At 68.4% G+C, this 109,885-nt stretch carries 127 protein-coding genes; 62 read left to right on the forward strand and 65 right to left on the reverse strand.

Features of this window, described 5'->3' with window-relative positions:
* Positions 1-191 precede the first annotated feature (191 nt).
* Positions 192-1,109 (forward strand): NADP-dependent oxidoreductase, encoded by a 918-nt coding sequence (locus BMY97_RS39195; RefSeq protein WP_091627864.1) that lies wholly within the window; start codon positions 192-194, stop codon positions 1,107-1,109.
* On the opposite strand, the gene BMY97_RS39200 is transcribed toward BMY97_RS39195, so the two are convergent.
* Positions 1,090-1,662 carry a TetR/AcrR family transcriptional regulator gene (locus BMY97_RS39200; RefSeq protein WP_091627866.1) on the reverse strand — a complete coding sequence of 191 codons (573 nt, stop codon included), beginning with the start codon at positions 1,660-1,662 and terminating at the stop codon, positions 1,090-1,092. The genes BMY97_RS39195 and BMY97_RS39200 overlap by 20 nt on opposite strands.
* A gap of 102 nt (positions 1,663-1,764) precedes the next feature.
* Here BMY97_RS39200 and BMY97_RS39205 point away from each other — a divergent pair, with 102 nt between their 5' ends.
* Positions 1,765-2,619, forward strand: coding sequence for an alpha/beta hydrolase (locus BMY97_RS39205; protein WP_091627867.1), 855 nt, complete (start codon positions 1,765-1,767; stop codon positions 2,617-2,619).
* 46 nt (positions 2,620-2,665) lie between these two features.
* Here the strand turns inward: BMY97_RS39205 and BMY97_RS39210 are convergent, their stop codons facing one another.
* Positions 2,666-3,319: a TetR/AcrR family transcriptional regulator gene (locus tag BMY97_RS39210; RefSeq protein WP_091627869.1), complete on the reverse strand. Its 654-nt coding sequence runs from the start codon at positions 3,317-3,319 to the stop codon at positions 2,666-2,668.
* A 116-nt stretch (positions 3,320-3,435) separates the two neighbouring features.
* Between BMY97_RS39210 and BMY97_RS39215 the strand changes: the two genes are divergently transcribed.
* Positions 3,436-4,269, forward strand: a complete 834-nt coding sequence (locus BMY97_RS39215; RefSeq protein WP_177231755.1) for an enoyl-CoA hydratase/isomerase family protein — start codon at positions 3,436-3,438, stop codon at positions 4,267-4,269.
* Positions 4,270-4,283: 14 nt separating this feature from the next.
* A complete protein-coding gene (locus BMY97_RS39220) occupies positions 4,284-5,297 on the forward strand; it encodes an NADPH:quinone reductase (protein ID WP_091627872.1) in 1,014 nt (337 codons plus the stop codon).
* 77 nt (positions 5,298-5,374) lie between these two features.
* Here the strand turns inward: BMY97_RS39220 and BMY97_RS39225 are convergent, their stop codons facing one another.
* Together BMY97_RS39225 and BMY97_RS39230 are read right to left on the reverse strand one after the other, a co-directional pair.
* Positions 5,375-6,799 carry a M1 family metallopeptidase gene (locus tag BMY97_RS39225; protein ID WP_245787732.1) on the reverse strand — a complete coding sequence of 475 codons (1,425 nt, stop codon included), beginning with the start codon at positions 6,797-6,799 and terminating at the stop codon, positions 5,375-5,377.
* A gap of 135 nt (positions 6,800-6,934) precedes the next feature.
* Entirely contained in the window at positions 6,935-7,729 is a 795-nt protein-coding gene (locus tag BMY97_RS39230) for an ArsR/SmtB family transcription factor (RefSeq protein WP_091627874.1), read from the reverse strand.
* 188 nt (positions 7,730-7,917) lie between these two features.
* On the opposite strand from BMY97_RS39230, the gene BMY97_RS48865 reads away from it, so the two are divergent.
* The 3 genes from BMY97_RS48865 (at position 7,918) to BMY97_RS39245 (ending at position 12,630) form a co-directional block, all read left to right on the forward strand.
* A complete protein-coding gene (locus tag BMY97_RS48865) occupies positions 7,918-10,320 on the forward strand; it encodes an nSTAND1 domain-containing NTPase (protein ID WP_245787733.1) in 2,403 nt (800 codons plus the stop codon).
* On the forward strand, positions 10,203-11,558 hold the full coding sequence (locus tag BMY97_RS39240; protein WP_342744087.1) for a WD40 repeat domain-containing protein: 1,356 nt from the start codon (positions 10,203-10,205) through the stop codon (positions 11,556-11,558). Before BMY97_RS48865 ends, BMY97_RS39240 begins: the two co-directional genes overlap by 118 nt.
* 70 nt (positions 11,559-11,628) lie before the next feature.
* Entirely contained in the window at positions 11,629-12,630 is a 1,002-nt protein-coding gene (locus tag BMY97_RS39245; protein WP_091627880.1) for a hypothetical protein, read from the forward strand.
* Positions 12,631-12,759: 129 nt separating this feature from the next.
* Here the strand turns inward: BMY97_RS39245 and BMY97_RS39250 are convergent, their stop codons facing one another.
* Positions 12,760-13,206: a hypothetical protein gene (locus BMY97_RS39250; RefSeq protein ID WP_091627882.1), complete on the reverse strand. Its 447-nt coding sequence runs from the start codon at positions 13,204-13,206 to the stop codon at positions 12,760-12,762.
* 204 nt (positions 13,207-13,410) lie between these two features.
* On the opposite strand from BMY97_RS39250, the gene BMY97_RS39255 reads away from it, so the two are divergent.
* Complete coding sequence (locus tag BMY97_RS39255; protein WP_143086395.1) at positions 13,411-13,794, forward strand: hypothetical protein; 384 nt, start codon at positions 13,411-13,413, stop codon at positions 13,792-13,794.
* 23 nt (positions 13,795-13,817) lie between these two features.
* On the opposite strand, the gene BMY97_RS39260 is transcribed toward BMY97_RS39255, so the two are convergent.
* From BMY97_RS39260 to BMY97_RS39275, 4 genes are read right to left on the reverse strand one after another with little or no spacing between them, the layout of a single operon-like run.
* Complete coding sequence (locus BMY97_RS39260; RefSeq protein ID WP_245787734.1) at positions 13,818-14,732, reverse strand: NADP-dependent oxidoreductase; 915 nt, start codon at positions 14,730-14,732, stop codon at positions 13,818-13,820.
* The gene (locus BMY97_RS39265) at positions 14,729-15,190 is read right to left on the reverse strand and encodes a cupin domain-containing protein (protein ID WP_091627884.1); all 462 of its coding nucleotides are present in this window, start codon (positions 15,188-15,190) and stop codon (positions 14,729-14,731) included. Before BMY97_RS39265 ends, BMY97_RS39260 begins: the two co-directional genes overlap by 4 nt.
* Before the next feature lie 12 nt (positions 15,191-15,202).
* Entirely contained in the window at positions 15,203-16,327 is a 1,125-nt protein-coding gene (locus BMY97_RS39270; RefSeq protein WP_218156978.1) for a helix-turn-helix domain-containing protein, read from the reverse strand.
* Between the two features lie 46 nt (positions 16,328-16,373).
* Positions 16,374-16,859, reverse strand: a complete 486-nt coding sequence (locus BMY97_RS39275) for a TetR/AcrR family transcriptional regulator (RefSeq protein WP_143086396.1) — start codon at positions 16,857-16,859, stop codon at positions 16,374-16,376.
* A gap of 27 nt (positions 16,860-16,886) precedes the next feature.
* Here BMY97_RS39275 and BMY97_RS47430 point away from each other — a divergent pair, with 27 nt between their 5' ends.
* The 5 genes from BMY97_RS47430 (at position 16,887) to BMY97_RS39300 (ending at position 21,012) form a co-directional block, all read left to right on the forward strand.
* A complete protein-coding gene (locus tag BMY97_RS47430; protein WP_177231757.1) occupies positions 16,887-17,036 on the forward strand; it encodes a hypothetical protein in 150 nt (49 codons plus the stop codon).
* A 132-nt stretch (positions 17,037-17,168) separates the two neighbouring features.
* Positions 17,169-18,569 (forward strand): MFS transporter, encoded by a 1,401-nt coding sequence (locus BMY97_RS39285; RefSeq protein WP_218156979.1) that lies wholly within the window; start codon positions 17,169-17,171, stop codon positions 18,567-18,569.
* 503 nt (positions 18,570-19,072) lie between these two features.
* Positions 19,073-19,534, forward strand: coding sequence for a hypothetical protein (locus BMY97_RS39290; RefSeq protein ID WP_342744084.1), 462 nt, complete (start codon positions 19,073-19,075; stop codon positions 19,532-19,534).
* Positions 19,531-20,325, forward strand: a complete 795-nt coding sequence (locus tag BMY97_RS39295; RefSeq protein WP_245787735.1) for a hypothetical protein — start codon at positions 19,531-19,533, stop codon at positions 20,323-20,325. Before BMY97_RS39290 ends, BMY97_RS39295 begins: the two co-directional genes overlap by 4 nt.
* A gap of 99 nt (positions 20,326-20,424) precedes the next feature.
* On the forward strand, positions 20,425-21,012 hold the full coding sequence (locus BMY97_RS39300) for a TIGR03086 family metal-binding protein (RefSeq protein ID WP_091627889.1): 588 nt from the start codon (positions 20,425-20,427) through the stop codon (positions 21,010-21,012).
* Between the two features lie 51 nt (positions 21,013-21,063).
* Here the strand turns inward: BMY97_RS39300 and BMY97_RS39305 are convergent, their stop codons facing one another.
* The 6 genes from BMY97_RS39305 to BMY97_RS39330 all read right to left on the reverse strand — a co-directional run bounded on the left by BMY97_RS39305 (position 21,064) and on the right by BMY97_RS39330 (position 25,588).
* Positions 21,064-21,405 (reverse strand): VOC family protein, encoded by a 342-nt coding sequence (locus BMY97_RS39305; protein WP_091627890.1) that lies wholly within the window; start codon positions 21,403-21,405, stop codon positions 21,064-21,066.
* A gap of 79 nt (positions 21,406-21,484) precedes the next feature.
* The gene (locus BMY97_RS39310; RefSeq protein ID WP_091627892.1) at positions 21,485-22,354 is read right to left on the reverse strand and encodes a carboxymuconolactone decarboxylase family protein; all 870 of its coding nucleotides are present in this window, start codon (positions 22,352-22,354) and stop codon (positions 21,485-21,487) included.
* Complete coding sequence (locus BMY97_RS39315; RefSeq protein ID WP_091627894.1) at positions 22,351-23,592, reverse strand: RNA polymerase sigma factor; 1,242 nt, start codon at positions 23,590-23,592, stop codon at positions 22,351-22,353. Before BMY97_RS39315 ends, BMY97_RS39310 begins: the two co-directional genes overlap by 4 nt.
* A 7-nt stretch (positions 23,593-23,599) precedes the next feature.
* Positions 23,600-23,986, reverse strand: a complete 387-nt coding sequence (locus BMY97_RS39320; protein ID WP_091627896.1) for a YciI family protein — start codon at positions 23,984-23,986, stop codon at positions 23,600-23,602.
* A gap of 106 nt (positions 23,987-24,092) precedes the next feature.
* Positions 24,093-25,145: a flavin-containing monooxygenase gene (locus BMY97_RS39325; RefSeq protein ID WP_091627898.1), complete on the reverse strand. Its 1,053-nt coding sequence runs from the start codon at positions 25,143-25,145 to the stop codon at positions 24,093-24,095.
* Positions 25,142-25,588: a MarR family winged helix-turn-helix transcriptional regulator gene (locus BMY97_RS39330; RefSeq protein WP_177231758.1), complete on the reverse strand. Its 447-nt coding sequence runs from the start codon at positions 25,586-25,588 to the stop codon at positions 25,142-25,144. The genes BMY97_RS39325 and BMY97_RS39330 overlap by 4 nt, the downstream gene beginning before the upstream one ends.
* 73 nt (positions 25,589-25,661) lie before the next feature.
* On the opposite strand from BMY97_RS39330, the gene BMY97_RS39335 reads away from it, so the two are divergent.
* Entirely contained in the window at positions 25,662-26,288 is a 627-nt protein-coding gene (locus BMY97_RS39335; protein ID WP_245787736.1) for a class I SAM-dependent methyltransferase, read from the forward strand.
* Between the two features lie 12 nt (positions 26,289-26,300).
* Here the strand turns inward: BMY97_RS39335 and BMY97_RS39340 are convergent, their stop codons facing one another.
* Positions 26,301-26,954: an ArsR/SmtB family transcription factor gene (locus BMY97_RS39340; RefSeq protein WP_091627902.1), complete on the reverse strand. Its 654-nt coding sequence runs from the start codon at positions 26,952-26,954 to the stop codon at positions 26,301-26,303.
* Between the two features lie 84 nt (positions 26,955-27,038).
* Here BMY97_RS39340 and BMY97_RS39345 point away from each other — a divergent pair, with 84 nt between their 5' ends.
* Genes BMY97_RS39345 through BMY97_RS39355 form a run of 3 tightly spaced genes read left to right on the forward strand, consistent with a single transcriptional unit; the run spans position 27,039 to position 30,834 of the window.
* The gene (locus BMY97_RS39345; RefSeq protein ID WP_091627904.1) at positions 27,039-28,397 is read left to right on the forward strand and encodes an MBL fold metallo-hydrolase; all 1,359 of its coding nucleotides are present in this window, start codon (positions 27,039-27,041) and stop codon (positions 28,395-28,397) included.
* Complete coding sequence (locus BMY97_RS39350) at positions 28,394-29,677, forward strand: MFS transporter (protein WP_091627906.1); 1,284 nt, start codon at positions 28,394-28,396, stop codon at positions 29,675-29,677. Before BMY97_RS39345 ends, BMY97_RS39350 begins: the two co-directional genes overlap by 4 nt.
* Entirely contained in the window at positions 29,575-30,834 is a 1,260-nt protein-coding gene (locus BMY97_RS39355; RefSeq protein ID WP_245787737.1) for a cysteine desulfurase family protein, read from the forward strand. Before BMY97_RS39350 ends, BMY97_RS39355 begins: the two co-directional genes overlap by 103 nt.
* A gap of 19 nt (positions 30,835-30,853) precedes the next feature.
* Here the strand turns inward: BMY97_RS39355 and BMY97_RS39360 are convergent, their stop codons facing one another.
* A complete protein-coding gene (locus BMY97_RS39360; RefSeq protein WP_091627910.1) occupies positions 30,854-31,984 on the reverse strand; it encodes a cation diffusion facilitator family transporter in 1,131 nt (376 codons plus the stop codon).
* Between the two features lie 21 nt (positions 31,985-32,005).
* Between BMY97_RS39360 and BMY97_RS39365 the strand changes: the two genes are divergently transcribed.
* Positions 32,006-32,359, forward strand: coding sequence for an ArsR/SmtB family transcription factor (locus BMY97_RS39365; protein ID WP_091627912.1), 354 nt, complete (start codon positions 32,006-32,008; stop codon positions 32,357-32,359).
* Between the two features lie 21 nt (positions 32,360-32,380).
* On the opposite strand, the gene BMY97_RS39370 is transcribed toward BMY97_RS39365, so the two are convergent.
* Together BMY97_RS39370 and BMY97_RS39375 are read right to left on the reverse strand one after the other, a co-directional pair.
* Positions 32,381-32,803 carry a YkvA family protein gene (locus BMY97_RS39370; RefSeq protein WP_091627914.1) on the reverse strand — a complete coding sequence of 141 codons (423 nt, stop codon included), beginning with the start codon at positions 32,801-32,803 and terminating at the stop codon, positions 32,381-32,383.
* A gap of 211 nt (positions 32,804-33,014) precedes the next feature.
* Entirely contained in the window at positions 33,015-33,593 is a 579-nt protein-coding gene (locus BMY97_RS39375; RefSeq protein ID WP_342744085.1) for a DinB family protein, read from the reverse strand.
* Between the two features lie 12 nt (positions 33,594-33,605).
* Between BMY97_RS39375 and BMY97_RS39380 the strand changes: the two genes are divergently transcribed.
* Positions 33,606-34,250: a phosphate signaling complex PhoU family protein gene (locus BMY97_RS39380; protein ID WP_091627918.1), complete on the forward strand. Its 645-nt coding sequence runs from the start codon at positions 33,606-33,608 to the stop codon at positions 34,248-34,250.
* Positions 34,251-34,284: 34 nt separating this feature from the next.
* On the opposite strand, the gene BMY97_RS39385 is transcribed toward BMY97_RS39380, so the two are convergent.
* On the reverse strand, positions 34,285-34,974 hold the full coding sequence (locus BMY97_RS39385) for a DUF2218 domain-containing protein (protein ID WP_091627920.1): 690 nt from the start codon (positions 34,972-34,974) through the stop codon (positions 34,285-34,287).
* Between the two features lie 23 nt (positions 34,975-34,997).
* Positions 34,998-35,624, reverse strand: a complete 627-nt coding sequence (locus BMY97_RS39390) for a class I SAM-dependent methyltransferase (protein WP_091627922.1) — start codon at positions 35,622-35,624, stop codon at positions 34,998-35,000.
* A 99-nt stretch (positions 35,625-35,723) separates the two neighbouring features.
* On the opposite strand from BMY97_RS39390, the gene BMY97_RS39395 reads away from it, so the two are divergent.
* Complete coding sequence (locus tag BMY97_RS39395) at positions 35,724-36,299, forward strand: TetR/AcrR family transcriptional regulator (protein ID WP_091628057.1); 576 nt, start codon at positions 35,724-35,726, stop codon at positions 36,297-36,299.
* Position 36,300: 1 nt separating this feature from the next.
* Here the strand turns inward: BMY97_RS39395 and BMY97_RS39400 are convergent, their stop codons facing one another.
* From BMY97_RS39400 to BMY97_RS39410, 3 genes are read right to left on the reverse strand one after another with little or no spacing between them, the layout of a single operon-like run.
* A complete protein-coding gene (locus tag BMY97_RS39400; RefSeq protein ID WP_091627924.1) occupies positions 36,301-36,609 on the reverse strand; it encodes a hypothetical protein in 309 nt (102 codons plus the stop codon).
* Position 36,610: 1 nt separating this feature from the next.
* Positions 36,611-38,668, reverse strand: coding sequence for a heavy metal translocating P-type ATPase (locus BMY97_RS39405; protein ID WP_091627925.1), 2,058 nt, complete (start codon positions 38,666-38,668; stop codon positions 36,611-36,613).
* The gene (locus BMY97_RS39410; protein WP_091627927.1) at positions 38,665-39,030 is read right to left on the reverse strand and encodes an ArsR/SmtB family transcription factor; all 366 of its coding nucleotides are present in this window, start codon (positions 39,028-39,030) and stop codon (positions 38,665-38,667) included. The genes BMY97_RS39405 and BMY97_RS39410 overlap by 4 nt, the downstream gene beginning before the upstream one ends.
* 154 nt (positions 39,031-39,184) lie before the next feature.
* Between BMY97_RS39410 and BMY97_RS39415 the strand changes: the two genes are divergently transcribed.
* Positions 39,185-40,357 (forward strand): permease, encoded by a 1,173-nt coding sequence (locus BMY97_RS39415; RefSeq protein WP_091627929.1) that lies wholly within the window; start codon positions 39,185-39,187, stop codon positions 40,355-40,357.
* Positions 40,358-40,382: 25 nt separating this feature from the next.
* Here BMY97_RS39415 and BMY97_RS39420 read toward each other — a convergent pair whose 3' ends face one another.
* Entirely contained in the window at positions 40,383-40,808 is a 426-nt protein-coding gene (locus BMY97_RS39420) for a MerR family transcriptional regulator (RefSeq protein ID WP_091627930.1), read from the reverse strand.
* A gap of 28 nt (positions 40,809-40,836) precedes the next feature.
* On the opposite strand from BMY97_RS39420, the gene BMY97_RS39425 reads away from it, so the two are divergent.
* From BMY97_RS39425 to BMY97_RS39435, 3 genes are all read left to right on the forward strand, one after another.
* Positions 40,837-41,592 carry a methyltransferase domain-containing protein gene (locus tag BMY97_RS39425; protein ID WP_091628059.1) on the forward strand — a complete coding sequence of 252 codons (756 nt, stop codon included), beginning with the start codon at positions 40,837-40,839 and terminating at the stop codon, positions 41,590-41,592.
* Between the two features lie 86 nt (positions 41,593-41,678).
* Positions 41,679-42,104, forward strand: coding sequence for a DUF6153 family protein (locus tag BMY97_RS39430; RefSeq protein WP_091627932.1), 426 nt, complete (start codon positions 41,679-41,681; stop codon positions 42,102-42,104).
* Between the two features lie 95 nt (positions 42,105-42,199).
* Positions 42,200-43,108, forward strand: coding sequence for a hypothetical protein (locus BMY97_RS39435; protein WP_091627934.1), 909 nt, complete (start codon positions 42,200-42,202; stop codon positions 43,106-43,108).
* Positions 43,109-43,176: 68 nt separating this feature from the next.
* On the opposite strand, the gene BMY97_RS39440 is transcribed toward BMY97_RS39435, so the two are convergent.
* The gene (locus tag BMY97_RS39440; protein WP_245787738.1) at positions 43,177-43,764 is read right to left on the reverse strand and encodes a TlpA family protein disulfide reductase; all 588 of its coding nucleotides are present in this window, start codon (positions 43,762-43,764) and stop codon (positions 43,177-43,179) included.
* 203 nt (positions 43,765-43,967) lie between these two features.
* On the opposite strand from BMY97_RS39440, the gene BMY97_RS39445 reads away from it, so the two are divergent.
* Genes BMY97_RS39445 through BMY97_RS39455 form a run of 3 tightly spaced genes read left to right on the forward strand, consistent with a single transcriptional unit; the run spans position 43,968 to position 44,728 of the window.
* Positions 43,968-44,150: a hypothetical protein gene (locus tag BMY97_RS39445; protein ID WP_091627935.1), complete on the forward strand. Its 183-nt coding sequence runs from the start codon at positions 43,968-43,970 to the stop codon at positions 44,148-44,150.
* Entirely contained in the window at positions 44,150-44,347 is a 198-nt protein-coding gene (locus BMY97_RS39450; RefSeq protein ID WP_091627937.1) for a hypothetical protein, read from the forward strand. The genes BMY97_RS39445 and BMY97_RS39450 overlap by 1 nt, the downstream gene beginning before the upstream one ends.
* 36 nt (positions 44,348-44,383) lie before the next feature.
* A complete protein-coding gene (locus BMY97_RS39455) occupies positions 44,384-44,728 on the forward strand; it encodes a DUF1707 SHOCT-like domain-containing protein (protein ID WP_177231763.1) in 345 nt (114 codons plus the stop codon).
* A 9-nt stretch (positions 44,729-44,737) separates the two neighbouring features.
* Here BMY97_RS39455 and BMY97_RS39460 read toward each other — a convergent pair whose 3' ends face one another.
* The 4 genes from BMY97_RS39460 to BMY97_RS39475 form a co-directional block, all read right to left on the reverse strand.
* Positions 44,738-46,675: a copper resistance CopC/CopD family protein gene (locus tag BMY97_RS39460; protein ID WP_091627938.1), complete on the reverse strand. Its 1,938-nt coding sequence runs from the start codon at positions 46,673-46,675 to the stop codon at positions 44,738-44,740.
* Entirely contained in the window at positions 46,672-46,968 is a 297-nt protein-coding gene (locus BMY97_RS39465) for a glutaredoxin family protein (RefSeq protein ID WP_091627940.1), read from the reverse strand. Before BMY97_RS39465 ends, BMY97_RS39460 begins: the two co-directional genes overlap by 4 nt.
* Positions 46,965-47,561, reverse strand: a complete 597-nt coding sequence (locus tag BMY97_RS47435) for a peroxiredoxin family protein (protein ID WP_177231754.1) — start codon at positions 47,559-47,561, stop codon at positions 46,965-46,967. The genes BMY97_RS39465 and BMY97_RS47435 overlap by 4 nt, the downstream gene beginning before the upstream one ends.
* Positions 47,562-47,685: 124 nt before the next feature.
* Complete coding sequence (locus tag BMY97_RS39475; RefSeq protein ID WP_091627943.1) at positions 47,686-48,648, reverse strand: cytochrome c biogenesis CcdA family protein; 963 nt, start codon at positions 48,646-48,648, stop codon at positions 47,686-47,688.
* A 168-nt stretch (positions 48,649-48,816) separates the two neighbouring features.
* Here BMY97_RS39475 and BMY97_RS39480 point away from each other — a divergent pair, with 168 nt between their 5' ends.
* Positions 48,817-49,173, forward strand: a complete 357-nt coding sequence (locus BMY97_RS39480) for a BlaI/MecI/CopY family transcriptional regulator (RefSeq protein ID WP_218156980.1) — start codon at positions 48,817-48,819, stop codon at positions 49,171-49,173.
* On the forward strand, positions 49,170-50,132 hold the full coding sequence (locus BMY97_RS39485; RefSeq protein ID WP_091627945.1) for a M56 family metallopeptidase: 963 nt from the start codon (positions 49,170-49,172) through the stop codon (positions 50,130-50,132). The genes BMY97_RS39480 and BMY97_RS39485 overlap by 4 nt, the downstream gene beginning before the upstream one ends.
* Before the next feature lie 6 nt (positions 50,133-50,138).
* Here BMY97_RS39485 and BMY97_RS39490 read toward each other — a convergent pair whose 3' ends face one another.
* Positions 50,139-50,780: a class I SAM-dependent methyltransferase gene (locus BMY97_RS39490; RefSeq protein WP_091627947.1), complete on the reverse strand. Its 642-nt coding sequence runs from the start codon at positions 50,778-50,780 to the stop codon at positions 50,139-50,141.
* A 104-nt stretch (positions 50,781-50,884) separates the two neighbouring features.
* Here BMY97_RS39490 and BMY97_RS39495 point away from each other — a divergent pair, with 104 nt between their 5' ends.
* From BMY97_RS39495 to BMY97_RS39505, 3 genes are read left to right on the forward strand one after another with little or no spacing between them, the layout of a single operon-like run.
* The gene (locus BMY97_RS39495) at positions 50,885-51,499 is read left to right on the forward strand and encodes a TlpA family protein disulfide reductase (RefSeq protein WP_091627949.1); all 615 of its coding nucleotides are present in this window, start codon (positions 50,885-50,887) and stop codon (positions 51,497-51,499) included.
* Positions 51,496-52,275: a cytochrome c biogenesis CcdA family protein gene (locus BMY97_RS39500; RefSeq protein ID WP_091627950.1), complete on the forward strand. Its 780-nt coding sequence runs from the start codon at positions 51,496-51,498 to the stop codon at positions 52,273-52,275. Before BMY97_RS39495 ends, BMY97_RS39500 begins: the two co-directional genes overlap by 4 nt.
* Before the next feature lie 26 nt (positions 52,276-52,301).
* A complete protein-coding gene (locus tag BMY97_RS39505) occupies positions 52,302-53,018 on the forward strand; it encodes a hypothetical protein (protein WP_091627952.1) in 717 nt (238 codons plus the stop codon).
* 110 nt (positions 53,019-53,128) lie between these two features.
* Here the strand turns inward: BMY97_RS39505 and BMY97_RS39510 are convergent, their stop codons facing one another.
* From BMY97_RS39510 to BMY97_RS39530, 6 genes are all read right to left on the reverse strand, one after another.
* A complete protein-coding gene (locus BMY97_RS39510; RefSeq protein ID WP_091627953.1) occupies positions 53,129-53,350 on the reverse strand; it encodes a heavy-metal-associated domain-containing protein in 222 nt (73 codons plus the stop codon).
* A gap of 14 nt (positions 53,351-53,364) precedes the next feature.
* Positions 53,365-54,456 carry an urease accessory protein UreH domain-containing protein gene (locus tag BMY97_RS39515; RefSeq protein ID WP_091627955.1) on the reverse strand — a complete coding sequence of 364 codons (1,092 nt, stop codon included), beginning with the start codon at positions 54,454-54,456 and terminating at the stop codon, positions 53,365-53,367.
* Between the two features lie 95 nt (positions 54,457-54,551).
* Entirely contained in the window at positions 54,552-54,980 is a 429-nt protein-coding gene (locus tag BMY97_RS39520) for a hypothetical protein (RefSeq protein ID WP_143086397.1), read from the reverse strand.
* Between the two features lie 110 nt (positions 54,981-55,090).
* On the reverse strand, positions 55,091-57,367 hold the full coding sequence (locus BMY97_RS39525) for a heavy metal translocating P-type ATPase (protein WP_091627958.1): 2,277 nt from the start codon (positions 57,365-57,367) through the stop codon (positions 55,091-55,093).
* On the reverse strand, positions 57,364-57,858 hold the full coding sequence (locus BMY97_RS46485; protein WP_143086398.1) for a hypothetical protein: 495 nt from the start codon (positions 57,856-57,858) through the stop codon (positions 57,364-57,366). Before BMY97_RS46485 ends, BMY97_RS39525 begins: the two co-directional genes overlap by 4 nt.
* A gap of 31 nt (positions 57,859-57,889) precedes the next feature.
* Complete coding sequence (locus BMY97_RS39530; RefSeq protein ID WP_091627959.1) at positions 57,890-58,099, reverse strand: heavy-metal-associated domain-containing protein; 210 nt, start codon at positions 58,097-58,099, stop codon at positions 57,890-57,892.
* Between the two features lie 96 nt (positions 58,100-58,195).
* Between BMY97_RS39530 and BMY97_RS39535 the strand changes: the two genes are divergently transcribed.
* From BMY97_RS39535 to BMY97_RS39545, 3 genes are all read left to right on the forward strand, one after another.
* A complete protein-coding gene (locus tag BMY97_RS39535) occupies positions 58,196-58,672 on the forward strand; it encodes a heavy metal-responsive transcriptional regulator (protein WP_091627961.1) in 477 nt (158 codons plus the stop codon).
* 150 nt (positions 58,673-58,822) lie between these two features.
* A complete protein-coding gene (locus BMY97_RS39540) occupies positions 58,823-59,419 on the forward strand; it encodes a cadmium resistance transporter (RefSeq protein ID WP_091627962.1) in 597 nt (198 codons plus the stop codon).
* 56 nt (positions 59,420-59,475) lie between these two features.
* The gene (locus BMY97_RS39545) at positions 59,476-59,997 is read left to right on the forward strand and encodes a DinB family protein (RefSeq protein ID WP_091627964.1); all 522 of its coding nucleotides are present in this window, start codon (positions 59,476-59,478) and stop codon (positions 59,995-59,997) included.
* A gap of 6 nt (positions 59,998-60,003) precedes the next feature.
* Here BMY97_RS39545 and BMY97_RS39550 read toward each other — a convergent pair whose 3' ends face one another.
* Complete coding sequence (locus BMY97_RS39550; RefSeq protein WP_091627966.1) at positions 60,004-60,843, reverse strand: helix-turn-helix domain-containing GNAT family N-acetyltransferase; 840 nt, start codon at positions 60,841-60,843, stop codon at positions 60,004-60,006.
* Between the two features lie 100 nt (positions 60,844-60,943).
* Between BMY97_RS39550 and BMY97_RS39555 the strand changes: the two genes are divergently transcribed.
* From BMY97_RS39555 to BMY97_RS39565, 3 genes are read left to right on the forward strand one after another with little or no spacing between them, the layout of a single operon-like run.
* Positions 60,944-62,278, forward strand: coding sequence for an FAD-dependent oxidoreductase (locus BMY97_RS39555; RefSeq protein WP_091627968.1), 1,335 nt, complete (start codon positions 60,944-60,946; stop codon positions 62,276-62,278).
* Between the two features lie 6 nt (positions 62,279-62,284).
* On the forward strand, positions 62,285-63,499 hold the full coding sequence (locus BMY97_RS39560; protein ID WP_245787739.1) for an MFS transporter: 1,215 nt from the start codon (positions 62,285-62,287) through the stop codon (positions 63,497-63,499).
* Positions 63,500-63,511: 12 nt separating this feature from the next.
* On the forward strand, positions 63,512-64,555 hold the full coding sequence (locus tag BMY97_RS39565) for a flavin-containing monooxygenase (protein ID WP_091627970.1): 1,044 nt from the start codon (positions 63,512-63,514) through the stop codon (positions 64,553-64,555).
* On the opposite strand, the gene BMY97_RS48870 is transcribed toward BMY97_RS39565, so the two are convergent.
* From BMY97_RS48870 to BMY97_RS39585, 4 genes are read right to left on the reverse strand one after another with little or no spacing between them, the layout of a single operon-like run.
* Positions 64,552-65,184 carry an arsenate reductase ArsC gene (locus BMY97_RS48870; protein ID WP_245787740.1) on the reverse strand — a complete coding sequence of 211 codons (633 nt, stop codon included), beginning with the start codon at positions 65,182-65,184 and terminating at the stop codon, positions 64,552-64,554. The genes BMY97_RS39565 and BMY97_RS48870 overlap by 4 nt on opposite strands.
* A 32-nt stretch (positions 65,185-65,216) precedes the next feature.
* Positions 65,217-65,939: an aquaporin gene (locus tag BMY97_RS39575; RefSeq protein WP_091627971.1), complete on the reverse strand. Its 723-nt coding sequence runs from the start codon at positions 65,937-65,939 to the stop codon at positions 65,217-65,219.
* A 35-nt stretch (positions 65,940-65,974) separates the two neighbouring features.
* Entirely contained in the window at positions 65,975-66,637 is a 663-nt protein-coding gene (locus BMY97_RS39580; RefSeq protein WP_091627973.1) for an arsenate reductase ArsC, read from the reverse strand.
* A complete protein-coding gene (locus BMY97_RS39585) occupies positions 66,630-67,328 on the reverse strand; it encodes an arsenate reductase/protein-tyrosine-phosphatase family protein (RefSeq protein ID WP_091627975.1) in 699 nt (232 codons plus the stop codon). The genes BMY97_RS39580 and BMY97_RS39585 overlap by 8 nt, the downstream gene beginning before the upstream one ends.
* A gap of 123 nt (positions 67,329-67,451) precedes the next feature.
* On the opposite strand from BMY97_RS39585, the gene BMY97_RS39590 reads away from it, so the two are divergent.
* Together BMY97_RS39590 and BMY97_RS39595 are read left to right on the forward strand one after the other, a co-directional pair.
* The gene (locus tag BMY97_RS39590) at positions 67,452-68,456 is read left to right on the forward strand and encodes an abortive infection family protein (RefSeq protein WP_177231759.1); all 1,005 of its coding nucleotides are present in this window, start codon (positions 67,452-67,454) and stop codon (positions 68,454-68,456) included.
* 424 nt (positions 68,457-68,880) lie between these two features.
* A complete protein-coding gene (locus tag BMY97_RS39595) occupies positions 68,881-70,161 on the forward strand; it encodes a hypothetical protein (RefSeq protein WP_091627978.1) in 1,281 nt (426 codons plus the stop codon).
* A 148-nt stretch (positions 70,162-70,309) separates the two neighbouring features.
* Here the strand turns inward: BMY97_RS39595 and BMY97_RS39600 are convergent, their stop codons facing one another.
* The 6 genes from BMY97_RS39600 to BMY97_RS39625 form a co-directional block, all read right to left on the reverse strand.
* Positions 70,310-71,077, reverse strand: a complete 768-nt coding sequence (locus tag BMY97_RS39600; protein ID WP_091627980.1) for a TatD family hydrolase — start codon at positions 71,075-71,077, stop codon at positions 70,310-70,312.
* Complete coding sequence (locus BMY97_RS39605) at positions 71,074-72,366, reverse strand: hypothetical protein (protein ID WP_091627981.1); 1,293 nt, start codon at positions 72,364-72,366, stop codon at positions 71,074-71,076. The genes BMY97_RS39600 and BMY97_RS39605 overlap by 4 nt, the downstream gene beginning before the upstream one ends.
* Positions 72,366-73,139, reverse strand: coding sequence for a hypothetical protein (locus BMY97_RS46490; RefSeq protein WP_143086399.1), 774 nt, complete (start codon positions 73,137-73,139; stop codon positions 72,366-72,368). Before BMY97_RS46490 ends, BMY97_RS39605 begins: the two co-directional genes overlap by 1 nt.
* A complete protein-coding gene (locus BMY97_RS39615; protein ID WP_091627984.1) occupies positions 73,139-75,034 on the reverse strand; it encodes a KAP family P-loop NTPase fold protein in 1,896 nt (631 codons plus the stop codon). The genes BMY97_RS46490 and BMY97_RS39615 overlap by 1 nt, the downstream gene beginning before the upstream one ends.
* Positions 75,035-75,169: 135 nt before the next feature.
* Positions 75,170-76,387 carry a helix-turn-helix domain-containing protein gene (locus BMY97_RS39620; protein ID WP_091627986.1) on the reverse strand — a complete coding sequence of 406 codons (1,218 nt, stop codon included), beginning with the start codon at positions 76,385-76,387 and terminating at the stop codon, positions 75,170-75,172.
* Positions 76,384-77,187, reverse strand: a complete 804-nt coding sequence (locus BMY97_RS39625; protein WP_091627988.1) for a hypothetical protein — start codon at positions 77,185-77,187, stop codon at positions 76,384-76,386. Before BMY97_RS39625 ends, BMY97_RS39620 begins: the two co-directional genes overlap by 4 nt.
* 108 nt (positions 77,188-77,295) lie before the next feature.
* Here BMY97_RS39625 and BMY97_RS39630 point away from each other — a divergent pair, with 108 nt between their 5' ends.
* Positions 77,296-78,186, forward strand: a complete 891-nt coding sequence (locus tag BMY97_RS39630) for a hypothetical protein (protein WP_091627989.1) — start codon at positions 77,296-77,298, stop codon at positions 78,184-78,186.
* Positions 78,187-78,223: 37 nt separating this feature from the next.
* On the opposite strand, the gene BMY97_RS39635 is transcribed toward BMY97_RS39630, so the two are convergent.
* Positions 78,224-79,042 carry a hypothetical protein gene (locus BMY97_RS39635; protein WP_091627991.1) on the reverse strand — a complete coding sequence of 273 codons (819 nt, stop codon included), beginning with the start codon at positions 79,040-79,042 and terminating at the stop codon, positions 78,224-78,226.
* Between the two features lie 234 nt (positions 79,043-79,276).
* Here BMY97_RS39635 and BMY97_RS39640 point away from each other — a divergent pair, with 234 nt between their 5' ends.
* Genes BMY97_RS39640 through BMY97_RS39655 form a run of 4 tightly spaced genes read left to right on the forward strand, consistent with a single transcriptional unit; the run spans position 79,277 to position 82,303 of the window.
* Positions 79,277-80,116: a hypothetical protein gene (locus tag BMY97_RS39640; protein WP_091627992.1), complete on the forward strand. Its 840-nt coding sequence runs from the start codon at positions 79,277-79,279 to the stop codon at positions 80,114-80,116.
* The gene (locus tag BMY97_RS39645; protein ID WP_091627994.1) at positions 80,083-80,487 is read left to right on the forward strand and encodes a hypothetical protein; all 405 of its coding nucleotides are present in this window, start codon (positions 80,083-80,085) and stop codon (positions 80,485-80,487) included. Before BMY97_RS39640 ends, BMY97_RS39645 begins: the two co-directional genes overlap by 34 nt.
* 59 nt (positions 80,488-80,546) lie before the next feature.
* Positions 80,547-81,782 (forward strand): hypothetical protein, encoded by a 1,236-nt coding sequence (locus tag BMY97_RS39650; RefSeq protein ID WP_091627996.1) that lies wholly within the window; start codon positions 80,547-80,549, stop codon positions 81,780-81,782.
* Between the two features lie 5 nt (positions 81,783-81,787).
* Entirely contained in the window at positions 81,788-82,303 is a 516-nt protein-coding gene (locus tag BMY97_RS39655) for an NUDIX hydrolase (protein WP_245787741.1), read from the forward strand.
* Between the two features lie 21 nt (positions 82,304-82,324).
* Here the strand turns inward: BMY97_RS39655 and BMY97_RS39660 are convergent, their stop codons facing one another.
* The 10 genes from BMY97_RS39660 to BMY97_RS39705 all read right to left on the reverse strand — a co-directional run bounded on the left by BMY97_RS39660 (position 82,325) and on the right by BMY97_RS39705 (position 90,209).
* Positions 82,325-82,876, reverse strand: a complete 552-nt coding sequence (locus BMY97_RS39660; RefSeq protein WP_091627998.1) for an NUDIX hydrolase — start codon at positions 82,874-82,876, stop codon at positions 82,325-82,327.
* Positions 82,873-83,712: a class I SAM-dependent methyltransferase gene (locus BMY97_RS39665; RefSeq protein ID WP_091627999.1), complete on the reverse strand. Its 840-nt coding sequence runs from the start codon at positions 83,710-83,712 to the stop codon at positions 82,873-82,875. Before BMY97_RS39665 ends, BMY97_RS39660 begins: the two co-directional genes overlap by 4 nt.
* 72 nt (positions 83,713-83,784) lie before the next feature.
* A complete protein-coding gene (locus BMY97_RS39670; RefSeq protein WP_218156982.1) occupies positions 83,785-84,699 on the reverse strand; it encodes a DUF2797 domain-containing protein in 915 nt (304 codons plus the stop codon).
* 39 nt (positions 84,700-84,738) lie between these two features.
* Positions 84,739-85,434 (reverse strand): dTMP kinase, encoded by a 696-nt coding sequence (locus BMY97_RS39675; RefSeq protein ID WP_091628002.1) that lies wholly within the window; start codon positions 85,432-85,434, stop codon positions 84,739-84,741.
* Between the two features lie 21 nt (positions 85,435-85,455).
* Positions 85,456-86,523 carry a nucleoside phosphorylase-I family protein gene (locus BMY97_RS39680; protein ID WP_218156983.1) on the reverse strand — a complete coding sequence of 356 codons (1,068 nt, stop codon included), beginning with the start codon at positions 86,521-86,523 and terminating at the stop codon, positions 85,456-85,458.
* Entirely contained in the window at positions 86,523-87,338 is an 816-nt protein-coding gene (locus BMY97_RS39685; RefSeq protein WP_091628004.1) for a hypothetical protein, read from the reverse strand. The genes BMY97_RS39680 and BMY97_RS39685 overlap by 1 nt, the downstream gene beginning before the upstream one ends.
* Positions 87,338-87,964, reverse strand: coding sequence for a GTP cyclohydrolase I (gene folE / locus BMY97_RS39690; RefSeq protein ID WP_091628005.1), 627 nt, complete (start codon positions 87,962-87,964; stop codon positions 87,338-87,340). Before folE ends, BMY97_RS39685 begins: the two co-directional genes overlap by 1 nt.
* 17 nt (positions 87,965-87,981) lie before the next feature.
* Positions 87,982-88,650, reverse strand: a complete 669-nt coding sequence (locus BMY97_RS39695) for a Scr1 family TA system antitoxin-like transcriptional regulator (protein WP_143086400.1) — start codon at positions 88,648-88,650, stop codon at positions 87,982-87,984.
* Positions 88,651-88,818: 168 nt separating this feature from the next.
* Positions 88,819-89,523, reverse strand: coding sequence for a 7-carboxy-7-deazaguanine synthase QueE (locus BMY97_RS39700; RefSeq protein WP_091628009.1), 705 nt, complete (start codon positions 89,521-89,523; stop codon positions 88,819-88,821).
* On the reverse strand, positions 89,520-90,209 hold the full coding sequence (locus tag BMY97_RS39705; protein WP_091628011.1) for a 6-carboxytetrahydropterin synthase: 690 nt from the start codon (positions 90,207-90,209) through the stop codon (positions 89,520-89,522). Before BMY97_RS39705 ends, BMY97_RS39700 begins: the two co-directional genes overlap by 4 nt.
* A 264-nt stretch (positions 90,210-90,473) precedes the next feature.
* Here BMY97_RS39705 and BMY97_RS39710 point away from each other — a divergent pair, with 264 nt between their 5' ends.
* Both BMY97_RS39710 and BMY97_RS39715 read left to right on the forward strand, forming a co-directional pair.
* On the forward strand, positions 90,474-91,007 hold the full coding sequence (locus tag BMY97_RS39710; RefSeq protein WP_091628013.1) for a GntR family transcriptional regulator: 534 nt from the start codon (positions 90,474-90,476) through the stop codon (positions 91,005-91,007).
* Positions 91,008-91,037: 30 nt separating this feature from the next.
* The gene (locus BMY97_RS39715) at positions 91,038-91,766 is read left to right on the forward strand and encodes a GntR family transcriptional regulator (RefSeq protein ID WP_091628015.1); all 729 of its coding nucleotides are present in this window, start codon (positions 91,038-91,040) and stop codon (positions 91,764-91,766) included.
* Between the two features lie 359 nt (positions 91,767-92,125).
* Here the strand turns inward: BMY97_RS39715 and BMY97_RS39720 are convergent, their stop codons facing one another.
* Positions 92,126-93,325 (reverse strand): inositol monophosphatase family protein, encoded by a 1,200-nt coding sequence (locus BMY97_RS39720; protein ID WP_091628071.1) that lies wholly within the window; start codon positions 93,323-93,325, stop codon positions 92,126-92,128.
* A 588-nt stretch (positions 93,326-93,913) separates the two neighbouring features.
* On the opposite strand from BMY97_RS39720, the gene BMY97_RS39725 reads away from it, so the two are divergent.
* A complete protein-coding gene (locus tag BMY97_RS39725) occupies positions 93,914-94,576 on the forward strand; it encodes an HAD family hydrolase (RefSeq protein WP_091628017.1) in 663 nt (220 codons plus the stop codon).
* On the opposite strand, the gene BMY97_RS39730 is transcribed toward BMY97_RS39725, so the two are convergent.
* From BMY97_RS39730 to BMY97_RS47440, 4 genes are all read right to left on the reverse strand, one after another.
* Positions 94,577-95,980, reverse strand: coding sequence for a helix-turn-helix domain-containing protein (locus tag BMY97_RS39730; RefSeq protein ID WP_483860488.1), 1,404 nt, complete (start codon positions 95,978-95,980; stop codon positions 94,577-94,579).
* 247 nt (positions 95,981-96,227) lie between these two features.
* A complete protein-coding gene (locus BMY97_RS39735) occupies positions 96,228-96,467 on the reverse strand; it encodes a DUF397 domain-containing protein (protein ID WP_091628020.1) in 240 nt (79 codons plus the stop codon).
* Between the two features lie 40 nt (positions 96,468-96,507).
* Positions 96,508-97,362 (reverse strand): helix-turn-helix domain-containing protein, encoded by an 855-nt coding sequence (locus BMY97_RS39740; RefSeq protein ID WP_245787742.1) that lies wholly within the window; start codon positions 97,360-97,362, stop codon positions 96,508-96,510.
* Positions 97,363-98,029: 667 nt separating this feature from the next.
* Positions 98,030-98,218: a hypothetical protein gene (locus BMY97_RS47440; RefSeq protein ID WP_177231760.1), complete on the reverse strand. Its 189-nt coding sequence runs from the start codon at positions 98,216-98,218 to the stop codon at positions 98,030-98,032.
* Between the two features lie 316 nt (positions 98,219-98,534).
* Here BMY97_RS47440 and BMY97_RS46495 point away from each other — a divergent pair, with 316 nt between their 5' ends.
* From BMY97_RS46495 to BMY97_RS39755, 3 genes are all read left to right on the forward strand, one after another.
* Entirely contained in the window at positions 98,535-98,882 is a 348-nt protein-coding gene (locus tag BMY97_RS46495) for a hypothetical protein (RefSeq protein WP_143086402.1), read from the forward strand.
* A 131-nt stretch (positions 98,883-99,013) separates the two neighbouring features.
* The gene (locus tag BMY97_RS39750) at positions 99,014-99,382 is read left to right on the forward strand and encodes a hypothetical protein (protein ID WP_143086403.1); all 369 of its coding nucleotides are present in this window, start codon (positions 99,014-99,016) and stop codon (positions 99,380-99,382) included.
* Positions 99,383-99,690: 308 nt separating this feature from the next.
* Complete coding sequence (locus tag BMY97_RS39755) at positions 99,691-100,512, forward strand: RNA polymerase sigma factor (RefSeq protein WP_245787743.1); 822 nt, start codon at positions 99,691-99,693, stop codon at positions 100,510-100,512.
* A 182-nt stretch (positions 100,513-100,694) separates the two neighbouring features.
* Here BMY97_RS39755 and BMY97_RS39760 read toward each other — a convergent pair whose 3' ends face one another.
* Positions 100,695-101,339 carry a prepilin peptidase gene (locus BMY97_RS39760; protein ID WP_091628027.1) on the reverse strand — a complete coding sequence of 215 codons (645 nt, stop codon included), beginning with the start codon at positions 101,337-101,339 and terminating at the stop codon, positions 100,695-100,697.
* A 517-nt stretch (positions 101,340-101,856) separates the two neighbouring features.
* On the opposite strand from BMY97_RS39760, the gene BMY97_RS47925 reads away from it, so the two are divergent.
* The 11 genes from BMY97_RS47925 to BMY97_RS39815 all read left to right on the forward strand — a co-directional run bounded on the left by BMY97_RS47925 (position 101,857) and on the right by BMY97_RS39815 (position 109,841).
* Entirely contained in the window at positions 101,857-102,213 is a 357-nt protein-coding gene (locus BMY97_RS47925; RefSeq protein ID WP_245787744.1) for a hypothetical protein, read from the forward strand.
* On the forward strand, positions 102,207-103,247 hold the full coding sequence (locus BMY97_RS39770; protein ID WP_245787745.1) for a hypothetical protein: 1,041 nt from the start codon (positions 102,207-102,209) through the stop codon (positions 103,245-103,247). The genes BMY97_RS47925 and BMY97_RS39770 overlap by 7 nt, the downstream gene beginning before the upstream one ends.
* Before the next feature lie 117 nt (positions 103,248-103,364).
* Positions 103,365-104,072 carry an SAF domain-containing protein gene (locus BMY97_RS39775; RefSeq protein WP_218156984.1) on the forward strand — a complete coding sequence of 236 codons (708 nt, stop codon included), beginning with the start codon at positions 103,365-103,367 and terminating at the stop codon, positions 104,070-104,072.
* Positions 104,072-104,911 carry a CpaE/TadZ family protein gene (locus tag BMY97_RS39780; RefSeq protein ID WP_091628030.1) on the forward strand — a complete coding sequence of 280 codons (840 nt, stop codon included), beginning with the start codon at positions 104,072-104,074 and terminating at the stop codon, positions 104,909-104,911. The genes BMY97_RS39775 and BMY97_RS39780 overlap by 1 nt, the downstream gene beginning before the upstream one ends.
* 125 nt (positions 104,912-105,036) lie before the next feature.
* Positions 105,037-106,350: a TadA family conjugal transfer-associated ATPase gene (locus BMY97_RS39785; RefSeq protein WP_342744086.1), complete on the forward strand. Its 1,314-nt coding sequence runs from the start codon at positions 105,037-105,039 to the stop codon at positions 106,348-106,350.
* Positions 106,347-107,270: a type II secretion system F family protein gene (locus tag BMY97_RS39790; RefSeq protein ID WP_091628078.1), complete on the forward strand. Its 924-nt coding sequence runs from the start codon at positions 106,347-106,349 to the stop codon at positions 107,268-107,270. The genes BMY97_RS39785 and BMY97_RS39790 overlap by 4 nt, the downstream gene beginning before the upstream one ends.
* Complete coding sequence (locus BMY97_RS39795; protein ID WP_091628034.1) at positions 107,267-108,160, forward strand: type II secretion system F family protein; 894 nt, start codon at positions 107,267-107,269, stop codon at positions 108,158-108,160. Before BMY97_RS39790 ends, BMY97_RS39795 begins: the two co-directional genes overlap by 4 nt.
* Positions 108,161-108,210: 50 nt before the next feature.
* Positions 108,211-108,396, forward strand: a complete 186-nt coding sequence (locus tag BMY97_RS39800) for a hypothetical protein (protein ID WP_091628036.1) — start codon at positions 108,211-108,213, stop codon at positions 108,394-108,396.
* 82 nt (positions 108,397-108,478) lie between these two features.
* A complete protein-coding gene (locus BMY97_RS39805) occupies positions 108,479-108,895 on the forward strand; it encodes a TadE/TadG family type IV pilus assembly protein (RefSeq protein WP_245787746.1) in 417 nt (138 codons plus the stop codon).
* Positions 108,892-109,389, forward strand: a complete 498-nt coding sequence (locus BMY97_RS39810) for a TadE/TadG family type IV pilus assembly protein (RefSeq protein WP_091628038.1) — start codon at positions 108,892-108,894, stop codon at positions 109,387-109,389. The genes BMY97_RS39805 and BMY97_RS39810 overlap by 4 nt, the downstream gene beginning before the upstream one ends.
* On the forward strand, positions 109,386-109,841 hold the full coding sequence (locus tag BMY97_RS39815) for a TadE/TadG family type IV pilus assembly protein (RefSeq protein WP_091628040.1): 456 nt from the start codon (positions 109,386-109,388) through the stop codon (positions 109,839-109,841). Before BMY97_RS39810 ends, BMY97_RS39815 begins: the two co-directional genes overlap by 4 nt.
* Positions 109,842-109,885 lie beyond the last annotated feature (44 nt).

Genomic DNA, 109,885 nt, shown 5'->3' on the forward strand with positions numbered 1-109,885 from the left:
TGAGTTCTGCGGCGTGTTCGAGGATGCGGGCCCGGGTCGCCTGTCCTTTGCCGGTGAGTTTCTGGGCTTCCGTGGTGGCTGCCATGGCGTCCACACTACCCCAGACTGGGCTTGACAGCCCAGTATCAGGTCGTGTTCACTGCCGTTAGTGGGCTGGCAAGCCCAAAATCGGAGAGCTACGGAGGCATGCCATGAAGGCAATCGTCGTGACGGACCAGGCCGCGGAAGCTGCCGGCATCACCCTCGCCGAGCGGCCTGGGCCGGCGCCGGGGATCAATGACGTTGTGGTCGAGGTCCGTGCGTCGGGTTTCGTTCCGGCCGAGTGGGAGTGGGCGTCGACGTGGGTTGATCGTTCCGGTCGTGAGCGGACGCAGGCGGTCATCGGGCACGAGTTCGCCGGGGTGGTCGCTTCTCTCGGCTACGGCACGACCGGTTTTTCGGTGGGGCAGCGGGTTTTCGGGATCACGGACTGGCACCGTGACGGAACCCTGGCCGAGTACGCGGGTGTGGAGGCGCGCAGTCTGGCGCCGCTGCCGGGCAACGTCGACTTCACGGTGGGTGCGAGCCTGCCGATCTCCGGGTTGACCGCGTGGCAGGGCCTGTTTCAGCATGGTCGTGTTCGGGCGGGGCAGAGTGTCCTCGCGCACGGCGCCGCCGGTGCGGTCGGGTCCGTGGTGACGCAGCTGGCCCGGGAGTTCGGCGCCTATGTCATCGGTACCGGGCGGGCGGCGGACCGGCAGGCGGCGCTCGAGTTCGGCGCGAACGAGTTCCTCGACCTCGGCCACGACGACCTCGGCGAGGTCGGCGGGGTCGATCTGGTCTTCGACGTCATCGGTGGTGAGGTTCAACGGCGGTCGGCGAACATCGTCCGGCCCGGCGGGACGCTGGTGTCGGTGGTCGGCCCGGTGGAGGCCCGCCCGGCCGACGGCCTCGCGATCGACTTCGTTGTCGAGTCCGTGCCGAGTCAGCTGACCGAGATCGTCGACCGGGTCCGGGATGGCCGCCTCCGCACCCACATCGGCACCATCGTGACCCTCGACGACGCCATCCCCGCGCTCAACCCGACCGAACGACGCAAGGGCAAGACCGTCATCCGCGTGCGCCCCTGATTCGCAGGATCAGGGCGACCGCGTCCGCCGAGTGGACACCCGGAGTCAGGACTTCCTGGAGGAGCAGGCCGCGCATCGCGGCAATGGTGACGGTGGCCGTCGTCCGCGCTTCCCGGGCGTCGAGGCCTTCGTGTTCCGCGAGTGAGGCCAGCATCTGGGTCAGGTCGTCGAGCGAGTCGATGAACTCGCGGAAGTCTTCCGGGCTGTACGCGGCCAGCCCTACGACATGGAAGAAGCCGCGGATGCGCGACAGCCGCTCCGGGCGGGTGTAGGTCCGCCAGATCGCCACGACGAGGTCGTCGAAGGTGCCCTGCCGGGCGGCCGCGAACAGCCTCTCGTTGTCACGGGATCGCTGCGCCCTGAGCATGGCTGCCAGGACGCCCGTGAGTGACCCGAAGTGGTATCGCAGAAGGGCATGGCTGGTCTCGGTCCGGGCGGCGATCTCCCGGAGCGACACCTCCGGTGAGGGAAGGCCCTCGCCGAAGGCCTCGAGGAGTCGGGCCAGGAGGCGTTCGCGGGCGCCACCCTTGGGTTCTGAGCTTGACAGGATCACTCTCACAGTTTATCCATTGGAAAAGAACGCGCGGACGGCGCCATGGTGGAAGGAACGACTTGTGGGACGTTTTCAGGCCGGACCCGTGGTGAAGGACCTGTGATGAGCGCGATGTGGCAGGGCTGCCTCGCCGGCACCGACTATTTCGAGATGCGTTCCAGCGGTGGGCACGACTACGGCGTCTGGGTCACCACGCCACCGGGCTACGACCCCGCCGCGACGCGAGCGCCGGTCGTGTACGTGCTCGACGGCAACTGGGCGGTGGGCCAGACGGCTCCGCTCATCGTCACGCAGCTGGACCCCATGCAACGGATCCGGCCCTACATCCAGGTCAGCGTCGGCTACGCGGGGGAGGAAGCGCAGCACTGGGCACGGCTGCGCAACCGGGATCTCGTGCCACCCGGCGAGCCGATCGCCAAGGAGTTCGTCGATGCCGTGGAGATGGGACTTCAAGCGGGCACGATGACCCGCGAGGAAGCCGACGCCTACCTCGCCGAATTACGCGACACCCAAGCCGATGCGTTCCTGGCCTTCCTCACCGCGGAACTGCACCCGCGGATCGAGCGCGACTACGACACAGCCGCGAGCGGCCACGGTCTCCACGGCTACTCCTACGGTGGACTCTTCAGCCTCTACGCCTGGCTCAGCGGCAACACCCTCTTCGAGACCATCGGAGCGGGCAGCCCCGGCGTCGTCGGCGAAGGCAGTCAAGTTTTCGCCCAGCTCCAGGAAATGGGTGACAGCCTGCCAGCCGCCAACCTCCACGTGACCCTCAACGAGCGGGAACTTCTCGGAGACCTGGCCATCTACCAGAGCCTCGCGAAGAACACCGCCACCTTCCTGCACCGCCTGACCTCGCACGGCGGAGCCGTCACCAGCGCGATCCTGCGCGAAACACACGTGACGGGTCTGCAGGCCTCGTTCCTCAGCTACCTCAGGACTTGTCGCCCCTTGTAAGCGAGTGGGTGGAACCGGACGTCGACCTGCGGTTTGCCTGGTGGTGTCAAGATTTCGAGAGCGAGCTGGGCCTTCGCCCCGGTCGTGGACCGTTGGCATGTTGAATGAGGTCGTCCAGCCGAGGGGGTCTCGGCAACTCGCGATCTACCGCGGCATCGGATAGCCCGGCAAGAAGGATTGCCAGCGTACGCTGCCACGCGGCGCCTCCAGTAGTGCTCTCCATGCTGCACTGCACAGCCAGGAGAACGAGAAGAAGATCTTCGGGAACCACACCCGCCCTCAGCACGCCCGCATCCTGCCCAGCCCTGATGAGCTTCAGTTGCCGCTGTCGGAGCTGGCGACGCAGGCGACCCGCGATCTGCGAGTCCGGCAGAGGGAGCGTGAACGTTCGGATCAGGCTGCGATCGACGAGCCCGCGAGCGCATAGGCCCCGCACGTAGGAGAGGATCGCCTCTTCGGGAGCCAACGCGAGCGCCTCGTCAGCGGTGTTCACGTGCTCCAGCAGGCGCTGTTCGATGACGGCTTGGACGAGCTGCGCGCGGTCGAAGTGGCGTGAAAGCGTTGCCACGCCGACCCCGGCGGCGGCAGCGATCTCAGACAGCGGCACCTCGCAACCATGCTCGGCGAAAACCACTCGCGCAGCGCTGATGATCCGAGCACGACTCTCCATCGCATCTCGTCGTAGCGGCTTCACATCCATGCCTCCAGCGTAGCATCTGGAAGTAATGCTTCCATCTTCTCGCGAGCCGCGGTACGGTGAGCGCAAGATGGAACAGTTTCTTCCACATAGCTGACTGCTTGATGAGGCGGTGTCGCATGGGGACGTCCGTTGGTTACGAGTTGTTCGAATCGGTCGAAGTGGAGATCAGCAGGGCTGTGGCGACTGTGAGGTTGTTGACCACAGAACGAGTAGCGGTTCTCAGTGCGCAGGGCTCTCAGGCTGACCTCCATTTCGACCTCGGCCGGGCGCTCGCACGATTGCGCGAGGATGATGCGGTCAGAGTTGTGGTCATCACTGGCATCGACGACGGCGCGCCGTGGATTCTGCCGGCTCCGCCCTACGCGGAGGGCAACAGGCTCGATCCCGAGCCGGTCGACTTTCCGGATTGGATGTGGAAGGGGTTTCAGGGTGTGCGGCTGACTCAGCAAACGCTGGCCGAAATGGAGAAGCCGGTGATCGCTCGAGTTAATGGAGACTGTATCGGGTTCAGCCAAAGCATCATGTTCGGCTGCGACCTGATCGCCGCCAGAGAAGATGCGATAGTGGCTGATGTGCATATGGACCTGCAGAAGATCTTTGGGTTTGACACGGTTCCCGGTGACGGCGGAGGTGCACTGGTGCCCTTGCATATGTTCCCGGCCAAAGCGATGGAGTACCTGCTTCTCGCGAAGCCCTATACGGCCGCCGAACTGGCCAAAATGGGTGCGATCAATTACGCAGTGCCGCCGGCTGAACTGGATCAGGTCGTTGACGACATGGTTCGTCAACTTCTGTCGAAGTCCGCCTATGCGCTTGCGCTGACCAAGCGTGTTGTGAAGAGGCGAGTGGCCGAACAGCTCAACCTGACCCTCGACGCTGCCTCCGCATATGAATGGGTCAACTTCCTTCACTATCGAGGCAGTAACGGAAAGTCCAACCGCAATCTCTAGTCAGGAGTCTCGACTTGCGAGCCATCGTCTACACTCGCCCCGGCGCCTCCGACGTTCTGTCTCTGGCCGAGCGCGACATTCCCGAGCCCGGTCCGGGCGAAGTTCGGGTCCGCCTGATGCGTTCCGGAGTCAATCCCACCGATTGGCGATTCCGAATCCGACCGCTGCTGTTCGATGAAGTGACGCCGGGCCAAGACGGCGCCGGCGTCGTCGACGCGGTGGGGCCGCAGGTAGCCGATTTTGCGGTCGGCGATCGCGTCTGGCTGATTCTCGCCCAGCATGGAAAGCCTTTCGGTACCGCAGCCGAGTATGTAGTGCAGCCGATCAGCCGCGTCGTTCCTTTACCCGAAGGAGCGAGCTTCGACATCGGTGCCTCCATCGGGGTTCCAGCCCTGACTGCGCATCGCGCTCTGACAGTGCACGATGGCGGCCCCTCGCATCTGGGGCCAGGCGCGATGACCGGACTGACGGTCCTGGTGCAGGGCGGTGCAGGCGCAGTCGGCAACGCCGCAGTCCAGTTGGCGCGCTGGTCGGGCGCGACCGTCGTCACAACGGTGAGCTCCACAACGAAGGAATCGTTGGCAAAGGCCGCTGGTGCTCACCATGTCATCAACTATCGGCAAGGCGACACCGAGAGCGCGGTACGCGCGGCCGCGCCCGACGGCGTGGACTTGGTGGTGGAGGTCGCTCCAGCCCAGAATAACGCACTGGACCTTGCTGTTGTGAAAACCGGCGGAACTGTATCGATCTATGCCAAGAACGGGGGAGAGGAATACTCGGTGCCCATTTTGGAAACCTATTTCAAGAACCTCCGGTATCAGTACCTTGTCTTGTACTCCCTGCACGCCGGGGCATTGGCGCGGGCGGCGAGTGACGTGACGGCGGCCATCGCCACTGGTGGCTTCCGCATCGGTGAGGACTCTGGGCTCCCGATCCATCACTTTCCCCTAGCGGAAGCCGGGGTGGCGCAGGACGCGGTCGAACAAGGAGCGGTCGGAAAAGTTCTTTTGGACATAGCGGAGACATGATTGCGACGCGACGGCGACCATAGCCGGACGCGCTGCCAATCCTCTGCGCCGATGCAATTGCCGACACCCGCACCAGGTCAGAGCGTCGGCTTACCCGGCTGGTAGAGCCAGGTATCGAAGAACGATCCGAGGTCGCGGTCGGTCAGGCGCTCGACGAACTGGATGAATTGCCGCGTCGAGACATTGCCGTATCGGTGGGCCGTCGGCCACTGGGTGAGTACCCGGAAGAAGTCGCGGTCGCCGATCTTCAGGCGCAGCGCCTGTAGCGTCATCGCGCCGCGGTTGTAGACCAGATCGTCGAAGATGTGGTCGCGGCCGGGGTCGGCGACTGCGCCGCTCCAGTCCTTCTCGTCGGCGTAGGCCTTCGCGAAGGTCTGTTGCACGGGGACGTTGTTGAACTTCTCCTGGTAGAGCCATTCCGAGTAGGTCGCGAAGCCTTCGTTGAGCCAGATGTCCGACCAGTGCACCGGAGTCAGGCTGTCGCCGAACCACTGGTGGCCGAGTTCGTGGGCGAGCAGGTCGCCGTCGACCTCGCTGGTGCTCTGGTCGTAGACCGGCCGGCCCTGGGTCTCGAGGGCGTAGCCGACGCCGGCGTCGGCGAGGATGCCGCCGGTCGAGTCGAACGGGTACTGCCCGTACATCGAGGATTCCCATTGGACGACCTGCGCGGTGGTCTGGTTGAACACCTTGCCCTGCCCGGGTTTGGTGTCGATCGACTGGCCGATCGCGGTGATGTTCGCCAGACCGCCGGCCGCCGGGCCGCGGGTGACGTCGTAGTCGCCGATCGCGAGCATGCTCAGCTCGCTGGACATCGGCCGGTCCATGTGCCAGCGGAAGGTGGCCTGGTGATCGTGCGTGGTGGTGGGCCCGGGTTCGCCGTTGGCCAGCACGGTGAGTCCGGCCGGCACGGTGATGGTCTGGGTGTAGGTCGCCTTGTCGTCGGTGGTGTCGTTCACCGGGTAGTAGGTCGCCGCGCCGATCGGCTGGTTGAGCGCGACCGCGCCGTCTTTGGTGGCGACCCAGCCGGACAGGCCCAGCGCGGGGTCGTCGATCTTCTGCGGGACGCCGGCGTAGGTCACGGAGACGACGAACGCGCTGCCCTTCCGCAGACCGTGCGGCGGGGTGATCACCAGCTCCTGGGCCCCGCTGCGGGTGAAGGCGGCGTCCCGGCCGTTCACCGAGAGCCCGCTGATCGTCAGCGGTCCCTGGAAATCCAGGTCGAAGCGGGAGAGATCCTGGGTGGCCGTGGCGAGAATCGTGGTGGTCGCGTTGATCGCCCCGGTTTCGGGGCTGAACGCCAGCCGGATGTCGTAGTGGCCGACGTCGTAGCCGCCGTTGCCCATGTCGGGGAAATACGGATCCCCGGCCCCCGGTGCACCGGGGGAGTACCGCGGTGCTTGGGCCGGCGCCGCAGCTGCCGGGCTCGCCGCGGCCAGCAGACCGGCGGACAGCGCGCAGGAGATGATCAAGAGGTGCCCACGGTTACGGTTGACGCCACGCATTGGCCCTCCTCGGCAATCATCGACGCTGAAGAGTAGGACCGGCCCGACCACGGATCAACCCTCTTACGGCTGCCCTCGAAGCCCGGTTCGGGCGCTGCCCGGCAAGGGTCGGCGAGTGCGGGTCCACCGGGCCGTTCAGGCGGGCGCCAGGAGGGTCGTGCCGAGCGCGGTGAGGGTGTGGCGGACGGCCGTGCCGCAGCGCCGGGTCTCGACCAGGCCCGCCTGCCGGAGGATCGACGCGTGGTAGCTCGCCGAGGCCACGGAGATGCCCGCGTGGTAACCGAGTTCCGTGGTGGTGCTGCCGTGCACCGCGGCGGCCAGCACCTGTGCCCGGGTCGGCCCGAGCAGCGCCCGCAGCGATGCGTGGACGCCGGGCGCGCCGGACCGCGGGCGGGCGGCCCAGTCCGCACCCGGGGCGATCGGGTAGAGCAGCACGAGCCGGCCACCGGCGTCGGTACCCAGCTGAGGCCCGTCCTGGCAGAAGAACGAGGGGGCCAGCCGAAGCCCGCGACCGGCCGAGCGGACGTCGCGGGCGCCGTCGCCGCCGGGCAGTTCCAGCACCGGCCGCCGCCACCGCACGTCCGGGTGCAGTCCGGCCAGCAGCGCGCCCAGGCCGCCGGTCAGCAGGGTGGCCGACCGGACGGTCCGGTCCTCCCGGGCCCGCTGCTCGATCGCGAGCCAGTACGGCTCGATCGCCTCGTCGAAGTAGTCCTTCACCTCGTCGGACCACCCGGACGCCGAGGACGTCCGGGCGGCCAGCTCTCTCAACCTCGGCTCGGGGACCTTCAGCTGCCGGCGCCAGCCCTCGAACGCGGCCGGCACCTCGCCCCTGGCGAGCATGCGCAGGCTCATCGCCGCTTCGCACCGCGGAGCGAGGCCATCGGCGAGGGTGACGTTCTCCAGATCGGTGGCGGACAGGTGGACGCGCATGGCTCGCTCACTCCTCGTACGGTGATCCCGGTCCTGGGGCTCGACGCCGGGCCGGTGCGGGCGGTGGCCGCAGTACCCTGTTCCCGGCTCGGCTTCGATCATCACCGGCACTCGGCCGGATGGGTCGAATCAGCCGTCGCCTGTTCTCAGCCGAAGCCGGGAAACACCCGTTGACCAGGAGAGACCTCATGGCCCAGTCTTCGGCGTTCGGGGCGGAGCTGCGTCGCATCCGCACGGAGCGAGGGATCTCGCTCACCGGGCTCGCGAGCCTGACGTACTACAGCAAGGGATATCTGAGCAAGATCGAGACCGGGGCCAAGCCCGCGCTGCCCGATCTGGCGGCCCGTCTCGACGAAGCACTCGGCGCCAGTGGGCTGCTGGTCGAGCTGGCCGCCGCCGAGCAACGGCCGGTGTGCCCGTACCTCGGCCTCACCACCTTCAGCTCCGGTGACGCGGACTGGTTCTTCGGCCGAGAGGAGGCGACCGGTGACGTCCTGGCCGCAGTCGCCGCGGCGCTCGCCAACCGGCGGCCGGTGGTCGTGGTCGGTCCGTCGGGGGTCGGCAAGTCGTCGCTCGTGCGGGCGGGGCTGCTTCCCGCGCTCGCCCGCGACCACCTGCCCGGGTCGGGGGACTGGCCGGTTCTGGTGCTGACGCCGACCGAGTCCCCCGTCACCGAGCTGCGACGGCACGACGCGCTGCTGGGCGGCGAGGCCGAGCGCGTCGTGATCTTCGTCGACCAGTTCGAAGAACTGTTCACGCTGTGCGAGGACGAGCAGGAGCGGCGCGAGTTCATCGGCCTGCTCACCCGGAAGGCCGCCGAAGACGGCGCGCTGGTGGTGCTGACCCTGCGCGCCGACTTCTACGGCCGCTGCCTCGCCCATCCCGAGCTGCTCGAGGCCCTGCACCTGAACCAGGTCACGGTGGGGCCGATGTCCGAGCCGCAGCTGCGGTCGGCGATCGAGAAGCCGGCCGAAGCCGCCGGGCTGACCCTGGAGCCCGGATTGATCGAGCTCCTGCTCGCCGACGTCGGGTCCAGCACGGCGGGCGCGCTCCCGCTGCTGTCCCACGCTCTGCGGGCGACTTGGGAAGAGCTCGAAGGCACCGTCCTGACCGTGGCCGGCTACCGGCGCACGGGCCGGATCGAGCACGCCGTCGCCTCCACCGCCGAGAAGGCCTACGACCTGCTGGATCCCGGCGAGCGCGAGGCCGCCCACGCCCTGCTCCTGCGACTGGTGAACGTCGGCGATCACGAGCAGGACACTCGCCGCCCCGCCCAGCGCCAGTCCCTGTTGCACCTCCGGCCCGCCGAAACCGGGGCGGCACTGGAGGAGCTGGCTTCCGAACGGCTGCTGACCGTCGACGCCGACACCGTGACCATCACCCACGACGCGCTGCTCCACGCCTGGCCCCGCCTGCGCGGCTGGATCGACGCCGACCGCGCCGGGCTGCGCGTGCACCAGCAGCTCGCCGAAGCGACCGAGGCCTGGGCGGCCGAAGAGCGCGATCCCAGCCTGCTCTACCGCGGTCCGCGCCTGGCGTTCGCTTCGGACTGGGCGCGCCGGCAGGAAAACCGGCTCAACACAGTGGAGCGTGCCTTCCTCGAGGCGAGCGAGGCACTGCAGGACACGGTGACCCGCAAGGAGCGGCGGCACACGCGCAGGCTGCGGCTGCTGGTGGCAGGTATGGCGGCGCTGATGGTGCTCGCCGTGGTGGCCACCACCATCGCGGTGTACCAGGGCAACTCCGCGAATCACCAGCGCGACATCGCGGTCTCCCGGCAGCTGGCGACCGAGGCGAACCAGCTGCGGCAGAACGATCCTTCGCTGGCCACCCAGCTCAGCCTCGCCGCGTACCGCGTCGCCGACACTTCGGAGGCCCGGGGCAGCCTGCTCAGCGCGTCCGGCACGACTTACGTGACGCGGTTCAAACCGCACCCGGGCACGATCACCGGACTGGCCTTCGACACCGCCGGCCGCACGATGATCACCGCCGGGCTCGACGGCACCACCCGGTTCTTCGACGTCTCCGGACCGGGCACCCCCGTCGCGCACGCGGTGGTCCAGGCCGGCACCGAAACGGTCACCTCGCTCGCGTTCGCCGCGGGCACCGGGCTGCTGGCCACGGCCGACGAGCCCGACGCGACCCGGCTCTGGTCGACGCGGTCGATCGACCATCCCGCCCTGCTGGCGAGGCTGACGGGCGCCGGGCAGGCCACCGCGCTGGCACTGGACCCGGCCGGGACCCGGCTGGCGGCCGGCCACGAGAACGGTGAGATCGACCTGTGGAACGTCGCCGATCCCGCCGAACCGGTGCGCCTCGGCACGCTGCGGACCGCGGGGAAGACCATCCGGAGTCTGGCGTTCGCCCCGAAAGCGCCGCTCCTGGCCAGCGGGGCGACGACCTGGTGGGCCGGCTCTGGGACCTGTCGGGGCCGGCGCCCCGCCCCGAACCGCTGTCGGTCCGCACCGCGCCGATCCGCGCCGCCGCGTTCAGCCCGGACGGCACGACGCTCGGGTTCGGCAGCGACGACCGCACCGTCGGCCTGTGGACGGTCACGGATCCCGGACACCCGGTCGCCAAGGCGACGCTGACTGGGCACGCCAACGCGATCGAGGGGCTGGCGTTCAGCCCGGACGGGCGGACGGTCGCCACCGCGAGCGACGACCAGACGGTGCGGTTGTGGAACGCCGCGGACGCGACGTCCCTGACCACGCTTTCCGAGCCCGCGCCCGCGCGCATGGCCGCGTTCTCGCCGGACGGCCGGTCACTGGCGACCGGCGACGACCTCGGCGGACTGTGGCTCTGGCATCTGCCGCCGCCCGTGCTGGTCGAACCGGACGGCGCCACGACCGTGGCGTACGACCCGCACCGGCCGCTGTTCGCCGTCGGGGCCGAGAACGGCCGGGTGCACCTGTGGTCGCGGACGGACCTGCACACGGTGGGTGTGCTCGCCGCCGGGAACAGCCAGGTCAACGCGCTCGCCTACGATCCTCGCGGCCGGGTGCTGGCCGTCGGCGCGGACGACGGGACCATCCGGCTCTGGGACGTCTCGGACCCGGCCGCGCCCCGCCTCACGGCCACGACCAGCGGTTCGCCGAAGGTGTACACGCTGGCCTACCGGGGTGACGGGCGGGTGCTCGCCGCGACCGGTTCGGACTCCGTCGTGCGGCTGTGGGACACCACCGACCCGGCGCGGATCGTCCCCCTGCCCTCGTTGACCGGGCACCACAACGCCATCAACGGTCTCGCGTTCAGCCCGGACGGACGGCTGCTCGGCACCGGCAGCGACGACTACAGCAGCCGGGTCTGGGACGTCTCGGACCTGCGCGCGCCCCGGTCCCTGGTCCAGCTCGGCGACCACAGCAACGCCGTCACCAGCGTGGCGTTCAGCCCGGACGGCCGGACCCTGGCCACGGCGTCGGAGGACCACACCGTGCACCTGATGGACCTCGCGGATCCGGCGCGGCCGGTCCAGATCGCGAGCCTGACCGCCTCCTCGGTGCCCATCACGATGGCGTTCAGCCCGGACGGGCGGCTGGTCGCCACCTCCGACGACGACGGCACCGCGCAGGTGTGGGACGTGACCGACCGCGGGAAACCGCTGGCCCTGGCCGTGCTGCCGGGCCATGTCAAGCCGGTGACCGCGGTGGCCTTCAGCCCGGACGGCGCGGAGATCGCGACCACCGGCGAGGACCACACCACCCGCCTGTGGACGGTCGACGCGGCGGAGGTCGCCCGCCGGATCTGCGCGCTGGCGAGCCCGCCGCTGTCGGCGGACCAGTGGGCCCAGTACGTCACCGACCTGCCCTACCGCCGGCTCTGCCCCTGACCGGCCGGCAGCCTTCAAAGCGGGCTCGAACAGCTTGGCGCGCAACGGAAGCGGTTGCGAAGATGACGGCATGAAACGCCGCCTCGCGCTGGGGCTCACCCTGGCCGCACTGAGCAGTGCCTGCCCCGGTCCCGCGGCCGCGGCCACGCCGGTGACCACCGGGCGCGGCGGCTCGGACTACGCCTTCTACCAGGTCGACCACGACGCTCCGGGCGTCTGCGACCGGGAGCCCTACGGGGTGGTGAACAGCTACGACAAGGCGCCTGAGGTGATCAAGGCGCAGCTGGCGCAGATGTACGTGGCGGGCCAGCGGCGGCTGCGGATCCCGGTGTTCTACCAGCACGGCCCGGACTCCGGCACGGTGATGGACTCGACCGGCGGGACGCTTTCGGCGAAGAACCGCAAGAATCTCGCCGACCTGCTCGCCGCGGTGAAGGCCGCCGGGTTCCAGGAGATCGAGGTCGCCTTCTTCCCGATCGGCGTCGCCAACCCGGGTGACTGGACCAGCTGGAACGAGGCGCAGTACCAGGAGGACCGGTCGGTGATCGAGGCCGTCCGCCCGATCGTGCGGGCCTCGGGGGTGCCGTACCTGCTGGACCTGCTCAACGAGGGCATGCCGATGACCGGCCAGACGGTGCCGATCGACTACGCCCACCGGCTTTGGGCCGACTACACCGCGGCCCACGGCAAGGCCGACACCGTCGGCTTCTCGATGACCGTGTGGATCGCCGACCGCGCCCGCCAGATCCCGGCCGTTTACGGCGGGAACGTGCCCACGGTGTTCGACATCCACCTCTACGGCGATGTCGCGGGGGGCAACGGGGACGAGTACAGCCAGTTCGTCGACGCCCGCAAAGAGCTGGCGGGCAACGGGTACAACCAGGGCTGGATCATTGGCGAGGGTTATTACAACGACAGCGAAGCCGCCGACGGGATCGCCCGCGCGATCCACGACACCGGCCAGGTCGTGTTCTACCTGACCCAGTGGCCGCTGACCCGCGGGCACACCTGCAGCGACGTCGACGTCGCCCCTCCTGTGGCGTTCGACGGCTATCTCGCCAAGGGCTTCTGAGCATTTTCGCTACGAGCACTGGACTTCCGGGTTGCCACCCGGGGCTCAAAGGGGGTGTCGCCCGGGCCTGGGCGGTTGTGGGGTCTGCCCAGGCCCGGGCGTCCAGAGCGCCCGTTCGATTCCGGTTCGTCAGCCGACGACGCCGATGGCGAAGCTGGTCGAGCAAACGTGCGGGCCGTCTCCCCGGAACAGGGCGAGGGTCGCGGTTCCGGTTTCCCCCAAATTGAAGTTGGCGACGAAATACGTGCCGTTGGGGTCCACCGAATAGACTTTCGACCGGCCGGCGGCGCTGGTGACGACGGCGTCGCCGACCTGCGATCCGATCCAGGCGCCGACGTTGTGGTATTCGATCCGGACGCCGAAGTTGTCGTCGATGTCGGGCGGGCCGCCGAGGTAGCCGTGGTCGAAAGTGGCGCCGCAGTCCGGGTACGCGGGGGCGGCCGGGGCGGCGGAGGCGGGAGTGGACGCGAGGCCGAAGCCGAGCGTGGCCGCCGCCAGCACGGCGGCACCCTTGCCCAGTGCGGGCAGCAGTTTCCGCTTGACAGTACGGGGCTGGGATTCGGTCGAAATGGTCACCAATACTCCTAGAATAATCGCGAAAGCGGGTACGAGAACAGTTCTCGTTGACCAAGAGGTGAAGTGCGGTTCATTTTGACGCAAGGTTTATCTTGGTATCCCGCAGTAGGCGTGGCAACCCTTTCCATCGACGTCGAAAGGATTGCCGTGGCCGTGGTCGTGGCCGGAGGATCAGGGTCGACCGCGACGAACAGGGGATGGGAAATGAGCAGGACACGAATGATGCTGGCGGGTGCGGCGGTGGCCGGGCTCGCGCTGACCGCGTTTCCCGGCGCCGCCTCGGCGGCTCCGGCGGACTCGGTGACCGAGTACTGTCCGCACACGACGCAGTGCATCACCAACGAATGGCAGGCCGCGGCCGGCACGATCTACGTCGACTACGACATCACCGCGCTGCAAACCGGCGGCGGCCCGGGCGACACCGGCCAGGTGTGGCTGCTGTACAACAACGACTGCGTGGCGAACCTCGACATGAGCACCGCGCACCGGGCCGGGACCATCACCTGCCACACCGACGGCGGAACCGTCCAGGTCGCCGCGACCATGGGCCGGTTCGACGCCGACATCAACATCGGCTGGCGCCAGTAGCGCGCGTTACCGGGTCGATGATCTCAGCTTCCGGCCACGGTGATGACCAGTTTGCCGCCCTTCGGGCGCTGCTCGCGTTCCAGCTCCGTCAGGGCCTGAATCGCCTCGGCCAACGGGACCGTGCGGGCGATGGGGAGGCGCAGGGTCCGGGCCACCTCCTCCAGGTCGGCGGTCACCGGCCGGCCCATCATCGCCCGGAACGGTCCGGGCAGGGCGCTCCTGATCATTTTGGCCGGGGTCGGGACGATGTCGACGATGGTTCCGCGGGGTTTCAGCAGCCTTCGGGCCGCGGCGAGGGGAAGCATGCCGGGCGTGTCGAAGACGAGGTCGAACCGTCCCGCGAGGGCGGCCGGGCCGAAGCCGAAACCCACGACCGGTTCGACGCCGAGCTCGCGGGCCTCGTCAGCCGCGGTATCGCGGCAGCTGCCGGCGACCGAGGCTCCCCGCGCCCGGGCGAACTGGACGGCGGCCCGGCCCACCCCGCCCAGGCACCCGTTGACGAAGACCGCTTGCCCGGGCCGGACCTCCGCCGTGGCCTGGTAGGCGGTCACGCCCACGGTCGGCAGCGCGGCGGCCTGCTCGTACGAAAGGTCCACCGGTTTGAGCGCGACCGCCTTTTCCGGCGCCGTCACCAGCTCGGCGAACGCCCCGGCCTGCCGGAACCGAGCCACGCCGAGTACCGCGTCGCCGGCCTTCAGGCGGGTGACGCCTGCGCCGACCGCCTCGACGACTCCGGCGAAGTCGTGCCCCATCGCCCGGGGAAAGGAGCGACCGGTCATCAGCTTCAGCTCGCCGTTGCGCATCTTCCAGTCCAGCGCGTTGGAAGCCGCCGCCCGGACGCGGACGAGAACCTCGTCCGGACCCGGTCGTGGCGGCTCGAACTCGGCCAGCCGCATCACCTCCGGGCCGCCGTAGCGGTTGTACTGAAGGCGCTTCACGAGGCGTATTCGTTCGAGATCTCGGTGGCGTAGTTCTTCCACAGCGGTTTCATGGTCTCGGCGTTGACCGGCTGCCCGGAATCGATCATGGCCTTGAAGTCGCGGAAGTACTGCACGTACAGGTCCGGCGTGAACGTGTTCAGCATGACCGCGTTCCCGTCGCCGACGTTGGCGAACGTGTGCGGCGCCCCGGTCGGCACGATGACCCAGGTGCCCGGCCCGGCGTCGTAGTGGTCCTCGCCGACGGTGAACCGGAACGTTCCCGCCAGCACGTAGAAGCCCTCGTCGTGCTGGGCGTGGCGGTGCTGCAACGGGCTCGGGGTGCCCGGTGGAATGGTGACCTCGGCGAACCCCAGCCGGTGGTCGGTGTGCTCGCCGTTCTCCAGGATCCGGATCTGCTGCGCCCCGCTGCCGAGGATCTCGCCCTCACCGGGGCGGACGATGTTTACCTTCGCCACGACTTTCCTTTTCTATTGCCGACTTTGGTGACCACCATCCTGTTCCGGGCCGGCTGTGCGCGTCTTGGTCGCGCGTGCACGGTTGCTGGTTACCAGTGCACGGGCGTTGTAGCCGTAGGTCGTCTTGAAGAGCTTGCTGAAATGGGTGGGATCGGCGAATCCCCACCGGGCGGCCACGGCGGTGACCGTACGTCCGCTTCCGGTCAGCTCGGCCCGGCAGCGCTCGAGGCGGCGACGGCGGATCAGGGCCGCGACGGTAAGCTGCTGATCCTCGAACAGCTTGTGCAGCCGGCGTAGGGAAATGTGGTGGGCGGCGGCGATGCTGGGCGGGGACAGCTCGGGATCGGCCAGCCGGGCCTCGATGTAGCCGGCGATCCGGTCCCGCAGCCGCTCGTCCGGGGCCGGTTGCCCGTCGCCCAGCCGGGCCTCCAGCGCGACCGCGATCAGCTCGACGACGGCCGCCGCCGACCTCAGCGCCTCCGCCTCGCGGAACTCGCTCGCCGACCGCGCCGACTCCCGAGCCAGCACGGAGACGAGCGCGCCCGGACCGTGACTGCCGTCGATGCGCACGCCGATGAGCCGGTCGATCTGCGCGGGCCGGATCCGAAGCTCCCGGCGCGGAACCAGGATGGTGACGTGCGCCGCGGCGGTGCTCTCGAACCGGATCGTCCGCGTGGGATCCAGCAGCACCAGGTCCGCCGGCCCGAGCTCAGCGTCGCCGCGCCCCTGCTCGATCCGCGTCCGGCCCCGGGTCATCACCTTGATCGCCAGGTGCTCGCCGTCGGAAGCGCCGCGCTCCCGCCCGATGCAGGAACTCTCGGGCGTGACGAGGGAGACCAGCCGCAGCGGCCCGAGGCCCCGGGTGGCGATCCGTCCCCGGAAGCCGGCCCCGGCCAACTTGTTGACCAGCGGCGGAAACCCGCTGGCGGCCAGCTCGTCCTGGAACGTCTCAAGGCTGCCGATCACCCGGTCAACGATAACGCCGACACTCCGGCGGGTGCGGCGTTCGGCTGGGGTCCGCCAGTAGGAAGCCGTGCACTCTTCTGCCGCCGAGCGTGCGTGCAGGCGGCCGCTGTTGCCGATGAGCGCGTGGCAGAGAACGGTCGAACTCTGGATGGCAGGGCGGGGCTCCGGCAAAGTCGTTCACCTTGAACCGGCCCACCGATCGCCGGACCGCTTCGACCTATTGGCGGGGGAGCGCGATCTCGGTCGCTCGGATCATGGCGGCCCGCACGCCCTCGGGATCGTCGCCCCGCGCATGACTGGCCAGGGCGGCAGCGCTGACCGCCCCGGTCATTGCCCCGATCACGGCGGCTGCGGCGACCTCGTCCAGTTCCGTGGGGTATGCCCGGTGCAGCGCGTCGGCCAGTTCGGTCTGGGCCGCGAGCAGACGGTGCAGCATCCGGGCCATCAGGATGGGTGTTGACATCACCAGCCGGGCGCGCAGGGCGGAAAGACCGTTGGCCTGGTCGTCACCGGTGGCGTTGTCGATCATCCGGGTCATGACGCGAGCCAGCACGTCCGCCATCGGCTCCTCGGGTTGCCGCTCGGCGATGGTCCGCGACCCGAGGTCGATCCGCACGCCGGCGTCGGTGAACAGCACATCGAGGCGCACCTGCCGGTCACCGACGTCCGGCGCGCCACCGACCACGCCGACGGCGAGGCGCACCGCGGCCGGTTCAGCTACGGGCCGCCGGTGGAGTCCGTGCAGTGGGTGACCGCGATCGGCGCCCGGCCGCACGTGAACTCGCGGACGCTGCTGCAGGGCGACGTCATCGCCCGCGGCGCGCTGACCGCGGCGGTGGAGAACAGTGCCCGCAGCGTCCAGCAGGTGAGTAACCCCTAGATCCTGTACCTACTAGTATGTACGCTCGGCTCGTGCGGACGTCCCGGTGAGTCACCCTCTCGCTCACCGTGCCGTCCGCCGGGACGAGCCCCGCTTTCAAAGCACTGTCGAAGCACTGACAAGGAGCGCACTGTGGAACAGGCGACCACCACAGCCCGGGACGTTGCGGCGTCCTCGGCCCCGGCGCGGCAGGGACGGCCCGGCCTCGCGCTCGCCGCCGTCTGCCTCGGTTTCTTCATGATCCTGCTCGACGGCAGCGCGCTGAACATCGCGTTGCCCGCGGTCCAGCAGGAGATGCACGGCTCGATCAGCGCCCTGCAATGGGTCGTCAACATCTACACGATCCCGCTGGCCAGCGTGCTGCTCACGGCGGGCAACATCAGTGACCGCTGGGGCGCGCGGAGGCTGTTCATCTGGTCGCTGGTGTTCTTCACCGGCGCCTCGCTGCTGTGCGCGCTGAGCTCGTCGCTCGGCTTTCTGGTCGGGGCGCGGGCACTGCAGGGCGTCGCGGCCGGCGGGCTGCTGCCGACGACGCTGGCGATCATCGCCCGCACCTACCCGGACCCGGTCGAGCGCGCCAAAGCGATCACGCTCTGGGGCGCGACCGGCGGGCTCGCGCTGGTCGCCGGGCCGATCGGCGGCGGTGTGCTCACCGAGCTGCTGGGCTGGCGCTCGATCTTCCTGATCAACGTGCCGGTCGGGCTCGTCACGATCTTCCTGACGGTCCGGTACGCGAGCGAAACCCAGACCCGCGCGGCGAAGTCGCTCGACCTCGCCGGGCAGATCGTCGGCGTGATCGCGCTCAGCTCACTGGTCGCGGCGCTGATCGAAGGCGGCGCGCTCGGCTGGTCGGCACCGCTGACCCTTGGCCTGGTCGCGCTCGCGGTGCTCGGGATCGCGGCGTTCTTCGTCATCGAAAAGCGCAGCAGCCACCCGATGCTGCCGTTGGCGATCTTCCGGCGGCACGCATTCACGGCGTCCATCACGAACGGCTTCGCGTTCCAGTTCGGTGGTTACGGCATGCAGTTCATGCTGGCGATCTTCGTGCAGGAGCACTGGCACCTGACCGCGGCGCAGACCGGGGTGCTGTTCCTGCCGTTCTCGATCAGCTGGGTGTTCGGCACGATCGTGCTCGCCCGGCGGCTGGTTTCGCGGGGCCCGCGGTGGCTGCTGTGGACCGGAGCGACGGCGTCGCTGATCGGCGCGCTGCTGGTGCTGGGGATTTCGGACGAGTCGACGTGGCCACTGCTGGCCGTCGGCACGGCGTTCGTCGGCCTGGGCTGCGGTGTCTTCTCGCCGAGTCTGAACGCGGCGGCGCTGCTCTCGATCGACCCGAACTTCACCGGACTCGGCTCGGGTGTGCTCAACACGGCCCGGCAGATCGGGATGGCGGTCGGGGTCGCGCTGCTCGGCGCGTTCGTCGCGATCCAGGACACGCTGCTGGGCACGCGGCTCGGGATGGCGCTGGTGGCGGTGTGCTTCCTGACGATCGTGGTCCTGAGCGTCCGGTACGTCCCGCGCAAGGAACGCTGAGCCGCCCCCTCCCTCGGCTCACGCAGTTCTCAAGCCTCTGAAGGCCACCATGAGGGACCTAGCCTTGATCTTGCGTGCGACCAGCAAACTGGAGGTGACCGTGTTGAGGTGATCTCTGGTTGTCAGCTCGTCGTTGCTTGCCGGCGTGAGTCCGGTCCGGGTAGCTGTCAGGAGGCCCGGTAGCAGACTGGCGGCTTCGTGGGGAAACCTGCGGTCGAAGCCCAGTGTCGAATGCCCTTCAAGGGGGAGCGACTGAGCGGTCCGTAGCATGAAGCGAAGCCTGCGGCGTCGTTAGAGTTCCCGCCCCTCGTGAGTGGGGTGCAGGGAGTGCCGAGCCCCCGTTAACAGGGGTGAGGCCCTCCCCGGCCCGGCCGTGGGCGAGGTACTCCAATTCTGCTTCAGCTACCCACCGGTAGCTGAAGTTTTTTGATAAAGCTCAAGATTCGACGGAACGAAAAAACCGCCCTACCTGGACCTTCAAGTCCGGTGGGCGGTGTTTCGTCATGGTGGACCTTGGGGGAGCTTATTACAACCCGAAAGACCAGGTCAGGGCCCTGGTACAGCTCCGCGAGAAGCTTCCCAGCCTCGATACGCCCGAGCCGACGTCGATCAAGCGCGACCGACCTCGCCGTGTCCGGCAACTCGGCTTCGAACAAGTCGAGCAGCTGATCGCCGACTACCGGTCCGGCGCGACGGTCTACGAACTCGGTGACCGGTTCGACATCGAACGGCGAACGGTCAGCGACATCCTCCACCGGCACGGCGTGCCGATGCGCCGCCGCGGACTCACGCCTGACCAGGTCGACGACGCCATCCACCTCTACAACCTCGGCTGGTCACTGGCCCGAGTCGGCGACCACCTCGGCGTCAACCACACCACCGTGCTGAACAAACTGCGCGAACGCGGCATCCCCACCCGCGACACCCACGGCCGTCCGCGCGTCGAAGCAGGTGATGCTCGATGACACCGCGTACAGCTATGTCGACGCGATCAGGTTCGGACGGGGCTGCTGTTGTTCAGGCCGTCACCGTGATCATGGGCGTGGTCGTCGGCCTCACATTTCTCTTCGGCTTCGGCAACGTCCTCAACCTCGCACTTCGGCTCGGCGTGCCCGTCTGGGTTGCTCCACTCGTCGCACCCGCTGTTGACCTCTCGATCCTCGGGCTCCTGCTCGGCACCCGACACCTGGCGCTGGCTGGCGCACCCGCAGAACAGCTACGGCCAGCCCGCCGGCTGCTGATCTTCGCCAGCGTGGTCACGCTGGCCTTGAACGTCGCCGATCCGATCGTCGCGGGCGAGTACGGCAAGGCGGCGTTCGACGCAGTAGGCCCGCTCTTGCTGATCGGCTGGGCCGAAGTGGGCCCAGGGCTGCTGCAGGCGATGTCTGCTTCTCGCTTTGACGAGTTGATACAAGGGAGTGAGTTGCCTGCACCTACTACCGGTTCAGTCACTCGGGTTGCAGACGACGAAGCGGGTGAGAACGCCGCGCGGCACGCACAGGAGACCGTGCCGCCTGAAGGATCTGCCACTCGTGAAGCCAGCATGATGATTGACGACGATCTGCTGGAGCGGGCGAGGCAGGAGGACACCTATCACTGGGCAGAGCACCGGCGGCCGATCTCCGCTGACACGCTCAGGAAGCGACTTCGCGTCGGCGCGGCGCGGTCCCGGATGCTGGTGTCCATGATCCGGGCCAGCCGGTCCGCGCAGGCCGAGCCCCATTCCGAGGATCTACGCGACTTTGCGCTGTCCTGACCACCTAGAGCGTGCCCGGCATGCGCTTCGTGCGTTGTGTCGAGTTCGGCCGTAGCTGCTCGTCCTCGGGGTGCAAGCACCTCATAGAAGGGATCAGGGATGGACACGATTGAGTTGTATCGGCGGGCACAGGACGGGTTCGACGCGGTGCTGGCCGATGTCCGCCCGGACCAGTGGGATGCGCCGTCGGCGTGCGCCGAATGGACGGTGCGGGACGTGGCCGGGCACGTGATCTGGGGTCAACATCAGATGCGGTCGTGGGCGACCGGCGAGGACTACACCGAACGGGCCGGTGCCCCAGGGGCGCCGCGTCCGGCGGTGATGTCCGGCGAGGACCCGGTGACGACGTGGCGGGCGGCGCGCGAGGCGTCGGTGGCAACGATGACCGAGGAGACGCTGGCCAGGCTGACGTCGATCGCCGGAATCGGCGATGTCCCGCTCGCGGCGGTGGTCACTTTGCTGATCACCGACCACGTCGCGCACACGTGGGACATCGGGCACGCGCTCGGCATGGACGTCCGCTTGGACCCGGCGCTGGTGGCGGTGGCGTTCGACTGGGCGCGGGCGAACATGGTCCGCCGGCCGGGGTTCTTCGGGCCGGAACTCGCGCCGCCTGCCGGTGCTGATGAGCAGACGCGGATGCTGGCGTTCCTCGGGCGAGCAGCGTGGCAGCCGGTACCGGCGTGAGAACCCCGGCGTGGGAGGACCCGGCAGCGGCTTCCTCCCACACCGGGTTGATCACTCCTGCGGGGCGGGTTCGTAGAGGCTGAACGGGGTGCCCTGGTCGTCGTGGCAGTGCGTGATCCGGCCGACACCGGGGACGGCCTGGACGTTCTCGCCGGTGCCGCCGAGCTCGTGGATGCGCTTGACCGAGGCGTCGATGTCGTCGGTGGCGAAGTAGACCCGCGGGTGCGTGAAGCCGTCCTCGCGCGGAGCGATCGCACCCGCGGGCCCATTGTCGATCACGTGGTAGTCGCCGCCGAACTCGCTGGTACCCCAGCCGAACAGGCCGCTGTAGAAGGCGCGGGCCTTGGCGGTGTCGGCGGCGGGCAGTTCGACCCAGTTGATCTGTCCAGGCATGATCGGTCCTTCCGGTGATTTCGTCGGTTGACGCACCGGAGGACGAACAGAGACCGTCGTTCTCGACAGGCAGCCCGCTTCAACCCGAAATGGCGTGCCGGCCGGCATCGTAGGTGCGCAACGCAGCGCCGACCGCGGCGGCGACGGTGACCTCGAAGATCTCGTCTTCGGCGGGCCCGGCGGCGATCAGGCGGGCGATGTCGGCCTTGGCCACCTTGTACGACGCGTCGCGGACGGTCTCGGCGTAGGACCGCCACAGCTCGGGAACCGTGTCGCCGGTCGCCGCGGCCGTACGCAGGACAGAGGCGGTGGTGGCGGACGCGTTCAGCACGGCGTGACGAAGGTTTTCCACGACATCGCCGTGGTCGGTGCGGTCGCCGCCGGCGAGCAGGAAGCCGGGGAACCGGTAGCCGAACCGGTGCAGCGCGCGAGTGCCACTGTGCAGCTGCCCGTCGCGCAGTTCGAAACCGAAGGTGTTGGCCAGGCGGTTGATCACGTTCCACACGAGCTGGACGTGCAGCGCCTCCACTACCGCCTGCTCGGGCAGGCCGGCGATACCAGTGGCGTCGACGTGATCCGAGTCGAGGTTCACGGCGTCGAGAAACTCGCGGACCTGGTGGACTTCGGGGCGGGCCGAGGTGGGATTGTCCGGGTCGATTTCGCCGTGGCCGGCGATGCGGGTGAGCTCGGCGTGGGTGTCGATGCAGAACGGACACTGGTGCAGCTGTGCGGTGCAGATCGCTAGGTACTCGCGTTCGCCGGCCGTCCAGTACGAGGGCCCGCGCATCGCGTCGGCTGTCAGCTCCAGCAGCGGGCGGGTGAGGAAATCCGGCCGGTAGAGCAGCATCTTCACGATATCCGGACTCTCCACACGCGACAGAGTGGAAGTAGCCGCGAGGAACAGCTTCGCGCGACGGCGGTGTCCGTTGTCGAGGATGGACAGTCTCATAGGGACTCCGGCGTGTCGAGGGCGAGCAGGCGGGCGGCGAGGAACCGCCGGTCGGCAGGGTTGGTGGCAAGCTCGTGCGCTCGCCGATACGCGACGGCGGCGTCCTCGGTCCGGTCGAGCTGGCGCAGCAGGTCGGCGCGGGCGGCGTGGAGCAGGTGGTAGCGGTCGAGCCCGTCGATCCGGTCGATCAGCGCCAGTCCCTCGGCCGGGGTGGTGGACATGGCCACGGCGACCGCGTGGTTCAGCGCCACCACCGGCGACGGCGCCACCGCGAGCAGTTCGGTGTAGAGGGCGGCGATGCGCGGCCAGTCCGTCCGGTCGGCCGAGGGGGCTTGGGCGTGCAGCGCGGCGATCGCGGCCTGCAGCTGGTACGGCCCGGGTGCCCCCAACCGCAGTGCCCGATCCAGCAGCCCGGCGGCTTCGGTGATTTCGGCGTGGTCCCAGCGGGCACGGTTCTGGTCCTGCAACAGCACGACGTCGCCTGCCTGGTCGTAGCGGGCGGCGGCGCGAGAGTTGTGCAGCAGCAGCAATGCGACCAGCCCGAGCGCTTCGGGTTCGTCCGGCATGAGAGTGGCGATGAGCTTGGCGAGCCGGATCGCCTCCTGCCGCAGGGCGTCGTGCTCGGGCTTGCCGGGAGCGGTGGTGTAGCCCTGAGTGAAGATCAGGTACACCACGGCGAGGACGCCGGAGAGCCGCTCGGGCAGCAGATGATCGGCGGGGACGTCCAGGGCGATGCCGGCGTCGCGGATCTTCCGTTTCGCCCGCACCAGGCGCTGGGCAAGGGTGGGCTCGCTGACCAGGAACGTCCGGGCGATCTGCCCGGCGGTCAGCCCGGCCACGGCCTGCAGGGTCAGCGCGACCCGCGCGTCCTCGGCCAGGGCCGGGTGGCAGCAGGTGAAGATCAGGCTCAGCCGCTCGTCACCCACGCTGAGCAGGCTTTCCTCGCCGAAATCCATGGTCACCGCCTCCGATGGGTCACGGAGCTGGGCGAACTTCTCCCGGCCGAGCCGGGCCCGCCGGAGCCGGTCGATCGCGCAGTTGCGGGCCGCGGTCAGCAGCCACGCGACCGGGTCGTCGGGCACTATGTCGCCCCACTTTCGTAGCGCCAGCGCACAGGCGTCCTGCAGCGCGTCCTCGGCCAGCTCGAAGTCGCCCAGAACGCGGATCAGCGCGGCGAGCATTCGGGCCTGGTGCTCGCGGTAGACCCGCTCCACCGCCGCCGCGGGTGAGACCGTCATGCCCGGCTCATTCGCCGGTGGACGCCAGCTCCGACGACGTGTGGTCCAGCCCAGGCACGCCGGCGATCGGCCGCACCTCGATCGAGCCTTGTTCGGCCATCGGGCACAGCGCGGCCAGTTCCAGCGCCTCGTCCAGGTTGCGGCAGTCGAGGATGTAGGCGCCGCCGAGGTGCTCGTGGGTTTCGGCGAACGGGCCGTCGGTGATCAGCGTCCGGCCGTTCCGCACGCTCACGGTGGTGGCGGTGCGCTCCGGCTGTAGCGGATGCCCCGCCACGAACACGCCGCGCCGGCGACACTCGTCGGCGAACGCGTTCACCCTGGCCAGGGCCTCCTCGAAGCCCGGATCGCCGGGTTCGGGCCGGTCGCAGTCGTAGATCAGCAGCATGTACTGCACATGTCCTCCGTCTCACCTGGGTCCAGGTCGGTCGAAGAGGATGACGAACGGGCCGACCGTATCTCGACACCCCGCTCGCAGCCTCTTTCTCCGAGATCGGGACACGTCATGTGCGGCGGGTCAAACGCTGGGCGAGATAAGCGGCATCGTGCTGGACGAAGCCGAGGAGGGCGGAGCCGGTGGTGTGTTGCCAGGGCTGTCCGAGGACGTAGAGGCCGGTCGCTGGAGTGACGCCGCGGTGGTGGCGCAGCGCTCCGGTGTGGTCGAGAACGTTGTCGACGGTGATCCAGGTGTGGTCGCGGCGGTAGCCGGTGGCCCAGACGACGGCGTCGATCTCGACGCTGCTGCCGTCGGCGAATCCGGCGCGCCGCCGGTTGGCGCTGGTCAGACGTGGCCGGACAGTAATGTCGGCTCGGCGGAGATCGCGGTGGGACAGTCCGATGACGGTGCCTTCGCCGCGGCGCAGCCAGCGGCCCCGGCGGGAGTCCGCGGGCGCGGAGATCAGCCCGGTGATGGTCTGCCACCAGAAGAGGTCTCGCCCGAGGATGCGTTGGGGCACGCAGGCGTTGCGGGTGCCGCTCGCGAGGGTCACGGCACCGACGCCGGGATCGGTGGCGAGTTCGGTGGCGAGCTGGAAGCCGGAGTTGCCGCCGCCGACCACGAGCACCTGCAGCCCTCGCAACGGTTCCGGGTTGCGGTAGCAGCTGCTGTGCAGTTGGAGCACCTCGGATGAGAATCCGCCTCCACAGGCCGGGGTCACCGGGATCTGGAAAGGGCCGGTGGCCACCACGACCTGCCGGGCCTGGATCACGCTCGCGGCGGTTGTGAGGGTGTTGCCGGCCGGGGTCACGGCAAGTTCGGTGACGGTGGTGCCGAGCCGGATCGGCAGGGTGAAGTGGCTGGCGTAGGTCCGCAGGTAGTCGGCGACCTGGTCCTTGGTCGGGTAGGTGTCCGGCGCGGCAGGGAAGGCGAGGCCGGGGAGTCCGGCGTACTGGGCCGGGGTGAACAGCCGCAGGGAGTCCCAGCGGGTGCGCCACATGTGTCCGACGCTGTCGGCGCCGTCGAGGATTTCGAAGTCCAGCCCGCGGGCGCGCAGGTGATAGCCAATGGCTAAGCCGGCCTGCCCGCCCCCGACCACGGCCACATCGAGGACCGTCATCCCGTGCCCGCCTCCCCGGAGGGGGCGACCTGCCCCAGGATCCGGTCGGCGACCCGGACGAACGCCGCCAGGTCGGTGCTCGGCAGGTCACCGAGGATCGCCTGAGCCGATTCCCGCCGGCTGGCGGTCATCCAGCGCGCGGTCTCGGCGCCCTGCGCGGTCAGGACGACCGAGGTCGCGCGGCGATCGGACGGATGCGGGCGTCGCTGGACGAATCCACCCTCCTGCAGGGCGTCCACGAGTCCGGTGACATGACGCGGGGTGCAGCCAAGCGCTTGCGCCAGTGCGCGCTGCACGAGTGCTCCGTCGCGGGCGAGCAGATAGATCACCTCGGCGCGGCTGGTCGTCAACCCACGCTCCGCGAGAGCCTGGCGCATCGCCTCGGCCAGCCGGGCCGCCAGCTCGAACGCCTTGTCGAAGACGTCGATCGGAGCATCGGACACGTCAACCCCTTCCCGAAAGTCGTGTCCATGGTACATAGTGAAGTCACTTCACGATCTGAGGGAGGCTGGAGGCGTGAGCGATCAGGGCGACGAGGACCGGGTGCGGCGGCAGTGGGACAGCTACGCCCCGCGATACGACCGGGACATGGGGTTCTTCGAGCGGCTGCAGTTCGGCGGCGGCCGGGAATGGGTGTGCGCACAGGCCAGCGGCGAGGTGCTGGAGGTCGCAGTGGGCACCGGTCGGAACCTGGTGCACTACTCGGACGAAGTGCGACTGACCGGGATCGACTTCAGCGCGGCCATGCTGGACCGCGCGCGCCACCGCGCTGCCGAGGTGGGCCGGGAGATTGTGCTGCGGGAAGCCGACGCGCAGGCACTGCCGTTTCCGGACGCCTCGTTCGACACAGTCGTCTGCACGCTCGGGCTGTGCGGCTTTCCCGACGAGCGCGCCGCGATCGTGGAGATGCACCGGGTGCTGCGCCCCGGCGGGACACTGTTGCTGCTGGACCACATCGGCAGCCACCACGCGCTGATCCTCTTCGGACAGCGGCTGCTGGAGAAGCTCACGGTGCGGATGCTCGGCGACTACCAGACCCGCCGTCCGCTGCCGCTGGTCGAGCAGATCGGATTCGTCGTGCAGCGGCAGGAACGGCTCAAGCTGGGCACGGTCGAGCGGCTCGCCGCGACCAAGCCCGCCTAGGCGCAGCGCCGGTCAAGTGGCGACGGGCAGGTCGGCCAGCCGCCATTCGAGCATCCCGTCAGCCAGCCGGCGAGCCGGCCGTCCCTGCGCAGCAAGCAGCCGGACGGCGTCGTGGGCGAGCACACAGTAGGCACCGCGGCAGTACGCGACCACCTCCCGATCCACCGGCAGGTCGGCCAGCCGCTCGGCAAGCTCGTCCAGCGGGATCGACACCGCGCCAGGGATGTGCCCGGCGGCGTACTCCTCGGCAGGGCGTACGTCGAGCACGGTGACCTCGCCGGAGCGGACCCGCTGCAGCAGCTCCTCGCGGGTGACATGCTCGGTATCCGGTCCGAGATAGGCAGCTTTTGCGATCTCCACGTCGGACAGGTGCCCGCCGGCCACGCTGCGCACCAAGGCGTAGAGGGAAGCGACATCGCCACCGGCGAGCCGGTAGTGGATCTTGGTGCCCTCGCGGCGGGTCGCCACCAGGCCGGCCTGCTTGAGGGTCTGCAGGTGCGCCGAGGCGGTGCTCAGCCCCAGCTCCGCGGCCCGTGCCAGTGCCTCGACCGTGCGCTCGCCCTGCGCCAGCAGATCCAGCAGTTCCAGCCGCTTCCCGCTGCCCAGCGCCTTGCCCACGCGGGCGAACTGCTCGAACAGCGTGGTCTTGGCGGCTCGCTCACCCATGGTTCTCCAATCATCCTTGGAATAGTGTAGAACAGTAGTCGCGCGGGCATCCCACCCGCTCGTCAAGAGTCAAGGAGGTGGCGGGTGAGCACGGTCGAGGTCGTTCCGCTCGTTGACGAAGGACTGGGCAACTCCGCCTACCTTCTGGATCTCGGCGATGGGCGCGCGATGGTGGTCGACGTCAGCCTCGACCTGCGCGCGACCTCCGCCGCCGCCCGGCGCCGCGGGTTGACGGTGGCGTTCGCCGCCGACACCCACCTGCACGCCGACTTCCTCTCCGGCGCTGGCCAGCTGTCGGCCACCGAGGGCACGCAGGTGCTGGCCTCCGCGGCCGGACACCGCGAGTTCGAGCACAACGGTCTGCGCGACGGTGACGAGGTCGATCTCGGCGGGCTGCGGTTACGAGCCCTGGGCACGCCGGGACATACCCATGAGCACCTGTCGTTCCTGCTGCTGGACGGCGACAAGCCGGTCGGAGTGTTCACCGGTGGCTCGCTGCTGGTGGGCGCGGCAGCCCGCACCGACCTCGTCTCGCCCGAGCGGACCGAGGCGCTGGCCCGCGCCCAGTACGCGTCGCTGCAACGGCTGGCCACGCTGCCGGACGACGTGGCGGTGTGGCCCACGCACGGCGCGGGCTCGTTCTGTTCCGCCCCGCCGGGCACGGAACGCACCAGCACCATCGGCCGAGAGAAAGCCACGAATCCGCTGCTGCGCGCCGCCGACGAGGACGCGTTCGTCACCGCACTGCTCGGGTCGCTGGGCAGCTTCCCGCCGTACTTCCTGCGCCTGGGCGAGATCAACCGCCGCGGACCCGACGTGCTCGATCACCCTCCGGCGCTGGCCGGCCTGAACGTCGCCCAGACGCGGTCGCTGCTCGCCCACGGCGCGCTGCTGGTGGACGCGCGACCGGTCGCGGACTTCGCCGCCGCGCACGTGCCCGGCGCATTGTCCATCCCGCTGCGGCCGGTGTTCGCCTCCTGGCTCGGCTGGCTCGCCCCGCCCGACCGGCCGCTGATCATGCTGCGGAACGCCGATCAGGATCCGGCGGAGATCGCCTGGCAGGCCACCAAGATCGGCTACACCAACCTCGCCGGGGAACTCACCGGCGGCCTGGCCGCGTGGGTCGCCGCCGAGCAACCCACCACCACGACCCGGCTCGTCGGGCCCGGCGACATCGACTCGCCGGTACTGGACATCCGGCAGACCCCGGAGTTCGCTGCCGGGCACCTGCCCGGTGCGCTGCATCTCGAACTCGGCGATCTGTCCAGCCGGGCGACCGAGGTGCCGCACGGGCCGCTGGTGGTGATGTGCGGGCACGGCGAACGCGCGATGGGCGCGGCCAGCCTGCTCGAACAAGCCGGCCACCGCGACCTCGCCGTGCTCACCGGCGGCCCCGACGACTGGGCCACCGCCACCGGTCACCGGCTGGAGACCGGCGCGTGAGCGTCGCCGGCGAGCTTCGGCTGGGGATCCGCGCCAACCTGGCCCAGTTCAGCCTGCTGGTCGCGGTCAACGCCCTGGTCGGCGGCGAGCTCGGGCAGGAACGCACGGTGCTGCCGCTGCTGGCCGAACAGACCTTCCACCTGACCGGCTACACCTTCCTGCTCACCTACGTGCTCGCCTTCGGCATCACCAAGGCCGCCACCAACTACGTCGCCGGCATTTTCTCCGACCGCTACGGCCGCAAGCCGGTGCTGCTGGCCGGGTGGCTGATCGCGCTCCCCGTACCGCTGATGCTGATCTGGGCGCCGTCGTGGGGCTGGGTCGTGGCCGCCAACGTGCTGCTCGGGATCAACCAGGGCCTGACCTGGTCCACCACCGTGATCATGAAGATCGACCTCGCCGGACCGGCCCGCCGCGGCCTGGCGATGGGCCTCAACGAGGCCGCCGGATACCTCGCGGTCGCCGTCACCGCGCTGGCCACCGGGTACCTCGCCGCCCGCTACGGGCTGCGGCCGGCGCCGTTCCTGCTCGGCCTGGCCTATGCCGCCCTCGCCCTCGGCCTGACCACGTTCGCCGTGCACGAGACCCGCGACCACGCCCGGCTCGAAGCCACCCAGCACACCGCCCGTGCCGACGGGCGCCACGACCACCTCCACGCCGACCTGACCGACAGCCAGGTCTTCGCCCACACCAGCCTGCATGAACCCGCCCTGTCCGCGGCCAGCCAAGCCGGGATGGTCAACAACCTCAACGACGGCCTCGCCTGGGGCCTGTTCCCCATCCTGTTCGCCACCACCGGACTGCCGGTGTCCCGCATCGGGATCCTCGCCGCGCTCTACCCCGCGGTCTGGGGGCTCGGCCAGCTCGTCACCGGGCCGCTGTCGGACCGCTGGGGCCGCAAACACCTGATCACCGCGGGCATGGGAGTCCAAGCCGTGGCCCTTGCCCTCATCGCGGTGGCCGACACGTTCGCGGTGTGGGCAGTAGCGGCGGTGCTGCTGGGCGCCGGTACCGCCCTGGTCTATCCGACCCTGCTCGCCACGATCGGCGACGTCGCCCACCCCGCGTGGCGCGCCCGCGCGGTCGGCGTCTACCGGCTCTGGCGCGACGGTGGCTTCGCCGTCGGCGCCCTGCTCGCCGGCATCGTCGCCGACCTCTGGGGCCTGCGGGCCGCGGTGTGGGTGGTCGCCGCGATCACCGCCGTCTCCGGGCTGATCGTGGCGATCCGCATGTACGAAACACACACATCCGCTCCACTGTGGGAGAAAGGCACATCGTGACCGTCCCCAGTGGACTCACCGACGGTCCGATCTACCTCGACTACAACGCCACCACCCCGATCGACCCTGCCGTCACCGAGGCGATACTGCCGTATTTGACTGGCGGGTTCGGTAATCCCTCCAGCGACCACCACTACGGCACCGCGCCCCGCGCGGCACTGGAGCACGCCCGCGGCCAGGTCTCCGCCCTGATCGGCGCGGCCGCCGGGCGGATCGTGTTCACCGGATCCGGGTCGGAAGCCGACAACCTCGCCATCCGCGGCGCGGTCCTGGCGGCTGGAGCCGACCGGCCGCATGTGATCACTCAGCAGACCGAGCATCCCGCCGTGCTGGCGACATATCAGGCATTGCGGCGCTGGCACGAGGTCGACGTGACCTATCTGCCGGTCGACGGTGCTGGTGTGGTCGACCCGGCCGAGTTGGCCGCCGCGTTCACCGAGCACACCGTGCTGGTGTCGATCATGGCGGCGAACAACGAAACCGGTGCGCTGCAACCGATCGCCGAACTCGCCCGCGTCACCCACGAGCACGGCGCGGTGTTCCACTGCGACGCGGCCCAAGCGGTCGGGAAGATCCCGCTCGACGTGTCCGCGCTTGATGTGGATTTGCTGACGGTGGTCGGGCACAAGATGTACGCACCGAAAGGCATCGCCGCGCTCTATATCCGATCCGGAGTGCCTCTCGAACCGCTGATCTACGGCGGCGGGCAAGAACACGGACTGCGGGCCGGCACCGAAAACGTCGCCTTCGCCGTCGCTCTCGGCACCGCCGCGCAACTCGCCGCCGACGACCTTGCCGCAGGAGGCCGTCACCGCATCCAGCAGTTGCGGGACCGTCTCCACGACCTGCTCGTCCGCAGCCTGCCCGAGCGCGTTCTTCTCAACGGGCCCATGAGTGCGCGGCTGCCGAACACGCTCAACATCAGCATCCGCGGCATCACCGGACACAGCCTGCTCGCCGCGACACCCGATATCGCCGCGTCGACCGGATCGGCCTGCCACAGCGGTGACCATCAACCCTCGCCGGTGCTCACCGCCATGGGGCTGGACGCCGACCGGGGCCTGGCCGCGTTGCGGCTGTCGCTGGGCCGATGGAGCACCAGAGACGACGTCGACCGTGCCGCGGAGCTGATCACCGCCTCCGCACGCCGGCCGTAGACCGCGATACGGGGACGCCCTATGAGTGCTGGCGGACGGCCGCGTGGTGGTCCGCGCCCGCGTCACCGCCGGGGTGGGCGTGGATGAGTGCCTCGTTCAGGCGCGGCAGCGCGTGGATCAGGCGATGTTCGGCGTCGTGGGCGATCTTGTGGGCCTGCAGCAGGGTCAGGGTCGGATCGACGTCGAGTTCCGACTCGGCGATGAGCGAGTGCCCGACCCAGCGCAGCCGGATCGTGTCCACCCCGCGAACACCGGGGGTGGCGGCGAGGGTTTGTTCGGCGGTGTCGACCAGCGCCGGGTCGACCGCGTCGAGCATCCGGGAGAAGACTTCCTTGGCCGCACCCCACAGGACTGACAGGATCGCCGTGGTGATCAGCAACCCGACGACCGGATCCGCCCACCGCCAGCCGAGCCAGGAGCCGCCGGCGGCGAGCAGGACCGCGAGGCTGGTGAACCCGTCGGTGCGGGCGTGCAGGCCGTCGGCGACCAGTGCGGCCGAACCGATCTGGCGGCCGACGGTGATGCGGTAACGAGCGACGATCTCGTTGCCGAGGAACCCGACGACCCCGGCGGCGGCGACCCAGCCGATCTCGGTCATGTCGCGAGGATTGAGCAGGCGGTCGATCGCGGTCCACGCCGCCAGCACGGCAGAGGCGAACATGACCAGCAGGATCACCAGCCCGGCCAGGTCTTCACTGCGGCCCAGGCCATAGGTGAAACGCCGGGTCGCCGCCCGGCGCCCGAGCAGGAAGGCGATCGCCAGCGGCACAGCGGTCAACGCATCGGCGAAGTTGTGCAGCGTGTCACCCAGCAACGCCACCGACCCGCTGATCAGCACCACCACCAATTGAGCGACGGCGGTGACCATCAGACCGGCGAACGAGATCCACAACGTGCGCATGCCGCGCGCGCTGGCCTCCAGCGTGGAGTCCACGATGTCCGCACTGTCGTGGCTGTGCGGCGTCACCGCGTGCTTGACCTGGCCCCACAGTCGCGACAGCGGACCACCGCCGACGTGACCATGCCCACGGCCGTGCCCCTCGGCGTGGCCATGTCCATGGCCGTGGCCGTGCTCACCGGTGGGCTCGTGACCGGTCTGCCGCACCGCGGCGTCCGCCTCGGGGGTGTCTTTGCTGGTGTCATCGCCCATGCTGAGGCACTATACGTTGTTATGTACGCACATGACGAGGCGGCGTCGGCGGAACACTGGCGCGACGCCACCGACGACCAGATCCACACCACCGCCGAGTTCTTCAGCATGCTCGCCGATCCCACCCGGCTGCGGCTGCTCATCGCGCTGCTCGACGCCGACCGCGACGTCACGACGCTCGCCGCGGCCGTGGCGATGGCCCGCCCCACCGTGTCGCAGCACCTGGCCAAACTCCGCCTCGCCGGACTCGTCGCCACCCGCCGCGACGGCCGCCACGCGCTCTACCGTCTGCGCGGCGGGCACGTGCGTGCCCTGCTCACCCACGCCCTGGCCCAGGCCGACCACGGCCTGCGTCAGCTCCCCGAGCACGACTGAGTGGTGTGAGTAGCAGGTCGGTCATCGGGCGGGTCGGTCCAGGCCGGTGAGCCGGGCAACGGCGGCAAAGCCGTCGTCGGTACCGGGCCAGTGCGCACGGACCGCATCGACGCCCCCGCGGCGGACCACGCTGCGCAGCACCGCGGTGACGATGATGGCGTCATCGGCGTACCCGAGAACGGGGATGAAGTCCGGGATCAGGTCGATCGGGAACGCGAGGTAAGCCAGCAGCAACCCCAGCCGGATACGAACACCGCGCGGCAAGGTCTTGTCAGCGACCAGCCGCCGCACGAGGCGCACCACGTCGGGCAGCACCCGCAGCGCCTCACGCAGCAGCCCGCCCCGCGGGCGGGCGATGACCAGCACGATCACCAACGCAAGCCAGGCCAGCAGCACCGCGGCGACAACGCCGACGAGCAGGTCCCACCAGAACCAGCCGGTCACGACAGATCCACCGCTCGCGACTGCGCCGGCTCGCCAGCCCGACCACCGGGTCGGCCCACGGCCATCCAGCCCAGGCACCGCCGACCGCGAGCAGCGCTGGCAGCGGACAACGCCGCCGCCCTGACCGCCTGCATGGGGATCCCTCCCAGCGCCTGAACCACAGCGGGGTGGACGGGGGTACGCGGCGTCCGCCCCTGGCGAGCCGGTGCGGTCACCGGCCGAGGGTGAGTTGGCGGAGGTGGTAGTCGAAGTGCTGTGTGGGAAAGCGGTACACGTCGCCCAGCGTCATGAAGTCGGCGAAGAAGGGGTCCCATCGGGTCGGGTAGTGCATGCCACGGGCTAGGTCCGCGTCGGTTTCGGTGTCGAGCCGGCGATCGAGCGCGGCCGTGGTCCGGTCGAACAGCACGCCCATGCGGTGCCGGGTGAGGACGTTCCCGCCCAGGCGGGAGCCCAGGTAGTTGACCGCGTCGAACGGCTTGGTGCCCGCGTTGAGTAGTCGCGCGTAGGCTCGACTGACGTTGCTTGGGAGCCGTCCGAAGAGGCGCACGAGGGTGAGCAGGGCGCGCATGATCAGGTAGCCGAGCAGCATGTGGAACAGCAACTGCCGGTTGGTCCAGCGCGTGCCGTTCGACGGGCGGCGCAGGTCATCGGCGGTCGCGTCGTCGAGGAGCCGGTGGAAGGTCGTACGGACTCGCTCCAGGTCCTGATGAACGGCGTGCTTGTCCACCAGTGCAGTGTCCGCCTCCGACTCCTCCGTGGCCAGCGGAGCACACGCCGCTGCGCGGGGCATTAGGCTGATCGAATGCGGGAGGCGTTTCACGGCGAGTTGGCGCAGCTGGGCGAGCAGCTCGACGCGATGTGCGGGCTGGCCGCGGAGGCGATGCGGCGTGCCACGCAGGCGCTGCTGGACACCGATCTGGCACTCGCCGAGCGGGTGGTGGCCGACGATGACGAGCTGGACCGTCACCGGGGCGCGTGCGAAGACCACGCTCAGAAGCTGCTGGCGTTGCAGGCGCCGGTCGCCGGGGACTTGCGCACCATCCTCGCCGCGCTGTACTGCGCGGAGATCATCGAGCGGATGGGAGACCTGGCCGCGCACATCGCGGCGACCGTCCGCTTCAACCATCCCGAGCCGGCCATCCCGCCCAGCCTGCGCGACCTCTTCGCCACGCTGGGACAGCGCGCCGGAGACATGGCCATCCATCTGCGCGGTCTGATCAGCGGATTCTCTCCGGACGGATTCGCCGAGATGGATCGTCTCGATGACGCCGTTGACGCGCTTCACGCCGAGGTAATGGCCACTGTCACCGGCACGGACTGGTCCGACGGCGTACGGACGGCGACGAACGTGGCGCTGCTGGCGCGGTTTTACGAGCGGTTCGCCGACCAGGCCGTCTCGGCAGCTCGGCGCCTCGACTTCGCCACGACGGGCACGCTCCCGAACTGAACCCCGTCGCGTCCGACGCTGGTCTCGGTGCTGATCACGGATTTGTGCCGCTCTCTGACTCGGCTGCGGACGCGGCCTTGTTCTGGTGGCGAACCATTTTGCGCAGGACACGGTGGGGTCGGTGAGCGTTCGTGCCTCGACGGGTGGCGAGCAGGCGCAGGCCGATGACCTTGAGCAGGAAGACAGCTACCAGGCCGAGGGCGGTCCAGTCCGTCCACCGCGAGGCAGCGAGCACGGCGCCACCCAGCCCCAGGTGCGCGGCGACGACCAGGGCGGCGACAACGATGAGAAACCACCATCCTAAGTGGAACCGTCGGCGTGCGGCGGTCTCGGCGCGCTGCGGTTCCTGCGCCGGGACAGAGGTGTCCGCGGTGTCGCCGGGTGCATCAAGTCGCTGCCACACCACCGTCAGCTCGTCGCGACGGCCGATCTTTTCCAGGCGCGCGGCGAGGAGTCGTTGGATCTGCTGCAGGTTGTTGTCGGTGTCGGCCTCGGCGCGCAGGATCAGGGTGCCGGGAGTGGCGTGCAGCGTCCACCGGCCCCAGTTCAGCTGGACGGTCCCGTCGGTGTCGGACCATTCGGCGTGCTGTATTTCCGGGGGTGTGTGCGGGTTCTCGCCGTCGTGGCTGCGCGGGCGGTGCCTCATCTGGTTGGCGTGCCGGCAGAGTTGGACGAGGTAGCGGCTGGGGCGGTCGGTCTGCACGCGGGCTTCGGCGGTCGGCATGCTGGGCCTCTCCGTGGGCACGTTCAGATCCGGGTGGTGGTGACGAGCCAGGCCCGGATGCCGTCCGGGTCGGCGGTGATCTCGATCGTGGCCGGCTCGATCGAGTCGATCCGCCAGCCGTCGGCGAAGGAAGCAGTGATCTCCTCCCGCGTCACGCGATGGACCCGTGGCCAGCCGTCGGCGGGCTGCCGGTCGCTGAAGCACAGCATGAAGTAGTGCCCGCCCGGCACCAGCACGGACCGCAGGCTCTCGACAAAGGCAGTGCGGTCGTCGCCGGAGAAGATGTGGAAGAGGCCGCAGTCGAGCACGGTGTCGAAGGATTCGCCGAGCTCGACCAGGTTCCGGGCGTCCTGCCGCAGGAATCGTGCCGGACGGCCCCGGTCGCGGGCCTTGCGCTCGGCGGCCGTCAGCGCGGTGGACGCGAGGTCGACGCCGGTGGCGTCAAGGCCGAGGCCCGCGGCCAGGAGCACGTGCTCGCCGGTCCCGCAGCCCACGTCCAGCACTCGCCCGGTGATGGCACCGGCTTCGGCGAGGCCGGCGAACGCAGGCTGGGGTCGGCCGATGTCCCACGGTGGCGGGGTGAGGTAAAGCTCGTCGGGTCGTCGCGCGTTCGCGGCATCGGGGTGGGGATGTGGCGGCAGGCCGGTCATGGCAGGTCCTCCCAGGTGGGTGCGACCGCCAATTTATCGAGACACTTTGTCTCTGTCAATCCAGAGTGTATTGACAGAGACGTTGCGTATACTGCGGTGGTGCCGAAGCTGTGGAACGAGACGATCGACGCGCATCGCCACGCGGTGCGTGAGGCGATCCTGGACACCACTTGGGCGCTGGCCACCGAGCACGGGCTGACGTCGGTGACGATGTCGCAGATTGCCGAGAAGACCGGCATCGGCCGGGCGACGCTGTACAAGTACTTTCCCGATGTCGAAGCGATCCTGTTCGCCTGGCATGAGCGTCAGATCGCCGCGCACCTTCAGCAACTCGTCGACATCCGCGACGAGGCCGGCGACGCCGGTCGGCGGCTCGACGCGGTACTGGAGGCGTATGCGTTCATTGCCCACGAGCGCCAGCGTCACGGTGCGGACCTCGGCGCTCTCCTGCATGGCGGCGGGCATACCGCCCACGCGCAGCAGCACCTGCAGGGCTTCGTCCGGGACCTGCTCGCGGAGGCCGCGAAGGCCGGCGACGTCCGGGATGACGTCGCGCCCGACGAGCTCGCCGGTTACTGCCTCTACGCTCTGACCGCGGCCGGCGGCCTGCCGTCCAAGGCCGCGGTCCGTCGGCTGGTCACGGTCACGCTGGCCGGGCTGCGCCCGCCACGCTGACTCAGTTCTCCGCTGCCGTGAGGACACGGCGGAGCTGCACCGTGGAGGGCGAGCCGCTGACGTGCCCGTCGGGGCCGGTGTACAACCGGCACGACATGCTCGGCGACCGGCCCGGCTCGGCGAACGGATCCGCACCGTTGACCAGGAGCGTCGGCGAGCCCGACATCCCCAGCGCTACGGCCTGAGCGTCATCCGTGACGACCTGCCGATCGAGTTGCACGTCGGGCCGCTCGGCCAGGAGGCGGGTGAGTCGTTCAGTCAGTACGGTTGCGCCGGGACAGCCGGGGACGTGCAGGAACTGGATCCGCATGTCACGGCTTTCGGATCGGCGAGAGCTGCAGCATGCTTTGCTGCTCGGTGGGTGTGGATTCGGGTGCGCAGCAGGCGCAACCGCCGTCTTGTGCCGCGCCCGCCGGTGCGGCGGGAATCTGTTGTGGGGCAATGGGTTCGGGTGTGCTGGCGCCGCGGAGTGGGCGGAGTCGTCCGGCGCGGACGCCGTTGCCGATGACGAAGACTTCGGCGAGTTCGTGGATGAACACCACGGTGGCCAGTCCGAGGAACCCGAATGCGGCGAGCGGCACGAGGGTGAGCACGATCGCCGCGGACAGTCCGATGTTCTGCAGCATGATCACTCGCGCGCGGCGGGCGTGCGCCAATGCTTGGGGGAGGTGGCGCAGGTCGGTGCCCATGAGGGCGACGTCGGCGGTGTCGATGGCGACGTCGCTGCCCATCGCGCCCATGGCGATGCCGACGTCGGCGGTGGCCAGGGCGGGGGCGTCGTTGACGCCGTCGCCGACCATCGCGATCGCGCCGCGGTGCCGGTGGCGTAGCTGCTCGATGAGCGCGGCTTTGTCGGTGGGCCGCAGTTCGGCGTGCACGTCGGTGATCCCGGCTTGGCCGGCCAGGGCGGTGGCGGTGGCGGTGTTGTCTCCGGTCAGCATCGTCACGTGGAGCCCGGCCTCGCGTAGGGCGTGGACGGTGTCGGGGGCTTCTGGGCGGAGTTCGTCGCGGATGCCGATCAGCCCGAGCAGGGTGCCGTCGTGTTCGATCACGGCCACGGTCGTGCCGTCCTCCTGCAGCCGGGCCACGTCGCCGGACAACGGTCCGGGGTCGATCCAGCCGGGCTTGCCCAAGCGGGCCGGGACACCGTCCAGGCTGCCTTCGAGCCCGGCGCCGGGAACCGCTGTCACGTTGTCCGCGGCGGCCGGGTTCGGGGTGGCGGCGAGGATCGCGGCGGCGAGGGGGTGTTCGCTGCGGGCCTCCAGCGCGGCGGCTACCGCCAGTACCCGCTGCGGGCTGGTGTCGCCCGCGGGCACGATCTCGGTCACTGTGGGTTGGTTGCGGGTCAGGGTGCCGGTCTTGTCCAGCGCGATGGCGCGGACCGCGCCGAGGGCTTCGAGCGCGGCGCCACCTTTGACGAGCACACCGAGTCGGCTGGCGGCGCCGACGGCGGCGATTACCGTGACCGGCACGGAGATCGCCAGTGCGCACGGGGCGGCGGCGACCAGCACCACCAGTGCCCGCTCGATCCACACCTCCGGATCCCCGAACAGCGCGCCGAGACCGGCGATGAGCGCGGCGAGAACCATGACGGCGGGCACCAGGGGCCGGGCGATACGGTCGGCGAGGCGCTGGCGGACGCCTTTGCGTTGCTGGGCGTCCTCGACCACGCGCACGACCTTGGCCAGCGAGTTGTCCTCGGTGGTGGCGGTGGCCTCCACAGTGAGCACGCCGATACCGTTGATCGACCCGGCGAACACTTCGTCCCCCGGTGCGATCTCCACCGGAACCGACTCGCCCGTGATGGCCGAAGTGTCCACACTGGAGCGTCCGCTCCGGACGATGCCGTCGCTGGCCACCCGGTCCCCGGCCCGTACCAGCATCCGGTCGGAGACCCGCAGTTGCTCCGGCGCGATCGTGGCCTCGCTGCCGTCGCGCAGGACGGTGATCCGGTCTGGGACCAAAGCGAGCAGGGCGCGCAGGCCGCGGCGGGTGCGGGCCAGTGAGTAGTCCTCCAGGGTCTCGCTGATGGAGAACAGGAACGCCAGCATGGCCGCCTCGGCGAACTGGCCGAGGACCAGCGCACCGGCCAGGGCGATGGTCATCAGGGTGCCGACCCCGATCCGGCGCCGCCACAACGCCTGCAGGGTGCCGGGCACGAAGGTGTACCCGCCGATCCCGGCCGCGAGCAGATACGCCACGACGGAGGTGATCGTGGAGCCTAGCCACCCGGCGAGTAAGCCCGCGACGACGAGGAGCCCGGCGACCGCGGCGAGCTGGATCTCCTGCACCTGCCACAGCCGCTGAGGCGTCTCCTCGTGGTCATCGTCGCGGCCGGGTTCGTCGGGGCCGCAGCACGCGTCGCTCATACCGGATCAACCTCCGCCGTGATGCTGGCGGTGACGGTGTCCAGTACCTGGTGGCCGGTGGCGTTGAGCCGGTACATCACCAGCTTGCCGTCCCGGCGGGAGCCGACCAGCCCGGCTGAGCGCAGCTGCCGCAGGTGATGCGACACCAGCCCCTGGGAGGAGCCGACGATCCAGGCCAGGTCGCACACGCACAGCTCGTCGCCGACGTGCAGGGCGTGCGCGATCCGCAACCGGGTCGGGTCACCCAGCGCCCGTAGCCGCTCCGCCCGCCGCGTGAGTTCCTCCGCCGCCGGGAGGGCGGTGCGCAGGGCCTCGGCGTGATCGAAGTCGATGCACAACAGCTCGCACTGGTCGTCACTCATAGGGTCAATCTAACAACCGTCGATATGTTTGGGCAACAATGTGGCGCTTCCCGCACCAGGTGCCGTCGGAGCGCGAGCGGCCGTGACAACCCCGATCATGAGAGCTAGAGTCCCCACGTGAAATACCCCCTGCGGGTATCGAAAGGTGGTCGTGATGGACGCGATCGGGCACGCGCTGGCCTTGGCCGGCTCGATGACGTGGGAGATCCTCTGGGCGCTGATCCTCGGGTTCGCGCTGTCCGCCGTGGTGCAGGCGGTGGTACGCAAGTCCACGATCGTGCGGCTGATGGGCGATGACCGGCCGAAGACGCTGGCGGTCGCGTCGGTGCTGGGCGCGGCTTCGTCGTCGTGCTCCTACGCCGCGGTGGCGCTGGCCCGGTCGTTGTTCCGCAAGGGCGCGGACTTCACCGCCGCGATGGCGTTCGAGATCGGCTCCACCAACCTGGTCGTCGAGCTGGGCATCATCATGGCGTTGCTGATGGGCTGGCAGTTCACCGCCGCGGAGTTCGTCGGCGGGCCGATCATGATTGTGCTGCTCGCGGTGCTGTTCCGGTTGTTCGTCCGGAAACGGCTCATCGCTAAGGCCCGCGAGCAAGCAGAGAAGGGCGTGGCCGGCTCAATGGAAGGCCACGCCGCGATGGACATGTCGGTCGGCGGCGAGGGCTCGTTCTGGCGGCGGCTCGCCTCGCGTGACGGCTTCACGTCGGTGTCGCACGTGTTCGTCATGGAATGGGCGGCGATCCTGCGGGATCTGGTGATCGGGCTGTTGATCGCCGGGGCGATCGGCGCGTGGGTGCCGGAGTCGTTCTGGCGCGCGTTCTTCTTCACCGACCACCCGATCGTCTCGGCGCTCTGGGGACCGATAGTCGGGCCGATCGTGGCAATCCTGTCGTTCGTGTGCTCGATCGGGAACGTCCCGCTGGCCGCGGTGCTGTGGAACGGCGGGATCAGCTTCGGCGGCGTGGTCGCGTTCATCTTCGCCGACCTGCTGATCCTGCCGATCCTCAACATCTACCGGAAGTACTACGGCGCAAAGATGACGCTGGTGCTGCTCGGCACGTTCTACGCGGCCATGGTCGGTGCCGGCTACCTCGTCGAGCTCCTCTTCGGCGTCACCGGTCTCATCCCGAAGGAGCGTTCGGCGACGGTGATGGAGGAGGGTATCTCGTGGAACTACACGACGTGGCTCAACATCGCCTTCCTCATCCTGGCGGCCGTGCTGATCGTGCGGTTCGTGCGGACGGGCGGGCTCGGCATGCTGCGGATGATGGGCGGCTCACCCGACACGCCACATGGCCACGACCATCACGACGAGCACCACCGCTGACTGCCCGCAGCACTCGCGCCGGCCGCTACGCCCGGACGTGCGCGGGTGAGCCGATCCCGATCCGGTCGGCCACCATGGCTTGGAAATGGTCGCATTGGGTGAAGTCGTCGTGGTCACAGTCCAGGGCGCACTCGATCAGCTCCAGGGACGCCTGCGCTTCGGCGATCCGGCGTGCCAGCTCGGCGTGGCGGCGTCGCAGAACGTCGCGGCGCGCCGCCGGCTCCTGGGCGGTGATCATGTCGCGGATGTCGTTCAGGCTGAATCCCGCCTCCTTGGCGCGGAGGATCACGGCCACTCGGTAGAGGTCGTCCCGGCCGTACCGGCGGCGGCTGCCGGCGGCTCGGACGGGCGAGAGCAGCCCCATCGATTCCCAGTGCCGCAGCACATGAGTCGCCAGGCCGAAGCACGCGGCGATCTCACCGATCGTCAGGACCGTCTCGCTTGACTTCATGTCAACATTAAGTCGCAGCATGGCCGGCATGTCCACCAACACCAGCGACACCGGCTCCCTGATCGCAGTGCTCGACCGGGCGGATGCCCTTCCTGGCGCCGCCGACCTGCGCGCCCGCACCTACGACTTGCTCCAGCTCCAACCGGGCGCGCTCGTGGTCGACGTGGGATGCGGTGCGGGCCGCGCGGTCGCCGAACTGACCGAGCGAGGCGCGACGGCGGTCGGGGTCGACGTCAGCGAGCACATGATCACCCTCGCCCGCACGCGGTGGGACGGCGGGGATTTCCGCCTCGGTGACGCCTATGCGCTGCCGCTCGGCGACGGCCAGGCGGCCGGATACCGTGCGGACAAGGTGTTCCACGAACTCAACGACCCGGCCCGAGCGCTCGGTGAGGCCCGGCGCGTCCTCGGCGCCGGCGGGCGGATCGTGCTCGTCGGCCAGGACTGGGACACCATCGTGATCGACTCCGACGACGCAGCGCTCACCCGGCGCATCGTGCACGCCCGCGCCGACACTGTTCCCAATCCTCGGGCCGCCCGCCGCTACCGCACCCTGCTGCTGGACGCCGGCTTCACCGACGTCACCGTCGACGTGCACACCGCCGTGTTCACCGACGCGACGATGCTGCCCATGGTCACCGGGCTCGCCGAAGCGTCCAGCACGGCTGGAGCTGTCACTCGCGAGCAGGCCGACGCCTGGATCGCGGAACAAACCGAGCGTGCGCGGGCCGGGCGGCTCTTCCTCGCGCTGCCGCTGTTCGTGGCCGCGGCCCAACGCGCCTGACCGCAGGAATCACAGCCCACGCAGGCACCGGTCCGGCGCGGCTAGGCTGGCAGGCGTCAGGCACGGCTGGCGAACGGAGGAGCGCGGTGGACGGGGTGGCACGGGTGACGGCCCGCTCGCTGGCCGCGTGCGCCGTGCTGCTCGGCCTGCTGTTCATGCACGGCATCGGCACGGCGGCCGAGACCGGCTGCGCCGGTGGCACTCCGGCGACGACCACGAGCATGGCCCCGCCGACGGTCACCGCCGGGCACGACACCGCGCCGGCCGAGGCCACGTCGAGCATGCCTGATCCCAGGTCGCAAGCGACCTCGCCGCACGCTGGTGGGCACGGCACGGTCTGTGTGTCCACGCCGCCGCGGGGCGAGGTGACCGGACCGCTCACGCTGCCGGTCGCCGGACTGGCTGTCCCCGCCACGCCAGCAGATCCGAGGCCCGGCGCCGTGTGGGCGAGCAGCGCGATGCCTCGTGCCGGTCCTGCCCTGCTGGTGAGCCTGTGCGTGTCCCGGACGTGACAGGGCCTCGGTGACCGGATTCGCCCGGTCACTCATGAGGTCCTTGTTCACCGTGCGCGCGGTGACGCGCGCCGTCCGAAAGAGTGCTGATTCTGATGGTCACCAGTTCCCGCCTGCGCGTTCGTCGCGCAGTCACCACGACCGCCGCTGCCGCGGTGGTCAGCCTCGCCGCGGTCGCCTGCGGTAGCGACTCAACGTCCGGCATGTCCGGAATGGACCACGGCTCCACCCCTCCATCCGCTTCCACCAGCCAGCACGACATGCCCGGCATGGACGGTTCCGCCATGCCGTCCGGGGACGGCTTGGCCCCCTCGGCGTCCGGGTTCCGGTTCGCGCCGACCACCACATCCCTGCCAGCTGGCCAGGCGGCGCCGGTGCGATTCCAGATCCAGGGCGCCGACGGCAAGCCGGTCACCGCCTTCGAACCGGATCAGACCAAGCTGATGCACTTCTACCTGATCCGCTCGGACCTGACCGGTTTCCAGCATGTCCACCCCGAGATGGCCGCGGACGGCACCTGGACCGCGCCGGTGGCGGCTTTGCAGGCTGGCACCTACCGGGCCTACGCCTCCTTCATCACCAAGGACGGCACCGGCAAGGCCGTTCCGCTGGTACTCAGCGAGCAGCTCACGGTGCCCGGCACGCCCACGGTGCAGCCCGTGCCGCCCGCCTCGACGACCACACAGGTCGACGGCTACACGCTGACGCTGTCCGGAAACGTCCACAGTGGAATGCCGGGCACGCTGACCGTGGCGGTGTCCAAGGACGGCCAGCCGATCACCGACCTGCAGCCCTACCTGGACACCTACGCCCACCTGACCGCCTTCCACGAGGGTGACCTCGCGTTCGCGCACCTGCACCCGGAAGGCGCGGTCAGCGGGGACCACGGCGGGCCGACGCTGTCGTTCCACGCCGAGTTGCCGAAAGCGGGGAACTGGCGGCTGTTCCTGCAATTCCAGACCGCCGGTGTCCTGCACACCGCGGCGATCACCCTGACCGCCTGACACCGGCCGCTGATTCGGTGCCGGGTCGCCTCGCCGTCGCGGCGAACCCGGCACCGAATCAGGGCGGCTCAGGAATGGCCCGAGGAGAGAGCTCGCACGGTGCGGGCCACCTGTTCGGGCGACGAGAACGGGGTGGGCGGCAGGACCTGGCGGAGGGCGCCGTCAGCGGTCACGACATAGCTCACCGGCAGATAGGCGGGTGCGTGCAATGCCGTGCTCACCGCGCCATCGGAGTCGATGACGGATGGCAGGTGCACGTTCAGCGAGGTCAGCAGGTCCAGTCCGTCGGCCGGATCGCTCTGCACCTGCACGCCGAGGACCTGCACCGCGCCGGGTGAGGTCGCGTAGGCGTCGAGCACGGGCAGTTCGTCCCGGCAGGGGCCACACCAGCTGGCCCACACGTTGATCACTGTCGTTCGCCCGGCGACTGCGGCGCCGAGGTCGACGCTCGCCCCGTCGCCGAGACAGGTCACCTGAACGCCGCGCAGCGCGGTGGGCGACGGCCCGGTCGACTGGGGTGGCGGGCACGGGCGCAGCTGCGCGCGGGCACGCGCGGCCACCAGATCAACGGGCGGACGCGGAACACTGCTCGGCGCCGCACTGGTCGGTCGCGGGGACGTTCCCGGCCACAACGCGGCTGCCGCGGCGATCGCCACGATCACCAGGATGGGCCACCACCTGCGCAGGACGCGACGCGTCTGGGTCGACGTGCTGTCGTGCGGCGTCGTCACGATTCTCGTCCTCGATGTCGCCGAAGTGGCCGGCTGTGGGCGTCCAACCGGGAACTATCTACTATCTCCGTACGTAGATAGTATGAGATGGGTGCCGGACGTGCGTGCCGCACCCTCGTGGAGGAGCCATGCAGTCGGTGTTGTGGGGTGTCGCGGTCCTGGCCTGCCCGGTCGGGATGGGTCTGATGATGTGGCTCATGATGCGCGGCCAGCGCAAAGGCCCGGAAGAGGACGCGAGCCAGGAGCAGGTCGCGCAGTTGCGGGCGGAGGTCGAGCAGCTCAAGTCCGAGCGCGCGAAGGGCGCGCGGTGATGCCCACCTGGGTTGTCGCGGTGATCGCGATCGCCGCGGTCACGGCCACCTACTTCTCCTGCGTGCGGCCGATGCTGCGCGGGCGGAGCCATTGCGGCGCGCCCGCCGGACGTGACGATCTCGATCGGCAGATCGCCGAGCTGCGGGAGGAGGTGCGCGTGTTGCGAGCCCAGGAGGTGCTTGACGGTGACCGGTGAGGATTTCGACGTACGCTCGCAGGTGAAGTGGTGGCGATGACCGATCCGGGACTGCGCGCCTCGGACGCCGATCGTGAACGCGTGGTGTCGCTGTTGCACGCGCAGGTGGGCGAAGGCCGTTTGACGTTGGAGGAGTTCTCCGAGCGCTCAGCCGCCGCGTATGCCGCACGCACCGTGGGTGAGCTCGTCACGCTGACCCGTGACCTTCCGGTTCTGGTCTCGCCATCCCCGGCGCCGACACCGGTGTCGCGGTGGTTGGTGCCGCTGGCGGTCGTCTTGGCCGTCCTGTTCCTGGCTGGTGCGCTGCTGGCGTTGGCGGGTCCGGCGACCGCGGGCGGGATGGGTCAGATGATGGCGCAGATGGGCCGCATATGCGGCTGACTCCCGCGGTCATTCGTGGCCGGGGTAGACGAACCGGCGGTGGATGAGGTGGGTGTCGTCGGTGAGGGTTTCCTCGCTGATCCGGCCCTGCGCGTCGAGGGTGAGGGCGACAGTGGTGGCCGCGGCCGGGTAGCCCAGGGCGAGCCGGACAGGCTGGCCGTCGCGGGAGATCCGGGTGGCGATAGGAGCGCTGCCCGCGGCGTAAGGCTCCTGGGCGGCGAAGAACTCCCCGGTCAGCTCCAGCTGCTGCGGCTCGGGCAGGGCGGTGGTGGTGTCGCTGGTGACGGCTTCGTACACGGTGAGGTGGTCGACTGTGCGCAGCGCCTGTACCGCCCGCGCGAGTTCGGCCGCGCCGGAGGTGACCGGCCAGGGCACGAGCAGGCTGACGTTGCCGCCGCGCCAGGTGGATGCCTGCGCGTGCAAGCTGAGCACGTTGTCACCCGGAGACCAGTCCACAGTGGACATGAAGCAGCCGTTGCCGCAGCCTGAGAACTCCAGCGGCGTGCTCTCGTGGTGCGGTGAGGTCAGTTGGCCGGAGAGGGTGAAGCTCTGGGCCGCTTCGGGTGCGTAGTAGTCGCCGCGGCGGGGTGTGGTCAGCCGTACCACCAGTTGGCCATCGCTGGCCTGCGCGGTGACACCGACCTGACCGGCGAGGGTGCCCAGCGGCACCACCTGTCCGCGCGGCGGGGGCGGTCCGGGTTGCTGGCTGGTCGCGGGCGGGGTCGACACCAGCACCGCGGACAGGGCGAGCACCCCGACCAGCGCGGTGCTTTCGAGCCGGGCCAGGAGCCGCACCCGGTCGGCCCGGTCCCGGCGCACGGCCAGGCGCGCGGTAAGCGCCAGCCCGGCCGCCACGATCACGAGGGCGAGTTTGATCAGCAGGACCTGCCCGTAGGTCGTGGTCAGCAGCGCGGACAGCGGCACCAGCAGCAGCGCGCTGACGATCCCGGTGGTCACCACGAGCGCGAACACCCACCCGGCGAGCCGCAGATAGCCGGCCAGCACCCAGCGCACCGCGGGGCGCTCCCGCCGCCAGGCCAGGACGGCGCGGGCCACATGCGTCAGGGCACCCACCCAGATCGCGACCGCGGCCAGATGCGTGCCGGTGAGCAGCCCGCCCCACCCCGGCGCCGCGATGTTGGCGTGCGAGCGCCAGCCTTCGGCGTCCACCACAGCCAGCAACGGGATGACCGCCCACGGCCGCCACCGTCCACTGTGGACGATAGACAGTCCAAAGGCGACGGCCAGGCCAAGGGCTTCAACGGCAAGGAGTTGCCCGGCTCGGCCCTGCCAGAGAGTGGTCGGCGTGCCCGTGCCGACGATGAGCAGGACAGCCAGTGCGACCACACCGGCCAGTCCGACGAGTGCGGCGGGCGGCACCCACGAGCGGGGCGCGGGCAGCCGGGGGTTCTCGCGTCGCGCCGAGGTGGTGAAGCGTTCGCCGATTACGCCGCCGAGCGCGAGGGCGAGTCCGGCGAACAGCAGCCATCGCAGCGCCGCCTCGCCCCAGGCGATCGACTGCGCACCGGTCGTGCCGGCGCCGGTGACCGCGGTCCCGACGGCGAAGCGGAACTCCTCCTCGACCTGGTCCCCGTCCGACCCGGTGACCTGCCACCGCACCCGGTAGGTGCCCGGCCGGACCGTCCCGGCCGGTGCCGCGCTGACGACGTGACCCTCGCGCGCCGTGCTCGTCGGGCCCAGCGGCACCATGCGGCCATCGCTGTCGAGCAGAGTCAGCGCACGGGGCCCGGCCGTCACGGGCTCGTTGAACACCAGCGTGATCACCGGGGGCGTGTCGGGGACAGCGGTGTCGGTCGCGGGATCGGTGAACAGCAAGGTGGGGTGGGCGCTGGCCGGTGTCGCACCGGCCAGCACGGTCCCGAAAACCATGAGCAGGAGGACGGCGGCGCGGCGCAGAGCGCGGCGCCGCCGGAGAACACGGGTCATGCCAGGGAGTGCTGGCGGAGGGTGCGGCGGAGCTTGCGTTCCGACAGCCGCCCGAACGAGAAGGGCTGTCCGTTCACCAGGATACCGGGCGCGAACAGCACGCCCGCCTGCGCGGCCAGCCGCCGTCCCTCGTCGGTGGCGAGGTCGATCTCGGTGACCTGCAACGGAAAGTCCGCCCCCACGCGATCCAGGACCTGCTTGGCCTGCTCGCAGAAGCCGCAGTCGTCCTGGGTGAGCAACGTGATCTCGACCGGCTCGGTCTGCGCAAATGGTTCGCTCGCAGGCTCGCTCACGGCTTCCGTTCCTGGGCCAGGTCGGTGAGCATCTTCTGCGCGGGCAGGAACATCGTGTAGTCCGGCGACCCGCCGTAGTCGGCACGCCAGCGGATCATCCCGTCCGGGCCGACCAGGATGAAACTGTGGCCGTCGCGCATGTCGCCCATCATCCCGTAGGAATTGGCCTGGTAGGCGCGGGACACGGCCAGGGTCGGGTCCGACAGCACCGGGGTGGTCAGCTTCTCGTCAGCCATCTTCTGCGCGATCAGATTGGCCGGGTCGGTGGTGATCGACACGACGGCGTCGATCCCGGCGCTCTTGACCGCGGCCTGGTTCTGTTCCAGGTCCTTGATCTGGTCCCAGCACGGCTGACACGACAGGCCCTCCTGGAAGTACAGCAACACGCTCTTGCCGCGGAAGTCGGCCAGGCTGACCTGTCCGCCCGCACTGGAGGCGAGAGTGAATGCCGGAGCCGCCGTACCGATACCGGGTTGGCCTGCGACGTGCCGGTAGCCGCTGCCGCCGCTGGTCGCGGTGCCGCCCTGCTGGCCCTGGGAACTCTGGTAGACGAGGTACAACCCGACCACGGCGAGCACGGCGACCACGGACACGGCAATGATCGTCCACCGGCGCCGGGCCGATCCGCCGCGCAGGCGCTCGACCTCGCGGGCGGCCGGTGTCCGTGGTCGGGCGGGAGGCTTGCGGCCACGTTTATCGGCGGGCCGCGTCGACGCCTTAGCGCTGCTCTTGCTCACGTCGGTTCTCCTCGGCGATGTCGACGGTGGCGGGGGTGGGGGTGTCGTCCTGCGCGGCGCAGCAGGCCGACGGCGCGGTCGTGGCAGTGGTGGCGGTCTTGCTGCGCCGGGCGCGGCGCAGGAGTAGCGCGAACCCAAGTAGCAACACCAGGAGCAGGGCCCAGCCGGGGATCCAGGACAGGGCATAGAGGGCGAGGCTGGACACGTGCTGCAGCCAGGCGGACAGTTCGGTTTGCCAGCCGCTGCTGGGCATGCCGGGCCCGGTGAACGCCAGCACCACCGCGAGCACGCCCATGGCGATCATCAGCCCGCCGCTGATTGCGCTGCCCAGGGCCAGCCGCCGCTGCCAGCGGCCCAGCCGCAGCCGGATCGTCCGGTCGGTCAGCAGCCGAGCGGCGCGTTCCCGGCGGGTGTCCCACAACAAGGCGACCAGGGCCAGTGGCGCCACCATCCCGGCCACGTACGCGGCGCCGATGGACAGCGCCGCCGGGAACGACGCGGCGGCACCGGAGAGCACCGCGACCCCGGCCAGGACCGGCGCGCAGCACGCGCTGGCCGCACCGGAGAACGCGCCCAGCACATACGCCGAGCCGAAGCTGCCTTCCTTGACGGCGCGGGCGCCCGGCATCGGCAGGTTCGGCTTCCACCCCGCCAGCACCGCCACCCCACCGGCGACCATCAGGACGCCGCCGATCGAGAAGATCCACAGGTGCCCGGTGACCAGCAGCCGGCTCAACGCCGTCGCCCCGAGCCCGATCGGGAGGATCACCGTCGCGACCCCGGCGCCGAACACCAGGGTCGCGGGAACGACGCCGCCGCGGTGGCGGAACCCGGTGGCCAGGTATGCGGGCAGCATCACCGACACGCAGCACGGCGCCAGCAACGCGACCACCCCGCCCAGGAACGACGCCACCAGCGTCGTCCCGAACAGCAGTTGCCCCACGGCGCCTCCCGATGCCCACAGCCATCATCTACGATCTCCGTACGTAGATAGTAGCTTGGTGGTGTGAGGTCGCTGTTCACCCTCGCCGGGTGGGCCGCGACCAGCACGGACAGGCCGTCAGGTGCGCGAAGTACCCTGGACGGGCCAGAGTGAGTGCCAGGAGGACGTGTGCGTGGATTCGGAGACCTGGAGGCGGTCGTCATGGACTGCCTCTGGAGCCGTGACGGCGAGACCACCGTGCGCGAGGTGTTCGAGGAACTGCGCCAGCGACGCGAGATCGCCTACACCACCGTGATGTCCACGATGGACAACCTGCACCGCAAGGACTGGCTGGCCCGCAAGCGCCAGGGCAAAGCATTCCTCTACTGGCCCACGCACACCCGCGAGCAGTACAGCGCCCGGCTGATGCGCGACGCACTGGATTCCGGTGGGCAGTCCGACCTGGTGCTGACCCACTTCCTGGAGCAGATGTCCGAGGACGAACGCGCCGCCCTGCGGCGGCTGGCCGCGGAGGAGGCGGGATGAGCGTCGCGGCTTGCCTGCTCCTCTACAGCTTCGCCGCCGCGGTGCTCGCCCCGCGCCTGCTGGTCCGGCTCACCCATGCCGGAGTCGCTCCGCGGCTCGGGGTGGCGGCATGGCTGGCCGCGATCGGCAGCGTCATCGGTTCCTGGGCGGTGGCGGCGGTGTTTCTGGCCGCCGAGCTGCTGCGTGACTGGACTCAGGCCCGGCAAACAATTCTGAGCACGTGTTTCGCCCAGCTGCGCGCCGTCGCCACGGGCAGTTACGGCGTAGCCGTCCAAATCGGACTGCTCACGCTCGCCGGATTCGCCGCGGTGGCGGTGGTGATCCTGCTGGCGCGGTTGGGCCGGTCGTTGCTGCGGGCACGGGCGACGACTCATGAGCATGCGCGGATGGCCCGCCTCGCGGGTGCGCACGACACGACACTGGACGCCATCGTGCTCGATGTACCCGAACCGGCGGCGTACTGCGTGGCCGGCCGCCCGCACACCGTCGTGCTCACCCGCGGCGCGATGGCCGCCCTCGGCGACCGGCATCTGGACGCCGTGCTCGCGCACGAGCGCGCCCACCTGGCCGGACGGCACCATCTGCTGATCGCCCTCACCCGTGGCCTGGCGGCCATCCTGCCTCGGATCGAGTTGTTCACCACCGGCGCGGCCGAAGTCGCGCGGCTGCTGGAAATGTGCGCCGACGACGCGGCGGCCCGCGCCCACGGCCGACGCACCGTGCTGCAGGCCCTGTTGGCCCTCTCCGGTGCTGCCCCGGTTCCCGCCGGTGCGCTCGGCGCGAGCGGTGTCGGGGTGCTGGCCCGCGCCGAACGTCTCGCGACACCGCCGGAGCCTGCCCGCCGGTGGCGGGTACGTCTGCTGCTCGGTGCAACGGTGGCCCTGGCCACGATCGGTCCGCTGCTGGCCGGCGGGATGGCCGCCACCGGGCTCGCCCTGTGCGGCGGCATGACCGGCTGAGCGTTGTCAGGTTGGGATGCGGGCGCGTCCGAGGATGTGCGCGTGCGGCGGCACGAACCGCAACGGCGCGTAGGAGAAGCGATGCAGTGGCTCGATCTGGAAGCCCGCAGCCCGGATGGACTCGGCGGTGTCCCGGTTGAGGTGACAGCCCCCGCCCGCCCGTGACCACACCGGGGTCAGGGCGTCCTGAAGCAGCCCGAGCAGCGGGTTGGCCGACCGCACGTGCTCGAAGAACCGCAACTCACCGCCCGGCCGCAGCACCCGGCGGATCTCCGCGAGTGCCGCGGGTACGTCGGTGACCGAGCACAGCACCAGTGAGGCCACCGCGGCGTCGAAGCTCCGGTCCTCGGCGGGTAAGGCGCCCGCGTGCCCGGCCACCACCCGCACCGGCACTGAAGCCTTCTCTGCGGCCTGCTCCGCGAGGGCGCGCAGCCGATCCTCCGGCTCGACGGCCACCACTTCGGTCACGGTGTCCGGGTAGTGCGTGAAGTTCATGCCGTTGCCCGCGCCGACCTCGATCACCCTTCCGGACAGCCCCGCGAGCGCCAGGTCCCGGCGCTCGGCGGTGCCGCGCTGCTCGGACTCGGCGCTGATCCGCTCGTACATCCGCGCGAACCGCGGATGCTGGAACTCCGAAAGATCCGCCATCGCTCACCCCTTCCCGATGCCACGACGGTAACCCCAGACGGCCCGGCCACCATCATCTACTAATCTACGCAGTAGGTACGTAGTTGTCGATCGAGGGAGCTGGGATGCGCAGGACGCGCTGGCCGGGCGTCGCGCTGGCCGTCGCCGGGCTGCTCACGCTGACCGCGTGCAGCAGCGGCACCGACGCCGTCGCGCGGGGCAGCACGTTCGAGTTCGTCTCGCCCGGCGGCCAGACCACGATCTTCTACGACCCGTCCACCAGCCGGGGCACCGCGCCGGACCTGTCCGGTGAGAGCCTGCCCAAGCCCGGGACACAGATCCGGTTGTCCGACTACGCCGGCAAGGTCGTCGTGATCAACATCTGGGGCTCGTGGTGCGGCCCGTGCCGCGCCGAGACACCGGAGCTGGAGAAGGTGTTCGAGCAGACCCAATCCTCCGGTGTGCAGTTCCTCGGCATCGACGTGCGCGACGACCGCGCCGCCGCGGAGGACTTCGTGCGCGACCGCCACGTCACCTACCCGTCGATCTTCGACCCATCCGGCCGATCGTTGCTGGCGCTGAACGGATATCCACGCAGCGTGGTGCCCTCCACCCTGGTGCTCGACCGCCGGCACCGCGTGGCCGCGGTCTTCCTCACCGCGCTCATCGCCAGCGACCTGCTGCCCGTCGTGCAGCGCGTCGCCGCCGAACCCACCCCGCCGCAAGGACGACCCGCGTGAACCTGACCGACCTGGCCGTGTCCGGCCCGCTGCTGCTGGCCGCGCTGCTGGCCATCGCCGCCGGCGCGGTGTCGTTCGCCTCGCCGTGCTGCCTGCCGCTGGTGCCGGGCTACCTCGCCTACCTCGCCGGCCTGGTCGGCGCCGAACCCCCACCCGTCACCGGCGACGACGCGGGGCGGCCGGTGCGCGGGCGGTGGCGGGTCGCCGGGGCCGCATTGCTGTTCGTGCTCGGGTTCACCGTCGTGTTCACCGCCGCCACCATGGCGGTGCTCGGCGTGTCGGACGCGCTGCTGGCCAACGAGGAACTGCTGCAACGCCTCGGCGGCGTGGTCACCATCGCGATGGGCCTGGTCTTCCTCGGCATGTTCAGCCCGCTGCAACGCGGCATGAAACTGCGGCACACGCCGCGCAACGGGCTGTGGGGCGCGCCGCTGCTCGGCGCCGTCTACGGCCTGGGCTGGACCCCGTGCCTCGGCCCCACCCTGGCCGGGGTGATCGCGCTGGCCAGCGGCACCCAGGTCGGCCCCACCACCGGACGCGGACTGCTGCTGATCACCGCCTACTGCCTCGGGCTCGGCCTGCCGTTCATCGCGCTCGCCCTCGGGGCCCGCTGGGCCGTGCACGCCACCAGCTGGGTACGTCGCCACATCCGCCGCGTGCAGCAGGTCGGCGGGGTATTGCTGATCGCGATCGGCGTCGCGCTGGTCACCGGCATGTGGGGCGAAGTCATCGCCTGGCTGCGCGGCCCGATCTCCGGCTTCACCGTCCCGCTCTAAGCCGCTCACGTACAGGGAGATTGTCCATGGCAGCGAAGAAGAACAGCCAACGCAAACCCACCCCGCGAGCTGCGCAGAAAGCCGTCGCGCAGGCCCGAGCCGGCAGCCGGCGCAACGGACTGCTGTGGGGTGGCGCGGCGGTGATCGTGGTGGCGCTGCTGGTGGCCGTGATCGTCGCCGTGACCAACTCGGCCGGCACCAAGCAGGCCGACACCGCGGCCACGAACCTGAACAACCCACCGGCGACCACCGCCGTCGGGCGCAACGCTCCGCCGCCCTGGCCCGCACCGGCGGACGCTGCCGCCGCGGTACGGACAGCAGGACTGCCGATGCTGACCGCGGAAGGCAACGTCGAACACATCCACGCCCACCTCGACGTCCGCGTCGACGGCCAGCCCGTCGAGGTCCCGCCCTACCTCGGCATCGACCAAACCCGCGGCAGCATCAGCCCCCTGCACACCCACGACACCACCGGCGTCATCCACATCGAATCCCCCGTCAAGCGGGAGTTCACCCTGGGCGAGCTGTTCAGCGAATGGGATGTGAGCCTGTCCGCGGACAACATCGGCGCCCTGCACGCCACCGACGGCAAGACCCTGCGCGTCTACGTCAACGGCACCCTGCGCGGCGGCAACCCCGCCGCGATCACGTTCAACGCCCACGACGAGATCGTCCTCATCTACGGCGCACCGCAGCCGGGCGAGTCCGTTCCCAGCCGTTATGACTTCCCGGCGGGTGATTGACCACTCACCACCGTCCACAGTCGCCATTGCGGTCGCTGGGCCGCTGTGGCAATGCCGACGGGGCTGGGCCGCTGGCGTGGCAGTCATGGGACGACGCCTCGCGGCGAATGTCAGGGCAGCGCTGAAGCGCGGTAACCGAGTTCTTCGATCGCGGCAATCACGTCCTCGGGGCTGTTCTGGCTCGGATCCAGCTCGACCGTGCTGCGAGCCTGTTTCATCGTGGTTTGCGTGCTGTGCACGCCGGGGAGGTCTTCCAGGGTGTCGTCGATGAGCAGCGCGCAGCTGCCGCAGTGCATGCCTTCGACGCGGAACACGTGGGTCGTGGTGGCCATGGTGGAAGTCCTTGTCAGACGATGGTGAGGGTGCCGGTGTACATGCCCATGCCGCAGGCGTAGTCGAGCCGTCCGGGCTGCAGCACACCCAGGTCGATCCGGGTTTCACCGTTGACCGGCAGGATTTTCTGTTCGTCGCGGATGACGAGGGACCGGATGCAGCCTTGGGCGCCGTCCGACTTCACGACCAGCGTGGTCGGCACACCGGCCCGGACTTGAACGTTCTCCGGGCTGTAGGCGTGGCTGGTGGCTGTGATCACCACGGTCTGCTGACCCTCCATAGTGGACGATGCCGTGGTGTCGGCGGGTGCTTGCGCGAAGCCGACGGTCTGCGCGATCCGGCTGGCCGCCAGGGGCGATCCGGCGAGTTCCAGGCCGCCGTTGAGCGTGTAGAGGCCCATCGCCAGCACCGCCAGCCCGGTGACCACCGCGAGCCGGCCGCGCCAGGCGGTAGCGGCTTTGCGGGCGGCGTAGCCAAGGATTGCGAACAGCGGGCCGGTGCCGAGCACGAACACCGCCATCGTCGCCGCGCCCGCCGGCGCCGACCCCGAGGTCAAGGCGAGCGCCTCCACCGACAGCGTCACTCCGCACGGGATCAGCACCGTGGCCAGGCCGAGCAAGGCCGGTGCCAGCGCTGCCTGCGAGCGGGTCCGGTTGCGCACGATCTTCATCCAGGAGGTCGGCGGCTCGACGACGATGCCGCGGAAGCCGGGCACGCCGAGCTGGGCGAGCCCGAACACGATGATCAGCACCCCGGCGCCGATCTGCAGCCAGGTCCGTACCCCGACCGAGAGTTCCGCCGCACTACCCAGCGCGCCGAGCAAGGCGCCGAGCAGGGTGTGCGAGACCAGCTTGCCGACCAGGAACCCGCCCACTGGGGCGAGGTCGTCCCCGAGCTGGGCACGCCAGTTCGGTCGTGGCCCGGTCGTCTGGGTGGTGTCGTTGTGGCGGGTGCCGCCTTTCGCGCGGCGGGGCGGAACGGGAGCGGGTTGCGCGGTGGCGGCGCGCTGGCGGGTGATCAACCCGGTCAGCAGGCCGCCCTGCACCGCCGCACAGGACACGCCACCGGCGAACAGGCCGGTGACAAGGACAGCTGCAAGATTCACGAAAGCCTCCTGCGGAGAGGAAAACGAGGGAAGGGTCTCCAGCCAACGCCGGAGTGCACGTCTGCCCACACCGACTGGCGCTGGGCAGAGTGCTCCTACGTCCGCAGCAGACACAGCTCCGCGAGGCTCGGCGCTCGCGGACGAACAGCTCGGATCCGCACCACCCGTCCGGACAGCCACGCCGCGACGGCGACCGGCCGCCAGGACGGCCGCAGCCCCAGCAGAGTCGAGACGACGGCGACGATGAACGCCAGGCACGTCGCCAGAACCCCACCCATGCCACCCGAGCCGAGCGGCATACCCGCCGCACGAGCGACAACGCCGGCCGAGGCTCCCGCCGGGCAGACCTCGGTGAGCATGGTCGTGGACCGGCTCCCGGTGTCAGCCATCGTCGCCGACGCGCACGATGCGGTCCCCGTCTCCGAGGTCACGCTCACGGCGCCGTGCGGCATCGCGCTCATGCCATCGGCGCAGTGCTGACCGTGCAGCAACACCAGCCCGGCGAGGACGGCGAGCACAGCCACAAGCCGCGCGAGGTGTCCCCGCGCGGCTCGGTATCGATGGCTGCCGCCGATCACGAGCGAAGAGCGTACTGGCCCACGCCATCATCTACGTACGTGGCCCGTAGATCGGTTCAGGTCGGCTGCCCGGTGGCGCTGCGGAAGCGGCGTAGCCGCAGGCTGTTGGACACCACGAACACCGAGGAGAACGCCATCGCGGCCCCGGCGATCAGCGGATTGAGCAGCCCGACCGCGGCCAGCGGCAATGCGGCGACGTTGTAGGCGAACGCCCAGAACAGGTTGCCCTTGATCGTGCGCAGGGTGCGCCGGGCCAGCCGGATCGCGTCCACCGCGGCCCGCAGGTCGCCCCGCACCAGGGTGAGATCGCTCGCTTCGATCGCCACATCGGTGCCGGTGCCCATCGCCAGGCCGAGGTCGGCCTGAGCTAGCGCGGCGGCGTCGTTGACCCCGTCACCCACCATGGCCACCACCCGGCCCTCGCCCTGCAGCCGGGTGATCACCTCGACCTTGTCCTTCGGCAACACCTCGGCGATCACCTCGTCGATCCCGACCTCGGCCGCCACCGCCTGCGCGGCGACCTCGTTGTCGCCGGTCAGCAGCACCGGCCGCAGCCCCAGCGCCCGCAGGCCACGAATCGCCTCGGCCGAGGTGGGCTTGATCGTGTCCGCGACCACCAACACCGCACGGGCCTGACCGTCCCAGGCCACCGCCACCGCGGTACGGCCCTGCGCCTCTGCCTCCTTCTTGGCCACCCGTAGATCTTCGGGCAGCGTGATGCTCCACTGCTCCAGCAGGCTCGTGCGCCCGACCAGCACCGCATGGCCCTCGACCACGCCCTGGACGCCGAGCCCTTCGAGACTGCCGAACTCGGCTACCGGCGGCAGCGTGCCCACGCGGTCCTCGGCAGCCACCGCGATCGCCTTGGCGATCGGATGCTCCGAGGCATGCTCGGCGGCTCCCGCCAGCCGCAACGCCTCCACATCGCCGACCCCCGCAGTGGTGTGCACCTGCTGCAGGCTCATCCGGCCGGTGGTGACGGTGCCGGTCTTGTCCAGGACCACGGTGTCGATGCGGCGGGTCGACTCCAGCACCTCCGGCCCCTTGATCAGAATCCCGAGCTGGGCGCCACGACCCGTGCCGACCAGCAACGCGGTCGGCGTCGCCAAACCGAGCCCGCAGGGACAGGCGATGATCAGCACCGCGACCGCCGAGCTGAACGCCGTCGCCGCCCCGGCGCTCGCGCCGAGCCAGAACCCGAGGGTAGCGACCGCGAGGGCGATCACGATCGGCACGAACACGCCCGCGATCCGGTCGGCCAGCCGCTGGATCTCCGCCTTGCCGCTCTGGGCATCCTCGACCAGCTTGGCCATCTGCGCCAGCTGCGTGTCCGACCCGACCCTGGTCGCGCGGACCAGCAGCCGTCCTCCGGCGTTGACCGTGGCGCCGACCACCGCGTCGCCCGGCCCGACCTCCACTGGCACCGACTCGCCGGTCAGCATGCTCGCGTCGACCGCCGAACTGCCCTCGTCGACTACGCCGTCGGTGGCGATCTTCTCTCCAGGACGAACCACGAACACATTACCCACCGCGAGTTGCTCGATGGGGACGCGCTCCTCCCGCCCGTCCCGCAGCACCGCGACCTCTTTCGCACCCAGCTCCAGCAGCGTACGCAGCGCGGCCCCGGCGCGGCGCTTGGAGCGGGCCTCGAAGAACCGGCCCGCCAAGATCGCCGCCGCCAACCCGGTCGCAACCTCCAGGTAGATATTGTCGCCGGCCATCCCGCGCTGCACGGTCAGGTCGAACCCGTGGCGCAGGCCCGGCCGCCCGGCACCGCCCAGGAATAACGCGTACAACGACCACAGGAACGCCGCGGTCACACCGACCGAGATCAGGGTGTCCATCGTCGCGGCGCCGTGCCGCAGATTCGTCCAGGTCGCCTTGTGGAACGGCCACGCCCCCCACACCACCACCGGAGCGGCCAAGGTCAGCGACAGCCACTGCCAGTTGGTGAACTGCAGCGGCGGCACCATCGCCAACGCGATCACCGGCACCGTCAACGCGACCGACACCAGCATCCGCTGCCGCAACGAACGGGTGTGCTCGTCGTACTCGCCGCCACCCGCCGACCCCTCCCCCTCGGCCGGGGGAGCGGTGTCCGGGATCGTCGCGGTGTAGCCGGTTTCCTCAACGACTTTGACGACGTCCTCTGTAGACAGTCCAGGTGGGAGGGTGACTCGCGCCTTCTCCGTCGCGTAGTTGACCGTCGCGCTCACCCCGTCGACCTTGTTCAGCTTCCGTTCGATCCGCGTCGCGCACGAGGCGCAGGTCATGCCGCCGATCACCAACTCCACCTGCCCGGAGGCGGTCTGGTCGTGTGTGGTCGAACTCATCGCTGTCCCCGTCCCCGCACCTCATGGTGGTTGTGCCGGTGCTCGTGTCCCCGGTCGCGCCGCGTCACGCCGTCCGTGTTGTCTTGCCGCCGTGAGCCCGCCTTCGGCTGAACTGTCAGCGCCGTCCATCGGAGTCGCTCGGCGCTCCCGGCCGACGATGGCGCGATCGTGACGGAAACCGCTGCGGGTTCCTCTGAATCGACCGCCGGATGGGCGACCCGAGAGTCACGTTGGGGCTGGGCGACAGCGACGGTGGGCGCTGCCTCGGTCGGCTGCTGCCTTGGTGGCGGTTCTGGCGGCGCGGGCGTGGCCGGCACGGCGGTCTTGTCACCCGGCTCGGCGTGATCGGTCGCATGCCCGCCCTGATGGTCGACCGCGTCGCTCGGCGTGCCCGCACCCAGTGGACCGACAGCGTTGCCTGCCGACCAGGCCCCGGCGAACACGACCACGAGCGCCATCCCGTAGGCGGACAACTTCACTCCGGTGTTCACGCCGGGCCTCCTCGACCACTCCAGCGCGGCCTCACCGGGTGACCAGTTCGTAGCCGGCCTCGTCAACCGCCGCGCTCACCTCGTCCGCGGTCAAGGGTCGGTCGCTGGTCACCCTGACCTCGCCAGATCCCAGATCGACCTCAACCCGCCGCACACCGGCGACTCTGCCGACCTCCGTGGTCACCGCGTCGACGCACTTGCCGCAGGTCATCCCGGCCACCGTGTAAACGGATTCACTCACCGCGCACCTCCTCCACCAGAACGGATTCGCCCGCCCAGACGACGAGCACGAACCCAGCATCAACCTTCCAGTACGATGGAAGGTCAAGGAGGTGTGATGAAGATCAGCGAACTCGCCGCGGCCAGCGGCACCACGACCAAGACCATCCGCTTCTACGAGCAGGCGGGTGTCCTGCCCGAGCCCATCCGCACCCCCAGCGGCTACCGCGACTACAGCCCCGAGTTCATCGACCGGCTCGGCTTCATCCGCCGCGCCCAAGCAGCCGGACTCACCCTGCGCGAGGTCGGCCAGATCCTGGCCATCCGCGACCGCGGTGACGCGCCGTGCGGCCACGTCCGCCACGTACTCAGCGACCGTCTCGACCAGGTCCGCGCCCAGATCGCCGAGCTCGTCACCCTCGAAAGCCACCTCGGTGCCCTGCTCGCCCACGCCCAGCAAGGCGAACCCACCGAGCACGACAACGCCACCGTGTGCTGGATCCTCGAAACCGAACCGGGCGCCCGAACCGACGCCGCTGAAGGTTCTCCACGTCATCAGCAGAACCACCCGATCACCGTCAGTTCGGCTGACTGAAGGTCATCCTTGGCTTACTCGGCGTGCGCCCAAGCAAGACGGCGAAGTCTGAGAGGACGAACTCGTCTGCGACGATAAAGATCGACTCGTGGCATTTTGTCCGCGAACATCGATCATCACGGTCAGCGGGAGCGGAAGGACGAGCCACGCGTGAACCTGGGGCTCGTCGGCCAGGCCGTGGGGATGTTCGTGGTCACCAACATCGACGACATCGTCGTCCTGGCCTTGTTCTTCGGTCAGGCCGCTGGGCACCGCGGCGCTGCCACCAAGGTCGTGGTCGGACAGTACCTCGGGTTCGCGGCCATCCTGGCCGCCTCGGTCGTCGGTGCCCTCGGCGCGGAACTGCTGCCCGAAACCATGATCTCCTATCTCGGTCTGCTGCCGCTCGCGCTGGGACTCCGCGCGGCCTGGCGAGCCTGGCGCGATCGCCGGGACACCACGCACGGTGAACAGGTACCGGCACAGGCACCGGCCATGCTGGCGGTCGCCGCGGTGACCTTCGCCAACGGCGGCGACAATATCGGTGTCTATGTCCCGGTCTTCGCGAATGCCGGACCAGGCGGCTTGGTCGTGTTTACCGTCGTGTTCCTGGCGCTGGTCGCACTCTGGTGCGCGCTGGGTCGGTTGTTCGCCCGGCGCCCGCTGATCGCTCGCGCCCTGGCCCGCTGGGGCCACATCCTGCTGCCCGTCGTCCTGATCGGGATCGGACTGGTCATCCTGATCGAAGGCAGCGCGTTCGGGCTATGACGTCGCCTACCGCGAACAGTCGCACGAACGGGCTGGCGCGGGTGGACACTGGATGCATGGATCTGCATGCCGTGCACGAGGAGATGGAGCGAGCGCGGGCGAGCTTCCACCAAGCGCTCGATAGCGCGTCGGAGGCCGACCTTCGTCGCCGATCCGATGGCACCCGGTGGAACAACAAGCAACTGTTGTTCCACATGCTGCTCGGCTACCTGATCATGCGTGCGCTGATGAATCTGGTCCGCCTGTTCGGCCGCCTGCCCGCCGGAGTCAGCCGGGCTTACGCGCGATTGCTCAATAAGGCGACGCGCCCCTTCGATGTCGTGAACTATGCCGGCTCCGCTCTCGGCGGCACGTTCCTCACTCCACGGCGGATGGGGATCATGTTCGATCATGTGATCGCGGCGCTGCACCGCAGACTCGACGCAGAGGCCGTTATCGACCTTGGCCGGGGCATGCACTATCCGACCCGGTGGGATCCGTTCTTCCAGGACTTCATGACTCTGGCCGACGTGTACCGATTCCCGACTCAGCACTTCGATTTCCATCGCCGTCAGCTCACGCTCGGCGCCGGTGGATGATGCTCGCTACCGGACGGGTGAGCGGCGTTCGATGAGCACGGTGTCGTGCCAGACGCCATCGACCTGGGCGATGCGTTCGCGGATGCCGACGGTGCGGTAGCCGGCAGCGTGGTGCAGCGCGATGCTGGCCCGGTTCTCGGTGAAGATCGCGGTCTGCAGGGTCCACAGCCCGGCGGCGTCGGCGGCGGTGACTTGCTTGTGCAGCAAGGCTTTGCCGATGCCCCGGCCACGGTGGCCGTCGGCGACGTAGACCGAGGTTTCCGCGACACCGGAGTAGCAGTCCCGTGTGGACACCGGGCTGGCCGCGGTCCAGCCGACGACCTCGCCGTCGAGTTCGGCGACCCAGCGGTGCTCGGGTAGCCATTTCGCGTCCAGGCTGGCCCGGCTGGGCACGGTGGTCTCGAAGGTCGCGATCCCGGTGGCGATGCCTTCGCCGTAGATGCGCCGAACCGCGGCCCAGTCGTCCGGTTCGAGGGCGCGGACGGTGACGTCGGCCGGGACGTCGTCGGGGCAGCACGGGCGCGGGGCGAGCAGGCCCATCACGGCGTCGGCGGCGTGCGGGAGTCCGGCGCAGCAGGCTTCGTTGACGGTGACGATCGTGGCGGTGCCCTCCTTGCGGAGGCGGACGAAGCCGACGTCGGCGAGCTTGCGCACGTGGTGTGAGGTGGTGGACTGGCTGGTGCCGAGGATCTCGGTCAGCGCGCCCACTGTGATGCCTTTCGGGCTGGTGGCCACCGCGTGCAGCAGCCGGACCCGGACCGGCTCGGCCAGGCAGGCGAACCAGTCGGCGTAGGTGGCGGCCTCGCCGGTGGGCAGGACTTGGGCCTGGGGCAGCGCGATCGGCATGCCGCCCAGTATATCGATCGGAATCGATGGTTGTATCTATCGATGTCGGTCGATACTCTCGGCCGTGTCAATCGAGCTGGATCGATGGAAGAGGTGCGGGATGAGCGACCTGCCTGTGGTGGTGGTCGGTGCGGGACCGGTGGGGCTGGCCGCCGCGGCGGAACTGGTCGAGCGGGGACTGACCCCGTTGGTGCTCGAACGTGGTGAACGTGCGGGTGCGGCCGTGGCGCAGTGGCATCACGTGCGGTTGTTCTCCCGCTGGGCCGAGCTGGTCGCCCCGGCCGCGCGTCGTCTGCTGGAACCGCAAGGCTGGCAGGCCCCCGACGCCGAGGGCTATCCAACCGGGGCGGAGTGGGCACGGCTGTACCTGCGCCCGCTGGCCGACGCGCTCGGCGACCGAGTCCGGTTCGGCAGCGAGGTCGTCGGGGTCGCACGCCGCGGCCGGGACCGTGTGGTGGATACCGGACGAGAGTCCGAGCCACTGACCGTGCACGTCCGCACCGCCGACGGCCGCGAGGAGCGGATCACCGCGAGCGCCGTGATCGACGCCTCCGGGACATGGACCTCGCCGAACCCGCTGGGTGGAGACGGGCTGCCCGCGATCGGCGAAACCGCCGCCGCCGACCGGATCGCCTACCAAGTCCCGGACCTCACCGATGCGACGGTGGCCGCGCGGTACGCGGGCAAGCACGTGGTGGTCGCCGGCAGCGGGCACTCGGCGCTGACCGCACTGGTCGCCTTCGCCGGGCTGGCCGAGCAGCAGCCGTCGACCCGGATCACCTGGCTGCTGCGCCGCGGCGCAGTCGGCACCGTGTTCGGCGGCGGCGAGGCCGACCAGCTCCCGGCCCGTGGCGCACTGGGCCTGCGGGCCAAGGCCGCGGTCGAGGCCGGGCACGTCCGCGTGGTCACCGGCTTCCGCACCGACGCCGTCGAGCCCGACGGTGACCGATTGGTGCTGCGGTCCTCGGCGGGGCAGCGGCTGGAGGCGGCGGACGAGGTCGTGGTGCTCGCCGGGTTCCGGCCGGACCTGTCGTGGCTGTCCGAAGTGCGCCTGGCGTTGGACGCGACGCTGCAGGCGCCGGTCGCGTTGGCGCCGCTGATCGACCCGAACGTGCATTCCTGCGGCACCGTCTACCCCCACGGAGCGAAGGAACTCACGCACCCGGAGTCGAACGTCTTCCTGGCCGGGATGAAGAGCTACGGCCGCGCGCCGACCTTCCTGGCAATGACCGGGTACGAGCAGGTCCGCTCGATCGCCGCCGCGCTGGCCGGTGACCGCGAGTCCGCCGAGCGGGTGGAGCTGGTGCTGCCCGAAACCGGCGTCTGCGGCGGCTCGGGCGTGTTCGACGCGCCGGCCGAGGACCAGGCAGGCGGCTGCTGCGGCACCCCAAGCGGCCCGGAGGTGCTGACGCTGTCCGCGCCGTCGGCCCGCTGATCCGGCGTGGCCGTCTCGCGAACACTGCCCGAACCGGACGCCGCGACGCGCGTCGGGTTGCGGCAAGTCCTGGTCGTGCTGTGCGCCACGGAGATCACCAGCTGGGGCGTGCTGTACTACGCCTTCCCGGTGCTGGCCGGGAAAATCACCACGGCCACCGGCTGGCCGACCGCCGCGATCACCGCGGCGCTGTCGGCCAGCCAGCTGGTCGCCGCGCTGATCGGCATCCCGGTCGGGCGCCGGCTGGATCGCCACGGCCCGCGCGGGGTGATGACCGCGGGCTCGCTGCTCGCCGTCCCGGCCGTGGTCGCCGTCGCGTACGCACCGAACCTGGCGTGCTTCCTGGCCGCATGGCTGCTGGTCGGGGTGGCGATGGGCGCGGTGCTCTATCCGCCCGCGTTCGCCGCACTCACCCGCTGGCACGGCCCGAACCGAATCCGCGCGCTGACGGTCCTGACGCTGGCGGCGGGATTGGCCAGCACCGTGTTCGCGCCGCTGACGGCGTGGTTGTCGACGTGGCTGGACTGGCGCGGCACCTACCTGGTGCTCGGCGGGATCCTCGCGGTGATCACGATCCCGGGCCACTGGTTCGGGTTGCGCGTGCCGTGGCCGCCACGGCCACCGGTCGAGGCGCAGCACGCCCATGCCGCCAATCCGGGACAGGTGGCCCGCAGCCGCAGCTTCGTGGTCCTGGCGGTGGCGTTGAGCATGGCGGCGTTCGCCACGTTCGCGGTCGTGGTCAACCTGGTACCGCTGCTGGGCGAACGCGGCGTCGGCACGGGAATCGCGGCGGTCGCGCTCGGGCTCGGCGGCGCCGGGCAAGTCGCGGGCCGGCTCGGCTACGCCACGCTCACCGCGCGGACCAGTATCCGGACCCGGACGGCGCTGATCCTGCTCGCGATGGCGGCCACGACCGCGCTGCTGGGCATGCTCACCAGCGTGCCCGCGCTGATCGCCGCGGCGATCCTGGCGGGTATGGCGCGTGGGGTGTTCACGCTGCTGCAGGCCACCGCAATCACCGATCGATGGGGAGCCACCCACTACGGGCGCCTGATGGGGCTGTTGTCCGCACCGTTGACGATCACGATGGCGCTCGCTCCCTTCGCTGGGGCCGCCCTCGCCAACCTGCTCGACGGCTACGCGACGACATTCCTGCTCCTGGGCGCGATCACCGTTGGTGCCGCAGCGCTTTCCCTTGCCAGTACACCAAGAACGTCGTAAGGACAGACATTCGTGAACGAGATCGACGCACTCGTCATCGGTGCCGGACAGGCTGGGCTCGCTGCCGCGCACGTCCTCCGCGCGGCGGGCCTCGCCCCGGTCGTGCTGGAAGCCGGCGAGGAGCCCGTCGGGTCGTGGCCGTCCTACTACGACAGCCTCACCCTGTTCTCGCCGGCCCGCTTCAGTGCGCTACCGGGCATGGCCTTCCCCGGCGACCCCGAGCACTATCCGCACCGCGACGAAGTCGTCGAGTACCTGCGCCGCTACGCCAAGAACCTCGACGCCGACATCCGTACCGGCCACCGTGTCGACACCGTGCGGCCCGACGGAACCGGGTTCGTGGCGCGGCTGGCCGACGGAACCGAGTTGCGCTCGGCGATCCTGATCGCCGCGACGGGCGCGTTCGGCAGACCGTATCGCCCGGCGCTGCCGGGGTTGGACTCGTTCACCGGCACCGTGCTGCACGCCGCCGACTACCGCGAACCGACCGCGTTCGCAGGGCAGCGGGTCGTGGTGGTCGGCGCGGCGAACTCCGCGGTCCAGATCGGCACCGAACTCGGCGACCACGCCGCGGTCACACTAGCCACCCGTAAGCCCGTGCGGTTCGCGCCACAACGACCGCTCGGCCGCGACGTGCATTTCTGGTCGGTGATCAGCGGGTTCGACGCGCTGCCGATCGGGCACCTGCTGCGCACCCCGCCGCACACGCCGGTCAACGACGACGGCCACTACCAGCGCGCCGTGGCCGCCGGGCGGCCGGACCAACGGCGCATGTTCACCAGCGTCGACGGCAACCGCCTCACCTGGCCCGACGGCACAAGCGAGCAGGTTGACACGATCATCCTGGCCACCGGCTACCGCCCCGACCTGTCCTACCTCGGCGAGCTGGGCGCGATCACAGGGGACGGCACACCGCGCCAGCGACGCGGGCTGTCCAGCACGCATCCTGGACTCGGATACGTGGGCCTGGAGTGGCAACGCAGCTTCTCCTCGGCCACGCTGCGCGGAGTCGGCCGCGATGCCCGCTACGTCGTGCGGCGGCTGCTACGACGCTAAGCCCCGGCTGGGATGAGCTCGGCGAGCAGCGCTTGGACGCGGCGATCGACCTCGTCGCGAATCGCCCGGACCTGCTCGACAGGCTGGTCGGCGGGGTCGTCGATGGGCCAGTCCTCGTAGCGCTTTCCCGGCAGGATCGGACAACTGTCCCCGCAGCCCATGGTGATCACGACGTCGGCAGCGGCCAGCACCTCGTTCGTGAGCGGCTTGGGGAATTCCTCATCGAGCGAGAGGCCCAGTTCGGCCATGGCCTGCACGACTTCGGGATGGATGGCATCGCGGGGGTCGGATCCGCCGGTGCGGATGTGCAGGTGCGTGCCCGCGTGATGCCGGGTCAGCGCGGCGGCCATCTGCGAGCGGCCCGCGTTACCCACGCAGACGAACAACACCTCCGGCACCCGCTTGATCGTCTTGCCCTCTGCCTGGGCCAGCGCGTCGAGCCGTTGGACGGTGAGTTTCTCGGCCAGCGTCGGCAGGAAGACCGTGACCCGGGCCGTCTCGGCGATCCGGTTGTAGCTGTCGTGGAACAGGTCGTCGATCCGGTCGGAGTCGAACAGCCCCTCGTATCGGTAGGCGAGCTGGTTGATGATGCGTCGGGCACCCACGTCCCGTTCGGACCGATCGTTCACTGGCGGCCTCCTCGATGAGGCGAATTTGGCAGTCAGCGGGCCGAGGAGGCCGCCGCGTGCGGGACTACGACCTCCGCGGCTTGCGCCGGCTTGATGCCGGGGTAGAGCGCGCGGACGAGCAGCAGTGCGAGCCCGCCGCCGACCACCTGGGTGGCGATGAACACCGGCGCCGACGAGGGCGCGATGCCGGCGAAGGTGTCGCTGAACATCCGGCCCACGGTGATCGCGGGGTTGGCGAAGCTGGTGGAACTGGTGAACCAGTAGGCAGCGCCGATGTAGGCGCCCACCGCGGCCGGCGCTCGATCTGCCCGCCCGGACCGGGCCAGCGAGAAGATCACCAGGACCAACCCGACCGTCGCGACGACCTCGGACAGACCGTGCGCGAATGTGGCCCGGTGCGTGGTGCTGATGCTCACCGCGCTGGCCGAGAACATCAGGTTCGCCAGCACCGCCCCGCTCACGCACCCGACGACCTGGACCGGCAGGTAGGCGAAGGCGTGCCGCCACGGCAGTCCGCCGAACGCGGCGTCCACGAAGGACACCACCGGGTTGAAGTGCGCGCCGCTGACGGGACCGAACATCAGGATGATCGTGAACAGGCCGGCCGCGGTCGCCGCGGCGTTCTCGGTCAGCTGCAGACCGGTGTCGCCGGGTGAAAGCCGCTGCGCGGCGATGCCCGAGCCGATCACCAACGCAGCCAGCAACAGGCTGCCGAGGTACTCGGCGACCAGTTTGCGGCCCAACGGCTGGTCCATCACCACGTCCTTTGTGCTCTCAGGGGATTCGGGCGTCATGCGACTGCGGTGACGCCCAGCTCGTCGAGCAGGTCACGGACGCGACGTTCGATCTCGTCGCGGACCGGGCGGACGTCCTCGACGCTCTTGCCTGCTGGGTCGGCCAGTTCCCAGTCGAGGTATCGCTTGCCGGGAAAGATGGGGCAGGCGTCGCCGCAGCCCATGGTGATCACGACGTCGGCGGCGCGGACGATCTCGTCGGTCCACGGTTTGGGGAACTCGGTGGCGATGTTGATGCCGCGTTCGTGCATCGCGGCGATCGCCGAGGGGTTGATCTCGTGGCCGGGTTCGGACCCGCCCGACCAGGCCAGTGCCTGATCGCCGGCCAGGTGCTGGAAGAACCCCATCGCCATCTGGCTGCGCCCGGCGTTGTGCACGCACAGGAACAGCACCGTGGGCTTGCCGTCGTGATCGTGTCCCTCCACTTTGGCCAGGGCGTGCAGGCGCTGACGGGCGAACCGTTCGGCCAGCAGCGGCAGGAAGTTCGGGATGGTGCTGTGGCCGGCGAACTGGTCGTAGCTGCTGTGCAGGAACTGTTCGATGGTTTCGGTGCCGAAGGTGCCGTCGAACTCCCCGTGCAGGCGGGTCGCGGCGGTACGGAGTGCCAGCTGCTGGTCGATGCTCAAATCGCGATGCGGCTCGTGCTGGGTGTCAGTCATCGGCTTCCCGTTCAGGATGGTGGATGGCGGGTGCCAATCGGTCGATCCGGTTGGCGATGTCGAGGAAGGCCCGTTCGAACGCTTTGTCCGTGCCGACGCGGGCCGGATCGGGAATGGACCAGTGCAGCCGGTCCTCCGCTTGCCCCCCAAGCTCTTCGTGGGCGTTGTCGCACACTGCCACGACCAGATCGTCGTGCTGGAGAACGTCGTCGACATGGGCCGTGCGAGCCCGCGCCAGGGACAGGCCGCGCTCGTGCGCGACCGCCGCGGCAAGGGGGTGCACGCGCCCTGCGGGATGGGTTCCGGCGGACGCGGTCGGGATCTGGCTGCGCCCCGCCCACAGCGCCGCAGCCAGCTGCGAACGTGCCGAATTGTGCGTGCACACGAACACCACCCGGTGCGCCGTGCGCAGCCCCGCCGGCACAAGACCGGCCAAGGTCTGGGGCCGCAGGCGAAGATAGGTGCGCCGGTGATCTCCCTCCGACCGGGACCGTTCGAGCACGCCTGCCTGCTCCAGCAGCTTCAGGTGGTGCGACAGCAGGTTGCTCGGCAGCCCCAGTTCGCTCCCGATCTCGCTGGGCGAGGCATCGCCCAGCAGCAACCGGTCCACGATCGCCAGCCGGGCAGGCTCGCCCAGGGCCGCGTGCACCTGCGCCCGCGACCGCACCGAAGTAGACCACTCAACGTTCATTGACTCAATGATGATTGAACTAATGTCCCCGGTCAAGTGCGGCGGCTCCGCGAGCAGTGCCGGACGTTGAGATTGAGGGACGCCGACACAGTCAGTGACGAACCGCGTGCGATGCTCGGGGGCATGACCGACCCGTACTCGCGGTTCGAGATCGCCCGCCCGGACTATCTCGGTGACGACCACTGGGCCTGCGTCGAGCGCGAAGCAGACCGGCTGTGGCGGTCGCTGGCCGCCGATGACGGTTCGCAAGCCCTCAGCGACATCAAGTGTCTGGTGGAGAGCATCTCGCGCGTCGTGCTGGAGATCGACGGGACGCCGGCGGCGCCGAACACCGGGTTCGAGACGATCGTGGCCCAGGCGCACACACTGCTGACCGGCCAGCCGGGGCACCAGCTCGCCAACCAGTCCCCGTTCGGCCAGGTCGCCACCCAGGCAAGCAAGATCGCGAAGAACCTCGGCAACATCAGGAACGAGTTCGGCGGCGGACACGGCCGAGCACGAACGCCCGATCTCCGCGACGAGATGGTCGCCTTGGCGCTCGACGGCGGATTGCTCTGGACCCGGTGGGCGCTGCGGCGGCTCGGCTACTTCTCCGAGGGCCGTCCGACCTCGCTCATCAACGATCTGGTGGTGACACCCCAGACCTTCTACTCCGGCACGCTCGAACGGCGCCTACTCGCCGCCAATCTCTCGGGCCTGGAGCCCCGGCATCAACGGAGTATCGGCGTCGCCGTCGGCCAGCGCGTCATGCGGGGAACATTCGTGGTTCGGCGCGACGGGCTGGAGCCGTGCCTGGCGTCGGACGATTTGAACACCTGGCCACGGGACTACCGCCTCGGTCTCGCCTACGGCCTCTGGTTCGATCCGGCTGGCGTACTCACCCTGACGGCCCATTCGGTTGAGGAAGCGCTCCGGGTGCTGGAGCCCGTGCCAGACAGCGCCGACGACCTCACGGAGTGGGTCACGCGTATCGGCCAGCTCAGGCTTCCTGGTGACCTCGACGATGACTACGCGGCGTCGATGGCGGCCGAACAACTCGTTCGCCGTTGGATGACGTTCCGTCCCGCGGAGGAGCACCCAGCCTTGACCGCCCTCGCGGACAACGTCAAGCCGGAGCCCCCATTTTGATACTGGCCTGCGCACGGCCTGACCGGCGGGTTCAACCCATCAGGCCCTTAGTTTGGCAAAAGGGGACATGGCCGTGTGGCAGCAAGTCCCCGCCTTGCCCTGCCCCGTTAGGATCCGTTCTTTCGCGAAAAGATGGCCTCGCGGTCGTCTATCACTTCCCGACCCAGCACTTTGACTGCCGCCGTCACCAGCCGACGTGCACCGGATGATCAGTCCGCGGTGCTGCCCTCGTCGACTGCTAATACAGATGAGACGGTCCGCACCGAGGTCTACTCTGGACGTTGGCAGCTCCGCCTGCCTGCTTCCGAGTCCCGGCGCCCACGCCGACGGGACGACGAGGACAAGGGTCCCTGACTCGCGGAATTCAACGGACATCGGGCCTGACGGCGCCGGTGCGTGGGGCCGACCGCCGAAATGAGACACGATGACCGAGAACAAGGCACGCAAGGCCGCCATCCGGGCGCGCATGGCCGAGACCGGTGAACCGTATTCCGAGGCCGCCCACCGGCTGGACGACCAGACCGCCACGACCGACACCGCCGCGAGCCCCTTCGACACGGCTCTGCAGCAGTTCGGCATTCCGCCGGACGTGCTTACTTTGGCCCTTCGTCACGGTGCGGAGACCGACCGCTACCCGTTGCTCGGTGCCGGCGCGGCGGATCGGCTCAAGATCTCCCTCGACCTCAAGGACTGGGTGGCGTTGGCCAAGGCGAGGCTGGGCCGGCCGCAGTTCCCCCAGGACGCCCACGCCTACGAGGCTCTGTGTTCGGCCACAGCGGCCGGTGAGGTGATCGTGCCTCTGACCGCGGCGACCTACATGGAGGTGGCCCGGATCTCCTCACTGCGGCAGCGCAGTGATCTGGCCAACGTCATCGCTGAGATCTCAGGCTTTGTGGCTATCGCCAGCCGGTCGGTCGTCATGGAGCACCAGCTCCTCGCCGCCCTCGCAGCGCAATTCGGTGGCCTGCCGCCCGCGCCGATCCCCGTGTTCGGCCTCGGCAACCCATTCGGTGTTGGTGAGCAGAAGGCGTTCGTGCTGCGACGGAAGGGCGGTGGGGCGCCCGACCTGCCAACTGAGTTAGTGCGTGAGATCGAGACCGCCGGCAGGGTGATGGGCGAGTACATGATGCTGCGCGGCCCGGCGCCGGAGGACCTGCCTACCCTGCGTGCGCTCGGTTACCGACCAGAAGAGGTCGCCAAGGTCGAGGAAGCCCGTGTGAACCGGGAGAAGGAACTCGCTGCGATGTTGAAGGACGGCACGGCGGACCGCGGCCGACTCGGCGACATCGTGCACGCGCGCTACCTCTACTGGGAACTCGGGGATCGCCTTCCCTCCGCGCTGCAGCCGTACAACCTCGAAGTCGGCGACTTCTTCGCCAAGGGCAAGGAGTGGCTGGGCGCGTTTCTGAACGATATCCCGAGCGCCGCGATCAACATCACGCTGGCTGACAAGGGTTTCCGCAACTCCTACAAGAAGTGGACCGGCAACGACATCCGGGATGCCGATGCCGTGTCGGTCGCGATTCCCTACTGCGACGTGGTGATGACAGACAACTACGTTGCCGCCCAGTTGGCGAAGTCGCCAGTGGTCGCCCGGCACGCGACGCTTGTGCTGAGCCGCCTGAGCGATCTCAACGACGCGCTACCCGACCTAATCGCCTCGCGCACCACCAGAACCGGGGACGGCCACGTCGCCGAGCGCTAGCGACATAGTGCCTGATTCGCCCGCTATAGCGTGACCGCCCAAGCTCATGAGCGCGCCAGGGGTGTCAAGCCTTCTGCTACTGCTCGGCCATCGTCGAGAGCGCCTCGATCCGATCAAGCGCGAACTCGCCGACATCGTGTAAGGGCCATTACGCGACTGCGACGAGCGTCATCCGCACTGGCCGCGGCAGGAGTGCACCGCATTTCGTGGCGCGGGCCAACTGTGAGAGGTTGCGCCAGGTCACCTTGCGGATGTCGTCGGGCGCAACCCCGTGCACCTGAGCCAAAGCTCGTTCAACACTGTCGACGTTGCCCGGCCGGCGTTCCCGGCGGCCGGCCTTGTCGCCAAATGGGTGATCGGTCTCAGCAAGGACCCGGTCAAGGGGCAAGCTGGCCAATAAATCTTGCTGCCGCAGCATCGATGCGTTGACGGAAAAGTAGCAGCCAAGATCGATTGCCTGTTTGGTCTGTTCTCGGTTGCCGAGCCACCAGTGCAGAACTGCACCGTGGATTGGTCGAGCCGTCAAGCATTCAAGCACCGTGTCAGTAGCCGCGAAGCTGTGGATGCTCGTAAGCCGGGGGTTCTCTTGCATTGCCGTCAGCATCGCATCCAAGGTTGCGCGTTGCGTGCCCATTGGTACGCGAGACTTGCCGTCCAAGCCGACCTCGCTGACGTATGGCGTTAGGGCGATGAGTTCCGCAAACCGATCTACGTCGAATGCCCTCTGTGCACTGACGAGGCCGGGGTGGCAGCCTACGCCCCAGACGGTCCAGGAGTCCGTCCGTTGCAGCACGCGTTCGGCTTCGTCGAGCGATCGGGTCGCCGCGAAGACGAGCGCCTCCAACGCCAGCAGATCACTGGACGAGATATCGGGCTCGATGTGGGCGTGCATGTCGATTGGTGGGATGCGTCTCATGGGTAGAGGCTCCGGAGCTCCTGGATTCCGCGCTGACAGAGGTCAAACGCATCCCGCAGGGGGTAGTCGGTAGGGAGGCTCAGCGCGGCAAGGTCTCGCATCCGTATGCCTCGATGGATGAAGCTGCGAACTGGCTGCTCGACCGACTTGCTGTCAAGCCACTTTTTCACCGCAGGCTCGCTGTTTGGTGCGATGTAGTTGCTGCGATCAGTGACACCGGATGCCGCGAAGGATGCCCGTCGTAGGACACATCCGAAGCAGATTCCGCAGGGTCGCCCAGGTGAAATGCCGTGCGTCCACTGGCCACTCAGTGCACAGGAGTGGGTGGCGCTCAGGAAAGCTGACGCTTCAACTGGACCAACAAGATCCACGACCTGGTTGTACATCTCGCCCTTGGTGGTGTGCGCGAACGGATTCTCGATGACCGCGTGTGCGCCAATTTTGGCCAGTACAGTTGTCAAGTCCTGCAGGAATTTGGGGTGCGTGGTACGGGTCGACAGGCTGCCGAGGCGTTCCGGGCCGAGTGGCGGGTTGATAGAGGCGAAGCCGTTCTCGGGTATCCACAATGGAATCTTATGGATGGCGGCGACCGCTAGCCCGAGTGCGAGGAAGAGCAGCGAGCGCGACCGCGTTGTTGGTTCGGACGGGTACGGCGAGCCATCGATCCGCTCACTTCGGCGTCCAATGTGGACCACCGTGTGTCGCTGGTCTGGGCCGGGGATAAGCCGCGCAAGCTCGGAAGCAATGTGGCGCTGGATGGGCGCGAGCACCGTGCTGCTGTAGTGCGAGAGCAGGACATGACGCTCTCCTTCGGCAAGCAGTGAACGCGAGATCAACCCTCCGATTGCTGAATCGGCTCCTCCACTGAGGAGGACAACACGTTGAGGTACAGGGTCGGCTCCGGCAGGAGTGACGGTCGTCGTGTGTTCCTGCTGGGTGAACGACAGTGTCCAGCGGTCGCCGCTGAGGAAGCCGAGCACTCGGGCGAGTTCGTCGGCTGCGCTGCTCCAGGCTGCGGAGTCTGAGACGGGTATCTCCAGGTCGAGCTGACGCTGGTTCCAGTTCGAGCCCCGGCCTTCGCGCAGTACGGAGCGATCGGCGGACAGCGCCGTTAGTGCAATCCGGACCACATCGACGTTGAGCGGTGGCACCGCGCCCAGCTGTTCCAGGTTCGGGCCGACGCCTGCGGTGAATGACGAGCGCTGATCGTTGAGCCAGTAGAACGAGGAGGTGGCTTCGGCTGCAGGGACGTCATCGGTTGCAGACAGGCGCAATGTGAACCGGGGCATCAGCTGCTTCCTCCAATGATGCCGCGGATTCTCTCCAAGCCGGCCTCGACGGCGCGGCTGATCTCATCCTCGGTCGCTCCGTCGACTGACAGGTCGGCTTGGGAGGCGATCACTTCCGCGGCGTCGCGGATATCGCGCTCGGCAATGTCGGCGTGGTCGTGGTTGTTGACGAGGTCGCCCGTCTCGACGAGCAGGGTCTCGGCGATGATGACGGCGATGGTCTGCCGGACCATTTCGTCGAGGGGCGGCAGGTACCCGTCCCGCTGTTGCTCCATGACCCATTCGGCAACGTCGGCTGCGACACGACGCTGTTCGTGGTCCTCAATGGTGCTGTCCGGTGTGCTGCAGGCCATGTCGACGATGCGGCGCAGGACTTCGAATTCGTCGCCGAGGCTGCGCAGCTCGCTGTAGTCCAGGCCGAGGCGTTGGAGGGTCGCCGCGTCGCCAGTGCTGTAGGCGTAGGCCGCCGCTGCGGCGCGCCCAGCAGTGCGGGCTGAACTAGCGGCTGTTCGGTGCGGACCACCGCCACTGCGCGATCCGGTCCCGCTGCCGACCGCACCCCCACCACCGGGACCATCACCCCCGCCACTCGCCGTGCGGGGGCGAATCAGGTTGACGACGCGCTGGAGCGCCGCCGCATCGAGCGGCGGCCGTTCCCCATCGGGGCCAGGCCCGTCAGCACCTGATAGGCCATCGAGATAGTCAGTGATGGTGTCGCGAACAGCTTTGCCATCCTTGCCACCACTACCGGAGTAGGCCCCGCTGGTGCCCATTAGACCGTTTCTCGGTTCGGAAGTGCGCTTTCGACCGCTCGCTTGATCTTGCCGTCGGGCAGCTTGCCCTTCCAGGTCGTGAGGACACCGCGGATCGGTGCAGGGTCGTCAGGCTTGAACTGGATCGGGGTGGCGATGGTGATTTCGTTTGGCGGCAGCATCAGGAGGGCATCTCGGGCGGTGGCCACCACCTCCGACCGGCGCCGGGCAATGCGCAGAATGGCGTTGACACCAGCCTTCTGTTTGGTGGGCTGGTCGCGCATCGTCCGTCCGATGTGCCGCAGCAGGTCGGTCATATCGCCGTCGCCCAGCTGATCGAGCTCGGCGTCAGTGACCGAAGCCTGCTCGCGCCGGGATTCCGAAAGCAGGTTCGCGGCGATGTCGCGAAGTTGCTCCGGCAGGCTGTCGTCGATCAGGGTTACACCGGCGAAGGCTGCGGCCAGTGTCAGATAGGGCGAGAGATCGAGCCCGCGCAGCGGTGGCGCCAGCCTGGCCCAGCGCACCATGGCCTGGGAGAACTGGCCTGACGTTGCTGGGATCGCTGCCTGCGAACGGCGGGTGGACGTGGCGCGACGCGGTCGCGATCCCGCCTCGACCGCACCATCGGCCTCATCCTGCTGCTCGGTGGCAGTCGTATTGGTCTGCGCGGGCCGACCGGCTTCGTCCTCCAGCCGTTCAAGGTGGTCGCGCATCTCGCCCTTGGCAAACCAGTCCAACAGCAGCTTGAACTCGGGCTTCATCAACGCTTCGAGGGTCATGAGCTTGGCGACCACTGCAGGGTCCAGGCTGATACCTCGGCGCAAGGCCACAGACTGGCGGACATGCAGGTCGTTGAGGAATCGTTTGATGTAGCGCGGGTTGCCCCGAAGCTTCTCGTAGAGCAGTGGTGTCAAACGGGTTGCGAAGGCGAGCTGGTCTTCCATGTCCAGCCCATCGACCTCCCCGATGTCGTCCACGCTGCCACCGGCGCGCCTGATCTGAGTGCAGCGTTCAATGAGCGTGGTCAACTGCTCGGGCTGGGCAGTTGCGTGCATCTGGAGAAGCAGCAGGTACGCCTGAGTGTCGAAGTGACTCAGGGCCGGCAGCGGGATGGTGGTCTGCACGATCTTGTGCAGGTAGAGCGTGGCGGGGTCTTGCCGCTCATCGTCGCTCTCGTCGGGCCGCCCCGTGGCCTTAAACCGGGTACGGATGGCATCCGCCACCCGCTCCTCATCGGCAGCTATCACGAACGACATCTTGGGCACAGCCAGGAAGAGACGCATCGCTTCCAGGCTTTCCACAACTGTCTCCGGTAGGCAGCGGTCGAGATCGTCGACTAGGACGACAACCGCCTGCACGTGTGTGAGATCTTCGGAGGCGAGCAACATTCCGAACTCGTCCCTAAACTCCTCCAGGCCCCTTACCGACTCCTTGTCGCCCTCCTTGGGTTTCACCAACTCGACAAGCTTGTCGAAGTCGGGGATCTGCAAGGTCAACGACGACTTGGCGGCTAGCTTGATCGCCTTGGCCCAGTCGATGCGCTTGCCGAGCCGGACAAGGAGCTGTTTGGCCTTGTCGGTCTTGGTGGCCGAACCGGCGACCTCGGCAGCCAGCGCGTCCAGCACCTCTGCGATCAGGCTCTCCTTGGCACCCGTTGACGGGTCGTAACGCCAGGGGTCGGTCTGGATGACCAGCACCTTCTTTTCGGCGGTGCTGCGGCGGTCGAGCTCTTGGGCAACCAAGCCAAGTACGGTCGTCTTGCCGCTGCCCCAGCTCCCGGACAGGCCGAGAGCAACCGGATCAAGCGCCTCATCAAGCAGAGCGTCAGCGACGGTGTGAGCGACGGCGTCGAAGGACAGCAGATCGACACTGGCCGGATCGTCGGACCATAGGCCGGAGTGCGGGGCGGTCGTCATGCCGACGCTCCGGCGCAGCACGGAATCTGATGTGTGGAGGAGACTGGGAAGCGGGTGCTGTGAAGCGCTCGAACGCTTGCGTTGTAGCAGGTTTCCGTAGTCCTGCGAATACCGCCGCAACGCGCCAGTTGCAGATCACGCCTCATTGGTTTCCCCCTCCGCCGCTGCCCGGCGTCGCTCTAGCAGCGAAACCACCCGGCCGCCCGTTTGGTGGGTGCCGGCTGGTGACGCGGTCGATGTGGGTGAGTCGCTGTCGGGAGTGCGTGCCGTTACGGTGCGGAAGAGATCCGGAGGCACTCGACACTGCTCGATCAGCTGCGCCCCGTCGATGTCTTCCTGCGCGAGCAGCTCCACGGCTCGCGGCAGGAGCGACGGCTGCTCGATGACTGTGATCAACCCAGGTTCGTTCCGGCGCCAACCGCGAGCCGAGATGGTCGTCATGGCGTTGCGGTAGGACACATCGCTGAGCCGGCCGAGCCACCGGGCGCGGTAGAGCAGGGCTTGGATACTGACGCCCCACTGCTCCTTGAGTCGGGCCAGTGTCCGCCACACGTTACCGCCCATGGTGGTCGGGAGCAGGTCGCGAATCTGGTCAGCGGGCATCAGCAGCTCGGCAGCGAAGCGGTGCGCCTGGTCCTCGACGATGCGCCCGCCTGGCTCGGCGTCGCCATGCATGACGAGATGCCCCAACTCGTGTGCAACGTCGAAGCGCTGGCGGTAGTAGTCCCGCTTGATCGGGTTTAGTATCACGACCGGCCGAAGGCGGCTGTCGAACGAATACGCATCGACTGAGGCCGTCTGGGATGGGCTGAATACCACCAGAACGCCGCGATTTTCTAGCAGCCGGATGAGGTGTCCGGCAGGCCCGGACTCGATTCCCCATTCCGTACGGACGAGGTGTGCGGCGCGCTCCGGACCGTTGCCGTCTCGGTCATCGGCTGACACTGGGAGGCTAGGAACCTCAGGGTCGGGGAATTCTACGTGGCGCTCCAGGCTGGTCACGATGTCCACGGCCAGTTGCCCGTAGGCGTACGCCTGGTCGCGGGCGAGCTGACTGGTCGAGCGCAATGAGCGGAAGTGCGGCGTGGTGCTCAGTGCAGCGACGTCCTCTGGTCGGACGGCGAAGAACCCCGGATCGACTGACAAGCTCAGGGCCAGTTGCGCCACGGTGGCGGCCGTGGGTCGCTTGGCCCCGGACTCCCATGCCGCCACCGCAGTGGGGCTCTTGTCGACCAAGGCAGCGAGGTCGCTCTTGCGGAGTCCCGCCAGGTGCCTGGCTAGCGTCAGGCGGGCTCCGTCGAAGAACGCAGCGACCTCCGCCGCCCGGTCAAGCGATGGCGTACGAGAACTCACCCTTCACCACTACTGCGGTTGTTACGACGTTCTTCCACGGACCGACGCAGGCGGACCGGAGCATCCGGCACAGTGTTCGGTCCCGTCGGGAGCGGCGCGTCGTCGGTACGGCGACCGCCACCAGCGGGCGGGGCGTCCAGGAGGTTCTGGCGCCAGTGCCACGCTTGACCACCGCCAGCGTTCAGGCGAGCGCGGCCGAAGACCAGTTCGGCCTGTTGACTAAGCGCGTCGAGGCTATGTGCGACGACGTAGGTCTTGACGTCGAGGTCGTGGTCGGTGTTCAGCAGGGCTTCCAGGCCGCCGATCTCCTCCGGAACCAGATCCTCGAACAGCGAGGGCTGCGGTGGCTCGGGGTTGCGCTGCTTGGCCACCCGCCGCTTGGTGGGGCTCTTCTGCGGCCAGGGCAGCCGGTCGAGCTTGCCGAAGACGCACGAGGCGAGCAGAAACCGAATCTCACCATGTGCCCAGCCAGGGCTGCCGTTGAGGTTGGCGCGACGCACAAGGCCGGCATGCAGCCGCGGCATGGAGTCGACGTCGCGCTCGGACAGCTGGTCGTACAGCAGGTCGAGGTCGGCGTCGTCGTTGCCGGAGCGCACCGCGTAGCGCTCACAAGCGAACACGCGGTCTAGACGATCGCGGAACAGCGTGTACCGGGTGTTACCGAGCCAGGCGGCATCGTGGCCATCGGCCTCGGAGTACGTCTCCAGGGACCGCGTGGTCGCCGACACGTACGCCCAGCGCACTCCGGCCAAGACCCCGACGTCGCCGAGCTCCGCGATAACATCCTGCTGTTCGCTCACGGCGCTCAAGCTACACCAGAACCAGTAATTGCCGCGTCATACTCAACCGTGTCGGCGTGTCGCGGCGGCGAACAACACCGCTACGCCCAACGAAGGGATGCTGTCGAGGTGCCTGCGACCGAGCGCGAGAAGGACGAGATCCGCATCTACGTGGAAACCCAGGCCCACAAGGACGTCATCCACCTGGAGAAAGTGGCGTCCGAGCTGGTCGGGCCGGTGCGCCACGACATCTGGGACGTGCATTGCGGGGAGAGCCGCTGGTGGGTGGTCACCAACCCGACCAACCTCTACGACCAGGCCGACTTCAAGAGTCGCGACGTGGTGCTGACCTTCCACGTCGGGCTCATGTTGCGCGTGCAGTACGCCCAGGAGCGCGACGTGCCGGTCGCCCCCGATGTGGCCGAACTGCTGCCGGGGGCCTGGCGGCGCTGGCAGCAGGCGTTCGACGCCTACGAGAGCGGCGACGAGGCCGAGGCATTTCAGTCGGTCGGCGTCCGGCTCCGTGAATGCCTCGTCTCGTTTGTCGGCGAGACCCGACACGATGACCTGGTGCCGGAGGGCCAGGTCCCGCCGAAGGCTTCCGATTTCAAGGGCTGGACAGACCTGCTGGCCAACAGGCTGGCGGGCGGCGAATCCGCGGCGCGGCTACGCTCATACCTGAAGAAGCTGGCAATCGAGACGTGGGAGTACGCCAACTGGCTCACTCACGCCAAGAACGCCATCCGCATGGACGCTGAAATCGGCCTCAAGGCTGTCGAGCACCTGCTCGGCACCTTCACGGCCGCGCAACTCCGACTCGGACGTGCGCCGAAGCGTTGCGGAGCATGCGATTCCTACGACGTCATGGCGGGCGTGTGCCGACATTGCGAGTGGGCTGATCCGTCGTATGCGCCACCCGAGGTGCACGAGTGGTCCGAGGAGGAACGCGGACGGCGACTGGAGCAGCCTTGCACTCCGAGCTCCGACATCTCGACGTTCATCAGCCCGAACGATCTTTAGGAACCGAATCTGGAGGAGCTCTACTCGGTCGAGAAGGTCAGGGCACGATGTGCAACAACGCCGCCGTCATGCCGATCAGGGTCTCGACCTCCGCCCGGCTGTAGGAGTAGTCCTTCGTGCCGGCATCACCGTGTAGCGCTCCGCTGGCCTGGTCCTCCAAGGCCGCGCGGATCCAGGCCCACCGCTCGTCCGCGGTTCTGTCGCGCTTGTCTTTCCGCTGCCCAGGCCAGTTCCAGCCGCTGAGTGGTGTGATCGCTTCGAGTGCCCTGCGAACCTGCAGCATCGCACCGTCGAGCTCGTTGCCACCCAGCAGACGTTGAGCTTCGCGCAAAAGGTCGGCCACTTCCCTGCGCGGCTCGTCATCCGCAGGGAAGGGGATCAGCATGTCGACGCCCAGGGTGCGGCCGAGGCCAGCGAGCTGCTGGCGCCACCTGCTTTCAGCGATGCCGATGTGCTCGGTCGCTTCGGGAGCGCCAGGGAAGCCGCTGGCCTGTGGCAGCACTCCGCGAACTTGCAGTTGCAGGCGCAAGTCGCCCGTCCTGGACTGTTCCAGCGCGAGGAGTTGCGCGTTCGAGAGGAGGTAGCGCAGGTCCTCCCGACGGATCTCGCCGACCGGTTTGAACGGCACAGTCGCGGTCGCTGAGCCGAGCGGCGCGCGAAGTCCGTTGGCCATCGCGGCGTACAGGGTCGTCTCCAGCATGAGCAGCCGACCCGCCTCTGGCCCGACTTCGGGCACGCCCACCACCATTTGAAGCTGGAGGTAGTGCGCGCCCAACCCCTTATGGATCCAGACGCTGTCGGGGGCGACGGTGACGTTGTAGGTCCCGAGGCCGGTTTCGAACTTGAGTTGATCCACAGCGGCATGTCCTCATCTCGTGCAGGTTGCTGATTGTGCCGCGGACGCACCGCTGAGGTGACGGATTTTTGCAGTTCGCAGCTGAACCCCTATCGAAGCCGCTCGATCGGGGGATTGGGCGCTGTTGATCTAGCCCTTCGGCGGAGGTGCTTGCTGTCCGATCGTTGGTCCGTCGTTGTCGGTGTCGACCGCTACGGTCGAGCAGCTCGACGAACCCCTGAAAAGGACGGCCCGATGTCCGCAAGCGCGCCCCAAGAACGTGCCGGGAAGAACCGTCGCTACTTGCCTCATGAGGACAGCTATGTCCCTCGCGAGGACTACTACCGGCAGTGGCAGGTCGATCCCGAGTGCGTCAAGGCGGACGGCCGTGAACTCGGCAGGATAGAAAACCACATCGTCCGTACCGCCGTGTATCGCCTGATCGCACTGCGCGAGGCAACGGTTCTCGGAGCGCGCGACTGGCTGCCCGACCCAAGGCTGGTCAGCCCTGAGCTGCGTGCCAGGACCACCCGCAGGGCGATGGACCTCGTTGCCCGCCTTCTCATGAGGGTCGCCTGCGAAGCCCGGGGCGCGGGGTGGTCCTGGGGCGAGCTTGCCAGCTCGGTCATCGTCCGCGAAGAGTTCCCGAACTGGACGATCTCGGGAGCCAAAGCGTTCGAATCGGTGACAGGGCAGACCCCTGGATTGGCCAAGATGCAGACGCTGACCTGGCGCTGTGGGAGTTGCAACCAGAAGATCACCGATCATGGTCCTTACGGCCACCCCAGCGACTGCGAGTCCGGACATGCCGACGATTGCGCACGCCACGATCAAGAGGCCGCCGCGTATGAGTGCGGGGCACGCCCGGCGATCGACCCGACGCTCCTCCGCGCCGGTCCGCAAGGCGAAGAGGACAACAGCACCGAGAACCTCTGCCGCATCGTTCGATCCGTTCGTTGCAGTTGCGTGCGTTGCTTCTATTGCGAGCGAGTATTGGCGTCGCGTCGCGTCGACACGAGCACGACCACTTCCCAATTCCCCGATCAGCTGGCGGTGACCAAGTGGTGCCAGCCTGCCTGGACTGCCACGAACTGAAGGACCAATACAACCTCCGCAACTGGCCTCACGCCGATCTCGCCGCAGCCTGGTACAGCATCCTCACCTGTCTGGAGCACGAGGGTTTTCCGGACGGCGACGAACTCGCACACCTACGGATGACTGATTGGTGGGAGGAACAGCCGGACAGCAGTGACGAGGCCGTCCTTGCCCGGTGGTCCGAGCTCCAACCTCTCAGCCGCGTGCTGTACGCGAAAGCACGCGCCGAGAAGGAACGCCACAAGCGCGCCCTCTCCGAGGACGCCATCCTCATTGGCATCGGCCCACAGATTGAGCTCGAAGCCGAGGCCATCGCTCCAGCAGCTGCCCTTAACGGAAAACCGCAGGTCAAGGCGACTTCGGAGGGGTAGGATAGTACCGATCCGGGCCTTCGCGCCGCCCGGCTCTGGTGTGGGCACGAAGGGACGCGATGGCCGGGGAACACGACGATGCCGACAGCGCGATCGATCACACGGCACCTGCGACCGTCCATGTCGAGCCTGGTCCGTACCTGTGGCGCACGCTGCGCGCACAGGCGTCCGGGGCGAAGGCGACGTCCGGCAAGGAAGCCTTGCTCTACACCGACAGTCGGCTCGCGTCCGCGCAAGACAGGCTCGACCTCGGGGCGGCGACCGTTCAGGTAGCGGTCGGTTCGCTTGCCGACCCAGCGGTTCCGGCGGCGCGGGTCGTGCTGCGCTGGTGGGAGTACGACGAGTCCGACGCGCCGCTGCGGCCAGACCACGCGGTGCTAGTCGACAACGCCCAAGATTACTGGCTCGGGATGCACGTCGACCAGGAGTTCGCTGCGGTACTCAGCCTGCTCCTCGGAGTGCGGATGCGCTCGGGCGGCACGATCCGCCGCTACAGACCTGACGACCTTGCGGGCCGCACCGACCTCGTCGAGCATGTTGTCCCTACGCTGCCGCCGCGAGCCTGGAGCGGGCGGCCGATCGTTCGCCTTCCCGTGGGCGGGCAGGAGCTGGTCTCGCTCGACGACGTCGCGCCACGCGTGGCCGACCTGCGCCAGGTGAGCGCGCAGCACGCCGTCACGATGGTCCGGGCGGCTTCGGTATTCTCCGACGCGCTCTGGGTCTGCGATCACGACCCAGAGCTGGCATGGCTCCACTGCGTGACCGCCCTGGAGTTGGCCGCCGACCGGCACGACCGGGACCACGTTAACGCCGTCGAGTTGCTGCGAAAGGACAAAGGTAAGAAGAACTTCGAGGAAGCCTCCGCGAAAGGCACGGAGGCGTTGGAGCATGCCGCCGAGCTGCACCGTCGCCGGACCAGGGCGGAGAAGAAGCTTCACACCTTGCTCGTTGACTTCCCGCCGGTCGCTCCAGCCGTTCGGCCGGCCGGTCCAGCCTGGATCCGAGTGGACTGGGTCGATCAGGCCGACCTGTGGCGTCGGGTCGAAATGATCTACGCACACCGCAGCGCGCGGCCGCATGGCGGGGTCCAATTCCCCGCCCCGCTGCTGATGCCACCCCTCGTAGCCGGTGCCGAGCACTCGGGTGGCGCCGACGACAGCGAACCGGTCTGGCACGCTGGAGGACTCGGCTGGCGCAACGCCGACCTTCCGCTGACCTTGGATGCCTTCGTTCATCTGACCCGCAGCTGCCTCCTCTCCTGGTGGGCGTCGCTGCCCACCGCGGGCATAGGGTAAGCCAGGTGATTGACAAGATGACCGTGCAAGCTGCGGTCGCCGATGCTCGTCTCGCTGCGATGGAGTTCGATGACGCTCAGGCGTGGCTGCGAGCCCATCCGACGCTGACAGCTCCGCTCGCGGCGGAGGTCTGGGTCACCGACCTGACCTATAGCCACGTCCTGCTCGTGCAGCATCGCGTGCGGGGATGGGTACCGCCCGGCGGCACGGTCGAACCCGGTGAGATGCCACGCGCCGCCGCGGCCCGTGAGCTCGTCGAGGAGACCGGGGTATCGGCGGATCTGCTGCCCCTCCCGGCCGCCGTTGCCGTCCGCTCGTATCGCGCGGACTGGGAGCCGACGCTAGGGCTGTCCTACGGCGCGGTTATCGACCTCGACGTGCCGCTCGGCGGGGAGAGCGGCCAGCCGCCGAAGTGGGTCAACCTCGATGAGGAGTGGAACAGCGCCTTCCCAGAGGACCGCGGCCGCATCCGTACGTACGTGCGTCGACTGGCGGCAGAGCACTCGGTCGGAACGCGCTAAGACCTGCCCGTCGAAGCACGATCAGAGAACCTTTTCGATCAGATTCAGGGTGTCGTCGGGCAGCGTCACCAGTTGAAGTTCGTGAAGGAATCGGACCCACACTGGCTCCAAGCCGGGCTCTGCTATGAACTGCTCCTCGCTCAGCCGTCCCGCGGCGTAGGCCGCGGTGCGGTGCGCGTGCTGCTGGAGCGGTTCCGGGGACAGCCATCGGGGAGCGCGCACCTCTTTGGTGGAAGGCCGGATCTGTCCGGATACCTCGGCTCGATAGATCGACCAGTGATGACCGGCGCGGTCGCTGGTGGGTCGACGACACCGGTTGGGCCGCCACGCGGTCGTCAGCAGGTGAAGAGAGGTTACGGTCAAGCCGACTTCCTCGGCGACCTCCGCGCGGGCGGCTTGTTCGGGTCCTCCGTGCTGGTCGACGTGGCCGGCGACCGGGGCGATCCCGACAGGGAATCTCACCCGTTCGAAGACGAGCAGCCCAGCCGGTGAGGAGATGAGCACTCCGACCGCGGCGTGGTCGCAGCGCTTCGTCTTGCTGTGGCAACTGCCAGTCGGCGGCGCGGCGGTCAACGCTTCTCCGTCGGGCGCTGCGCGACCACCACGAGCCAGCTTGTCACGGTCGGCACGTCGGGCGAGGTCAGCGAGTACGCCTTGTCCAGGATGTCCATCCGCTGGGCGTGGGTGAACTCCCCGTCGGGGCGGGCGAAGATCGGAATTGACAGCCACGCCTTCTTCTCGGCCATCGTGCTGTACTGGGCAACGGTCTCGCTGTCGAGCAGGGACATTCCGGCTGCGGACAGATACTCGACAACCGCCTCCAGCGGGAGCTTCGGGCGCTCTTCGGCAGCCTGCGGCGGGGTGTAGCCGTAGTCGCGGGCCGCGACTTGATGGATCAGGGAGTTCAGCGATTGCCCGGTGCGCTGGGTGGACTCGTCGGGGTGTCGAACTCCGGCGAAGCCTCCGCCGATGTTGAACACGAACCGACCACCTGGTCGAAGAACCCTCCGGACCGCGGCGAACACCGCGCGCACGTCAGTCTTCCAGATCGCGCTGTTGCAGACGACGGCGTCGGCGGCATCGGGCACGTGGTCGGCCAGGTCTTCGGCCGGCGCGGTGACCCAGGTCAGGCGCGGGTCGGTCAGGGTGCGGCGGCCGACGCGTTGCATGGCGGCGGCGCTGTCGAGTGAGATGACGTGGGCGTGCACGGGGACGAGATCGAGGATCGCCTCCGCGGTGGCGCCGGCTCCGCCGCACAGATCGACCACCAGGCGAGTGCCGGCAAGACCGGCGCGGTATGCAAGATCTCGGCTGGTGGCTCCGTACATGGGGAAGTCGCGGGTGAAAGCGGCGTACGCCTCGGCAGTGGTGTCCTCGTCCCAGCCGACAACGGCATCCAGGGGCGCCATCGTTGATACCTCGCTTCATGGTGCAGGGCCGGGCTCAGGGCGGACGAAACGCTGATGAGCCAGGCGGGGTGATCAGAAGAGTGAGCTCTGGACTGCGGTGGTGGGCGACGAGAAGGGGCCGAGAGTGATGCGGCGGCCCTTGAGGGTGCCGAGGTCGAGGACGTAGTCCAGGTCGTCGTCGCCGTCCAGTGCGGCCAGCACTTGGGTGCCAACGCACGAGACGACGGTGAAGCCGTGCTCGTCCTCACGCAGATCGTGCGGATACAGCATCCGTATACCCTTTGCGACGCGCATGCGGCCGCCTTCGGCGGGAGGGTTCCACTTTTCCAGCATCACCGAGATGTCCATGGCGGTGAGTGCGCCCGCGGCGCGCGCGACGTGGTGGTCGTGGGTCATGGTCGCGGCGGTCAGGTCGGTCAGGGTAGCCAGTGCCTTGAGCTTGGTCGCGGCTCGGACGGTCTGCGGCATCTGCAGGCCGCGGGTGATGGCGTCTTCCAGGTGGCGCACCGCGCGGCCGTCGGAACTTTTCGTCATGTAGGTGGCGATCAGGGCGCCTTGTTCGTCGAGGCGCGATTGCTTGCGTGGTTCGGCTGCGGTGCCGACCTTGGAGGCGCCGTCGGCGAAGGTGGCCAGGTAGAGCCAGTGCGGTTGGTCCATGTACTGGCGCAGGGCCTTGGGGACGTTGCCGTCCTGGTGGAACTGGTGGGCGAAGCGGAACTCGTCCTGACGGAAGCAACGGGCGCACTGGTCTCCCTGCCCGGCCGGGGCTCGGTCCGGGCAGGCGAGAGCTTCGACGCGCACGGTGTCGGCGAATCGGTACCGGCCCGTGCACCAGCGGTCGGCGCCGACCGAGAAGCCGAGCCGCTGGTTCATGATCTCCGCGTAGACCAGTGGCCCGTCGGGTAGCGGGGCGAGCAGGAGCCGGGGGTCTCCGGTTGCCCAGGTGACGCCGTGGCACACGTACTCACCGTCGGTCGGTCGGGTCACTGACATGGGAGCGGTCCTCGTGGAGTTGTTTCGGGGTGGTCAGAGGGTGAGCTGAAGGCGGTCAGCCAGCACGTCGGCGGCGTTCTTGAAGACCGTGTCGCGGTCCATGTCGGTCACGTCCATGGACAACCATCCGCCGCGCTGCTCGTGCTCGCGCAGCTTCGCGAGAACAACATCCTGGTAGCGGATGAAGTCCTCATCGGCGCCGCCGGAGTGGCCGGTTTCCAGGGAACTGAACTCGCCCTTTCGGGTAAGAGCGTCGCGAGCACTGATCCGGAGGAAGAACACCAGGTCGGGTTCGGTGAGATGCGCGAAGACTTGCTCGGCCAGGCTGGTGGAGATGTCGGGGTTGACGGCGTAGCGGGCGAGGATCTTGTGGTGGGCGTTGTCCAGGATCACGTTGGTTCCGGCGGCGAGTGCGGGCTGGACGACGAGTTTGTCCTGGAGGGTGTACCAGGCCGCCAATGCCAGCAGCCAGTAGTGGTCGCCGCACGCCTGGGCGACGCGGGCGTCGCGGCGGTAGACCAGCTCGTTGAGCCGGTCGACGTAGGCGGAAAGCTCCTCGTCCATGGGAACGTCGGTGCTCTGCTTGCCGATCAGGACCGTTTCGTGGCCGGCGTCGTTGAGGGCCTGGTGCAGACGAGCGGCCAAAGTGGACTTACCGGCGCCATCGATGCCGACGACTGTGATCTCCCGCCCGCGCAAGGGATTAAAGAATGGTGCTGCGTTCGTCATGTACTGTTCCTCCAAGGGGATTCAGGTCGGTCGGACAGCCAGACGTCTGGCGATAACTGCTTGAATTCGTCTGATTAGGACAGTGCGTCGCTGGATCACGTCGTTGTGGCGTTCGTTCGACAAGTCCGCGGGGTAATGGCGGGCGAGGTTGTTGGAAATGACATGCAGGTAGCCAAAGTCGATCCCCGTGCGGTGCGCTGCGGCTCCCATGGGGCCGATCTCCGGATCGACGAAGGCGTGCTCAGCGTGCTCGGTCAGCCAGTCCCGATTCTCCAGCAGGATCGAGGGCGACGTGACGTGGACGCCAGTGTGCACGCCCGGTTGAGCACTGGCGAAGTCACCGAAGAAATCGGTCCACGTGACGACGTCGCCGTCGACAAGGCTCGTATTTCCCGTGGCGAGTCGAGTGTTGGGCTCAATGTCGGGGTTCAGCGCGCCGACTTTGCCGACGTAGACGACATCGCGGGCGCCGAGCTTCGCCAGCCTCGTGACCACGCGGCCGGCGACGTCGCCCCAGATACTGTGGAGGAAGCCGAGGTAAACCACCCAACGGCCGTGGATTTTGGCGCGTTGCCAGGCGTAGCCGTGTCCGTAGGTCCACACGCCGTCGGGCGGGGCCAGGTGCGCCAGACCCCAGCCGACGATCACGAGGTCGCCGTCGAGATCAAGGTCAAGCTTTCCCGCCGCCTCAAGAGAAACCGCCGGGTCGGGCACCTCGTAGGTGACGGCATCGACCGGTTTTTCGGTCATGAAAAGGTACGTCGCGATGATCAGCGCGTAGTGGTGGACGTAATCCGCGCCGGGGAACGCCTTCACGACAAGCCTGCGGCCGTGAACCTCGGCAGTGGGGCGCTCGAAGTTGAACAGCTTTCCGGTCTTCTCATGCGTGGAGATCACGGCTTCGCGGTCATAACCGCCGACAATGTGGACGCTGTCCCAGTCGTGGTCCTGAATCAGGTGGTGCACCTTGATCTGCAGGTAGCGCAGTAGCCGGTCCGGGGCCATCGTGTGCCCGTCCACCACGATGGGGGACGCATGCAACACCGAACTGGGAGGCGCGGTCGGGGCAACATTAGAGAGAAGGCTCATCAGGCGGACTCCGGGATCCGCACGCTGCTGCCGGCCGCCTCGCGGACGACTGCGATGTTGCGGCGAATCAGGTCGAACCGTACTTCGGGGATCGGTCCCAGGTTCTCGATCCGCGGTGTCGGAGGTTTCTCGTACGGTCCGTTCGGCAGCATCGCGATGCCCATCGCCCCGAGGATGACTGGTGCGGCGCCGTCGACTGAGGCGATCCATTCGTGCTCGCGCTGTTCGATGAATTCCAGGTGCGCGGTGCGGCCGAAACCGAGCAGCCGGTAGATGATTCGGTCCTCGATCATCCCGCGGTCTTCCAAGTACCTGGTGGCCGTCCAGCGAGTTCGGCAGAGCTCGTCTTCGGGCGCGGGGCGGCGGGAGGCGGGTAGCGCGATCGCGCCGACGTAGTCGCTGGAGGCGAAATGGTCGTAGCAGCGCAGCCATTCGTCATCGTCTGCCGCGTGCAGGACGGCACACAGCCGGAATTCTTCGCTCAGGTCGCGAATGTCGCGGGCGGCTTCGTCGCTGGCCTTGATGGTGGCGGCCCCGTCGCGCATGACGTCCGGGAGGATGATCTCGTGGGCCTCGACCGCGCGGGCCGCTGCGATCAAGTCTGCGGCCGGCAGGGCGTGGCCGAGGTCGAAGACCCCGTTGTCGACGATGACTTCCGCGCCGCGCTGGGCCTCGCGGTGGAAGAACGCACGGTATGTGGCGTCGGTCAGAACTCGTTGCGCCGCAACGTGATGGACGCTGGCGGGTTCTTGGGCGACGAAGGCGTCGAGGTAGTCGGGCGGCGCAATGACGGAGACGTCGATGCTCTTGGCCATCAGGATTCCCTCCATCCGGCGGTGGCGATCGTGAGGAACTGTTGGGAGAGAACAGGGTCGCACTCGAAACGGCCGCCAGCCTGCACGGTGGTGGTGCGTGCTGTCTCCATCCGCACGCCCCGCGCGCTCATGCACAGGTGCGTGCCGCGGACCGCGACGGCTACGTCGTTGCCGCCGATCACGTCGGCGATCTCGTCGGCGACCTGCCGGGTGAACCGCTCTTGTACTTGAAGGCGTGCGGCACGCTGCAGCGCGATCCGGCCGAACTTCGACAGGCCGACCACCTCACCGTCCGGCAGGTAGCCGACGGCGACGTCCAGGTTCATGGGCAGCAGGTGGTGCTCGCACAGCGACCAGACGCTCATGCCGCCGACCACGACCAACTGCCCGCTCAGCTGCTGCTCGGTGAAGCACGTCGGTGTGGCCGACAGCTCCGAGGAGAAGAAGCTGCGCCACCACGCGGCGACCCTGGCCGGCGTGTCCGACAGGCCCTCCCGTGTGGGGTCTTCGCCGATCGCCGTCAGGAGCTGGCTGATCAGATCGGCGACGCGCTCGGTGTCGACCGGTTGCGGCGGTGTCAGGGCCCGGCTTTCGCTGGGGGCCGGGGTGCAGAGGACGTTCGTCATGGACTCGACTCACTTCCTTAGACCAGCGGCTGGGGCAGTTGGTTGAGCAGTTCCAGGGTCTTGTCCGGGCCGGGCAAACCGTCCTCGGTCAGCTGCGCCCACTTCTTGTCGGCCTTGGCCAGCAGAGTGGACTCGGTGAGGTAGTTCGCGCCGACTCCGCCGGTGACGCCGAACTCCTGCTCGATGTAGAGGTAGTCCTGCTCGCCGGCGTCGGGCGCGAACGTCATCAGCGTGAGGTCGCCCGGCGCGAACAGCATCGGCGAGGTGCGGGGCAGAATCGCGAGCGTGGTCCTGCTGTCGCACCAGCTCGCACTCCCGTCGACGACGTCAGCGAGGAACTGTGCTTGGGCACGTGCGACGCCGGCTCCGAGGCTGGCCGCGATCCGGTGCAATGCCTCCTCATAGAGGATGACCTGGCAGCTGTCGAGGAAGGTCGAGCTGAGCGCTGTCCGACGTTCCTCGCGCAGCTCGACGGCTTCCTCGGCGGTGAACGGCAGTGGGTCACGCTCGTCGTGGACCCGGTGCGCGGCGGTCGTGAACTCCGGGCTCTGGAACACGCCGGGGATGCGCAGCTCGTGCCAGCGCCGGACGGTGCGAGCCAGGGGCTCGGTTCGGAACAGCCGCAGTGCGAACTCGGGCACGTGTGCGAACGGGTCGGACGGGCCAGGGTTGGTCGGCGTGATCATGCTGGTCACTGAGCGCCTTTCGTGATCGTTCGGGTGTAAGCCGATGAAGGGAGGCCCGTCAGGGCTGGAGAATCAAGGACTGGATCACACCAGCGGGCTGCCGGACGGATGGCCCGAAGTCAGGCCCGTTGTGGCAGTGCGAGATGTTCGAGACGATGGGCGGCGGTCCTACCTGGCTCCGGTGAGGATGTGCAGGCGGGTAGACACGTTCCAGCCACGTTCCGTTGCCGGGGTGTAGAGCGCGTCCATGCCGGCCAAGACCTTCTCGCGGGTGGTTCCTTCCGGCATCACCCACACCGGGCCGAGCCCGTACTCGGTGACGAGCTGTGCGATCTCGTCGAGGTCGCGGTCGGGATCGCTGACGACGAACTTGAATGCTGCGCGACCCGTCGTGACCAACGCCGCGAGAGCGTCGGGCTTGATGCGGGCGGAGTAGTTCATGCCCGAGTTCGCGAGCTTCGGGCTCACCACCCAGAGATCGACACGTGAGGCCAACTCCGGCGTGGGTGCCAGCGTGCCGTTGGTCTCGACCTGCACTCGAATACCTTTGGCGCCGCGGGCGAGGGCAGCCATCGCCGGCTGCTGCAACATCGGTTCCCCGCCGGTGATCACCATCATGTCGACGGCGCGATCCCGCACCCACGAGACCAGCTCGGTGACCGGGACTTTCTCGCTGGCCTCACTCGGGTTGTATCTGCTCCAGTCCCAGCTCTCCGGGGTGTCGCAGAAGCCGCACTTGAGATTGCACCGCGAGAACCGGACGAACACGCAGCGCTGTCCGGTCCACGGGCCTTCGCCCTGGAACGACTCGAACTTTTCCGTGAGAATCGCGGAACCCTCTACCCGTTCGGGCGCCAATGCCAGCGTGTTCATGAAGCATCGCCTCGTTCCCACAGTCCAGTGGTGGTTATCGAATCGACCCCTACGGAGACGAGGCGACCGCGGATCTCCGGCTCGATGTTGTCGACGAACCAGCTAGCCAGGTGGGCGACCGACGCGGGGCCACTAGCTCGCAACGCCGCGTCGGCGACCGGCGCATCGAGATACGCCGCGAATGGCTTCAGGTCGCCGAAGTCGGTGACGAACCCGACCTCATCAAGTCCGTCCGCCCCCAGGATCAACGTCACGTCACCGTGGGCGGTATTGAAGGTCTTCGAGATCGTGACCGCGCTCGTGGCACCGTCGCAGCGAGCCGAGGTGGATGAGGTCTCCGAGACGACCATCGCGACCAGCGTGATGGGCACCGCCGATTCGATGTTGTTCCGGAACCACTCAGCGAGGTGACTGGCAAGCAGCTCACTCGTCGGGTGAAACGCGACCTGCTCGTTGAGTAGACGGTGGTCGAAGGTCGCGGCGAGGTAAGTCCCAAGGGACGACAGGTCTCCGGAGCCGCCTTCGTGGACAAGCGCGGAGGCGGTCACCCTGTAGTTGTGGCCGTGATTGCGATGACACTTGTGGCTGGTCGGCAAGAGCTTCAGCTCGTGGCTGGCGCTGAAACCGAACGACTGCGAGATGGTGATCTGGCCGTCTGCCAGGAGCTTCTCGTCAGTGGTCTTCATGTAGCCCTCCTCTCTCGGGCATGCCGAACTGGCCTCCAACGACTTGCGCAGGCGTCGTAAGTGCCTGACTGGGCTAGACGACGCTGCGGCCGGATCGCTAAGACCTGGAACCGCGTCGGTGACGATGTGTAGTAACCTCACTACCCGAACAACCTTACTGCCATATCCGAAAGGTGACAAGATGTTCGAGCGTGGCCTTGCTGCCTTTCGACTAAGGTCAACGGCAGAGTGCCGCCAACCACCGGAGCCCAAGGAGGGCGAGCGATGACCACCGCAGGCCCGTGGACGAGCGTGTCGATGCCCTACGTAAGCGGCCGGCACGGTGACGCCTGGGGTGCCGAGGCAGCCCAGCACGGCGGCACGGGGACGCAGCAACTGCTCGGCGTTGAAGAGGTGCCTGCCTCCGCGACCATCGCTGACATGCTCGGATCGGCCCCAGGTGAACCAGTGGTCGTGAGGCGCCGCCTCATGCTCTTCGACAATCAACCTGTCGAACTTGTCGACTCGTACTACCCCACGAGGATCGCTCGGGGCACCCGCCTGGCCGAGGCCCGCAAGGTCCCCGGCGGCGCTGTCGCCCTCTTGGCCGACCTCGATTACCCACCTCGCCGCGTCCGCGAAGACGTCAGCGCGCGCCTGGCCACCCCAAGTGAAAGGACGATCCTGCAGCTTGACGCGTCGTCCTGCGTGTTGCTGCTCGCGCGCATTCTCATCACCGAGAACGATCTGCCTGTCGAAGCCAGCGTGATGACGATGGTGGCCGACGGGCGACGACTGCGCTACGAGCTGACACCGTGACCGCCCTGACGACTTCTCAAGGAGCTGGCCTTGGCTCACACCCGTGATGTCAGGCCCCGGCACCAGCAGATCGCCGCCGAACTGCGCGATCTCATCATGCGGGGCGAACTGAGCCCTGGCACGCAACTGCCGTCCACCGCCCGACTCGTCGAGCGGTACGGTGCGGCGAACGCCACCATCCAGCACGCGTTGAAGGCGTTGAAAGACGAAGGCTTCCTCGACAGCCGTGTCGGCAAAGGCGTCTATGTTCGCGATCGCCAGCCGTTCGTCATCGACGCCTCGGCTTACATCAAGCCCGAGCCAGGCCGATTCCGCTACCAGTTGCTCAACGTCGACAACATCGTGCCGCCCGTGGACGTCGTTGAGGGATTGCAGCTGGCGGCCGATGCTGCTGCCATCGTCCGTACCAGAATCCTCTTTCACGACGAGCAACCCGTCGAGTTGTCTGCCTCGTACTACCCCGCCGAGATCGCCGCCGACAGCAGCCTGACGAAGACGGCGAAGATCCGCGGAGGCGCCCCCCAAGCGCTCGCCGAGCTCGGATTCCCTCAACGATCCTTTGTCGACCGGATTTCCGCACGCCCCCCGACGGTGGAGGAAGCCGAAACACTGGAGCTTCCTGAAGGGACACCGGTGATCCGGCAACTGCGTGTCATCTACAGCGACAACGAACGCCCCGTCGAAGCCTCGGTCCTCATCAAGGGTGCGCACCTCTACGAGCTGCTGTACCGCCAGGCAGTAGACACGGGACCGAAGTGACCGGCGCGGTTGAAGTAACCGTGGGACGCCCTTCATCGATCCTGCTCCTTCTGGTCGAACCAACTGCCGGTGTCCCGCGGTGAGGCCGGGGGTGATGGCGGCTTCCTTCGTGGCCACAGGCGCTCGTGCAAGTCGAGCGGCACCAGGTCGCTAAGCCGCAGGCCGGCAGCCAGTGCACGGTGGGCGGCGTCATCGAACCCGGCACACGGCCAAGACTGAGCCGTACACAAAGGGCACGCTCGCGGCTGATCCGGCGACGGCAGATGCGCCGCCAGGTCGTCGACTGCTTGACTCACTCGACCGACCGGGCTGTCAGCCGCAACGATCACGGCGAGGACCTCGCGGACACCCCCCACCTGTCACACCACCGCGTCTGGACTGCTACGCCATTGCACCTGCCCGTCGACCAGGTACGCCTCCGTGTCATCTGCCGAGTTTTCTACGACCTGCCAAGCGATTCGCCCTTCGACCGTCGACACTTGGCGCCCGCACTGAACCGCGCCGAACAGGAATGCACCTGCCGTTCCGCGAGGGCGTTTGGCTACCCACATCGGGAATTCCGCGACTAGGAGTTCTTGTTCAACCCACGACCGAGCATCACGGGACGATGGGAACGCCCTTTCCGCGACCGTGGCTGCCGTGTCGTCGTCACCGATGCCGACGCCGATCGTGGCCAGGAACGCGGTGGTGGCGGTAACGCGTTCTCCCGCAAGCTCAGCAACTGAGGTCGCGTCGCCATCGGTCGCGAAGGTCGGCCAGTAGCGAGTTCCACGGACGATGCGCAGAAGCGGCAGCAGAACATCTCGCAAGCCTGGCGTGATCGCGATGGCACAGCGCGAACTCGTGCTGTGCTGGCTGCCGTCCGCGTCAACGACGAGCGCGCCGGCCTCACGAGCGATGATCGCTCCCGCCGCCGTGTCCCAGCTTCGGTTGCCGAGCGTGAGGCTGGCATCGAGCTTGCCATCGGCGACCCAGGCCAGCTCAACTGCTGATGATCCAATTCGCCGAACCCGTTGTGCCCGTTGAGAAAATACTCGGTCCAATTTGGCTGACGCTCGCGTCCGAGCGGTGCCGCCGTCTCCAGACCCGTAGTCGCTGAGAGCGATCATCGAATTCTCAAGGGTTGTCGATCGTGAGACAGCGATGGGGACGCCGTCTCGGAAGGCTCCGTTCCCTTTCGTCGCCCAGTAACGGTGACCGAGGAAGGGAGTGTCGATGACACCGAGAACGGGCTGGTCGTCGTGAACGAGCCCGAGAACCACTGCGCAAAGCGGAACGCCATGAACGAAATTGGCGGTGCCATCAACGGGATCGAGCACCCAGTAGACGTTCGGATCACCGGCCGCACCGGTCTCCTCGCCGAGGAAGCCGATATCTGGAGTGTGCGCCGCAAGGTGATCTCGCACGAGGTGTTCGACAGCCACCTCAATCTCAGTTACCAGATCGCGATCGCCCTTGGTTCGGACTTCGCCAGTCTGGCTGCGCATAAGGAGCTTGACCGCGTTGTCCATGGCGTCCTGCGCGACGACTAGCAGGTGCGCGGTGTCGAGAGCGCTCATCGAGATCCCGAGCACCCTTCTGCGATAGCAGCGGTCGTCGGTTGGATGGGCAACCGGCTGCGGCGAGATCGGGGGGCGGCCCTCACCGCAGCCGGCGCGTTCATGAGCTCGTGCTCAGGCACGACGTGGCTTGACTCAGCCGGGTTCACCGAGCGCCTCGCGACTCGGCACCAGCATGTTGGGTTGGACAGCAGGTGTCCCGGGTTGATGCCCGGCCGAGGGACCGCACCAGCGTGACCAGCGCTACGACCGTGACGCAGCAGCCGAGGAACTCGGGTAGATGCCCCGGTCCAGGCTCGCGAATTCCGGCCTGGACCGAATGCCGCTGCTGGGTGTTTCGGTTCGTCACAGGGGCTCACCGCCTGGACGCGGGGCGCAGCATGACCAGCCGCCACACGTGTCCGACATGAGAACACCTTCCATAACGATGCGTGCATGAACCGGGACGCTTAGTCAACATGCCAAGATCGTGACGAGGTACCGCCCACGACCCGTCCATTGGGCGTCCGCGGGACAGCCATCAAGCATCGAGACACCCAGGTCGTGCACCATGGCGGTGACCATCATGCAGAGCAGGGAGGATTTCACGTGGCAAAGATCGAAGCGGTCTTCTTCGACGTGGGCGAGACACTGGTCAACGAAACCCGCGAGTACGGGACCTGGGCCGACTGGCTCGGAGTTCCGCGCCACACATTCTCTGCCGTGTTCGGCGCCGTGATTGCTCAAGGTAAGGACTACCGGGAGACTTTCCAGGTCTTCAAGCCGGGCTTTGACCTCGCAGTGGAACGCGAGCGTCGGGCAGCGGCCGGCCAGCCGGAGACTTTCACCGAGGAGGACCTTTACGACGATGTGCGGCCGTGTCTGCGGCAACTCCAGGCTTCCGGTCTTCGGGTCGGCCTGGCAGGGAACCAGACCGCGCGGGCGGAGGAGATCCTCAAAGCGCTTGAACTGCCGGTTGACGTAATTGGTACTTCCGACGGCTGGGGTGTTGAGAAGCCGTCACCCGAATTCTTCGACCGGGTCATCGAAGAGGCCGGGGTCACTGCGAACTCGGTGCTGTACGTCGGCGATCGCCTGGACAACGACGTCCGTCCCGCTCAGGAAGCCGGCATATCGACCGCGCTCATCCGCCGCGGGCCGTGGGGGCACATCCTCCGCCTGCCTGAGGTCGAGCAGCGCTGCTTGTTCCACCTGGATGGCCTGGCCGAACTACCGGCTCGCGTTGCCGCCCACAATGCCGAGTACAGCTGATCAAGCCTCGCGAACAGGGCCGCTCAGCACCCGTACTCGCTCGTCCAGTTCGCCAACGTAGGGCGTGGCGCTCAGGGCTGCGCGAACGTCAGGGACCCGTTGCAGTGCGGTGCTGTACGGGGCCTGAGCAATCAGGTCGCATGCCTGCCGGACTGCCGCGACGGCCTGTTCGGCGTCGGTTGGTGCATGTGCCGCAGCGAGGTCGAACAGCAGGACGGCCTTCTGCTTTGTGGCAGTTTCGGCCAGGTTGTCCAGCGCGTTCTGGATCCGGTCTGCTGCCTCACGGTTCCGACCAGCCAGCAGCAGGGCGTTGCCGGCGAAGCCGTCCAACCGCGAGGCATCGAAGAAGTCGAGCCAGGCGGGGTCGGTTCCGGCGGTCCTGAGCGCGTCCTCGGCAGAGCGGATGCGAGCGAGGCTGAGCTTCGAATGCCCAACTCGGGCGGATACCTCGGCGTCAACGCAATGCAGCCAGGAGCGCAGCAGCGGCCCCGAACCGTAGCGCGCGTGGGCGTGTGCAGCAGTTAGGTACTCCCGAGCTGGCTGCTCCTGCCCGGCGAAGCCGGGAACGAATGCCCGGTGGGCCAGCACCGCAGTTGCCAGGGCGTGATCCTGCGAGACCTTCGATGCATCCTCGGCAAGCTGGAAGAACGGCCCGGCTGCATCTCCTTCGGCCAGGTCGAAGAACAGCAGCCGGGAAGCGAGGAGCGCGGACTCCACGACGGCAGAAGCCAGCCGCCGGGCCTCAGGCACGTCGGTATCCGGGGTCGCCTTGATCATGCCCTCACCAAGGCGAGCATGAGCTGTAACCGACGGCAGGAGATCAACCGCTGCGCTTGTCCAGTACAAGTCACGATGGGAGGCAGCGATCGCGGCGAATGCGTCGACCGACCGCGGGTCCAGCCGCGCCTGTTGGCTACCAACGAGCGCTTCGGCGCTGTCAGGAATCGCGATGCCATTCGAGAGCAAGGTGGCGAGACTCGCCCCAAGCAGGCCCTTCAAAAACACGGGCCGGCTGAACTCAGCGTTGCCGCCCAACAGCACTAGCATCACCTTCTTCAACACGGCGTCGATGAGTTGCTCGCCCATGAGGACTTCGGTCGCAGGCGCCGGCAGACCTGCGGGACACAGCGCGAGTTCATCGGCAGAGAGCAGACCAAGTTCGCTGGCCGGCTGCCCGAAGATCAGCACCAGGTGCTTCTTGTACCGCGGGTCGGGCTTGCGGTCGCCGGTTTCCCACCGTCGAACGATGTCCGCGTTCAGGCCAGGCTCGCCCTCATCGGCCTGCTTCATGCTTCGCTTGATCTGGTCGACGACTTCCTCCTGGCTCCAGCCGCGCTGAAGCCGTTGCCACCTCAACCGCGTGTTTGGAGGGTGCTTCGGCGTCGACGTTCGACGTGTTCCCACCGCGTCCTCCTCTGATCGAACTGATGGTCTCGCCTTTGCCGAGGGTAGGAGCTGACGTAGCCGCGCGCGACGCTGGCCGGGACATGGACGGGCAGCGGACGGTCCCTGGGCGGTAGTCAATCGCAGGCTGGCAGGGTTCGATCAAAGTTGGACTGCTACCAGCGCAAACGCGAGGATGCCGAAGGCTGTGATTGAAGATCACGAGGTGCTGGCTTGCGGGCGACGACGGGATCGCCGCCCGTGCGCACTACGAGGTCTTCGGCAGGTTGAAGCTTCCGCTCGCGGCGCCGCCGAGGAACGCCTCCCACTCCCCGTGGTCGAAGACCAGCACGTGGCCGTCCGGGTTCCGGCTGTCCCGCAACCCGACGGCGTTGCTGCTGAACGACACCTCGACGCACTGGTTGTCCGGAGGGTTGCTCAGGGGCGACTTGTGCCATTCGGTGAAGTTGGTGTCGAGGTGGCGCTTGTGGGTGTCCTGGATGTCCATCAGCTTCTTCGTGCCCTTCCGGTCTCTAGCCGCAGGTCAGCTACAACGTCGCGGCGATTTCCAACAGGGTCCGCCTGGTCTGCTCGGGCCCGCTGGCCGCCGCCTTCTGGTGGTCCCACAGCGTCAGGTACCGCGCGGTCCTCTTGCTGTTGTCGACGTACTCCCCGCCGTCGTGCTGCTCCAGGTAGATGATGTCAACCGCTGGCTTCGTGTCATAGCCGAAGATCGTGTAGTCGTGCCCTTGCCCCATGTAGTAGCCGACGCTGAACGGCACGATCTGGAGTTCGACGTTTGGCCGGTCGATGGTCTCGACGAGCTTCATGATCTGGGCCTTCATGACCGGACCGCCTTCGGTTCGGCGCAGGGCCGCCTCGTCGATGATGAACCAGAACTTCTGGTCGACGTTGTCCAGAACGGTTTGCCGGGCGATGCGGTCGGCGGCGTACTTGTCGATCTCCTTCGCCGACAGCGAGGGCCGCCAAGCCCGTGCGTTCGTCCGCGAGTAATCCTCGGTCTGCAGGAGCCCTGGGACCACCAGCGCCTGGTAGGAGGAATACCGGCTGCAGCTCGGCTCCATGTCGACGAGCAACCGGAGGTACTGCCGGAACCTGGTGCTGAACGCTCCGCGCTTCGTACGGTGCTTGCTCTCGGCCTGCAGGGCCCGCGCGTAGTCCCGGTCGGCTTCATCTGCGCCGTACAAGTCGAGCAGGGCGTTCAGCTCGGTCAGCTGGATCCCGCTCCCGCCTTCGATGTGCGCGATCTTCTGCTGCGTGCACCCGAGGACTTCCGCCGGCCGTTCCTGCGTGAACCCGGCTGCGTCCCGGAGAAGGCCGAGTTGGTTGCCGAGGATGACCTTCATGACGGCCGGCGGCAGCTCTCGGCGTGGTTGTGTCACGGACTCCCTCACCTCCACAGCGTGTCTGGTTGCGGAGCGTATCCGCAATTCACCCGATTGGTCGCCTAGTTAATCGGAGTACACAAGTTACGGTCTAAGAGTAGGCGCAACAAAGCCCCAGGCCACAAAGGAGCGCAGAGCGATGAGTACACAAGTTAACATCGTCGCTGCGATGGCCGCGGTCGCCCCCAGTGCCGTACAAGCCCCTGCTGAGACGTCGTGGGGGTCTGGGTTGGCGATGGCAGCGGCGCTCCTTCTCATGGCGGGCTGCGTGGCCGGAGTCGGTGCCGGCTGGTGGTACGTCGGCGAGCGGCGTCGAGTCCGACGTTGCCGTGGACACGTACCGCCGAGTCCGTCCCCCGAGGCACCGCTGACGACGGGTGTCACCCTCGCCTCCCAGGGTGTTGATCAACCCGTCGCCCGGTCACGCAGCCCCCGGCACGTGGCGTCCACAACCGGCTCGGTGGCTCGCCGCCGAGCGGCTCCACCTAGCGCATCTCCGCGGCGCAGCGCGACTCGCGCTGCCTGAACCCTGCTCTGTCGAAGGAGGTGGTTCGTCGTGACAACGTCGACCACTCGCACTCCAGCCACATGCTCGGGCTCGACCTCCGAAGAACGCTGTGGCTTCTACCGCAGCGAGTACGGATTGCCAGCAACCGTCGACCGCTCAATGCAGCGCATCGTCATGCCCATCGGTGGGCTCGTCGGCGCCATCACCATGCCCCTCGAACTTGGCCAGCGTGTCCAGGCCGGCCTCCGAATCCGGATGCTCGCCGGTCCGGTCATCGAACGCGCGCAGACCCAGCGATGGACGTTCATCACCGGCCCCGGCCACACGCTCGACGACACGGTCCATGCGGAAGTCCTTCGACTGGGAGCGTCAGTCGCTCCGGACGGCGACAACATCGTCTTGCCCTCCCCGGAGGACGAGCACCTGGGCCTCTGGCGTTGGGAATGCGCTCCGAAGGCACTGAAGGACTTCCCGCCGCAGTCAGCAGTGATTGCGACCACGAGGGCCATGGCCTCCACAGGAGGGTGACCGATCCACGGCAGCGACGCCACGGTCAAACCTAGAACGCCGGTGTACCGATCCGGCTCCGACCCGGATCGGCACACCGGTTCCCAAACGACGACTCGGCCTGCATCGAGCAAGCAACGAAAGGACATCAATGATGAGCCCAACGATCTTGCTCTCCCCGTCCCCGCTGGCCCCGTCGCCGATTGCCCTGCGACGCAACGTTTTCGACACCACGAGGCTGCGCATCCTTCCACTTGCTGCACCACGGTGGTCACGAGCGATCCTGCGCGCCGACATGGTGCACCTTCAGGAAACCGAAGACGGGCAGCCAAGACGAGTCACCGTCAACAACCAGGTGGCTCGGATCGCGCCAGCACCTTGCCGCGCCTTGCTGGAAGATAACTCGCTTCGGTCACCCCTCGGCGTCAGAGCCGATATCTGTTCCGAGTGCAAGATGATCGCCGGTCTCGTGCATGGGCAGGAATGGGCGGGATTCCTGTGACAGCAATGGCTTTTGTTCCGAGGCAACGTGATTGCGTTTCGAACTTGCGCCAAGATCTTGTCGACCAAGACAAGCTCCCAGTTGCCATTGCTCGCCGCGGCAACTGTCCGATTAGGTTGGCCTGGTGAGTCATGGCCGAACCACAGGATGCACCTGAACCGCTGCTGTACTGGGGAACCAACGCTCAGGGCGGAACAGCGGATCACTATGCCGGACGCGTGCACGTCGTCTGGCCGGACAACGAGTTTTACGGCCTTTGCGGGCTTCCGGTCGAAGAGATCTGGGAGCAGCGACCTCCGGTGCCGGACAACCTCTGTCCACTGTGCTGCGTCCGCGCCATGGTGGCCTTGTTCCCGGCGTTCGCCGACTCTCTTCTGACTTTGCCGCCAGGAACGGGGAGGCACGAGCTCGCTGCTCTGGACCAGCAGGTTCCTCCGGAACGCCCTGCAGAGCAGACCACGTTGATCCCGGCGATCAAGTCCGAGGATTTGTTTGCCTGAGACCAAACCTCGTTGAACGCGGAAGCAAGTCCGCGCGCTCATGAACGTGATCAGGAATTGGAGTGGTTATGGCCACCAGTCTCGTCGACGGCCGCGGTGAACGGGTAGGTCAACGCGACTCCCTCGACAGCCCGCGCCGCAACTGCAGAGCCAGCCGAGTTCGCGCTCCCCGGCGAGGAACGCGAGCACCCGAGCTACTCGTCCTGGCCTGGCAGCCACAACGATCCAAGCCACCAGTTCCCAGTCCGAGCTCTTCCATCGAAGCTGTCCCATCGATCTGCGACGTCCAAGGTGGTGACGATGCTCGATTGATCCAAGCTGTACGCCGTGGAGACATTGCAGCCTACGGCGACCTCTACGCACGGCACGTCGGTTCCGCTCGCAACCTTGCTCGCCAGCTTTCCCGGACAACGGCCGAAGCCGACGACCTCGTCTCGGAAGCGTTCATCAAGGTCCTCCAGGCGCTCCGCGCGGGAGGTGGCCCAGACTCAGCCATCCGCGCATATCTCCTCACAGCGCTGCGGCACACGGCATACGACAGGACTCGCAAGGAACGCCGCGTCGAGCTGTCCGAGGACATCACGGAAACGGTCGATCCTGCACTCGTCAGTGTCCCCTTCGATGACACCGTGACGGCAAACGCTGAGAAGACCCTGGTGAAGAAGGCGTTCGCATTGCTACCCGATCGTTGGCGGAAGGTACTTTGGCTGACCGAGATTGAGGGGCAGACGCCGGCAGAAATCGCGCCGAGCCTCGGACTTACACCCAACGGAGTGTCGGCGTTGGCATACCGAGCGCGGGAAGCGCTCCGCCAGGGATATCTGCAAGCTCATTTGGCTGCCGCTCAAGCAAAGCAGTGCGGACCGACGATCGAGGTCCTCGGCTCGTGGACACGAAGTAGCGTGCCGAAGCGGCAGGCCCAAGAGATTGAAGTGCATCTCGATGAGTGCGCTTCCTGCCGAGCGTTGTCCGCAGAGCTTGCCGAGATCAACAGTTCCTTCCGGATCGCCACGAAGGCGCCCGCGAAGCGTTCTGAACAGCGTAAAAATGTGCGCCAGTCCGGCGCTCGGCAACAGTGCCTCGCGATTGAGGTCGGACACAGCCTCCTCAGCATGAAGCTGGCGAGCTGATCGTCAATCGTTCCTGCGCAACTCCCCCGATCGGGCTACTTCACGCGCGGCCTGCTGCGGAGACCGGGCACTGGCGTACCGTTGGGTTCTTCCGGCGGCGTCCACCTCCCCCTTGTGACACCGTCCGGAACCGCCGCCGACCGGCGCGATACCCCCAGTGGCGGACCGGTCGGCGGCTTCATTCAGCTCATCGAACTGGCCAACACTGCGACGAGCGTTCCGGTGATCAAAAAGGGGCCGAGCGGGATGTCATGGCTCGCGTCAGATCCTCGACCGATACGTAGGACGAGAAGTGCGATTGCAGCAGCGAGCCAGCCGAGCAGGGTTCCTGTCAGGACGGCCGTCCAACCGGCCCAGCCCATTGCGAGCCCCAGCAGCCCGCTGAGGCGGAAGTCGCCCCCGCCGAGCCCGCCAGGACGAAGGAAGTACAGCGCTCCGTAGAACGTGAGGAGCGCGAGCATGCCGGCCGCGGAGCGGATGAGCGGGTAGGCGTCATGCTGGAGCACGGCAGCCAGGCCGAAGAGCAACGCCAGGAGGATTCCCGTCGGCCAGATGAGCTTGGTGGGCAGGGTGCGGGCCTTGAAGTCGATCGCGGCGAGTTGGACGCCGGCAGCGGCCAGCCAGGAGTAGGCGAACAGGGCAGGTTCTGAGCCAATGCGCCAGGCCAGTGTCGAGAACAGGACCCCCGTGGCCGCTTCGAGGACAACTGGCGGCGCCATCCGCCCGCTCTCCGCAAGGAGGGGCGAGCTTCGCTGTACTGCGATCCGCAGAACGAAGGCGAGTACGAGCCCAACCAGGCCCCAGCCAGCGATGCTGACCGCGGTCACTGCGGAGCTCGCGCCGTTCGTAGGCCCGCGAGAGTGACATTGCTGATCACGATGTACCCCCCTGTAGCCCTCTGGTTAGAGCTTTCCGGTGTAGTGACGCTACTACTCAGCGATATTTGAACAGGCCACCGTTAACCCATTTGGGTGAACCTTGCCCGATTTCCCCTGTTCCGACACTTGTGTCCCTTCATAGGGACATTGCAGCCTCCTGGGGGGCGACGGGTAGACGTGAGGTGTACCACAGTAGATCGAAAGGAATTTTCGCAGATCCGAGGGGGTGCACGTGGTCGGGGGCAATGTACGTGGCGGCAACGGCTGGCGCGGGGCGGGACTCGTTGTTGTCGGAGTCGCGGTGCTGACGTTGACGGCTTGTAGCTCGAATCCGTCGCAGACGCCTGGGGGCACGACTGGGGTGGCAACGTCTTCGTCACCGAGCAGTGCTTCGCCGTCGCCGGTCTCTCCGGCGGACAGCGCGCGTCAGCAGGCGACGGCTGCTTACACGGGGATGTGGAGGCAGATGGCGAAGGCCGGGGAGACTGCGGACTGGCAGTCGCCTGAGCTTGCGAAGTACGCGACGGGTGACGCCCTCGGGGTGGTCAACCGCAGCTTGTACACAGACCACCTCAACGGTGTCGTGTCCAAAGGAGCGCCCGCGAACACCCCGCAAGTGTCCAAAGTGGACCCAGCTGACAACCCGACCATGATCATGATCTCGGATTGCAGTGACAGCTCGAACTGGCTGAAGTACAAGGACGGCCAGTTGCTCAATGACACACCGGGCGGACGGCGCTCGATCACCGCGGAAGTCAAGAAGCAGCAGGACGGTACGTGGAGGGTCACCCGCTTCGCCGTGGAGGGGGTGGGCTCGTGTTGAAACGTTTAGGAGTCGTTATCGGCCTGTCCGCGGCCGTGATCGTGGTCGCTGCGATCCCTGCTCTTGCCGACGATGGGTACGGATTCACTGACTGCAGCCAGTACCCAAACCCTGGCTGTGAACTTGGCGCTGGCAAGGGTGGGACGAACGGAAACGGTAATCAGGGCAAAGGAAACAAGCCGGGTAATCCTGGGAAGAACAACCCCGGTACCGGGCAGGCCAACGCCGACGGCGACACGATCATCGGCGGGAACAAGAACCTGGCCCAGTGCGGCTATGAACGCAGTGGCTACCAGGGCGCGCCGCCTGGCGGCGCGCAGCCGGCGGCCTTCCATGTCCCGCCCAAGTCGGGTGCGGTCACCGCGGTGCCCGCGGTGTACCGGCCGCAGAGCGCGCCGGCCACCGCGCAGTTCGCGGTGGCGCAGCCGCGGCTCGCGCAGGCCCAGCCGCCCTCCGGCGCGTGGTACGTCTACAAGTGCACGGGGCCTGGTTTCCGGGACGCGCTGTACCGTCCGCCGGTCTGGATTGCCGACGGCCAGCCCGGCCCGGCGGCGCTGCCGTCGCCTGCCGAGCTCGCGGCGCAGGCGCGCAATCAGTTGCGTCTGCCTACTCCGAGGATCAAGGCGAACCCGGCCGGCGACCAGTTGGTCAGCCTGCCGACCTGGATGTGGCTGGATCCCAGCAGTTGGGGCGATGTGTCCGCCACCGCGGCGGTTCCGGGCGTCTCGGTGATCGCGGTCGCCCGGCCAACCTCGGTGACCTGGTCGATGGGCGACGGCGGTTCGGTGACCTGCACCGGTCCGGGCTCTCAGTTCCCCGCCGGGGGCAATCCGAAGAGTGCGTCGCCGGACTGCGGCTACACCTACCGCACCTCCTCGGCCGGGCAGCGCGCTGAAGCGTTCCCCGTGTCCGCCACGGTGAACTGGACCGTGACCTGGTCGGGCGCAGGCCAAGGCGGCACGTTCCCGAACATGACTACCACCGGAAATGCTGCGTTCCGCGTTGCGGAGAGCCAGGGCATCGCCACCGGTTGAGCTAAACCTCCCGCCCCACGAGGGCGGGTGCCCACAACGAAACATCCTGTTACGGAAGGCACGTCGACCACCCAAATCGACGCGTCGCGATGGCTTCATGCCTGAAGGAGGTCGGTGGTGACAACTACCGCAGGTTCGACCGGCACGGACACGACGACGAAGAATGGAACGTCGCTGAACACGTGGGCTGGCCGTGACGGCAAGGCTCCTTCACGCCTGAGCGGCGGAGGCAGGCGGCGCAGTGTGCCCTACCTGCTGCTCGGTGTCCTGCTGGTCGTGGTGTGCGCCGCGGGCGGCGTGTTCGCCGGAATGCAGTTGGGAGACCGGGAAAGCGTGCTGGCGTTGGCCCGTCCCGTTGCGGTGGGTCAAATCCTCACCGCGCAGGACCTCAAGCAGGTTAGCATGGCGACCGACTCCGGAATGGACGTGATGTCGGCATCGGCGGCGTCCACCGTGGTGGGACAGCCGGTTGCGTTCAGTCTGCCCGCCGGTTCACTGGTGACCCGATCGGTCCTCGGCTCGCCGCAGATTCCCTTGCAGGGAAGGGCAATTGCGGCGGTCGGGTTGAAGCCTGGGCAGTTCCCGCCCGACTTGGCGCCCGGAACCACCGTCGCAGTGCTCACCACGCCGGGCCAGGGCACGACGACGGGATCGTCGAACGGACAGACCTCGTCGTGGACCGCGGTGGTGACCGGCATCGCCACGCGCGAGGGCGAGCAAACCACCGTGGTCTCTCTGCAACTGTCCGAATCGGACGCTCGGGCGTTCGCCTCGGCTCCAGCGGGGCAACTCAGCCTGGTGGCGATCGCGGGAGGTGGACGCTGATGCTCATCGCAGTCTGTTCGCTCAAGGGCTCGCCCGGCGTCACCACGTTGGCCACCGCCCTCGGCGCTCGGTGGCCAGGGCAGGAGAACCCGATTGTCGTCGAGGCAGACCCTGCCGGCGGTGACCTGATGGCCCGCTTCCGGCTGCCCGAGTCACCGGGGCTGGTCAGCCTGGCCGCCGCGGCACGGGGCCGCGGCGGCTCCGACCCGAACCTGCTCGCCCAGCACACACAGCTCCTGCCAGGTGGCTTGCGGGTGGTGCTCGGGCCGGTAGGCGCGGAACAAGCCCGCGCCGCGTTGTCGGTGCTGGCTCCGGGCGCGTCGTCGCCGATGCGCCGTGCAGCCGACCAGGCGGGGACCACGGTCATCGTCGACTGCGGCCGGGTGGATCCCGACTCGCCTGCGTTCCCGATCATCCGCGGCGCCGACGCGATGCTGCTGGTCGCCCGACCACACGACGACGAACTCGCGCACGTCGCGCTCAAGCTGCAGGCCGCCCAGCGGTGGTCGGCGAAGCCGTGCTTCGTGCTCGTCGGCGACGGCTACCCGACCGCCGAGGTCGCCCAGGTCATGGGCATCCCGGTGATGGGCCGTGTTCCCCGCGATGACAAGGGCGCCGCGGTGTTGTGCGGGCAGGGCAACGGTCGGCACAGCCCGGCGAAGTCCGCGCTCGGGCGTGCCGCCGCCAAGATCGCGCTGAACACCTTTGCGCATTGGCACGCCACCAACAACGGTGGCACCCGTGCTCCGCACCTGCGGCTGGCGGTGCCCGGAGAGCCGATCTCGGGCGCGGCCCTGCAGCCCCTCGGGCCGCAGACCCGGAACGGCGCGACGTCATGACCCGGCCCGGCCTCGGCGAGCCGCACCTGACGACCACGTCGAACGGAGCGGGCCCACAACCTGGCCCGACGAACCTGCCCGGCCCAGCGGAGCTTCCGCATCGGCCCGCAGGGGAGGCTGCGGCCGTGGATCGGCTGCGGCAGTACCTGCGCGAGCAGCTGTCCACGCAGCTCAGCCAACGTATCCGGGACGACGAAAGCAGCGGCCGTGCCCCGATGGGGACGGTAGCGCGCCGTCAGATGGCCGAGGCGATCCTGCAGGACGCCGCCGAGGCACATGCCCAGGCGGAGATGCAGCAAGCCCGCGACCTGGTACGACCGGAGGTCGAGCAGCGGGTGATCACGGCCGTGCTCGACGAGGTCTTCGGGCTGGCCGGGCTGGAACCGCTGCTGGCCGACACCGAAATCGAGAACATCAACATCAACGGCTACGACCACGTCTTCGTTCGCTACGCCGACGGCCGCCGACGCCGGTTGCCGCCAGTAGTGGGTTCGGACACGGAACTCATCGAGCTCATTCGAGATCTGGCGACCCGGTCCGGCGTGGAAGAACGCCGCTTCGATCGCGGTTCGCCGATCGTCAACTTCCAGCTGCCCGGTGGCGAGCGGGTCTCCGCGGTCATGGCCGTCACCGCGCGCCCATCGGTATCGATTCGGCGTCACCGCTTCACCAGCGTCACTCTGGCGGAGCTCCGTGAGAACGGCACCATCGATCTCGCCCTGGAGTCGTTCCTCAAAGCGCTGGTGCGTGCACGTCGCAACGTCCTGGTCACCGGCGGCACGGCGATCGGCAAGACCACACTGTTGCGTGGTCTGGCCTCGGCCATCCCGTCGTGGGAGCGGATCCTGACGATCGAGGACGTTTTCGAGCTCGGCCTCGGCGAGGACGGCGAAGCACACCCGGACGTGGTCGCGATGCAGGCCCGCGAACCCAATCTGGAAGGCGTGGGTGCGGTCTCTCTATCGGATCTGGTGTGGCAGTCACTGCGCCAAAGCCCGGACCGGGTCATCGTGGGCGAGGTTCGCGGTCCCGAGGTCATCCCGATGTGCAACGCGATGTCCATGGGCAACGACGGCAGCATGGGCACCCTGCACTCCTCCAGCAGCCAGGGCGCGTTCACCAAGCTCGCCGCCTACGCGGTGCAAGGCCCCGAACGGCTGCCGATGGAAGCAACGAACTTGTTGGTGGCCGCGGCCCTGCACTTCGTGGTGCATCTGGACAAGCCCCGCGGCGAAAACAGCAAACGCGTGGTGTCCTCCATCCGCGAAGTCGTCGGCGCCGACGGCGCTCAGATCATCAGCAACGAGGTATGGCGCCCCGGCCCGGACCTGCGCGCTGTGCCCGGCGCGCCGCTGCGCACCGACACCGTGGACCTGCTCATGGACGCCGGCTACGACCCGGACCTGTTCGAGCGGCGCGAAGGGTGGTGGACGCCATGACCACGACTGCCGCCCTGTTCGGATTGCTCGGCGCGGGCCTGGCCGTCGGCGTCCTGCTCGTGTGGGCTGGGCTGCGCGGCCGGCCCGTCCGCCCCGCGACGCCGTCGCGGCTGAGCGCGTGGCTGGCCGTCCACCACGACCGCAAGCAGGTCGGCTGGCTGGTGGTGGCCGTGCTCGCCGGCCTGGCCGTCGGCACGATCACCGGCTGGGTCGTCGGCGCCGTCCTGACCGTCGTGGCCGTGGTCGGTCTGCCCCGGATCCTCGGCTCGAACACCGACCACAAGCTCCACCTCGAACGCATCGAGGCGATCGCCGGATGGACCGAAATGCTGCGCGACACCCTTGTCGCCGCGGCCGGCCTGGAGCAGGCCATCCTCGCCACCGCCCCGGCCTGCCCGGCCGCGATCCGCGAGGAGATCACCGAGCTGGCCGTCCGGCTCGAACGCGGCGAACGCCTCGCACCCTCATTGCGCAACCTCGCCGAGCAGCTGCGCGACCCGACCGCGGACCTGGTGATCTCCGCGCTCGTGCTGGCCGCCGAACACCAGGCCCGCCAGTTGGCCGACCTGCTCGGGGAACTGGCCAGCGAGGCCCGTGAACAAGCGTCGATGCGGATGCGCGTCGAGGCCGGGCGCGCCCGTACCAAGACCAGCGTGCGCGTCATCGTAATCACCACCCTGTCCTTCGCTGTCGGTTTGGTGCTGCTCAACCGCGGTTACCTCGCCCCGTACAACTCGGCGTTCGGCCAGATCATGCTCCTGATCGTCGGAGTGCTCTTCGCAGCAGCTTTTGTTTGGCTGTCAAAGATCGCGCGCATGCGGGAGTCCGAAAGGTTCCTGACCGAGCTGGGCACGATCCGGTCGCACGACGCCGATCTCGACGTCGATGACCTGTTCACCGGAAAGGGGGCGTCGTCATGATCAGTGCGTTGCTGTGGGGCGCTGGGCTCGGCGTCGGGTTGTGGGCGCTGGTGGTCTATGTGTTCCCGCCGAAGCCACCATTGCGAACTCTGGTCGACCGGCTGCATTCGACACCGGCACCACCGCCGATCCTCGCCGCGGATTCCGATGGCTGGGCCTTGCGGGTAGGCAAGCCGTTCATCAAGCCGCTGGCCGCACTCGGGCTGCCGAACCGCAAGTTGCGCAACGACCTCGCCGTCACCGGCAAGGGTATCGAGCACCACCTGGCCGAGAAGGCCACGTTCGCGCTGACCGGGTTGCTGCTGCCCATCCTGATGCAGCTCCTGCTCGTGGTGACCGATGTCAGTCCGGAGTGGGAAGTTCCGGCCATCGCTAGCCTCATCCTCGCCTTGGGCGGCTTCCTGCTCCCGGACATCAGTGTCCGGCGGGAAGCCGAGCGGCGACGCTCGACCTTCCGGCACGCGTTGTCGGCTTACCTCAACCTGATCCGGGTCCTGCTGGCCGGTGGCGCCGGGGTAGACGGAGCCCTGTCCGACGCGGTCGGCATTGGCAAAGGCTGGGCGTTTCAACAGATTCGCCGCGCACTGGTCACCGCCAAGCTCACCCGCACCACCCCGTGGTCCACCCTGGGCCAGCTCGGCACCGAACTCGATGTGCACCAGCTGTCCGAGCTGGCCGCCTCGGTCAGCCTGGCCGGAACCGAAGGTGCCCGCGTGCGCGCCAGCCTCGCAGCCAAAGCCGCCGCGCTGCGCACCCGCGAGCTCACCGACGCCGAAGGTGACGCCCAGTCGGCCACTGAACGCATGAGCCTGCCCGTGGTGGTGCTGTTCGGTGGATTCCTTGTCTTCATTGGGTTTCCCGCACTCGCACAGGTGCTGGGAGGTCTCTGAGTTCCATTAGAACAGTCCATAACGGACCCCGAACCACAGGGGAGATACTGATGTTCAACGAAGTTCAGATCCTAGTCGCCCGCATCCGTGCCGGGTTGGAGCGGCTGCGCCAGGACGAGCGCGGCTACTCGACCGAGGCCGTGGTTGTCACCGCTGTGCTCGTAGCCGCGGCGATCGCCGTGCTTGCGATCATCATCGCAAAAGTCGTCGAGAAGGCGAACGGCATCAGTTTGTAGGCCGGTGAACACGATGTCTCGAAACGTTAGCCGGCCCGCAAAACCGGCACCGACGACACGCGAACGTCCCCACAGGACGGTCGTGCGCTCCGCGCTGCGTCGGCTACGGCACGATCAGCGGGGCGGCGGAACGGTCGAACTCGTCGTCGCCACACCCTTGCTGCTCCTGCTGATCCTCCTCATCGCCCAGTTCGCGTTGTACATGCACGCCAACCACATCGCGCAAGCTGCCGCGTCCGAGGCACTCTCCGCTGCGCGAGTCTCCGGGGGCAGCGCAGCCGCGGGCAACACCGAAGGGCAACGCATCCTGGCGCAACTGGGAAGCGGCCCGCTGCAGGGAGGTTCGGTCAAAGCCCAGCGCGGAAACACCCAAGCCTCCGTGACCATCACCGGAACGGCGACCAGCGTCATCCCGTTCATGACACTCACGGTCCACGCCGAAGCTGTTGGGCCCATTGAGAAATTTACCCCGCCGACCGGTGTGGGGGCAGCGCCATGAGCGCGACATCGACGTTCCGCAGGCTCGTTCACCCCGTGCGTGCACGGCTCTGCGTGCTGCGCCGCGATGAACGTGGCTCCGCCGCGGCCGAGCTCACTCTACTCACGCCGCTGCTCATTCTGCTGCTGCTGTTCGTGGTGCTGTGCGGCCGGCTCGCCGATACGAAACTGCGGATCAACGACGTCGCGCACCAGGCCGCGCGCGCAGCCACCCTGGCCCGTACCCCGTCGCAAGCCACCGCGAATGCCCAGACGACAGCCAGTGCTGCCTTGGCTTCTGCCGGGATCACCTGCCAGTCGCTCACGGTCTCCACCGACACCCAGGGGCTCAAACCCGGCTCGACAGTCACCGTCACCGTTTCCTGCAGTGTCGGCTTGGGTGACCTGACCATGCTCGGCGTCCCAGGCTCCCGAACGTTCGAATCCAGCTTCTCCTCGCCAGTCGATGTATGGCGCGGCACCAGCACACTCGCGCAGGCAGGAGGCACCGGATGAGCTCCACAGCACGGTCTCGCCGCCCCGCTCTGCGCCGACTGCGTGAGGACCAGAGCGGCCGGGTCACCGCGTTCGTCGTCATCATCGTGACCGCGGTCCTGCTGTTCGCCGGTCTCGTGCTCGACGGTGGACTCGCGCTGGCCGCCAAGGTTCGCGCTCTCGGCGAGGCCCAGGAAGCCGCTCGGGCCGGCGCCCAGGAAATCGACCTGGCTGCCTACCGCGCCAACGGCACCCTTCGTCTGGAGCCGCAGCAAGCCAGTGCAGCCGCCCGCAAGTACCTCGCCGCCGCAGGCCACACCGGCACCGTCTCCGTCGCCGGCAACACCGTGCACGTCACCGTCACGGTCAGCCAGCCGACGCAACTGCTCCCGTTGATCGGCATCGGCTCGATCGCGGTCACCGCGGCCGGGCAAGCCCAGCCGCAGCGCGGAATCTCCGGAGTACTCCCATGACCACGCCTCACCGCTCGCGTCCGGTGCAGCACGCCAACCACGAA

Origin of the sequence: Amycolatopsis saalfeldensis (genome assembly GCF_900110575.1) — a bacterium.
Classification (GTDB): Bacteria; Actinomycetota; Actinomycetes; order Mycobacteriales; family Pseudonocardiaceae; genus Amycolatopsis; species Amycolatopsis saalfeldensis.

Bases quoted from the DNA above. Each gene is read 5' to 3' on its own strand.
- BMY97_RS39195 (WP_091627864.1), top strand. From the start codon at position 192: ATGAAGGCAATCGTCGTGACGGACCAGGCCGCGGAAGCTGCCGGCATC.
- BMY97_RS39205 (WP_091627867.1), top strand. From the start codon at position 1,765: ATGAGCGCGATGTGGCAGGGCTGCCTCGCCGGCACCGACTATTTCGAG.
- BMY97_RS39210 (WP_091627869.1), bottom strand. From the start codon at position 3,319: ATGGATGTGAAGCCGCTACGACGAGATGCGATGGAGAGTCGTGCTCGG.
- BMY97_RS39215 (WP_177231755.1), top strand. From the start codon at position 3,436: ATGGGGACGTCCGTTGGTTACGAGTTGTTCGAATCGGTCGAAGTGGAG.
- BMY97_RS39225 (WP_245787732.1), bottom strand. From the start codon at position 6,799: ATGCGTGGCGTCAACCGTAACCGTGGGCACCTCTTGATCATCTCCTGC.
- BMY97_RS39230 (WP_091627874.1), bottom strand. From the start codon at position 7,729: ATGCGCGTCCACCTGTCCGCCACCGATCTGGAGAACGTCACCCTCGCC.
- BMY97_RS48865 (WP_245787733.1), top strand. From the start codon at position 7,918: ATGGCCCAGTCTTCGGCGTTCGGGGCGGAGCTGCGTCGCATCCGCACG.
- BMY97_RS39245 (WP_091627880.1), top strand. From the start codon at position 11,629: ATGAAACGCCGCCTCGCGCTGGGGCTCACCCTGGCCGCACTGAGCAGT.
- BMY97_RS39255 (WP_143086395.1), top strand. From the start codon at position 13,411: ATGAGCAGGACACGAATGATGCTGGCGGGTGCGGCGGTGGCCGGGCTC.
- BMY97_RS39290 (WP_342744084.1), top strand. From the start codon at position 19,073: ATGGTGGACCTTGGGGGAGCTTATTACAACCCGAAAGACCAGGTCAGG.
- BMY97_RS39295 (WP_245787735.1), top strand. From the start codon at position 19,531: ATGACACCGCGTACAGCTATGTCGACGCGATCAGGTTCGGACGGGGCT.
- BMY97_RS39300 (WP_091627889.1), top strand. From the start codon at position 20,425: ATGGACACGATTGAGTTGTATCGGCGGGCACAGGACGGGTTCGACGCG.
- BMY97_RS39305 (WP_091627890.1), bottom strand. From the start codon at position 21,405: ATGCCTGGACAGATCAACTGGGTCGAACTGCCCGCCGCCGACACCGCC.
- BMY97_RS39310 (WP_091627892.1), bottom strand. From the start codon at position 22,354: ATGAGACTGTCCATCCTCGACAACGGACACCGCCGTCGCGCGAAGCTG.
- BMY97_RS39315 (WP_091627894.1), bottom strand. From the start codon at position 23,592: ATGACGGTCTCACCCGCGGCGGCGGTGGAGCGGGTCTACCGCGAGCAC.
- BMY97_RS39325 (WP_091627898.1), bottom strand. From the start codon at position 25,145: ATGACGGTCCTCGATGTGGCCGTGGTCGGGGGCGGGCAGGCCGGCTTA.
- BMY97_RS39340 (WP_091627902.1), bottom strand. From the start codon at position 26,954: ATGGGTGAGCGAGCCGCCAAGACCACGCTGTTCGAGCAGTTCGCCCGC.
- BMY97_RS39360 (WP_091627910.1), bottom strand. From the start codon at position 31,984: ATGGGCGATGACACCAGCAAAGACACCCCCGAGGCGGACGCCGCGGTG.
- BMY97_RS39365 (WP_091627912.1), top strand. From the start codon at position 32,006: ATGTACGCACATGACGAGGCGGCGTCGGCGGAACACTGGCGCGACGCC.
- BMY97_RS39375 (WP_342744085.1), bottom strand. From the start codon at position 33,593: ATGCCCCGCGCAGCGGCGTGTGCTCCGCTGGCCACGGAGGAGTCGGAG.
- BMY97_RS39380 (WP_091627918.1), top strand. From the start codon at position 33,606: ATGCGGGAGGCGTTTCACGGCGAGTTGGCGCAGCTGGGCGAGCAGCTC.
- BMY97_RS39385 (WP_091627920.1), bottom strand. From the start codon at position 34,974: ATGCCGACCGCCGAAGCCCGCGTGCAGACCGACCGCCCCAGCCGCTAC.
- BMY97_RS39390 (WP_091627922.1), bottom strand. From the start codon at position 35,624: ATGACCGGCCTGCCGCCACATCCCCACCCCGATGCCGCGAACGCGCGA.
- BMY97_RS39400 (WP_091627924.1), bottom strand. From the start codon at position 36,609: ATGCGGATCCAGTTCCTGCACGTCCCCGGCTGTCCCGGCGCAACCGTA.
- BMY97_RS39405 (WP_091627925.1), bottom strand. From the start codon at position 38,668: ATGAGCGACGCGTGCTGCGGCCCCGACGAACCCGGCCGCGACGATGAC.
- BMY97_RS39410 (WP_091627927.1), bottom strand. From the start codon at position 39,030: ATGAGTGACGACCAGTGCGAGCTGTTGTGCATCGACTTCGATCACGCC.
- BMY97_RS39415 (WP_091627929.1), top strand. From the start codon at position 39,185: ATGGACGCGATCGGGCACGCGCTGGCCTTGGCCGGCTCGATGACGTGG.
- BMY97_RS39420 (WP_091627930.1), bottom strand. From the start codon at position 40,808: ATGAAGTCAAGCGAGACGGTCCTGACGATCGGTGAGATCGCCGCGTGC.
- BMY97_RS39425 (WP_091628059.1), top strand. From the start codon at position 40,837: ATGTCCACCAACACCAGCGACACCGGCTCCCTGATCGCAGTGCTCGAC.
- BMY97_RS39435 (WP_091627934.1), top strand. From the start codon at position 42,200: ATGGTCACCAGTTCCCGCCTGCGCGTTCGTCGCGCAGTCACCACGACC.
- BMY97_RS39445 (WP_091627935.1), top strand. From the start codon at position 43,968: ATGCAGTCGGTGTTGTGGGGTGTCGCGGTCCTGGCCTGCCCGGTCGGG.
- BMY97_RS39450 (WP_091627937.1), top strand. From the start codon at position 44,150: ATGCCCACCTGGGTTGTCGCGGTGATCGCGATCGCCGCGGTCACGGCC.
- BMY97_RS39455 (WP_177231763.1), top strand. From the start codon at position 44,384: ATGACCGATCCGGGACTGCGCGCCTCGGACGCCGATCGTGAACGCGTG.
- BMY97_RS39460 (WP_091627938.1), bottom strand. From the start codon at position 46,675: ATGACCCGTGTTCTCCGGCGGCGCCGCGCTCTGCGCCGCGCCGCCGTC.
- BMY97_RS39485 (WP_091627945.1), top strand. From the start codon at position 49,170: ATGAGCGTCGCGGCTTGCCTGCTCCTCTACAGCTTCGCCGCCGCGGTG.
- BMY97_RS39490 (WP_091627947.1), bottom strand. From the start codon at position 50,780: ATGGCGGATCTTTCGGAGTTCCAGCATCCGCGGTTCGCGCGGATGTAC.
- BMY97_RS39495 (WP_091627949.1), top strand. From the start codon at position 50,885: ATGCGCAGGACGCGCTGGCCGGGCGTCGCGCTGGCCGTCGCCGGGCTG.
- BMY97_RS39505 (WP_091627952.1), top strand. From the start codon at position 52,302: ATGGCAGCGAAGAAGAACAGCCAACGCAAACCCACCCCGCGAGCTGCG.
- BMY97_RS39510 (WP_091627953.1), bottom strand. From the start codon at position 53,350: ATGGCCACCACGACCCACGTGTTCCGCGTCGAAGGCATGCACTGCGGC.
- BMY97_RS39525 (WP_091627958.1), bottom strand. From the start codon at position 57,367: ATGAGTTCGACCACACACGACCAGACCGCCTCCGGGCAGGTGGAGTTG.
- BMY97_RS39535 (WP_091627961.1), top strand. From the start codon at position 58,196: ATGAAGATCAGCGAACTCGCCGCGGCCAGCGGCACCACGACCAAGACC.
- BMY97_RS39545 (WP_091627964.1), top strand. From the start codon at position 59,476: ATGGATCTGCATGCCGTGCACGAGGAGATGGAGCGAGCGCGGGCGAGC.
- BMY97_RS39550 (WP_091627966.1), bottom strand. From the start codon at position 60,843: ATGCCGATCGCGCTGCCCCAGGCCCAAGTCCTGCCCACCGGCGAGGCC.
- BMY97_RS39555 (WP_091627968.1), top strand. From the start codon at position 60,944: ATGAGCGACCTGCCTGTGGTGGTGGTCGGTGCGGGACCGGTGGGGCTG.
- BMY97_RS39575 (WP_091627971.1), bottom strand. From the start codon at position 65,939: ATGGACCAGCCGTTGGGCCGCAAACTGGTCGCCGAGTACCTCGGCAGC.
- BMY97_RS39580 (WP_091627973.1), bottom strand. From the start codon at position 66,637: ATGACTGACACCCAGCACGAGCCGCATCGCGATTTGAGCATCGACCAG.
- BMY97_RS39585 (WP_091627975.1), bottom strand. From the start codon at position 67,328: ATGAACGTTGAGTGGTCTACTTCGGTGCGGTCGCGGGCGCAGGTGCAC.
- BMY97_RS39590 (WP_177231759.1), top strand. From the start codon at position 67,452: ATGACCGACCCGTACTCGCGGTTCGAGATCGCCCGCCCGGACTATCTC.
- BMY97_RS39595 (WP_091627978.1), top strand. From the start codon at position 68,881: ATGACCGAGAACAAGGCACGCAAGGCCGCCATCCGGGCGCGCATGGCC.
- BMY97_RS39600 (WP_091627980.1), bottom strand. From the start codon at position 71,077: ATGAGACGCATCCCACCAATCGACATGCACGCCCACATCGAGCCCGAT.
- BMY97_RS39605 (WP_091627981.1), bottom strand. From the start codon at position 72,366: ATGCCCCGGTTCACATTGCGCCTGTCTGCAACCGATGACGTCCCTGCA.
- BMY97_RS46490 (WP_143086399.1), bottom strand. From the start codon at position 73,139: ATGGGCACCAGCGGGGCCTACTCCGGTAGTGGTGGCAAGGATGGCAAA.
- BMY97_RS39615 (WP_091627984.1), bottom strand. From the start codon at position 75,034: ATGACGACCGCCCCGCACTCCGGCCTATGGTCCGACGATCCGGCCAGT.
- BMY97_RS39640 (WP_091627992.1), top strand. From the start codon at position 79,277: ATGTCCGCAAGCGCGCCCCAAGAACGTGCCGGGAAGAACCGTCGCTAC.
- BMY97_RS39650 (WP_091627996.1), top strand. From the start codon at position 80,547: ATGGCCGGGGAACACGACGATGCCGACAGCGCGATCGATCACACGGCA.
- BMY97_RS39665 (WP_091627999.1), bottom strand. From the start codon at position 83,712: ATGGCGCCCCTGGATGCCGTTGTCGGCTGGGACGAGGACACCACTGCC.
- BMY97_RS39675 (WP_091628002.1), bottom strand. From the start codon at position 85,434: ATGACGAACGCAGCACCATTCTTTAATCCCTTGCGCGGGCGGGAGATC.
- BMY97_RS39680 (WP_218156983.1), bottom strand. From the start codon at position 86,523: ATGAGCCTTCTCTCTAATGTTGCCCCGACCGCGCCTCCCAGTTCGGTG.
- BMY97_RS39685 (WP_091628004.1), bottom strand. From the start codon at position 87,338: ATGGCCAAGAGCATCGACGTCTCCGTCATTGCGCCGCCCGACTACCTC.
- folE (WP_091628005.1), bottom strand. From the start codon at position 87,964: ATGACGAACGTCCTCTGCACCCCGGCCCCCAGCGAAAGCCGGGCCCTG.
- BMY97_RS39695 (WP_143086400.1), bottom strand. From the start codon at position 88,650: ATGATCACGCCGACCAACCCTGGCCCGTCCGACCCGTTCGCACACGTG.
- BMY97_RS39700 (WP_091628009.1), bottom strand. From the start codon at position 89,523: ATGAACACGCTGGCATTGGCGCCCGAACGGGTAGAGGGTTCCGCGATT.
- BMY97_RS39705 (WP_091628011.1), bottom strand. From the start codon at position 90,209: ATGAAGACCACTGACGAGAAGCTCCTGGCAGACGGCCAGATCACCATC.
- BMY97_RS39710 (WP_091628013.1), top strand. From the start codon at position 90,474: ATGACCACCGCAGGCCCGTGGACGAGCGTGTCGATGCCCTACGTAAGC.
- BMY97_RS39720 (WP_091628071.1), bottom strand. From the start codon at position 93,325: ATGAGCGCTCTCGACACCGCGCACCTGCTAGTCGTCGCGCAGGACGCC.
- BMY97_RS39735 (WP_091628020.1), bottom strand. From the start codon at position 96,467: ATGGACATCCAGGACACCCACAAGCGCCACCTCGACACCAACTTCACC.
- BMY97_RS47440 (WP_177231760.1), bottom strand. From the start codon at position 98,218: ATGGACCGTGTCGTCGAGCGTGTGGCCGGGGCCGGTGATGAACGTCCA.
- BMY97_RS46495 (WP_143086402.1), top strand. From the start codon at position 98,535: ATGAGCCCAACGATCTTGCTCTCCCCGTCCCCGCTGGCCCCGTCGCCG.
- BMY97_RS39750 (WP_143086403.1), top strand. From the start codon at position 99,014: ATGGCCGAACCACAGGATGCACCTGAACCGCTGCTGTACTGGGGAACC.
- BMY97_RS47925 (WP_245787744.1), top strand. From the start codon at position 101,857: ATGGCGAAGGCCGGGGAGACTGCGGACTGGCAGTCGCCTGAGCTTGCG.
- BMY97_RS39780 (WP_091628030.1), top strand. From the start codon at position 104,072: ATGCTCATCGCAGTCTGTTCGCTCAAGGGCTCGCCCGGCGTCACCACG.
- BMY97_RS39790 (WP_091628078.1), top strand. From the start codon at position 106,347: ATGACCACGACTGCCGCCCTGTTCGGATTGCTCGGCGCGGGCCTGGCC.
- BMY97_RS39795 (WP_091628034.1), top strand. From the start codon at position 107,267: ATGATCAGTGCGTTGCTGTGGGGCGCTGGGCTCGGCGTCGGGTTGTGG.
- BMY97_RS39800 (WP_091628036.1), top strand. From the start codon at position 108,211: ATGTTCAACGAAGTTCAGATCCTAGTCGCCCGCATCCGTGCCGGGTTG.
- BMY97_RS39810 (WP_091628038.1), top strand. From the start codon at position 108,892: ATGAGCGCGACATCGACGTTCCGCAGGCTCGTTCACCCCGTGCGTGCA.
- BMY97_RS39815 (WP_091628040.1), top strand. From the start codon at position 109,386: ATGAGCTCCACAGCACGGTCTCGCCGCCCCGCTCTGCGCCGACTGCGT.